Here is a 115,343-nt window from a genome sequence, read left to right on the forward strand (position 1 = left end):
ACGCAGACTGCCGCCTGTACTTCAATAAAAGAATGAAGTCAAAGATGCTTGTGACGCTGAAAGGACGTAAATCCCTGCTTTACCTATGGGAAAAGCAAGGTCGGAAATGTCCGATATGTGGTGAACCGATTGACACGCATAAGGCATGGAATGTAATGCCGACCGTACAAGACGGACGGAAATGCAATCTGTTGGTTCATGATGAATGTTTCAAATTATCCCGTAAAAACAATGGAAACAAGAAGTAGGATGAGCCGGTCTCTGCACACGAACAGAGACTTTGAAAAGCTTGAGCCGTATGAGGGGAAACCCTCACGTACGGTTCTGAGGGGGGAAGAGGGCAGTAATGCCCTTGACCTACCCGATCGCCCCGCCGACATGGAGCAGCGCAACGGTCGTGCGGTACGCAAAGGCAACACCGTTAAGCTCTGGGGAAACAATACCGTGGACGTGGTGATTTACGGAACGGAAAAGACGCTCGACGCTTACAAATTTAACCTGTTGAAAACCAAGCAAATGTTCATCAACCAAATTAACAACGGTACGATTGCTGTGCGCCGTATCGACGAGGACGCTATGGACGAGGATAACGGCATGAATTTCGCCGAGTTCGTGGCTCTCCTGTCGGGAAATACCGACCTGTTGGAGAAAACGAAGCTCGACAACAAGATTATGCAGCTCGAAAAGGAACAGGCCATTTTCAAGAAAGACCGTATCAGGGCCGAGCGTAAGATTGCGGCCAACCGGGAAGACATGACAAAGGCCGAGAGTGCGGCGGCACGCATGACGCAGGACTGGGAATATATCACCTCTTACACCGGAGACCGGACGACCCGGCTGTTGAACCTCGCACAAGCCACGGCGGAAGAGACCGGACGGGAGCTGCACCGCATTTCCAAGACCTACCGCAACGGGGCAATCGGTACGATAGGCACGTATGCCGGATTGAACCTGTCGGTGTACAGCGAGTATGACATGGGCGGTACATTCTACCGCAACACGTTCCTCGTCGAGGGCGTAAGCGGACTGAAATACCGTTGTGGCATATCGGGAGCATTGCCTCTGGGCTTCGTGGAATCCTCCCGATACCCGCAAGCCGCCCTCGCCAAGCTGCCCGGCATGATTGAGGAACAACGGCAGAAGATAGCCAAGCTGGAGAGCGAGATACCCGCTTTGCAGGGAATCATCGCCCGCAAGTGGAGCAAGGCGGACGAGTTGGCAAGGCTCAAACAGGAGTGCAACGCTTTACAGCATCGGATCGACGAAAGCATGAAAGAGGCGGAACGCACGCAGTCCGCCCTTTCCGAACACGAGGCCACCGACAAAGCGGCATGACCATAATTCATAGATTTAACCTTTTCCCTCTGTTCGGTTACAACACCGGACAGGGGATTTTTTCACCTTCCGGTCTGCCACGGCCATACCCGGTTGTAACGGAATCTTCCCCTTGTACCTCCAGCCACTCCTTTTATACCACACACCTTGTCTTTTATAGGCAGGCTTTCGCTTCCCCCCCCTTTGTAGATTGAGATGCTATCACGAACCGACGACCGTAAAGCCCGACACTTTTTTCCGCAAAGTTGATTGCATCTCAAAACTTTGCCTCAAGGCCCATCTTCGATTTTCCTGATGAAAAATCTTCCTTCTCATTCCATTCCAAGAGTATTTTTCATGGAATCCTTGCTGCAAACCCCGTGATGCAAAGACGAGGCAGAAAAAAGAATCGAACTTTCCGGTAATCGCTCGAACCGGAGGGAAATAAAAAAAACTTAAAAACAAATTGAAACATGAAAAAAAATTCGCTTTTTGACAACTGGTTCGTTTACAACTATCAGAGATTGCGTAACATATTCGGACGTTACCTGCACGAGGACGCCTTTCACGACGCCTATTTGGCGATGAAACGGGAAGTCGTGATTTCGGAAATACCTGTCGAGAGCTTCGAGCCTTATTTTTTCGGCGTGTACAAAAAGTGCAGACTGAAATGTATTCACAAGGATAGTTGTTACTGTTTCCCCGACAACGAACATTTCTTTTTGCTCATGCAGGAAGAAGAAACACCGTCCGTCGAGGTGCTGGCAGCTTCCGACAAGCTGGTGTATGACATACTGCTGTTTGTGAAGAAGAAATATCCCCAAACGGACTACGAGCTTTTCAGACTGAAAGAGTACGAGGCGAAATGTTCATACAGACACCTTTCCGCCTATGCAGGCATTTCCGCAAGTGCGATACACCGGAGAATAAGCGATATAACCGACACTATCCGCAATCACGAAGGATTTTCCAAAAGGTACGCCCACGTAAGCATGTAATTTGTATAACCCGTAAATAATTCAAGAAAATGAAATTTGTAATTTACAACGTCGAGAATTGCCGGACAAGAGAAAACCGTGTAGGTAAAAGAAGCATAAGGTTCAACAGCGTTACCGGCAACATGTATCTATCCACCAAATTGGCAAAAGAAATGAATATCACAATGAACGACCGACTGGAGTTTGGCTGTGATGAAAACAACCCGAAAGAGTGGTTTCTGCACAAAACCACTGACAAGCGAGGTTTTCCGCTGCAGTTCAACAGGGGAGGAACACGTTTGAGGAATAAGTACATCTGTAAGACCATTTTGGATATAGCGAAGGTCAAGGAGAGCGCAACATTCTTGGTATCGAAAGACCCGGTAAAGACCGAGCTGGGGCCATTTTACAGAATAATACTTTCTTGCCCCATTCTCCCGAAGAACAAGCCCAAACTATAAGCCGATAACCTCTGTGGTCTGTCCGATGGGCGAAAGCCCTCCGGACGGATTGCGGGGCAACCGATACCTTTTATAGTACGATTACTCCTTTTTTACCTTCAGGCTGTTTCCCTATTATACGCCGGCTTTCCCAACCCCGTGAACCAGTGGAAAGTCTGTGCCGTAACAAGTCGTCAGGGAAAGGTACGGGAGGCCGTTCAAAACCGGCGGCAGCCCGGATCGTGCCGTTCCATGCCGGAGCTTCGACCTGTCGAAACAACACGGTATTCCACAGCCCGACCGGTCTTTATGCCGCTGGTTTCGGACTTTCCGCCTCTGTTCCGTATCTTTCCCTTGTGACCTGCCACGTCAAGGGCAAACGGTGATACTTCTTATTCGCTCCGCGCTTTCATTCCGCCCGGTCGAAATTCAGGCGTGGAGCGGATAAGGAGAATCCCTTTCATGTTTGCCCCGGCAGACCCTTGCCTGACCCGCCCAAGCCGGACCCTTTTCTACTTCGCTTCCCCTGCATTTATACAGGCAAAGCCGTACTCCCTTTTTACCATCATATTTACCGGTCTGTTCCGGTCTCCTCTCTGCCGGTATCGTCCGGTTTGCCAGATGCAAAGGTCGGCTGCCATGCTTGATCCGGCGGCTTGAAGTGCATTCCCCGCAAATTCTTCCTTTCCATGAAAGCGTAATTGGCCGGGAAACCCACCGTATGAAGCCCTGTCGGCAGCCGTGTTCCGCATCTGTAAAATCCCGGAACGGTTCAGACAGAGAGAAGAATCGAAAAAAGGGTAAAAAAGCAGATGTTTCACGGCATAAAAGACAAGTGATGGACAAGAAAAATTGTAAAACAGGCAAACGCATGAAAAGGCAGGTTGAAAAAATCCTGATGGTTATCAATGTCAAATGGGAAATCATAGATATTCTTCAAATAACCAATCGGCGTTTTATGTACAATCCGCAAACGGGAACTTTAATTTTAGGAGACGAAATCTACGGTAAAACCATTTGCAGTTCCCATTCACAAGAGTTCCATGCGTCAAGAGCAGAAGGCTGTTTCGATGATTATTTGCGCGGGTGGATTGGCACATCGAAAAGCTACCCTCACGGGATTATCCATTTTGCCCCCGCCGTCATCATGGAACAGTTCGACAGAGGGTTTGACGCATTACAAATGTTCGCCGGACTTGAAGGCGTAAACGGAGATACTATCGTCAGAGGGTTTTGTACTTTGCCAGAACAAAGGATGGGCGATTTGCTGCATTCCTCCCTTTGAGATACCGGTTCTGACAAAATAAGCTATGATAAGGTATCGTGCCTATGACAACATCGTCGGTGAAGGGCACGATACCCGTTTGTAAATTACCGCAACTCCGTTGGCGGTTTCCTTTTATACCTCTCTCTTTTCCTCTGCTCTTATACTTGGGCGAAGCCCTCTTCCCTTTATATCAATTATATGTATAACCTCTACGGTCTCCTCTCTGCCGTCACCGTCCGATTTTTCAGATGCAAAGGTAGGCTGCCGCGCTTGATCCGGCGGCTTGAAGTGTATTTCTTGCAAATTCTTCCTTCTACGAAGAGTAATTGGCAAGAAAAGCCGTCGTATGAAGCTGTACCGGCAGCCGGGTACCGCATCTATAAAATCCCGGAACGGTTCAGGCAGAGAAAGGAACCGAAAAGAGGGAAAAAATAAACAGTTAGGTAACGGCAGGACCAACCACCTTGCCACAAACAATTTTCTATTATGTTACATGTTCACACTATCGGACGCATCGGCAAAGATTGCCAAGTAATTTCAGGAGCACACGGCTCATTCATGGCTATGGACATAGCCGTTGACGATTATTCAAAGGGGCAAAACATCACCACTTGGATAAGGGTACGCAGCAACAAGGACAACCATATCCGCTTGTCCGAATATCTGACGAAAGGGAGACTCATACTTGTTGACGGCACGCTGTCATCTTCCCTGTGGAAAGACAAGAACGGCGAGAGCCAGATACAGCTCTCCATCACGGCAGAGAGTATTGCCTTTATCAATACCGGAAGGCGGGAAGGCGCGGCAGCCGGAGAGGACAATGCAGTAAGCGGAGCAGACGGCGCACCCGTTCCTCCTGCAGATTTCCCGCAGGACGAAAAGGAGGATTTGCCTTTCTGATAAGAGAGTAAACCTTTGAAAATAAGCGAATACTAAATGTAGTATATCCTATATGTAGTAGATTAGTAAGCCACTCGTCTGCGAATGTAGGATATACTACTCTTAGTCAAACTTTATTTTAGTATAGTAGTAAATACTAAAATACTACACTGCTAAAACAATAGTTTTTAGTGAATTAGTATATACTAATTTTAGTATTTACGAAAAATAGTATTAACTTTGCAAGTGGAATAAAAGAGTGAAACGATGACAAAAATAATTGCGGTCTTGAACCATAAGGGAGGGGTCGGAAAGACGACCACCACCATCAATCTGGCTGCGGCCCTGCAGCAAAAGAAAAAGCGCGTGCTGGCTATCGACATGGACGGTCAGGCGAACCTTACGGAATCCTTCGGCCTCTCCATTGAGGAAGAACAGACGGTGTACGGGGCGATGAAAGGCAAATACCCCTTGCCATTAGTTGAAACGGCAGGAGGTGTAACCGTCGTACCGTCCTGCCTCGACCTCTCGGCTGCCGAGGCAGAACTCATCAACGAGCCGGGACGGGAACTGATATTGAACGGCCTGATTGGCAAGTTGCTCGAAAACCGGAAATTCGATTATATCCTTATCGACTGTCCGCCCTCGTTGGGGTTGCTGACGCTGAACGCCCTTACCGCCGCAGACTACCTGATTATCCCGGTACAGGCACAATTCCTCGCCATGCGCGGCATGGCCAAGATCATGAATGTGATTGCCACCGTCCAGGAACGCCTGAATCCGAAACTCGCTATTGGTGGCATTGTAATTACCCAGTTCGACAAACGCAAGACACTGAACAAAAGTGTGGCCGAACTCGTCAAGGATTCATTCTGCGAAAAGGTGTTCAAGACCGTTATACGGGATAACGTATCTTTGGCCGAAGCTCCCATAAAGGGCAAGAACATCTTCGAGTATAGCAGGAACAGCAACGGAGCCAAGGACTACATGGCACTGGCGCAAGAGGTACTGAAATTAAAATAATCCCGATATGAGCAAGAGCGATTTACTGAAAGACAGCATGAAAGGCGGACTGGACGGGTTGCTGTCACCTACGAAAAAGACTACCGGCGGAAAACAGCCGGTAGCAGCCCCCACGGAAAAAGAAACGGCGGTTCATTGCAACTTCGTCATCAACAAAAGCATTCATACCCGTATGAAATTCCTCGCCATCAAGAAGAACATGTCGCTGAAAGACATCGTGAACGAGGCAATGAAAGAGTATCTGGAGAAGAACGAACAATAAACACAGGCATGGCTACCGCGTCTGCCCACCCCGGAGACGGCAGCCATGCGTCCTTTTTTATCCGCCCGCTGTTTCCATAGGGCGCATTCCTCCTTTATAGTCTTACCATCTTTCTCTTTTTTACCTGCCCGCAAGTACAGGCACATGGCCCGTTTTATCCCTATTCTAACCCTGACGGGCATATCCCTTTTCTACCGATTCCCTTACCGCTTTCCCGGCTTCATTCTCTGCCGTCACCGTTGTGTTTTATCAGATGCAAAGGTCCGCTGTCGCGCTTGATACGGCGGCTTGAAGTGTATTTCCTGCAAATTCTTCCTTTCTGCGAAAGAGTAATTGGCAGGAAAAGCCGTCGTATGAAGCTGTACCGACAGCCGTGTACCGCATCCGTAAAACCTCAAAGCGGTTCAGGCAGAGAAAGGAACCGAAAGGAGGGAAAGAAAAAAACAACGTAAAATTGACAGCGATATGGATAAAATCAAATTGGTAGTTTACAACGAGTACGCACTGGGTTATATCATGCCCGAACAACCCGGCAAAGTTTGTACGTTGGTGGATAGGATAACGCTCGGCGCACCGTTTCGGACAATGAATGAACCCTATTTCATCGGGAAAAGAGATACCGTCAGACTGGCGGGCAGAAAGGACTTTGACACGTTTCGGATAGTGTTCGACGGGTACGACAATCCGGAAATATACGAGTATGACACCGCACAATAAAGACAATAGTAATCAAACAATCTAATGTAATAACAAATTAAAATTTATGAATTATGGAAACAGCGAACATTCAATCAGTAGTAGAGAACAACATCGTATCAGTTGCATTGATGAATATTCAACCGAGCAACTATAACCCACGCAAGCACTTTGACGAGGCGAGCCTTGCCGAACTGGCCGAGAGTATTCGTCAGCAGGGAGTATTGCAACCTATCGGCGTGCGCCCCATTGTGGACACCGACCGCTTCGAGATTATTTTCGGAGAGCGCAGGTATCGTGCCGCCCTTATGGCAGAACTGACCGAAATTCCGGCTGTCATCTTGCATGTTTCGGACGAGACCGCCGCCGAAATGGCCGTGACGGAGAACCTGCAGCGCAAGGACGTTACCCCCATAGAGGAAGCCAACGCCTACCAAAAGCTCATGGAAAGCGGTCGCTACGATGTGCAGTCATTGGCCGTGCAGTTCGGCAAAAACGAGAACTATATCCGTACCCGTCTGAAATTCGTATCATTGATACCCGAAATCGCCGAACTTCTGGAAAAGGACGAAATCACAATCAGTGTAGCGAGTGAGATTTGCCGATACGGTACGGATATTCAGAAAGAGGTGTACTATAAACACTTGAAAGACAGCGACAGCATGTTGTACGACTGTTGGCGAGGACTGAAAGCCGCCGAGGTGGCAAAGTTTATCGAACGGGATTTCACGACAGACCTTAGCCGTTACGCATTCGACAAGACCCTATGCGCCTCATGCCCCCACAATACCAACAACATGATGTTGTTCTGCGAGGGTGGTTGCGGAAATTGCGCCAATCGGAGTTGTCTGGCCGAAATGAACGCTTCCTATCTCGTGGAGAAAGCCTTGCAGTTTGTGGAACAATACCCCTCCGTATCATTGGGCTACCAAGATTTCAACAATAACATGCTTGCGGTGGAACGCCTTACCGCTATGGGGTACGAGGTCGAGCACCTCAATACCTATGCCACGGCATACCCCGAAACGCCGGTAGCACCCGAAAAGGAAGAATACGACACTACCGAGGAATACGAGGCGGCATACAAGGAGTACGAGCAGGATTTCAGCAACTATATGGAAAAATGCAAGTCAATTCATGAACGAATCGATACGGGCGAACTCACGTTTTATATCTGCATCGGGCAGAAAGAAATTACGCTGTGTTACATGGCAAGTGCTGCCGCCAATGCGGACATGGCTACCGAAAAACAACTTTCCCCGGTGGAAAAATTGGAACAGCAGGACAAACGTAACAAGGAAATAGCCGTCGAGAAAACCGTTGCAGACGCTAAGAAACAGATTTTGGACGTTGATACGTCTGAAAGCAAATTCACGCAGGACGAGGAAAAGATGATATATTTCTTCCTGCTGTCGTCTCTCCGCAGGGAACACTTCGGGGTATTCGGTATCGGGGAGAAAAAAGCCTACCAACACCTTGAGGACGAAGAAAAAATGAACATCATCGCCAACCTCACGGCCAAGCAGAAAGCCGTTATCCGCAGGGATTTCTTGATAGACAACTTCAAAGGCGCATACGGCAATAACGCTGCTGCGACCCTCTTGCTCGATTTTGCCCGTAAGCACATGCCCGACACGCTCGCCGAAATTGAAAGTGGATATAATGAGGTGTATGAGAAACGCCATAAACGTATCGAGGAACGCAAAGCCGCCTTGTTGGCAAAGGAACGGCAGACAAAGCCCGAAGAAGCCGCCGAGGCAGAAAATACACAACCCACGGCAGAGGTACAACCCGAAGAACATACGCAACCCGAAGAGGTCGCAGCTTGACCATAATTCAATAGTAGGACGGAGAAATCCGTCCTACTGTCTAACCAATCAAAAGAGGTAATGATGAAATGTAAGGACTGCAAACATTACAACGGTGCGACAATGCCCGGAGCGGGATTGTGCAATGCCACGCAGGCACGTACTTTTGCCACGACGGTCTGTTTCAATGGACTGTTCACCCCGAAAAAACGGCAAGACGAACCGGATAGCAAGACCGGGAAGAAATAGCGCAACGCTACAGAGAGAGAGCCGCAGGAGCGGCTGTCTTTTTTAGCACTGCCGTTGGCAGATCTCCCTTTTTATCCCTTCGTTTTCCTTTTGTACGGAAATCCCTTCGCCAACGGCTCTGCCCGTCGGGACATGCTTTTTCCGGTGCAAAGGTATTGCCTTGGAGGAACATTCAAGTACCGCTACGCTATTTGAACATAATTTTTCAGCAGCTTTCCCGATTTTCAATCGTCCATATTTCGCGGACGCTCAATACCGCAACTATAAAATTCTGCCCAAATTCCTTGCCTGTTTCTCCCTGAAAGGCAATCTTTAATGCACGTAAAAATCAAATCCCGACAGGAGAAGCCTGAAGGCTTCCGAAAGGAGGGAAAAAATAAACAGATTGTTCAACTGATTAATGTTAAGATTTTATGGAAATTCAATTTGCTATCGTGCGTTCCGAAAACAGAGAGTATTTGTGCTACAAAGCAGGTGAAGCGTATGTAGATGCCAGCAACCCTATGATTGCTTTTACCGCAGGTGAAGATGAATTTGAAATCGTAGAGCCGGACAGCTCTTTCAGACAGAAAGAATACGAGTTCAGAGGCGAACGGTATTACCTCGTACCACGGTTTTATCGCAATGGCTGGTTGGCTCTTATCTTGGTAATGGTGGAAGATGAAGACGAATATATCGTACTTTCCGTCAATTTGGAGGAAATGGATGCGCTCGGTTTGCCGGACCGTACCTTTATCGACGTGAACAATTACCCGGATGCGTTGGACTTTTTGGTAGAAAACAGATTGGCGACCGATTCCGGCTACAAACGCAGGAGCGGCTTCGTGGAATACCCTATGGCTATGTTGAACCTGCCGCTTCTTTATCAGCATAACCCGCAAATTTTCCAAAAAGCGAACATCGAGCCATTCGGAGAAGAATGCTTTTGAAAAGGATTGTTCCCAAAAATGAAAGTGTCGGGTTCCGAAGATTGAATGTACAAGATGGCGTACTGATAACACAGTCAGTGCGCTATCTCCTTTGTCTTTATCGCCCGCCTTCGTCCTTTTATAGTCAGCCTCCCGGATACCCCGCCACCGCCCGTTTCCTCTTATAATTGCATTCTTTCCCTTTTGTAGCGGCACGAGCCGCCTGTTTCTCCCGTCCGGCTTTCCCGTCCCTCACCGCACGGGTTTTATCCGATGCGAAAGTCGGTCGTCGCGCTTGATTCTCCGGCTTGAAGTGCACTTCTTGCAAATTCTTCCTTCCCAAGCGAAGCGTAATTGGCAAGAAGAGCCGTCGTATGAAGCTGTGCCGACGACCGTGTACTGCATCAGTAAAACCCCGAAGCGGTTCCAAAGGAAAGGGATCGAAAAAAGGGAAATAAATAATCAATAATTCACAAGACAATGGGAAAATACGATTTTATCAAGACAGGGAATCTGCTTTATTGGCATGACCCGGACAACGGTTTGTCCGATGGGGCTTACCGAGTGATTTCTGCACCGGAAAACATGGAAGACGACAGCATTATTCTGATTTCGTCCGGTACTTCGGAAGCGGAGGTTTTGCCTTCGGAATTATCGCCGATAAACACGGGCAGAAGTCATAAAGAGGATTTTTTGCGCTGGAAAGCGGAACGTGAAGCCGAAGGCATGGAGTTTTATAATCGCCTTTCCGAAGTCATGGAAACGGAGGACGATTTGGCCGTAGGCGACATGGTAGCATTTACAAACGATTATGGAGTAGTATTCGGCCCTCAAGAGGTATTAGCTTTCAGGAAGCCTTGGAATGGTGACAGATGCGTGTATCTTGACAGCGACGCCTATTGGTTTCCCGACCGTCCCGACCAGTTGACCCTCCTAAGCAAGAAAGGGGCGGAATGACAACGACAAACCCACCCGCCACAAAAACGGGTGGGTTCATTTCCCCTGCATGAAATCCCATGCTCTATTTTAATCGGCTCGCACGCACTCCACTCGTGCAGCGATTTCCTTTTCTATCGTTCCTATCCATTCCTCTCCGACACCGGCCTCCCGGCCGTATTCCGGGTAACGCGAAACGATGCCTATGGTCTTTTCTATGAACGGCTCTGCGGCCTTTATACCGTACCGGCGGGCTACTTCCAGCAGGTCTGCCGCAGTAATACCCTCTGTCCGGTTGTTGATAGTCATGCTGTGGCGGTTGACGTAATACGGTGCGTCCGGATCGACCGAGAACGTGTAGTCGTAGGCCGGAGCAACGTGCCAACGCCCGTCATCGCCCATCAGGAAGCTGAAATTCTTGTTATGGTCATCGACGTTCCCGCCCAGCACGTTCAGCACCATCAAGCGAAACAGTTGCCGGAGTTCCCCCGGCGGCACGCCGATACGGCAGGCCGCCTCGAATAGTGCTTCGTAAGAATCTGCCGGGGGGTTCATGGCAGCCAATGTCTGGATATGCACCTTCTTGCCGTTCCGGCGGTCGAAACGCTCGGTCAGGAAGTGCGCTGTCTGCTCACCTTCCAACAGGCGGCTCGGCATCATCTGAAGCCCGGCGTCTACGGCCATCAGGTAATAACTGTATTCTATCCGTGTCGTCGGCATCTTCTGGTGTTCGTCGAACTTGACGATCATCGGCGTGTAGCCCGGATAAGGGGTCGCCACCTGTCCGGAGTAACATTGTCCTTCCCCGAAATTGACGTTGACCACCGCTTTGGGCCGTCGTCCTCCTGCGGACGTTCCTACCTTGAACAGGCTTTCGACCATCAGGTTGCCCGATACCGGGACGTTGAACCGTCCGGCTTCCTCGAAAGCCTGCCGGGCCAGTTGGTAGAGGTCAGCGATCTCCACCTTGAACGGTGTCTCCAGTTCCTCGGCAGTGGGCGGGACGAACTCCAATGCCCCCATGCCGCGCCGTCCGATATAGGCGAGACGGTCGAGGGCGGACAAGTCCCTCATACGGATATGATGCACTTTGGCCCATTCGTTGAACACGGTGTTTCCCCAATGGTCGGGCAGCGAATCGGCTATGAACGAGGGCAGGCCGCCGAAAAGCCGCTCTTCATCGGGATAGACCGGCAGGCCGCGCTGTGCGGCAACCCCTTTTACCGGCGCACGGAGCGGGGCGATGTCGTAGCCGTCGCGGACATAATCGCTGTCGAAGTAGAAACAGGCTTTGCTGCGGTGTCCTTCCCGATTGGCGACAAGCGTGCCGACCTTTTTATCCCATAGGATTACATCGAGACTTTCTATCATTTCTTGCCCCTCCTAACTCGTTTAGGTATCAGTTTCTCGATTTCCCGAAGCGCCATCGGCGGCATGGGAAGTTCCGGCAGAATCTCCGCGAGCCGCTCTGCCTGACCGAGCGCACGCAGCAGGGAGATGAAATTGGCCAAGGTCAGGTTACGGCTGACCCCCTGCTCGAAATGGCTGATAGTCGTCTGGCTTACACCCGACTGTTCGGCCAGCTCCTTCTGGCTCATGCGGGCGGCCAGACGGTACTCCTTGACCCGCTTCGCCAAAAGCGTCAGCATATCGCTGTTTGTGGTATAGTTCGTTGTTTCCATAATGTCAATATATCACTATTTATATGCAAATATAACAACAATTATCCATATATAGATATATAAATTCTCTTTTTTAGCTTCCAGCCGTCCTTTTCTACCGCTTTCAGGTCTCCGTATTCTCTCCCGTCTGGCTTTCCCGTCCGTCACCGCACCGGTTTTTATCGGTGCAAATATGGGCTGTCGCGCCTGATTCCGTCGTTTTGAAGTGCATTTCTTGCAAATTCTTCCTTCTGCGAAGCGTAATTGGCAAGAAAAAACGTCGGAAAGGGCTTTTTCGCCAGCCCCGGAAAGCACCATAAAACCCGAAGCGGCTCCGGCAACAAGGAAGCCGAACAGAGGGAAAGAAAAACAATTATTAAAATTTAACAAATGAAGACATTAGAAGAATTATTGCAAGAACTGGGCTGCGAAGGTAGCGCATTCGACAGTACCGGAGAATTTACAAAAGCGGGAGAAAAGGCGTATGAACGCTTGGAGCACTTGCTGTATGACATAGAAAGTCTTACAGGCAAAAAGGTGACACCCATAATTGAGGAACTTGACAGAATATGCAACGAGAACTATTAAAATTCAAGAATATGGACATTAAAGAAAGCAAAGAATACCGCCTCGCCAAAGACTGGGAAATGGCGGTAAACAGTTTCAGTTTCAACCCCGAACGGTTCGCGGCGGCAATCCCGGACATGCACCCGACGCTTCAGCAAAGCCTGTACCGCCTGATTAAGGCGTGTATCAAGGTCATGGCGGACGAAACACGCCGTTACGATGACCGGAACCGGGCATCGCACGAGGAAGCGAAGCATATCATGGAATACCTCAATGAACACGGAAAAAATGTACCATTAATATAAAAACGACGATATGAAAACAACTAAGATTCAATTCAACGGCAGGTCTTATTACTCCCGCATCGTGGAATCTGTCGATGGCGAAGAATTGCTTATCGGTTCGACAATCCTGCTCGATGCCTTGCAGCCCGGCAGTTTCAATGACGAGAACGAAGGTTTTGCCAGTAAAGAAGCCGAAAGGATTTATGACGAGATTTTCTTCTTTACCGACGAGAGAACGCTTCAGCTTCCCGAAAACGAGTTGATAGCCGAACTCAAAAAGGATAACCCCGATTGGTTCGAGTAAATCATGGAATAATAATTTATAAACTTAGAATTATGGAAAAAGAATATGTAATGCAGGTCGCACAGACCATTAAGGAACAGTTAGTAGCGTTAACCCCCATGACCGTCCTCATGTCGTGGGGTATCAAAGAGTTTGCCGCCACCCTATACAGGGATTTGCCGGCACTCCGCATTAAGGTGAACGGACGGCTGCACGCAGGGTACGTCATCGTCGCACTCAACGGATCGGATTATTACGAGGTCTATCTTGTGAAAGGAATGGAGGTGGAATGTGTGAACGAAGAGGTTTGTTTCGACGAGTTGGGAGACGTTATCGACCGGGCTATCGAGAGCGGCACGGACAAAGCCGAGTACGATAAATTCTGCGAACAGGAGCGACAGAATTTATATGTAACTGTTGTCACTGTCTGATTCCTCTTTTTAGGGGATGAAAGCCGTGCCTTTCGGAAAACGAGCAGGGTACGGCTTTTCTATGTATAATGCAGAAACGAATAAAAACCTGCCGTTTATAAAACGGATTACCTACGTGTTACAGTACCTTACCTCTTATTGTAAAAAGGTTTGTTTTATCTTTTGGCCGGCAGATTGTTTTTCACTTCAAGATGTCGTTTCTTTATCTGTCTACTGCCTTTTTACTTGCAGCTCTATTTACGACCAGAATGCTCGCTTCATATAAAACCCACATCGGCAATGTGACCAATGACAACGTGAACACGTCCGAAGTCGGCGTGATGACAGCCGCAACGATAAGGATAATCACTATAGCGTGCTTCCGGTAACGTCGCATGAAATCGGCGGTGAGAAACCCCAATTTGGCAAACAGCCATGATAAAATCGGAATCTCGAACACGATACCCATTGTCAGGCACATCAGCACGAGGGTCGAAATGTAGGATTGCAAGACGATCATGTTCTCCACTTCACCGCTGACCTGATAGGTTCCAAGGAAACGGAATGTCAGCGGGAAAATAAGAAAGTAGCTGACCGCCACACCCATCAGGAACATTGCATAGCCGCCTCCGACTATCCGCACGGCATATTTCCGCTCGCAGGCATACAGGGCAGGCGACACGAACCGGAACAACTGGTAAAGGATATAGGGCGACGCGCACAGGACACCCGCGCATAATGCCGTCTTCATGTGGATGACGAACTGCCCGGCCAGTCCCGTGTTGATGAGCTGCACGGCAAAACTCCCGGTCTCGCCGCCGGCCCATGCTGCAATCCGGTTGAAAAGACGGTACGTGATGAAGCCGTCGTTTTTCGGGGCAAGGATAACGGCAAAAAGTTTTTCCTTAAAACAAAAGGCGGCGATACCGAACACGACGGCCACGGCGACGATTTTAACAATCGCCGTCCGCAGCACGTCCAAGTGCTCCCAAAAGCTCAAGCCGTCCGTTTTGTCTTCCTTTGCCATGTCACTCCTCTTTCTTGTCGGTATTTTCGGGACTGATTTCTTTCTCCATGCCGTTCATACCTTCCTTGAATGAACGGACACCTTTGCCGATGCCTTTCATCAGTTCGGGAATTTTGCGTCCTCCGAAGAACAGCAGGACGACTAATGCAATCAGCAGCACTTCCTGCATACCGATGCCTCCGATAAATAATGGTATCATATGAAAATTGTTAAAGGTTGTTCGATTAACTCAATAGTCGTTTTCAGTCATCGTTCCGCCGGCTATTCCCGCCATTTTCAGAAAGTTCCTTCGTCCATGACTCCGCCTTCTCAATCCAGTCCTTTCTCATGTAACCATCTCGACAGGTGATCGGCCACCTCCACGTTGTTCAAATCGGAGAAGGGAAAATGGGTGTTGCCCTTCAAACCTATCTCCGGCAGATGAATGACCGTGACATCGCCGCCGTGTTCGTTGAGCAAGGCAGCCCATTTGCGCATCAGATGCAGGCGTCGTGTCCATTCGTACAGTTCCGGCCGTTCGTCGGTTTCCGGCAGATTGTCGCCATAGTAGATGATGATAGGGATTTTCGTGAACTGCAGAAATTCTTCCATCGGCACTTCCACGCCTTCGGTCTTCTTCGACAGGGTTAGTACTTTCCCTTCCTCCGGCATCTGCCCTTCGGGAAAAGGCACGTTTGTTCCCGGCTCGTAGGCGACGATGGCACGGATGTTCCTTGTCTGCGGCAGTGTAAGCCATCCGACACCTCCGCCCTGCGAATGGGTGACGAAGACAGCCGGACCTATCCTGTCGAACAGTGCGGCATACGCCTTGGCGTAGACATCCAGATCGGGAGGGCCGAGAGTTGGCGTCATCTGACGGAAATACTGGTTCAGAGCCTCCTTGTCGCGGCTGAACTGCACGCCCTCGAAATAATCGGGCCAGATGCCCACGCGGAAACGGTTGAACCACGTCTCCTCGTCGAAGACGGGGGTAACGGTTGCGGGTGTCGTGCTCCGCCCCGCGTTTCCCCGGCGGGGCTGGTCGACGAGATAAGTCTGGAAACCGCGGCGCAGGAAAATATTCTGGAACCCCTCGCGGCCGTCCGGCGTAGTTTCCCATGTCTTGGAAAACTGCCCCACGCCGTGGGCGAAGACAAGCGGGTATTTCCGGGCATCGACGGGTTTCTGATAGAACACGTAGGCGTGGTCGCCGTGATAGGTGCGCCCCAGTGAATCGGTGAGCACCGTGCCGCCCACGGCGAAACTGCCCTGTTCCTCGATTTGCATGATATTCCCGTTGCGTGCGTTGCAACCCGACAGCAAGGCGGCGGCCATCATATAAAAGACAACCTTTCTCATACGCCCTTCCTATTTCTGGATTTTCGATTCCTGCAAAGCGTCATAGCGGCTTCCCACGACCGGAATTGCGGCCACGGCCTTTTCCAGCTCGGTCACTTCTTCCGACGTGAACACTATGTCGCAGGCCCGCAGGTTCTCTTCGAGGTGCGAGAGCTTGGTCGTGCCGGGAATAGGAACGATAAAAGGCCTCCTGTTCAGCAGCCATGCCAATGCCACCTGCGCCGTGGTAATGCCTCTCGTCCGTCCGAAAGCGTTCAGTACCTCCACGATACGCGTGTTGGCACGGATGGCTTCGGGCTGGAAACGCGGAAGCGTCTGGCGGTTGTCGTTGGCGGTGTCGAACCGGGTGTACTCGTTTATCATGCCGCCGAGGAAACCACGGTTCAGCGGGCTGTACGGCACGAAACCGATACCCAGTTCCTCGCAAAGCGCCAGCACGCCGTTTTCTTCCACCGCGCGGTGCATGAAGTGATACTCGCTCTGTATGGCCGTAACCGGACATACCTTGTGCGCCCGGCGGATGGTTTCAGCATTGACCTCGCACATGCCCCAGTGCAGTATCTTTCCCTCCCGGATAAGCTCGCCGCATGTTTCGGCTACGACCTCGATGGGCGTCGCAGGGTCGACGCGATGCTGGTAGAATATGCCGAGCGTCTCCACGCCGAGATTGCGCAGGGAGTTCTCGCATACGCGCCGGATGTTTGTCGGGGTGCTGTCCTCTTCGGTCTTCACCTGCACGCCGTTCACGAACTTGTGCCCGAATTTGGAAGAGACGAACACGCGGTCGGTATAGCCTTTCAGGGCTTCGCCTACCAGTTTTTCATTCTTGTGGTAGCCATAGCTTTCAGCCGTATCGAATAAGGTTACACCCCGTTCTATCGCTTCGTGAATCAACCGGATGCAGGTCTTTTCATCGGGAGACTGGCTGCGGTGATGGTTCAGCCCCATGCAGCCGAAGCCCATCGCCGAAATGGTAAAGGCTGCCTTGCCGCTGCTCAAGGTACGCTGTGCGCGGACTGCTGCCATTCCTGCTGGAATGGTTGCTGCCGATACTGACGATTTACCTGTAATGGCTTTTTCCGCGGCCGTTACTTTCTCCAATGCCGGCGCGATGCAGATGGCCGCGCCTGCCAATGCGGTTCGTTTCAGGAACCCGCGACGACTGATGCCGTTCTCTTGAATCTGTTCTTTTTTCATGTCGTTATCTGTTTGATTATCTTTCTGATTGCAAAATTAGATAGGGGAATTAAGAGCCTGTGTATCAATTTCACGGATAGAATTACCAATTTCAACGGGCCGGTAAGAACGATGCCGGTATACCAGTAAAATTGGTATCCAAAACGATGATTTCGGTATATGCCGTACCATCGGGAATCCGTATCTTTGCTTTTAATTAAAAGCAGAATGAAAAGCTATCACAGAAAAATAGCTATATTTGCAATGACTTAAAAAAGAGGAAATTATGAGTGAAATAATGAAGGTTGATACAGTCCAGCAGTACAACGACTATTTTGGCGTGGAGACCCTGCACCCGTTGGTCAGCGTTATTGAAGGCAGTAAAGGGAAGCCTCTCCGGTTCGGGAAAAAACTGTATAACATCTATGCTATTCTATTGAAAGATGCGAACTGTGGAAATCTTAAATATGGAAAAAGTATATACGATTATCAGCAGGGGACGATGCTTTTCCTCGCCCCCGGTCAGGTAATGGGATCTGAAGATGACGGGCAGCTGCACCAGCCCGAAGGATGGGTTGTTGCATTTCATCCCGAATTTCTGCGAGGTACACCATTGGCGCATATAATGAAAGATTATTCATATTTTTCTTACAATGCCAACGAAGCCCTGCACCTTTCCAAACAAGAAAGACGGACGGTTATAGAATGTATGGAAAAAATTCGCATTGAGCTGCAGTATCCTATCGACAAGCACAGCCGTTCGCTCATCGTGGATAACATCAAGCTGCTGCTTGATTATTGCATCCGCTTCTACGACCGTCAGTTCATCACCCGCGACAATGCCAATCACGACCTGTTAGCGCGTTTCGAGGACCTTCTGGATGAGTATTTCGCCTCTGATGCCCCTGCAAGGCATGGAGGGATGCCGACTGTGCAATATTGTGCATACAAACTTTGTCTTTCCCCGAATTATTTCAGTGACCTGATGAAAAAAGAAACGGGAATGCCTGCCCTGAAACACATCCAGCAGAAAATGCTCGATGTCGCTAAAGAGCGGGTATTCAATACGGCGAAGTCCATAAGTGAAATATCCTATGAACTTGGATTTCCATATCCGCAACACTTCAGCCGTTGGTTCAAGAAAATGGCCGGGTGTACGCCCAATGAATACAGAACCGCAAATTAGCTTTATTTTTTATTTTGTGAATGACTGACCAGTAAAACACCGGATATGACAAGTATGGCCGAAACCGGTTCATCCCAGCTAAAAATGTCCTGCCCGATTAAAATGGCAACGACAGAAGCTATAATAGGCTGTAGGTTGATGTAAATGCTGGCAGTGGTGGGCTGTATCCCCTTGAGAGCGACGGGATATAGCAGATTGTTGAGAACAGTTGCCAGCAACAATACGAATACAAGCTGGAGTAATGGTTGCCAACAGAACGCGGACTGATAAAGCGGTTGCACGTACAATTCATTTATACTGAACGGCAGCATGGACAATGCTGCAAATAGGAACATCCATTTTTGAAGTGTGACAGGAGAGTATTTTATCGCCACTCTTCGGATGATAATCAGATAAAATCCGAGCATAACTGTATTGACGATGGCGAAAACAATGCCAAGTATATGATTTTCAACGGATGCGGCAATATCCATTTGTGAAATCAAGACCCATGCTCCTGCAATTCCCAACAGAACACCTGTCAACTTCCGCCGGTTGATAGCTTCTTTTAAAAACAATACGGAAAAGAGCATAACTACGATTGGATTTAAGGCGACAATAAGTGCGAAGTGAACTGGTGTCGTATAATTAAGTCCCCACGCAAAGGAAAGATAAGTACAAGCAACACCGGAAATACCGCCCAAAGCAATCACCATCAAGTCTTTGGCATTGACCTTTTCTCTCCTGAAAACAAGCCCGATCGTCCAAAATATCAGCGTGGCGAATAAAACACGAGAGGAGGCAAGCCCAATCGGTGTCATCCACTCTGCCAGGAGCGATTTACCGACAGGTACATTCAAACCACAAATAATTTGTGTCGAAAGCATGGCGATATGTCCGTTCAACCCTTTGTTCACATGGATTTATCTGTTTGATAGAGAGTGCAAAGATACGACTTTATTTTCATAAACTCCCGTCGAAACTGCGGTAAAAGACTGAAAGGATTTTATTGTTGTTTCCGTAAAAATGGTTGTATCAACCGGGCTGTCCTCAAGGAAATATTCGCAGATATACTGTCCGAAAAACAGGTTCGGGAGTTTATCTCCAAAACGGAAGATGCAGGTATTATACAAAAAAAGGGGGACTGGTAAATGTACCCGTTATATAAAAAACACCTGATTTCCCTTCTTTTATGTAGGGCCGCAAGAAGCTGATTTTGAACTATAAGATTTTCACAATAGATAGGAAACGCCGAAACGTCCGCAATAATCACGGAATCATTGCAGGCGTTTTTTAGTTCCCTCATATCGGAATCTGGCTTTCTATTTAGTTTCCCGTTTGTTCAGCACGTCCTTTATCATTTCTTTTACCTCCATTCCCACATTCACGAAATTCCGATAAAGAATGCGTTCCTGTTCCTCCCTCGACTTGAACGTGTGGAACTTCAGTAACGGTACATACGCCGCTTCCCCCTTCTTGATTTCCTTCATGTCGAAATCCGTTTTGCAGAAGAACTTCGAGGTCTTAAACTCCTCCGCTTCCTGTACGTTCATTGAGCCGCCTATACCGGTTTTTGTTTGGATGAAGTCCTGAGCCGTCTGGCCATATATCCAACCTATCTGCCTTTGTATTGAAAAGTACCCATATCAGCAGGATTTTGCTCTCTATTACTTAATGATGTTGTTCTATTTTTGCAGCCTGTAAATCAACGATATGTAATAAATGGATTATATCGACAAAATATTTAAGACAGTATCAATTAAGGATAGCCGACGGATTATTGAACTTTATTTTCAGGAGCTGTATTGTTTTGCGCCACTTTCCAACAAAGCCCTCTCTCAAAAATTACTCTTGCCGGTACCTATCGTGACCGCCATAAAGAACGAAGGTATCAGGCTGGGCATATTGGAACAATGCAGCGGAGGCGTAGGGCTTACTCATAACGGAAAGGAGTATGTGGAACAAGCTCTTGGATTCAAGGGGATTGACCTCTGCCTGTATCGCCGACTGGCGGAAAGCGAACAGGCAAGGGACGCATACGCTGACGCGCTGAGTAAAAAATACCGTGCGGCATTCGACGAACGCCCCGTAGCGGATGTAGCACTGGACCAAGCCCAATGTACCGTACAGACAGCATTCCGCAGGGCTTTGCTCTGCTTGGCAAACGGCACATTGACAGGCAGACAAATCGTATGCATGGGCGATGATGATTTTGTCAGCCTTGCCATCGGGTTTCTGCTGAAAGAACTTTATCCCGGTCCAAGCATCTGCCCGACACACATCCATGTACTTGAGATGGACGGTCGTTATATCGAGTGTCTGGAGCGGCTGGCCGGACGGTTCGCCCTGCCGATAAGTTGTGAACGGGTGGATTTGAGGATGCCTCTGCCTCCGCATTTGTGCGGGCGTTTCGACTGCCTGTTCACCGATCCGCCTTATACGCAAGAGGGAGCTTCCTTGTTCCTGTCACGTGCCATTAGCGTACTGAAAGAAGAGTCCGGATTGAGAATCTTTTTCTCGTTCGGGAACAAGTCGGCAACGGAGGTTTACTTTCTGCAAAAATGTTTCCAACTGCACGGACTGGCCATCAAAGAGATGTTCACCCGGTTCAATGAATACATGGGCGCATCTCTTTTGGGCAACAAAGGACAGCTCTTTGTCCTGGAAACGACAGAACGTACACGCGCCTTGTTTCCTCTCGAAAAACGAGGGCGCGATGACATCTACACCGCAGACCGCAATCTCCGGCAAAACCGTTACCGCTGCCGGCAATGCGGCAAAGTCTATGCCGTGGGGAAAGAGGCGGAATATCAGACCATCAGGGAGTTGAAAAAACAAGGCTGCAATGTATGCGGAGCTACGGTTTTCGACAGACTGCACAAAAACGGGAATACGGATAAAAAGCAATACCTTCCCTTAGGGCATCACATCCTTGCAGACTTCTACAACTGCGACCCGGAAAAACTGGACGATGTGGAACAGATTCGCACATTCATGCACGAAGCGGCAGTAAGTGCCGGAGCGACCATAGTACAGGAAAACTTTCACAAATACGCCCCAGTGGGTGTGAGCGGTGTGGTGGTCATCCAAGAATCCCACTTGACCATACACACGTGGCCGGAGTGTGGTTATGCCGCTGTCGATTTGTTCACATGCGGCACCAATGTCCGTCCGTGGACTGCTTTCGACTATTTGCAGGAGCGGCTCGGATGTGCGAAAGTGGAATACAGCGATTTGATACGGGGAGCCTATGAGCGGCTAAGCCTGTTGCGGTATTCGGAAACGGAACAGCCTGCCGTGCGGCGGAAAAAGCGGCAAAGGTACGACGCGTCTTCGAAATGGAACAGACGGGCCAGGTCTTTGACGGACTGTTCTGTGTTGTCCAAATAGCGTTTGAGTTCCGTTACGACAAACAGGTCAATGATTTCCTTCGGAGTCCGCTGTTCTATTTTGCAGGTTATCTTATAAAGGTAATCGGTCGTGATGCAAAGCCTGTCCGCATAATATCGTACATCTCTTTTTACATGGAAATTCTTAGCCAGCAGTGACATGAACTTGCCGAACAGCACCCTTGACTGATCCTTTTGATAACACTTGCCCAAGTCGGGAAACATCGGCTTGAACACAATATCTAAAGCCAGAAAAACATTGTAAATGCAATTTTGCAGGATGTTTTTCCGGCTTTCTTCATCACCGTTCTCCATCGCCCATATCATCTGCTTGAACACTCCGTCTGCCAATGAGTATTGTGCTTCCGAAAGTCGGCAGACCGGATATTCATACAGTCCGTCCCAAAATGCGGGGGAAGTCATTTTGTAGAAAATCTCCCCTGTCAGTTCCAATGACAAGGATATATATTCTGCCGTGAATGAAGGAGAAACACACAGCGGTGCAAATAAGGTGTCCGAAAACAACACAAGCAAATCACCTTTGCGGAATGTCCGTTTTCGTGTATTGGTGGTTACGACAGCCCGGCCTTCAACGCATAACAGCATGGTACACCCGTTTGCCACGAAAGGCAGTTTACCTGACAAGTCACGCAGGCTTGTTCTTCCGTGTTTGTATTGTTCGCCATGCGAGAGAGCAAAACTTTGTATGCCGGACGTTATCATAACAATTTCCTTTCCATCGTTACATGGGTTGGCTCGAAGCAATGCTTTTTATACAAAGAGCGCATCGGTACGTTCCCGGCATGAACCTTGCCGACAATATAAGCCGCCTTGCACTCTCTCGCATATTCTATGCTTTTTTCAAACAGGTCGTCTACAATTTGCATTCCTCGAATGCACTCATCCGCATAAATGGACTTGAAGTTGGCATAAACCTCTCCGGTCAGGCTGTTCTGCTTTTTCTCCATCCATACCCAGCCCACAATTTTACCGGATTCCGTGTCTTCTATCACGATCATTCCGCGTCGGTCTTTTGCTTTGGCTAATTTCTTGCAGTGGAACTCGAGGTCAGTAATAGCCTTTTCTCCGAATGAGATTTCAGAAATTTCAATTTCAAATTTTGCCACCGCTTCAAAGTCTTCCTCTTTTATTTCTCGCATATTGTACATGATTCCAAATATTGTTTTTCCGTTAACACCAATCTGTCCGGCATGATGCCCATAAAAACTTATCCCTTCTTCGGAAATAAGAAGGTCTGTAGCTTTTCCAATCCCGCCTTGTGCTTTTGAGGATTGCTCTTTTTCAGCTTGGCAATGTTCTGTAATTTCCATTTTACGGACGGATAGCGGCTTAAATCTCCGGCACAGCATTTTTCCCAATCGGGTTCGCCGTTTTCAAATGACAGAAGAAATTCCCGGTCTGTTTCGGTCAGGCTGTCGTTTACCTGCTGAATGAGGTTATGCCTTGCCTCTTCATAATCCGAATAAGTGAATGGAGTATCGGACATTCCCTCAAACTGCTTTTCCAGTGCTTCCGTCTGGTCGATGGCGTTCGGCTGCAAAGATTCGATGACAGGCTTGTCGCTCCCCAACAGGCAAAGCATGAAGCCGTTCTTGACATCATGAAACGACGCCATTTCCATATACTTGCAATCGAACAGGTCCCGTGGGTGTTGGCGGCTTAATGCCGCTGCAATTTTGCCCCCGTAAAGCTGCGAATAAGAAACTGTACGTGCTTTACAGGTCATATTGAACTCCGTTTCAGCCCGTTCGCACAGTTTCCTGTCCTCTGTCTCTCCGATGATACCCCGCTTTGTCCCGTTCACTTCGATTTTGACGGTCGCACCGTCCAAAGTACATTGTAATTTCCAGACATCATGCTTGTGGATCACTTTTATGCCCGGTATGGATTTTTCTATGTAGCTTTTCAAAGTTCGCAGATGGTTGTTGATTGCGTCCAGACTCTCGGCCCTTTCCTTTACGGGAATATAGGTGAGGTCTATATCGACTGAATAGCGAGGCATGTTTTTATGAAACAGGTTGATAGCCGTACCTCCATGCACAGCAAAATCTTTGATGCGGTACACGGACGGCATAATGCGTATCAACAATGCCACCTGTTTTTTATAGATGTCATTCATATTCGTTCAGTTCTTTAGGTACGGTTATTTTGTATTTGGAGATATAAATCCCGTTTTTTGACAGTTGCAATTTGGAGGTTCCCAGTCCTATTTTGGATGTATCAAGTGCCTCGAACCAATAGTGTCCCGCTTTTTCTGCCATATAAAGGAACATACGCTTTACTTTAAGGTTCTTGGTCGTTTCGAGCAGTTGCTGTAGCATTTCGGGACGCAGCGTTGTCAGTTGTTCCATCATATAGAACAAGTCCATATAGGAATATTGTTGCGGTGCAAGCAACAGACATTCCAAGAATGCCTGTTCAGGTGTAGAAACCAGCAGATCCACTTCGTATTTCACAATCGTTGCGGTCTGCGGTTCTGAAAAGGTATCGGTGGAAAACGGTTTTATCACCCTGTCGAAAACATCGTGGCGTATCCATTCCGGAACACGCTGTTTGCCGTGTGCCACCATCAGCAACGGTTTCCCCATAGGCACATAGTGGTTGAAGCCGAACAGTTCCAATGCAGAATGAGCTGCGACACGGAACGTCTTGCCCAATTGCCTGTTGTAGCAGGACAATGCGGCGTATGCCGACAGGCTGTCTCCCGTTCGGTACATGACTCCCTTTGACAGCATCTCAAGCCAGCCGGATTCCCGGTATCTTTTTATCAACTGGTCGGAATAACCGTTCCTTTTCAGCCATTCGGAGAATAACAATCCTTTGGGAGTGGCGGAAAGCAGCAGTTGGTTTATTTTGCTTTTTTGTTCTATATCCACAGTATATGATTTGTTTTCTTTTTCAACTGCAAAGGTAGCATTATTTTCCGTTCCAAAGGTCTTGAAAGTTGATTTTGTTTCGGTATAATATACTTTTTGTGTAGTATTGAATACCAAAACCAACTCCACAGGATTTTCCAAGATACCGGAAACGCCAAAACGCCTGCAATAATCGCGGAATCATTGCAGGCATTTTTTTTACTTTCCCTCATATCGGAAACAGGTTTCTTATTTCGCCCCTCGTTTGTTCTGCACGTCCTTTATCATTTCTTTCACCTCCATTCCCACATTCACAAAATTCCGGTAAAGAATGCGTTCCCGTTCCTCTCTCGACTTGAACGTGTAGAACTTCGGCAGCGGTACATACGCCGCTTCCTCCTTCTTGATTTCCTTCATGTCGAAATCCGTCTTGCAGAAGAACTTCGAGGTCTTGAACTCCTCCGCTTCCTGCACGTTCATCGAGCCGCCTATGCCGGTTTTTGTTTGGATGAAGTCCCGTGCCGTCTGGCCGCAGATCCAGCCCGTCGGCATATCCGAGATTTTCGAGGCGGGTACGAGGCTGTCCATATTTTCGTTCAGATTGATGGAAGTCTTGTCCCGGTCTATCGTGACACCCTTCTTGATTTGCACCACCTTGCCGAAGATGTCGCTCGACAACCATTCCAGCGTTTCCTTGGCACGGGCCGAACCGCTCACCACGTTACCCACCGTCGTGATGATTTTCTGCATACCCACTTTCCCGTAATCCGCTTCGAGCTGCGGCAGTTCTTGGAAGCCGAGCGTCACGCTCACCTTGTTGCTTCGTGCCGTGCCGATCAGGCGGTCTATCTTGTGGAAGTACAGCGTCGGCAGCTCGTCCACGATAATGCTCACGGGGACATTTTTGCCCTGTCCCGTATTCACACGGGTAACGAGGCGGTTCAGGATAAGGGCGTTCAACGCTCCGATAATGCTTTCCATTTCCGGATCGTTCGCTATCAGCAGGTAGCTCGGATTCTTCGGGTCGCTCACTTTCAGGTCGAAGTCATCACCGTCACGGTGGAATATCCAGTAACTCTCTTTGGTCGCCAGACGAGAGGTATAGACGCGCAATGTACCGATCATACCTTCCAACTGTTCCATCGCGCGATTTTTCAAAGCGGTCTGGAACGGACCGAGCAGCGGGGCAACCTCGTTGTCGGTCTCCAGTACCTCGAAGATGGTCTGGTAACTCTCGTTCAGGAACGACAGGATATGCGGCATATCCGAATACTTGCCTAACCAGTAGGCAGGTTCAACGATTTCCCCGCCCTCTTTGGCGCGTACCACACCCGTCGGTTTCCAGAATTTCGTCTCCGGGTCCTGCCGTTTTTCAGCGTACAATTTGTTTCCTTTGGCATCGTAAGGCTCGCGTTCATAGTTCACGAAAAAGTAGATGCAGGCGGCGAGGAAGTTCACAGCCGAAGTCTGGAAAAACTGGTCGCTGCCGCCGCCTCCCTCTTTCTTGCCTTTTTGCAGGGATTCCAGCAGCGTTTCCGCCGTTTCGCTCGCCGCAGCGAGGTTGTTGATGTATTTTGCCTGAATTGGATTTACCCGGCGGCTGTACTCCACGTCCACGAAGTTAATCATATTGAATTGGCAGCCTTGGGGCAACTTTCCGAGCTTCTGGTTTTTCTTGTAGTGGTAGTACAGTTTCGTGGCCAGCGTCGGGAACTTGTAGTCATAGACCACCATCGCGAACCCCTTGGCCGAGTGCTGTCGGATAAACGGCTCGATGATACTGAATGTCTTGCCCGACCCCGGTGTTCCGACTACCCATGTTCCACGAAAACAGTTGGTTATATTGGTCCAGCCTTTACGGAACTTGCCCTTGTAGTAATATCGCATGGGGATATTCACGCTGTACGGAGTCTCTATCAGTTCCTCGCATTGCTCGAAACTTTCATTCTCGAAATTGAAACGATCCTTCATCAGTCCCTCTTTGAGGAACTTGGAGATGTTATCCAGTGCGACATGCACGAGGATAACCCCCGTGAGCGATACCGCCATATAGAGAATAATGTTCAGCGGCAGCGTGTAGAACCGCGTCTCCATCGGATGACCGAACAGCCATACGGACAGCACTAACAGGGCAAAGCCGCTCACGAGCGGGTACAAGACCTGCCGCCGGGCGTTGAATTCCAAATGTTTCTTGGCTCTGGTGCCGATACAGGTAATGCAGATCAGCAGCACCGTGGCGACCTTGCTGTACACGAGGTTGCCGTCGTTATAGATGGCCCACCGTTTGATACGTCCGTGAATGTCGCAGAGTATGCCGCCCCAGTGGTCCAGCATGGCCGGGTCGATGGCATACTCGAAAAACTCCATCAGTACGGAGACATACACCACCGCACGGAATATCCGGTAAAATCCCTGTAATTCCTTGCTCTCTTCCATTGCTATGTCAATTCTTTTTAATACCCCAGAGGACGTGGATGTGAGGCCATTGCATACGGTTATCAGCGGAAAGCTGGCAGACATGGGAAACTGCATATAGAGGTTTAAGCCCGTCATATATTGCAGAAGCCCGTACTTCCGCTGTAAACTTCTCAAGGAAAATCCGGACGGCATTGTCAGAGCCATAAGTCATGAAATCAATGAAATCTTCAATCAATTCTTCATTGACATAGCAGAGCTGACCTTGGAAAATATCATGGTAACGGCTGATACGGCCGTTCCATTCTGCCCGGATTTCTTCCCTGCGATTCTTTACGGAGGGAAACCTCTTGTAGCAGTCTATTCCATCGTCGAGGAATATGAAATTACCGGAAACGTCCTCTTGTTTAGGACATTTGCATCTTAACAGATACCCGAAGAATCCTTTGTCCGGATGTACTATATCCACATACTGTGGTGCTTGAAAATCTTTAATTCCGTTCATAATCATAAATTCAGTTGTTGATGGTTATAATGGGACGCACTTTATGCGCCTGTGTCTTGGGCGTTTCCTGCATGGTTCCGCTGGCTGTCGAGTAGAGCCATGCTTTGACTGTCTGCTGTCCTTCCACCTCCGTCGATGTCCAATACCAGCACTCGTCGGCCTCGGTCGGCAGCGGGTCGCCGCCGCATTTCTCGATAATCGGATTGATGACGGTCTGTGCCGAATACAGCAGACGCATCTGTGCCACCGAGGGGATATAGGCGCTCTGTCCGTATTTCCACAAGGCAAAAACGGCTTCAGCCATCGGCGAGGCCGTTTCTTCCGTATCGTACAGGGCGAACGTGTTCTCATTCCCGTCGTATGCAGCAATGTCCGCCGACGTACCCTGCTCGACACCGAGGCTGTCGGCAAAAGCCTTCGGCGTCATGTCCCACAGATAGACGGCATAGCCGTTTCCTTCCGTTTCCCCGTCCGAATAGGTATGGAAGACGACGGCAATCGCCTGTTTCCCGGAATTTTCATACTCGCTGTACGGCACGGCCTTGCCGTCCACGCAGAGGACATGTCCGGGACGTACCGTCTTGTCGGGTTCTTCTATATGTGCGTCGCAGGCAGCCAATGCCCCGGTTATGAGGAGAACCGGCACTACCTGGCACGTTTTTCTGATAGTGTTCTGTTTCATCTTTCCCTTATTTTATAGGTAGTTTAATACCGAGGGCAACTCCTGTACGCAGCACATCGGCCCCCTTTATCATCACGTCTCCCTTGACTTGCCAGTATAGCGTCCAGCCCGCCCGCAACACATAGTTGTGCTCGTAGCCGAAATGCAGCCCGACAAGGAACTTCCTCGTATCGCTTCCGCCCGAAGCCCCGATACGGAGGCTTCCGTAATGGTTGCGTCCCCTCGTGACGCAGGGTTTGTAAGCCACGCCGAAGCCGTAGGTACGGTAATTCTGCCAGAAAGATTTCGGGCATACATGCTTGCAGGATTCGCACTCTGCCCATTGCAGGTAGCCGTTGGCAAAGAACTCCCACGCATGGCGGTAGTTCATCTCGTGTTCGTAGGCCAGCGTCACGTCCAGCCCGTTCTTGTACAGCAGCCCCGCTCCGAGCGAAAGGCGGCCGCTGCCCCGTTGTGCATTCGCGCCGACGGCGAGGCACATGCAGGCAATCGTCAGGATAATCGTCTTTCTCATTGTCATTCCTCCTCCAGCAATGCCGTGCTGAACGAATCGGCCGACAGCACGTCCTCATAGTCGATATTCAGGCTGATAGCACGCCCGCTGATTTGTTTCTCCGTCATCTCGATGGTCAGTACCTTGTCGTTCGGGAACGTCATTTTCCTGACCACGACCACATTCCGGTAGCCGTGCCGGAACGTCTTGCCCGTCTCCAGCACCAGTTCCGGGACCAGTTCGATGACTTGCGCATTAGTCGCTTTGGTCAGTTTCTTGTCCGCCAGCTTCACCCGTATCTCGTCAATGTCGAAACGTATGTTCGTCCGGTTCTCTATTGAGAAGTCGATGAAGAAATACTCTCCCACGGTGTAGATGTTGTTCAACCGCATGGTCATGCGGTGTGCCTTGGTGGCGACGTTGCGGATCTTCGCGGGCGAGTTCCAGATACGCCGGGCGAAGCGTGTCATCTCCACGGTGGACATCGAGACCGCCGGGTTGTGGTAGGCGTTTCGTTCCTGCAACTGGATTTCCTTGTCAGTTACCGCCTCCCGCACCCGTGTGGTGTAGAGCAGTGCATACTGCGTGCGGTAGCGTTCCGTTACGATGGTCACTATGGCCAGCACCTCGCCGTCCTCGTGTCCGCCCTCTTTCGGTTTCAGGCGGACGATGTTATCTATCGGCTGGTCACCGACAACCTTATCGGTGGAGATGTCCACGAAGCGTACCGGTTCCGAGGCCGTGATGACCGTCGTTACCTGTTCATTTACCGTAAGTTGTTCCATCTCCTCGTAGGTTCGTTGTGCCTGTACATTCGGCGTTCCCAGCAGTCCTGCCGCCAGAAGAAATGCCGTTACGATTCCTTTTTTGTCCATGTCATTGATTTATTGATTTTGTTTTTCTTCCCTTATCTCTTTTTCCTCTTGTGCTTTGTTCCTGCATTCCAGTTCCTCCTGAATCCGCCGTTCGGCAATCTCGCAGTACACCTGTTCGATTTCAAATCCGATGTAGTGTCGTCCCGTGCGGATAGCGGCCACGGCGGTTGTGCCTGACCCGATACAGTTGTCCAGTACAACATCGCCTTCGTCGGTGTAGGTCCGTATCAGGTACTCCATCAACGCCACGGGCTTTTGTGTCGGGTGGTAGAACGCGCCTTTCTTGTGTTCCTTCGGCATGAAGATGACCGAGGTCGGATATTTGTCATCGGCTATGCGTACCGGTGAGAGTTTCATCGTTCCGTAACAACGGTTGGTAAATCCCTCCGTTTTACGCCTCCCGTGATTTCTCCGTTCCGGAGGACACGGTGTCATCTGCGGATGATAGACCGGCTGTTTTTTATAGAATACCAGAATATCCTCGTGCTGCCGGAGCGGCATACGTTTGGCATTGAGATGTCCCGTCACCCGATCTTTCTGCCACACGAGGTTGTACCGCCATAGCCGGGGTTGCGACAGCATGAGCCATGCGGAGAAAAGCCCCTGTCCGAACAGGATAATGGGGCTGTCCGGCTTGGTAATCCGCCGGTATTGCTCCCACAAGGCTGCGAACGGTATCTGGCGGTCCCAGTTCACCGACGGATTGCTGCGATTTAACACCCCGTAAGGCAGGTCGGCGATTATGGCGTCCACGCTACTATCCGCTATCTGTTTCATGCCCTCCATGCAGTCCATAAGGTAAATGCGATCCGTCTCTATCATATTGCGTCTGTTTTCAGTTCTACAATTTGTCGGGCGCTCATCCAGGTACAGCGTTCCGTCCGGGTTTTCCGGATTTCACACTCCCAGAGGGTATTCTTCTCCACATGTTTGAAATTGACCGCACCGTCTCTCGGCCCGTAAAAACCGGTATGCTTCTGGAAGGCGAATAAGGCAATCCTCCGCCCGTCTTCTGCCTGAAAGTTGCATATCAGGGCGAATCGTACCCCTTTGTGCCACCATTCGGTACTTACGAGCTTCCCAACGAATGTTTCGGGCTTATCGGGAGCGATGTAGTCCTCGTAATAGAAGCCGTCCGTTCCCTTATGAAGTTTTGATATGTCTGATTCCATTGTCACTGCCCTTTTAGTTCCTGTTTTCCCGTCCGTTCACCAGATACACAAACGTCCCGTATTTCAGCTTCACCTTGTTTTTCTTGATAGCCTTGCTGATGGCGTTACTCGTTTTCTGGTAGGCATTGTTCACCGCCTGCATACCCCATTGGGCGAGGCTGTTACCGTATCCGCTGGTATTCATGTTCATGCTGCCCGACATGGCACTGCTCGCCACATCCTTGCTTGTCTCGCGGAACTGGCTGATGGGTACGTAAAGTCCTTCCAGCCCGTCCGTATCGTAGATTGACAAGCTGACCTTGACCAGTTCGTCCTCCACCAATATGCTGTTGATGCTTCCTTTTACACGTCCGGAAGAGAAACCGCTGACTGTGGCATACAGGTAAGTACCACGCCTGACCACGCTCTCGTTGATTTCGATGTCGTCCAGCAGGCGCAGCCGCACACGCGAGCCGTCCACGGCCTTGATGTTCTCGTCGATGATCGCCTTGATGAGTTTCGGTTCCCGAGCGTCTTTCGCCAGTGTGTTGAAGTAGTCCGAAGCCGTCTTTACCTTCTTCACCACCTCGCTTGCCTTGTCCGTCTCCGCAGGAGCTTTGACCGAACGGCTTTCCTCGTCGATGGTTCCCTTGGCCTGCGTCATCGTGTCCGGCGGAGCCGCCGTTGCGGTGCTGTCCGTTTCGGACGGCATGACCTCCCGTTGTCCTCTCAACCTCGCTTCGGCGAGTGCTTTTTCCAGTTCTGCGAGAGCCTCCTGTTCCCGCCTCTTGGCATCGGCCGCTTCCGCTGCCAGATCATTTTCCTTTTCCTGCCGGTCAAGCAGGGCGATGTCCTCTTCGGTGTACTGCGATTCATATTCCTCTTGGTTATTGTCCGGTTCGTCCCGCTCGATGTTGTCCACAGCGGAATAATCTTGTATCTTGCCCCATGATTTGGCCATGTTCTCATACTTGCTGCCGATACCGTCGCCACCCTTGATTTGGGCGTCCGGCAATTCGGGATTCAGGAACTCGGTCGTCTGGAGTGTCTTATCCTGTACCTCGACCTTCTCGGTATGGAACAGGTCGAAAAAGAAGTACGACGTGCCGAGAAGGGGAATATAGAGGATAGCCGGAAGCATATACTTTGGCTGCCTGAAATTAATTCTCTTGAAGATATTGTTCATTGTTTCCCTTTAATTGAGTTGCACATACTTGCTTATAGTTCTCTCAAACGGCATATTCATAAGCCTGCCGTTCTATTCCGGCCTTTCCGTACCACTTTCCTTCGTATCGAATCTTCGTACATGCGGTACGGAAAGCATCTTATGCCGTTCCCGGAGCACGGAATCCTGCATCTCCGTGGCCGTCCGGCGGGTCGGATGATGGCGGTACACCACCGTCAGGCGGTAAATATTCCATGTCAGCCCGCAGATGGCGAAGCCAAATACGATGACGAGAAACAGCGTCCGGTGCATGTTGGCGAAGCCCTGCACCTTGGCCGCAGCCTTGTCGATGCGTGTTGCCTTGGCGAAACGCCGTCCGGCATCTATGTCACGCTCGTAGCGTTCCTTGTATTTCGGGTCGTTCCTGTCCGGCATTTTTTCACCGAACAGCATACGTCTGAATCCTTTGATATTCATAGGGCTGATGGTGTTAATAGTTGCTTTTCGTCTTTTGCTCGATGTCCTTGTTCAGCAGTGTGCGCCAGTTCACGATGAGCAGCCCGTGCGGGTTGTTCTCCGTCCGGGGTACACGCTTGAGCTGTCCCGCCGTAACCAGTTCGCGCATCAGGATATTGCTGCGCCGTTCGATACGCTGCCGTCCGTAGTAGGTAAACTCCATCTTCTCCTTGTTGAAGGCGATACTGTCGCAGAAAATCGAAAAGACGGCGCTCGTTCCCAAGATGTTCGAGTAGAAACCTTTTTCCTTGAGCGTGTTGTACTGTGCCAAGCCCGTTTCGTCCACTAAGTACATCGCTTTCTCCATCGTGTAGCGGATGTACTTGTCGTCAGGGGCAAGCGTGAAAAAGTAGTGGTGGAACATCTCTACATGGCTCTTGGCTTCCACGTCGAGCGTTTCCTCCATCGTCGTGCGGCGTACCAGTATGGGCACGTTGCCGTCCAGCACATACACCTTCTTTTGAGCGTCCGTAACCATCATGCGGGCCGTCCAGATACTCGACATGCTGATGATGACGCACCCCACGAGAAAGGCGGTGCAGATAATTCCGACCAGTTTGATTTTGTTCTCTAAATTCTTGATGACCATTTTGTTTGAATATTTATCGTTACTTTGTTATCTCATTACCGTACCCATTGCGCCCGTCGCCGTCATTTTGGCCTGCTGCGCCACGCCCTCACCGAAGTTTCGGGTCGAGAACGCCGTATCGCCCTCCGGTATCATCCATGCCGCAAGGTCGGGAACGAGGTTCAGGCATTTCAGGGCCACGATGCTTGCCGCCATCAGGTAGCCGGCGGAGAAGAAGCTGTTTTGCAGGTAAGCCGCCATCGTCTGCTCGCTCGCCGTGATTGCCGTCAGGTTCTCCACCTGTATGCACAGCACGATGTCGAACAGCAGCAGCACGTAGAAGCCCACGAAGTAGAGCATCGCCCCGTAGAAATGCACCGTCAGATACCTCGTGAGCCACTTCGCCCACGCACCTTCCCATTTGGGCAGGAGCGAGAACGCCCACTGTATAGGGCCGAAGATGGTGAGCATTCCCAAAAGAATTTGCTGACAATAGATGGTAACCCACCAACCGATTCTGAATACTACAAGGGCTATCAGCATGATGATTTTGTCAATCCCCACGATTACCCCCGAAGTCAGCGAGGTGAACCACAGCTTCGCCGCATCCTTCTCCATGTTCGTTACCTCGTCCACACCTGTCTGTTCCATCGTTGCCTCGATAAGGTTTGGGTCCGACGTACCCGTATGGGCGACATCGGCCTGTGCCTGCAGGGCAGTGTACATCGTGTCGCGCACGTAAATCAACTCCTGCACTTCCTCGAACTTGTCCGAGATTTGCGAGGCTTCGGCCTCGTACAGGTCATGTGTGTACGAACCGACGCAGTTCGGGATATAGGAGAGGAAATCTAAAAAGCACCAGTTGCTCCCGCTGTTTGCCATGCCCGTGTCTGCCGGAGGATACCACCAGCAGAGGATAAGCGACACGGCCAGCGGTCTGAAGAGCTTCATCACGTCCAAAGGCTCGTGCTTGACCATCATTTTGTACGCCATGCCTGCCGCCATGATGATGGCGAATAGGGCGGCCAGTGCCATGCACATTTGAAGAATCCACCAGTAACCACCAATTATTGCAAATGGGTAAAACCATAGGAAATCAAATATAACGAAATCGGTTAAATCCAACTGATTTATAGCTAGTTATGAATGTGTGCCGATTTTTGATTAGACCGTTATATTTGCCTAAATTGAGATATTTTCGTGCGCTTTTTGTCCCGTTTTTGTCCCTTTTGGATTTATCTTTGCAAAGTATGTAAGTGACTGATAAACAATATAGTAACAAATCCAAGAAACGGATAACACAGAAAAGAAAATGGGACGGAAAAAGAAAGAAATCAAAATGAAAGAGCCTGTCCGCATACGCGAAAAGAGGCTCAATGACGGCAATGTAAGCCTGTATCTCGACATGTATTACATGGGTGCAAGGAAGAAGGAGGGCTTGAAGCTCTACCTCGTGCCGGAAGTGAACGCTGCCGCCAAGTTGCAGAACAAGAACACGCTCAAGCTCGCCGAGCAAATCAAGGCTGAGCGCATCATCGACATCCAGCGGCACGGCCTTGTGAATTGGGAGAACGTGAAAAAGGGAAGGATGACGCTTGCCGCTTGGGTGGAGAAGTACACAAAGGATGAGAACGGCCTTACCCCGGCAAGCATGAGGTCGAAGCGGAACGCACAGGCAAGGGTGGAACAATACCTATTATATATAGGGAAGCCCAACCTTGGCTTGAAAGAGGTGGACAAGGATTTCTGCAAGGGCTTCATCGCCTTTCTGAAAACCTGCACATTCAACAACGGGAAGAAGACTTTGGGCAGTACCACCTGCCGCATCTTCATGAATCGCCTTGCCGCAGCCTTGAATATGGCAGTCCGCGAGGGGCTGATTGACAGCAATCCGTTCAAACTGTTGGACGCAAAAGAGAAGCCGCAAAAGAAGAGTGCCATCCGTGAGTTCCTGACCATCGAGGAACTGCGGACGCTTATTGCCACGCCTTGCCGCTATGACATCGTGAAAAAAGCATTTCTGTTTTCATGTTTCACAGGGTTGCGGTACAGCGACATGATGGCGTTGAAGTGGAACGAGATTCACAAGGCGGCTGACGGCAAGACGCTCTACATCGAGCATGAGCAGGTAAAGACCAAGAACACGGTGACGATACCGCTTTCAAACGAAGCCTTGAAGTGGATGCCCCGAAAGTCGAAAGACAGCGAAAGGGTGTTCCACCAACTCCGCATCACCTCTACAACAGTTGAAGTGGTGTTGGGTGAATGGATGCAGGAGGCCGGAATACAGAAGCACATCACCTACCATTGCTCACGACATACGGCGGCAACCTTGTTGCTGACCCTCGGTGCAGACCTCTATACGGTGAGCAAGATTCTCGGACACCAGAGCATCAGGATGACGGAGGTCTATGCCAAGATAGTGGACAAGAAGAAAATTGAGACGATGAACCTCGTGAACAATATGTTTGTGTAACCAATTAGGAAAGGATAAATATTATGAAAGTAGAAATCAAGGAACGGCAACTGACAGCCGGAAACCGCAGCCTGTATTTGGAGTATTACGAAACGGGCTTTCGCAAGAAAGAGAACCTGCACCTTTATCTAATTCCCGACGATGCGCCCCATGCGAAGAAGCTCAATGGGGAAACCTACCGCAAGGCGCAGGAGATACGTGCGCAACGCATCCTGAATCCTCCGACCTTTGAGAAGAAGAAAAAGACGGAGGACAACAAAACCGCCAAGACGATGACATGGCTCGGTTGGTGTGACGACTATATCCAAAGTGCGATAGACAGCGGCAACTGCGAGAAGATGATTGCACACAAGGGCGTTGTCCGCAAACGGATAGCCGCCTACCTGCAACGGATAAAGCAGACGAATGTCCTGCTGAAAGATGTGGACAGGGATTTGGTGAGCGGCCTGTTCGATTATATGCGGAGTTACCGCAACCGCAAACAAATAAAGACGAATGGCGGCAGACTGGCAGCTTATTCCCTCGTGCTGTTCGAGGAAACAGTCAAGGCTATTTTTAACAAGGCGGTGCGTGACGGGCTGATTGCGTACAACCCGGTTCAAGACCTAACAAGGGAAGAACACTTCCACGCGCCGGACAAGCACCGTGAATACCTGACTGCGGATGAACTGAAACGCTTTCTTGCCGTTGAACCGCAAACCGCAATGGAGCAGACCGTGCAGATGGCTTTCGGCTTCTCGTGCATGACGGGGCTTCGGCTCGGCGATATGCAGCACTTGCGGTGGAGCGACATCAAGGACGTGAACGGCGTGCAGATGGTTTCCATTATCCAGCACAAGACCAAGCGCCCCGTCACCGTTCCGCTCAACACATTAGCTTTGTCCTTGCTCCCTCCAAGACCGGAGAACGGAGAGGAAGGCATCATCTTCCCGTTGGTGAAGAAGCCCGACAACGTGGCGAAGTACGTGCGCCGCATCAAGGAAAAGGCAGGGATAGAAAAGGATTTCACCTATCACAGCAGCCGACATTCGGCGGCAACGCTGGCGATAACGGCAGGTGCGGAACTCTATTCGGTCAGCAAGATTTTGGGGCATGGCAGCATCGCTTCCACGCAGGTTTACGCAAAGGTGAACATGGAGAAGAAAGTGGAGGCAATGAGCCTGACGGATGGGGTGTTTTGATGAATAGTCATTGAGGCTTTGTTGAAATGGCATCCCTATATTCAATGATAACAAGGGGGTCGCCAAATCATCGACCCCCTAAACCTATATTTTGAGGATAAGACTGCATACAAAATAATTTTCTGCAAAAACACAACCCGATGGTTGTTTGGTTTGGGATATTTATTGTACCTTTGCAATCAAGACAGGAAAAGGATGTATCTCAATGAACACAACGACAGATAAAACGCTTTCCGTGGCTTCGATACCGAAAGCGCAAGAGGTAGAAAAGGAACAGAATATAAAGGATTGGGCACAGTACTCTCAATGGATTGCCGCCGCCATGTCTAAACGGATGTCGGAACTTGGTTTGACGCAGAAAATGCTTGCCAAAAAGATGAACTGCACCCAGCAATACATATCCAAGGTGTTGAAAGGGAAAAAGAATATGTCGTTGGAAACCATATGTAAGATTGAAAACGCGTTGGGCATTGAGATTATCAAAGACCTGAATGAAAAATGAGTAACGAATAAAACAGGAATATGTCAATACAAAGTGAAGCGGCATTGGAAGCCGGACTTATCGCCACGCTTCGGCAAATGGATTATGAGTATGTCCAAATAGACGAGGAAGATAATCTTCAAGCCAATTTCAAACAGCAGTTGGAGATACACAACCGTAAGCGGTTGGCAGAGCACGGGCGTACAGAATTTACGGATGAGGAGTTTGAAAAGATACTCATCTACCTTGAAGGAGGTGCGCGCTTTGAAAAGGCGAAAAAGCTCCGTGACCTCTATCCGCTTGACACGGCAGACGGCAAACGTATCTGGGTGGAATTTCTCAACCGCCAACAGTGGTGTCAGAACGAATTTCAGGTTTCCAACCAGATTACGGTGGAGGGCAGAAAGAAATGCCGTTATGATGTGACTATTCTTATAAACGGCCTGCCATTGGTACAAATTGAGTTGAAACGCCGTGGAGTGGAACTCAAGCAGGCATACAATCAGATACAGCGTTACCATAAGACTTCTTTTCATGGTTTGTTCGATTACATCCAACTATTCGTTATTTCCAATGGAGTAAACACTCGCTATTTCGCCAACAATCCGAACAGCGGCTACAAGTTTACGTTCAACTGGACGGATGCCGCCAATGTGCCGTTCAATGAATTGGATAAGTTTGCAGTTTTCTTCTTTGAAAAATGTACGCTCGGAAAAATCATCGGCAAATACATCGTGCTGCATGAGGGCGACAAGTGCCTGATGGTGCTTCGCCCGTATCAGTTCTATGCCGTAGAAAAGATATTGGATAAGGTGACGAACTCCAATGACAACGGCTATATATGGCATACCACTGGAGCCGGAAAGACCTTGACCTCGTTTAAGGCAGCACAACTTGTATCCGAACTGGACGATGTGGATAAAGTGATGTTTGTGGTTGACCGCCACGACCTTGATACGCAAACCCAATCTGAATATGAAGCCTTTGAGCCGGGTGCGGTGGATGGTACGGACAATACGGATGAACTTGTGAAGCGGCTGCACAGCAATTCCAAGATAATCATTACCACCATTCAGAAACTCAATGCCGCCGTCAGCAAAACATGGTACAGCAACAAGATAGAAGCCATACGCCACTCCCGTATCGTGATGATATTTGACGAATGTCACAGAAGCCACTTTGGGGAAAGCCACAAACGGATAATGAAGTTCTTTGACAACGCACAAGTATTTGGTTTCACGGGAACACCTATCTTTACGGAGAATGCCGTGGACGGGCATACGACTAAAGAGATATTTGGTAATTGCTTGCATCAGTATCTTATCAAGGATGCCATTGCCGATGAAAACGTGTTGGGTTTTCTCGTGGAGTATTATCACGGAAGCGAGGAAGTGGAAAAGGGCAATGCCAACCGCATGGAAGAAATCGCCAAATTCATCCTTAATAATTTCAATAAGTCAACCTTTGACGGTGAGTTTGACGCATTGTTTGCTGTGCAGTCCGTGCCAATGCTTATCCGCTATTACAAGATATTCAAGTCCTTGAATCCGAAAATCCGTATCGGAGCTGTATTCACCTACGCTGCCAACAGTAGCCAAGACGATGAGCAGACAGGAATGAATACGGGGCGATATGTCAGTGAAAGCACAGGTGAAGCGGACGAATTGCAAGCCATTATGAACGACTACAATGAAATGTTCGGCACTGCATTCACTACCGAAAACTTCCGTGCCTACTACGATGACATCAACCTGCGCATGAAAAAGAAGAAAGCGGATATGAAGCCGCTTGACCTCTGCCTTGTAGTGGGTATGTTCCTCACCGGATTTGACAGCAAGAAGCTCAACACGCTTTATGTGGATAAGAACTTGGAGTATCACGGATTGCTGCAAGCGTTTAGCCGCACGAACCGTGTGTTGAACGAGAAAAAGCGTTTCGGCAAGATTGTATGTTTCCGTGATTTGAAAAGCAATGTAGATACGGCTATCAGGCTGTTCAGCAATTCCAACAATCCAGAGGAAATAGTAAGACCTCCGTTTGAGGATGTGAAAAAGGAATATCAGCAGTTGGCAACGGATTTCTTACAGAAATATCCAGAGCCAAGCAGCATAGACCTATTACAGAGCGAAAAGGACAAGAAGGATTTTGTACTGGCTTTCCGTGACATTATCCGAAAACACGCAGAAATTCAGATATACGAGGATTACAATGATGATGCGGATGACCTCGGCATGACCGAACAGCAGTTCATGGACTTCCGAAGCAAGTACCTTGACATTCACGATACGTTTATCTTAGTTGATTCTGTTTCACCTGTAAAGTCGGGTGATGAAACACCGGGCGATGAGCGGTTAGAAGATGTGGATTTCTGCCTTGAACTTCTGCACAGCGACATTATCAATGTGGCTTACATCCTTGAATTGATTGCCGACCTTGACCCGTACAGTAATGACTATGCGGAACGGCGAAAGAATATCATTGATACCATGATTAAAGATGCCGAAATGCGTAATAAGGCAAAACTCATAGACGGCTTCATCCAAAAGAATGTGGATGAGGATAAAGAGAACTTTATGGCGCAACGGAAGAAAGCGGATGGCACAAGCGAACTGGAAGAACGCTTGAACCGCTATATCTCCACAGAACGAGAAAAGGCAGTGAACTCGTTGGCACAAGATGAAGGTCTTGCCACAGATGTGCTTGACCATTACCTGAAAGAATATGATTACCTGCAAAAAGAGCAGCCTGAAATCATACAAAAGGCTTTGAAAGAGAAGCATCTCGGATTGATTAAGACCCGTAAGGCTCTGACACGGATAATGGATAGATTGCGTAGTATAATAAGGACTTTTAATTGGGATTGAAATAAAAGATGGCAGCGATAAAAGTAATAAAATCTATCAGACTTGATTCCAAGGGTGTACGTGTAAAAGATGCAAATGGGAGTATTGTGCCATTACATAAACGACAAGGAGATATGGATGGCGCGTGTGCCGTTTATTCGTTAGCAATGGCTATGCTTTGTATGGGAGTTGTTACAAATGAAGATTTGCAGATATACAATTGTGCTGATAAACGAACCCGAAAGGGAAAGCTTCTAAGCCACTTTTTGGAAGAACAAGGGTTAGTAAGAAATGGTTATTCTTTTGTTACTATGGCAAAGGAAATAAGGGCTTCAAACTTTAATATCAACGCAATTAGAAAGAATCCTAAAGAATATGCTGATGTTATCAATGAAATAGCTGATTTTCTTGATGAAGATAATCCCGTTATAATATCAACGGAGTTTGGCAATGGTGCTCATGCTTTGCTTGCCATAGGATACGAAACAGAAGATAATGATGATAAAATAACGAAAATATTATGCTTAGACCCAAGTGAAGAAGCTCCATTATACACCTATTGGAACTGTATTATAGATGTTTCGCGAACAGGTGGAAAACTCGAATATCCATTTGTGTATATAACATCAACTCAATCTTATAAAGTAGCGTTGGGCGATATTTTGGTTTTACTGAAAACGGAGTGAATATATGGATAAGGTAAGAGAACCGGGTTTTGTATATATCCTCACGAATCCAAGTTTTCGTGAGGATTGGGTTAAGATTGGCAAAAGCGCACGTCCTGTTGATGTACGCTCAAAGGAACTCGATAATACAGCTGTACCTTTGCCGTTTGAAATATATGCTACAATCAGAACTATAAAATACAATGAGGTAGAAAAGCTTGTACATGAGTTAATAGACAGTCTTACAGATTTTCGCATTCGTCGAAATAGAGAATTTTTCAATGTCAATCCGCAAAGGGCACTGGAAATCTTTAAAAAGATAGCACTAACTATAGACGATGCGGTTATAACTGAATATACTGATAACAGACCTATTTCAAATAATAGTGGTTCGGTCGTTTATCAAGATGCACATAATAAAGACAAGGATTATACAAAATACTCCCTTAATGGAAATGGTGTTTTTGGAAAAGGTAAATTGGCTTTAGAGGTTATACGTTGTTATGTCCAAGAAAATCAAATTTGTTATCAGGATTTGATTGCCATATTGCCCAAGAAATTGATTAAAACTGTTAAAGAGGTTGATGATTGGAAACGGCAAACAAAAGACAAGAAGAAAGATACAAGGTGGTTTGAACATGATGTACTTGAGAGCTGTGATGGTGTCAAATTTCTTGTATCAACTCAACATGGCAAAAATAATATAGACAAGATATTTGAGCTTGCGAATAAATTTGGGTATGAAATTAAAGAACTAAAATAGATATGAGCGAAGAATTACAACAGAAACTCCGTGACCAGCTTTGGGAAGTCGCCAACAAGCTGCGTGGTAATATGTCGGCCAGTGATTTCATGTATTTCACATTGGGCTTTATCTTCTATAAATACCTGTCTGAAAAGATAGAGGCATACGCTAACAATGCCTTGGTGGATGATGAAGTGTCATTCAAGGATTTGTGGACTATGGAAGATGAAGATGCCGCCGAACTGCAAGAAGAACTGAAAAAGCAATGTTTGGAAGGTGTCGGCTATTTCATAGAACCGACCTACCTCTTTTCATCCGTGATTGACCGAATCAAGAAGAAAGAGAATATATTGCCAATCCTTGAACGGTCGTTGAAACGCATTGAGGATAGCACGTTGGGGCATGACAGCGAGGAAGATTTTGGCGGTCTGTTCTCGGATATAGACCTTGCTTCCCCTAAACTTGGCAAGACGGCAGAGGATAAGAACACGCTTGTCAGCAATGTGCTGTTGGCTTTGGATGACATCAAGTTTGGTGTGGAGGCATCGGAAGAAATAGATATTCTTGGCGATGCCTATGAGTATATGATTGGGCAGTTTGCCGCAGGAGCCGGAAAGAAAGCCGGAGAATTTTACACACCGCAAGAAGTCAGTCAGATATTGGCAGAGATAGTGTCTATCGGTCATGCACGGCTTCGCAATGTGTATGACCCGACTTGCGGTAGTGGCTCGTTGCTTCTCCGTGCGGCAAAGGTAGGTCATGCAGTGGATATTTACGGACAGGAAAAGAATCCGACCACTTACAACCTTGCCCGAATGAATATGCTATTGCATGGTATCAAATTCAGCAATTTTAAGATAGAGAACGGCGATACATTGGAATGGGATGCCTTTGGCGATACACAGTTTGATGCGGTAGTGGCAAATCCTCCGTTCTCCGCAGAATGGAGTGCCGCTGACAAGTTCAACAACGATGACCGTTTCAGCAAGGCAGGGCGGCTTGCACCGAAGAAAACCGCCGATTATGCTTTCATCCTCCACATGATATACCACTTGAATGAGGGCGGTACAATGGCTTGCGTTGCACCTCATGGCGTACTGTTCCGTGGCAATGCCGAGGGCGTAATCCGTCGCTTCCTTATCGAAAAGAAAAATTATATTGATGCCATCATCGGTTTGCCTGCCAACATCTTTTATGGTACGAGCATACCGACTTGCATCCTTGTGATGAAGAAATGCCGTAAGGAGGATGACAACATTCTGTTTATTGATGCAAGCAAGGAGTTTGAAAAAGTCAAGACCCAAAACAAGCTCCGTCCGCAACACATTCAAAAGATAATCGAAACCTACCGTGACCGCAAGGAAATAGAAAAGTACAGTCACCTTGCCACGCTGCAAGAGGTAGCCGACAATGATTATAACCTGAATATCCCTCGCTATGTGGACACCTTTGAGGAAGAAGAACCGATTGACATCAAAGCGGTAATGTCTGAAATCAAGGAACTGGAAGCCAAACGTGCTGAACTGGATAAGGAGATTGATGTGTATTTGAAAGAATTGGGAATTATATAATTAGATATAATCATTTGAAGTCGCAATCTGCGACTTCAAGATTTGTAAGCTATGGCTAAAGAAAGGGAAAAAATAGAGGGCAAAGCAAGTAAACCGGTCGCAAATTGCGACCAGTTACCTTTGGCTGCGGAACATCAGTTCTCCGGGCAGGAAGAGATTGCGCAACTTATTATGAATGTAAGAGGGATGCAAGTTATGGTTGACCGTGACTTAGCTATTCTTTATGGTGTTGAAACCAAACGTCTTAATGAGCAAGTTCGCCGTAATATTGAGCGGTTTCCTGAACGCTTCCGCTTTCAATTGACAAAAGAAGAAACGGATGAACTGGTCGCAAATTGCGACCGCCTCAATTCCTTAAAACATTCTTCGGTTATGCCTTATGTCTTTACAGAGCAAGGTATATCCATGCTTTCAACCGTTCTCCACAGTCAAACGGCTATAGCTGTAAGCATAAAGATTATGGATGCCTTTGTATCCATGCGCCGCTTCATCGCTACCAATGCCCAACTGTTTCAACGGCTTGAAACGATAGAATATCATCAGCTTGAAATGAAGCAGCATCAAGAAGTGACGGACAAACGCATTGATGAAGTGTTCAGACGGTTGGATGCGAATATTCCACCAATACAAGGTATTTTCTATGATGGGCAAGTGTTTGATGCATACCGTTTTGTGTCTGATCTGATGCGAAAAGCCAAGCGCTCAATCGTGTTGATTGACAACTATGTGGATGACACTGTACTTACGTTGCTTGATAAAAGGGGAAACGGGGTTACAGCAACTATCTACACACAGCGAATTAGTAACCAGTTCCAATTGGATGTTGACCGTCATAACGCACAATATTCGTCCATTGAAATAAAGCAATTCAACAAAGCACACGACCGTTTTTTGCTTATTGACGATGAAGTGTATCACATAGGAGCATCCATCAAAGATTTAGGTAAAAAATGGTTTGGTTTCACCTTGATGCGTGACATCACGGCAACAGAACTTATCAACAAAATTAAAGAGTAATAACTATGGCAGATAATAAAGAAAATAAAGTCCTTAATGTTCCGGCTTTACGATTCCCGGAGTTTACAGACGAATGGCACAAACAGTCGTTAGGTGAAATTGGAGAAACTATTATAGGCTTAACATATAAGCCGTCTGATGTTGTAGAGAGTAATGGTACAATAGTTCTTCGTTCTTCAAATATAAAAAACGGGGTAATTGATTACTCAGATTTAGTTCGTGTGAATAAGCCTATCAAAGAAAGAATCATAACCAAGGAGAACGACATTTTGATATGTGCAAGAAACGGGAGTCAACGTTTAATTGGAAAAAATGCCATAATAAAGAAAGAAGATGCCAACAATACATTTGGGGCATTTATGATGGTTTATCGTTCTAAAGATAATCCATTTATATTGCCATTACTTAGCACGAAAAGATATTTTTCACAAGTAGGAGAAAACCTTGGTGCAAGAATAAATCAGATAACCACATCAGATTTCAATGGATTTGACTTCTATTTTCCCAACAGCCATGCAGAGCGTGCCAAAATAGCGGAACTGTTCAGGCTCATAGACGAGCGTATAGCTACCCAAAACAAAATCATTGAGGATTTGAAGAAACTAAAGTCAGCCATTTATCAAGAAATGTTTGGAAGCCTTGTTGCACAAACATTGAAGCTTGGCCAAGTAGCTGAAGTTGTCAAAGGAAAGCAAGTAAATGGCACTGAATTGTTGGAGCAAGGGGATTATTATGTGATGAATGGTGGAACGTTACCCTCTGGATGGCTATACAAATACAATACTGAAGCCAATACAATTTCTATTAGTGAGGGTGGTAATTCCTGTGGTTATGTACAATATAACACTTCTCCCTATTGGAGCGGCGGCCATTGTTATTCATTGAAGATATTGCATCCCCAAGAAACATCGGATTTATATCTCTATCACTTCCTCAAATGGCAAGAGGAAAATATCATGGCACTTCGTATAGGGTCAGGTTTGCCCAATATACAAAAGAAAGATTTACTCCACTTTCCTGTTATATTACCCACAATAACCCAACAGAATAAGATTGTATTAATTTTATCAGCTATAGAAGAAAAGGTGTCGTGTGAAATATCCATCACGCAATACTTCGTTAAACAAAAGGAATATCTATTGAGCCAACTGTTTATATGAACAAATGTTGTAGCAGATACTCTTTTTGCATAGAATATAACTCTTGTAGTTTTTCATTTACAGCAATAGAGTTCTCTATCAGGACAAGAGCAGATAATATAGATACGCTTTTCTTGTCCTCTACTACGTAAAAAGTCATATTTAAGATGTCGTCACCATTCAGATTAGCAATAGCCCCATTCCCTCCTTGTAGGGATTGGTACACCAATCTCCTATATCTTTGTGATTGCATTAGCCATTTTACAAGCGGTTGTGACGAGCGATAAATTCCGCAAAATGCGCCTATTGTGGATTGCCTATCGTCAAATGAATAGTAAGAGTTCTTACCCACAAGTGAGGAAGAACCATTCGCCATACAAATTACTATATCACCTTTGCGTAGTATTTGAATTTCCGTGGGCTTTTTATTGACATAAACAACATCTTTCTTGCTCACATTATTCCCGTAATTCAGATTGTTAGCTCTGATTACAGTCGTGGCGTTTATATCCTCTGCAATATCTTCACTTGAATAGGTTAAACCTCTTATAAAAGAACCGACATCGCCCAATTTGAGCAGAACTCCACCTTGCTTGCATAAAATCATTTCAACAATGGCTGACATTGCCGTTAAAATCATCCTTAATTAAGGGGATTGTTGAATTGGCATTTAGTCATGCTGCAACATCTAACACACTCGGATGTTATATCACACAGATTTCACAGCGCAATAAAACGGGCAAAGATTTACCCGTACTGTCTGTGAGCAATAAACATGGTTTTGTTGAGCAGTCAGAACAGTTTGAAGATAGGATTATTGCAAGTGATGACACAAGCAATTACAAAATAGTGGACATTAACGACTTTGCTTATAATCCAGCACGAATAAATGTGGGGTCTATTGCACGACTTAAAGACAAAGAGTGCGGGATTGTAAGCCCAATGTATATTTGTTTCCGCACATCAAAGGATATATTGCCTGAATATCTTGAATTGTTTTTCAAAACAGTCACATTCTCATTTGAAGTTGGGAAACGTTTGGAGGGAAGTGTCCGATTGTGCCTATCGTATGAAAGTCTTTGTGAAATCGTAATCCCTATTATATCCATAAGAGAACAACAATCTTTGGTGAAAATGGTAACAACATTCCATTCCAAACTTGATGTAGAAAAAGGCTTTCTAAGCAGTTACCAATCACAAAAACAATGTCTGCTGTCACAGATGTTCATATAAACATTTGTGTTAATAGCCATTGTTTTTGTGCCTCATAAGCTGTTTTAATTCTTATGGCAGATGTTATTCGGGCTTGTAATATCGATATAGCATTACCTATTTTTTCCTGTTTGCTTAATGGTGGTATTTTGAATGTAATCTGTTCAAAAGCCTCCATGTTCAAATTGCGCCTAACTATACTTGCTCCTTGCTCCGATACGAGCATATAATTGTATAAGGCACGATGTGTTTTCAATAGTGTCGCAATATATCGTTTGTCTAAATTTTCTGCAATTGAAAATACCTTGTAGGAGGGGGATACTATTCCTACTTCAAAGTTATCATTATAATTGACATTACCCATCCACAAGTTTTGAGGACTCAACACCACATCGTGAAGACGAATAATTTTATAACCAACATTATTTTCACTTGCAATATCCTTTGAAAAGTATTCCCGTTGTGAGAATATACCCTTGACGGTAGAACTTAGAACTTCATACTGATTATTTATTACAGTCCGTTCTCTACGCTCTATCAAAATATCTCCAAGTTGAATAGCTGTGCCATTAACTGTATATAACGACTTATTGCAAATCCCCTTAATTAAGGTTTCCAGTTTCTCAATGATTTTGTTTTGGGTAGTAATACGCTCATCTATACAACACAAAAAGTTCTCTATTTTCTTTTGCTCTAATTGATTGCCAAAAGGTATTCTAACTTTCTTTAACATCCCGGCAGTTATTAGTGGTTGGCCTGAACCAAATACTAATCTGTTAAGATTATAGTGTTGTAAATAGAAGTATAAATAATGGGAGGATAGTTTACATGATTTTATTATTAATGTATTATCAGTAATACCACAACTATCATTAACCAATTGTAATGAGCCAGCATTTGCTCCAACACGTGCCACCAATAACATATCCCCGGAATAATCCGCAGTTGCGGTTTTTCCTATGATTCCTGTTGAACCGTATAAATTATATTCGCCAAGAGATGGTTTGCTCCTTCCCGAAGTTATATTCGGTGCAATTGTGTCCAATGATTCATAATTCCACTCCTCCGTAAACTCCGGAAATCTCAAAGCCGGAACATCACATACTATATTTCTCTAATTATAAGAACCAATTATTTAGAAATCATGATTCATAAGACAGTTAGAGAAATTGCAGGAGCTTGGAAAGAGTACAAGCGTCCTTACGTGAAGCAGTCCACGATGGCTGCATATGTGTTAATTCTGGAGAACCACGTTCTCCCGTATTTCGGAGATAATGATTCTCTCCATGAACAGGCTGTGCAGACCTTTGTCTTGCAGAAATTAGAGAGCGGATTGAGTGTCAAAACTGTCAAGGACATACTGATAGTGCTCAAAATGGTGATGAAGTTCGGCGTTAAAAATGAGTGGATGAACTATTATGAATGGGACATCAAATATCCTACAAGCTCATCGAGTAATGAGTTGGAAGTGCTTTCGGTCAATAATCATAGAAAGATTTTAGACTATATCCAAACGCACTTTTCCTTTACTGGGCTTGGCATTTATATCAGCCTTACTACAGGCTTACGCATTGGCGAGGTCTGTGCTTTAAAGTGGAACGACATCAATGTGACGGATGGAACTATAACGGTAAGCCGCACAATCGAGCGTATCTATATCATCGAAGGCGGCAGAAAACATACGGAGGTCGTCATCAATACACCCAAAACCAAGAACTCCTGTCGTGAAATACCCATGAACAAAGAGTTGCTTGCCATGATTAAGCCATTGAAAAAGGTAGTCAATGATGATTTCTATGTGCTGACCAACGATGAACATCCTACCGAACCACGCACGTACCGCAATTACTATAATAGGTTGATGGCAAAGCTCGGCATCCCCAAACTGAAATATCACGGGCTGCGTCATAGCTTTGCAACCCGTTGTATTGAAGCCGGATGTGACTACAAGACAGTAAGTGTGTTGTTAGGTCATTCCAACATTTCAACCACTCTTGACCTTTACGTTCATCCTAACATGGAACAAAAGAAACGCTGCATCAGCAAAATGTTCAAATCTTTGGGAAAGTAAGAGCGTATTTTATTTGTATAAAGCCCATAGGATTACGGTAATGCAACATATAGCCAGTGTTAGTATCGTGAACCTGAGCCATCCACTCGACAGCCAAATACCTTCATTCTTTTGGAGGTGTTTGGCTAACTCTTTACTGTGTTCCTCCAAAAGTTTCTTTTCTGCCTTGATGTGTTGGGCTGAACATTGGTTTACTTTAGCCAGTTCACAGTCATCAACCTTGGCATGGATGACGGTGTGCTTCTCTGCCTTGACAATGGTATTGCTAATACCGTCCACTATGTTGTCGGCACTTTCCTTGGCCGCTTCCAGAGCCTTGAAAGCCGCCCGTTCCCGTTGGACGGTGTGCTTCAAGCTGCCGTGTATGCCGTGCAGTTCTTCTTTCAGGGCACGGATTTCATGTAGCAGATTGCGAAGTCCAACCATTTGGCAATTGACTTCCTGCAACAGTCCGTCAAACTCCTGCAAGTCCTGTTTCAGTTCCTCTTCGGACATATAATTGGCAAGCCGCTCACGCAGGGCGGCGGTATCGGGTTGTTTCATATCCGTTGTTGTTTATTGGGTTTGTCATTTGCGTTTCATTCCTGATTTCTTCTGTGTGCCGAGCCTGCGCAAAGCCTCACGCGCACAACGGCGGGCAAATTCAATCTCGTCTTCCTCCGGGTCTCGTCCCCATTTGAGGTCGGACTGTGAGCCGCCTCCACCGCCGCCGGATGTCACCTCATAGGGTGACGCTATAAGGGTGAAGTAAGCCATCGCCAAGTTCTGCAAGTCCTGCCAGTTGGTAAGTTCTCGGTAGTCGAACTCATCATTGAAGAAGTCAAGCACCTTGTCGGGCAGATAGCGTTTGTAGGTCTTGCCATCATGCTCGAACTCCGTGGGCTGGCGGTTCGGCTTATAGTCCGTGTAGTCCTCGTAAACCGTGTTGTTCTGCCGTATAACGGGCTGTGGCTTTTGCTTTGCTGCATTGGGTACAGGCGGTTTCGGTGTCGGGCTTGCTTGTTTGGTTTTCTGTTTATCCTGTTCGGGATGCAGTTTCTCCCATGTCTGCCTGATGCGTGATGCGGTCAGGTTGCGCCCCTTTCCGAGTTCCGATGCCTTGAACCTTGTGTTGCCCTTGCAAAGCACATAGCCGCGTATCATGTCCTTCTTGTCCTTGCGCAGATGCAGTTCGTAGCCTTTGTCAGCAAGCCGTTCCTTATAACCGTCCCATGACCATCTGTCAAGTTCGCGCAAGGCTTTCATGCAGTCGGCACTGACCTGTGGAATGTTGGTTTCGTGTATGTGCATGGCGGTAGTCCAGCCCCTTTGCCTTGCAACCTTTTCAGCCGCCCGTTGCGCCCGGAGGTGGATGGCGTGGTCGTTGTTGATGTTCCCGTCCTCGTCCACACGGCAGACGATGGCATGGAGGTGCGGTATGCCGCTCTTGGATTCCTCGTGCAGCCAGACGGAGGACTTGCTGCCCGATACGTTGGTGCGTGGAGAAACAACTTTGCCGTCCTTGTCACGGATTACCTGCTCGTCGAAAGCCGCCGCAAAGTCGTACCACAGTTGCCGCCAATCGTCCAACGTAAAGTTCTCGGTATGTTCCATCGCCGGACTTATCTCCATGCGGATGACATTGTTCTTGATGTTGGGGTGGTTCATGGTTGCGAACTTCATTTCCGTCCAGATACCCGTAGCGTCCATGCCCTGCGGCATGAAGTTGTCGCAGATGCGCGTTATCCTTTCGGGGTGTTTCTTGTTCCTCGATTCGCCCGACACATAGAGCATCGCCCTTATGCCGTGGGCTACCGCCTTTGCGTTGGCTATCATGCGTCGTCCTCCTTTGTTTCTTGGTTTGTCGTTCCTGCCGGATAGCTGTTCACTGTCTGCGCGGACTGCAAGAAGTCGGCGACATGGTTCGTGACATGAGCCACTTTCTCGTACCATTCGAGCATGGTCTCTTCGTGCCGGAACAGGCGTATCTTCTCGTTGTCGCTTAACCCGTGCAGGGCGTTGGCGAAGTTCACCATGTCCGTGCGGCAGGCCGCAAGCTGACGCAATCCGTCCAGTTCCCTGTCGGAAAGCCTTTGCCGTGGCTTGTAGCCGAGTGCCCTTGCACGGATGAAGTCGCTGCGTGTCATGCCGCATTGCTCGGCGGTGCTCTTGATTTGGGAAAGCTCCTGTTCCGTGACCTTGGTGACAACAACCTTGTCGCGCCTTATAACGGGCTTCTTTTGTTCCTGCTTCTGATTGGAAGTATCTTCTTCGTGTACCATAAACGAGAGTTCTTAAAATGGTCGTAAAACATTTACTACAAAAGGGATGGTGCGAGCCTGCGAGCGGCAAGGAAAACAGTCTGCCGGACTGTTGCGAGGGCGTCGGGGTGTTGCCGTCCGAAGGCGGTAATACCTCGGCATACCTCGAAACTGAACGCTACCGCTCCATGCCATTCCAACTGTCCGCTTGCCACAGCCAAAAAGGCTGGTGCCAGCAAAATGTCGGAGAATGGAACAACGGAAAGCGTTTGTTTGCGCTATACCGTTGTCTGCTCGGCTCTGACGGCTCTTATTCTTCCCTCTGTTCGTGGGTTAAAGGGTTTGATGTAATACCGCCGTCCACTGTTTCCCACCCGGTTAGGCACGGAAAGGTCATCACGGATGCCACCCTTGAACGGCAAGTGTCGATAAGCCCCATGTCCGTAAGCGTGGCAAGCAGGTTGCGTATGCGCTTCCTGCCCATGTCCCATTGCGAAGAAAGCCGTTCCTCGGAATACTGCGCCTGACCTGCGGAAAGCATGAGCGGTCTGTGGAAGCCTTTGGCTGCGCCGTCCGTCAATGCCATCTTTGCCAACAGGTCGCCAAACAACGTGAAGTTGCCTGTTTCCCTGCCGTTGTCATCGGTCGTTGTTCCGCACAGCCATCGCATTGCACGGTCGGAAAATCTGAACGAGAACGAAGCAATCCCTGACGGGTACATGAAACTGTATGTTTCCTTGTCCATAAAATCTATGACTTTATAAATGTGATATTACTCTTGTTTGAATGGAATGAAGCCGTGCAGGTATCGGCATGGAAACACCGACTTGCTTTTTGTTGTTCCCTGCACGGTTTCACATTGCCGAATGGTGCATAAGCGGAAAGATATTTGCCGAAAGACACATATAAGCCAGTCAATAAGTCCTGTCCCGAAATAAGGGAAGAAAAAGAGGCTGCGTGAACACCAAGCATACACCTTCCACCTTTTGCATACGGTCACTTGTTTACTCCGTTGCCGTTAGCGTTGCCCGAAAACGGTTGTCCGGGTGCAGGCCGCTTGTCAAGGCTCGATACGGCACGGCTGATGTCCGTGGCGTTTACCGCAATGGAAAGCAACGCCTTGTTGACCGTCACCAACTGCCGCTTGTCGCAGAACTCCGTTACACGCTCCAGCAACCCGAACACACGGTTCAACCGATGTTCCTGCGCATTGTCCGCTGTCAGCCGTTCGTTGTCCGTACCGCTGTTGAGATAGCGGTTGAGTGCAAGGCGGTCATCCGCTGAAATGCTCTCTGCCGTAGCCTTGCCGTCAGCGATGGCTATGCTCACACGCAGTGCGTCCGCTTCGTAGATACCTACACTCTCCAAGAATACACGGATGACTTGCGCATCCTTGCCGCTTACCTCACGTTTGCGGCTCTCGTTCTTCTTTTCAGTCGGAACAGCCGAAGCTGCTCCGGCCTGTTCCATGTTCTTACTCTGTTCCATACTACAATTTGTTTTTGATGTGAATTAAAAAATCATTGTCTTTCGTTCATTTCTTGAATCTTGGCGGCTGCTTCCTCTTTGATTTCATCAACTGATTTCGATTTTGCACCACGTACCCAATCAATCAGTTTCTGCTTCTCAAAGAAGATGAGTTTCCCGGCAGGCTTGAAGTACGGCAACTGGTTCAGGTGCGTCATCTTGTACAGGGTACTTTTGGCAACGCCGAGAAAGTTCGCCGCTTCCTCCAAGTTCAACACTTCCTTGGCCGCATAGCAAAGGTTTTCCAGTCTGTTCACCCGTTCCTGAAGCTCCGCAATCTTTCGCTCCTGTTCGAGATTCATTTTCGATGTTCTGTTTTCAGTCATAATGCTGTTGTATATTATTGGTTTGTTAATCGAATTTGACCGCAAATGTATATGGTTTGATTTGTAAAATCGGTAAGTCAGATTCTTGATTTATAATCATTTATCATATTGAAAATCAACAGTTTTAATACATTATACAACGCTGAATATGTCGCTTTGTCCGGTCATTGTGCCATGTGGCATTTTTTACCAATTTGCTGATGGAACACATATTTCCGCATTGCAGATAATGGCAGATGGGTTGTACACTGTTCCAAGGCAATGCGCATCGGCGGCAATACCGTAGTGTACAAATGGCATAAAACGGATTTTAACAGGTCTTTGAAGTAAGCAACACAAGTCTGTGCATGAAGCACTTGCAGTATCTTCCTGAAAATGCACATGTAGTATAAATGTTTGATAGGCAGCATATTTGCTGGATTTTGCTTGTTTTTCACGGGACAAAATTGTACCTTTGCACAGAAAAGAGAAGTCCACGACAAGGGATGTCGGGCTTGAAGCGTTCTTGATTTTATTTTCCTGTGATTTTGTCCCGTTTTTGTCCCGTTTGGGATTTGTCTCGCGGAACAAAATTTCGCAAGTAGTTGGTTTGCAAAGAGTTGCAAATGGAGGAAAGTGCAAAAATGCGCTAACCACCAGAAGGGACCTTGCGAGCCGGTAAAGGTCGCATCGGTCAGAAACTCGTTGGTCTGAAAAATCACGTCGTCGATTTCCTCTTCCAAGAGGTCGATACCGAAATCCGAAAGAATATTTCCGTCTGCCATACGTTGTGTGTTTTTAGTTCTTTCTGTTTACCGTCTCGTCTCCGTCTCCCGTATCAGTTTCGCCGCCCGATTGCGCCCCTCGCACGGCGGAACGCGATTCGTTCCACCGGCCCATCGCCTCGCGGACGATACCGCCCTTGTCCAGTCTCCGGTCGGCGGTTGCATTCAGCAGCCCGTTCGCAACCGTGGCGTTCTGTCTTCGGGCAAGGTAGCCGACCAGAATCTCGTTCTGCCGTACCACGTCCTCGTAGATTCGCAGGTACTCTTTCTTCCGTTGTGCGTTGGGCATGTAGGCGTCCTTCGTAGCGTCAATGGCGCACTGGTAGACGTGGTAGTATTCCGTCCACCGCTCCCTGTCGTCCGTTGTGCCCCCGGCAAGGGGGATGCGGTCGATGTTGCGCTGAAGCCGTTCCATTTGAGCGTTTATCTTATCGCCCTCGGCCAGCCACGCGAGGTCAATCTGCCGGTCGGCTACATTCAGTGCCTCGATTTCGGCCCGCTTGACCAGTGCCGAGTCGATGGCTTCCGCCTCGTCTGTCTGGTTGTACAGGTTCACACCCGCCAGCGTGCGGAACGACAGTTTGTTCTTGCTTGCCGCCGACTTCTTGTACTTGTTGTGCAGCAGCGTGTAATAAAGTTCGGGCGACAGAGCGCCCGTACCGGTTTCCATAACCGTAATCTGGTTCTGTTTCGGCGAGTCATGGTTGTAAGTAACCGACTGCGCCTTGACACCGCTCGTTGCAACTGCTGCAACCGCCATGAGTAAGAGAGTTCTGTTCATATTAATTTCCGGTTATTCATTATTTTACAGTTATTTATATCGTATAGTCATACTTTTTTTGAGCTTCCTTTACTGTCATAAATATTGGTATTCATTCCTGACTCGTTTCTCTCCTTGCGAGAAATATGTCTCGTCTTTTTCAATGCAAATACATTTTCTATTCGTATAGATACAGGCAATTGCGGTGCTCATGCTCCCCGAAGCAAAATCAAGGACAGTATCTCCTTCCTTTGTGTATGTTTTTATCAGATACTCCAATAATGCAATCGGCTTTTGGTTGACATGAATCGTTTTGCCTTCCGATTCCGCTGTTTTGAAGTATATCACACTTCGTGGATATCTTGTCCCTTTGTTTTCATGCCTGAATGTAGGATTGGGTACATTGTTTATCCCTGTCCAATTGCTTCCTCTCTTCGTGCGGTTCCCGTAAGGCTCGCCTTCCTCCATGATTGGATAATAAGGGGTTCTGCCTTTGCCAAAGACACTTATTAGCTCATGTGCTTTTAGAGGTTGTTTTTTAGCGAGAAGAAAATTGCTTGCTTTTGACTTTTCCCAAACCCAGTCATATTTAAATTCATCTAAATTGCCGCAGCGTAGAAAGCTGCTGAACGGTTCGCTGCCAAATAAGACCGTAGGTGCATTTTCTTTCCTGACTCTCCTGATCTCTTTCCACATTTCCGGGAATGGTATTATTTTATCCCACTGTGAAGCTGTAATTCCAAAAGGGGGATCGCATAAAACCAAATCAATGCTTGATTCCGGAAGAAAAGGCATCACTTCAAGACAATCGGCCTTATATAACGTAATGTCTTTTGCAAAAACAATCTTTTCCATTGCATCAATCTGAATGTCTTTTTATCCCTTGGTATAATCCCAATAGGCTTGTTTGTACTAAAAATTCTTTCTCTGTTTTTATTTCCCGATGTCGATGGCATGGAAGTCAAACTCTAACCTGTAGATAGTTTGCCTTCTTTCCCTTTTATCGTTCGTTAATAATCCAGCCGTCCCGCTTTGCGCCATCGTCCGAAAGCCCCGTCGATAATCTCCTTGACCTTGGGACGGTAAATCTTCGCTTTCCAGTAACCGATGCGCACCTGTATGTACCGCCACGTCTCGATATACGCCCGGTTCAGGTGCCGCTCGATGTCGTCCAGCGACGTGTTCACCGCTTCCAGCACCATCAGCAGGTCGGAGGTCGAACATTCTGCCGCCCCTGTGGCATACAGCACGAGGTCACTGACCGATTTGTAAAGCTGTTTCCCGTCATCGGCGATGTCCCGTATTGCCTTTTCGTTGATGGCCAGTATCACGGCATCGCCGGGGTCGATGCGCCCCCGTTTCACGATTCTATCGTTGAAGTCCTCCAGCAGTCTCTTGTAATCGCCGATACGGTCGCTGACCGCCGTATAGGTGCTTTTCACGTTCAGCACCGTCCGCAAGGACTGGTACATCACGTCGATGACGTCGAAGGCACGGGTGTAGCGGTCCAAGTCCACATTCAGTTCCTTGTACTCGCCGACCTCTTTGCGGCTGTACTCGTGCAGCAGCTTGTTGCTGTATTCCAGCGTACTGCGGGCCAGCAGCAGGCTGCGTTGCTTCTTGTGGTCGTTGATGTAGGCTTCTACCGACACGATGTCGAACGTCCATTGCGCCTTGGCAATGCCGGGCAGGAGAGCCAGCAGCACGACTGCCATCAGCAGGGCACGTTTCATGGCCGCACCTCCTTTCCGCTGCCTTTGCCGTTCCTGCCGTTTCCGCTCCGCAGGTTCCGCGCATTCTCCACCCAGCGTTCGTGGCATTCCTCCACGAGCGTCAGCCTGCGTCCCTCGTCCATATCCAATTCGGGCAGCACGTCCTTCAGCACGTCGATGATGCTCCGTTTGTAGTGCATCATCTTCTCCAGTGACACGAGGTCGGCATATATCATCGTAATCCGGGAATCCACTTCCCGTGCGATTTCGAGCCGGTCGCTTGACCACAGCAGATGGTACACCTCCCCGGTCGGAGTCTCTTCCAATGGTGGGGTACGGGCATATTCCGTCGTGATCTTGCACGAAGGATGCTCTCGTGCAATCTCCGCAATACGGTCGTTCACCAGTTTCGTTTTCTCCGCGTCCGACAGGTTAGGGTCGAGCGTCAGCACGTCGGCCACATACGTGTCGGTGTATTCCGTGGTCAGTTCCCAACTGATCTGCACGATGGCACGGTGTATCTTGATACCGAGGAAATATTTCGGTTTGCGGGCTATCGAGACCGTCGCCTTGAACGTGATGACCCCGTTGATGTTCGGCATGGTCGCCTTACGGACATAGGTGTAGCCGTTCCACGCCCCGCCGTCCTGCCACGACAGGCTGTAAGCCGTCTTGCAGTCCTGCATGATGGCCGGTATGCGGTAATAGTCGTCTGTTGCCACATCGTTATCGCCCGCCGCCTCGGTTTTCGCGTCGGTGTATTCCCGTTGTTTCTTCTGCCATTCGGACAGCTCGCTTTTCAGGCGGTCTATCTGTGTCTTGTTCGCGTTGTACTGCTGCCGGTACACCGCCGCATCTTCCACGCTTGCCTCGGCGATTTTTTTCAGCAGGTCGGCATTCTCGCTCTCCAACGCGTTGATTTGCGACTGGATGGCGGCTACCTGATTCTCTGCCTCCTGCAGCATGGCGTCCAGCTCGGACAAGTCCAGTTCGTTCTCCGTAACCGTGGTCTGCATGGCACACTCCTTTGAATGGGCGTTCAGGGATTTGCCGCACGTTCGGCACTTGTACTGCGTCGTGCCCTGACCGAGCGTAGCCCCGTCCGAACAGGTTACACTGATGGTCACGCTCTCGCAGCCTTGCAATTTCGCGGCGTCCGTCGCCTGATAATAGTTCCGCGCGTCAGAAGCTATATAATAGGTATAACCTTCCTCGTTGTCGTTGAACTCCGAGAGTCGGGCGTTAAGCCCGGCTTTGAACGTGTTCAGGTCCATCGAGTAGGAATCGAACACCTCTTCATAGACGACCTCTTCCCGGTTCCAGCTTTTCTTCACATGGATTTCGTAGGCGTATGCCTTCTTCGTCTGTTTGCCGCCCCGGCTGATGATATAGCCGTTCTGCCAGTAGTTGATACTATAGGTATAGCCGTCATTCTGGTTGTTGAGCTGCTGTACCCGGCTTCTCGACCAACCGGCGTACCGTTCCGAATTGGCGAGCGCCTGCTCCCGTTGCGAGGCATTGGGATAAAAGTCGGGATCGGTTGTCTCGAAACGCGTCCATTCGCCGCCGTTCAGTATGCTGTTATCGTCCGTCGGCGGGTAGTAGTCGCACAAGGCGATACTCCCTTGCTCACGCCGGGCGATATACCACCGTTGCGTGTAGTAGTTTCCCGCCGTCTCGTCCAGATAGTCCGTCATCCAGGAGGTAAGGTCGTAGTTGCTGAAATCGAACAGTCCCGCCACGTTGTCCTCACCGCCCACCATGTCAATCAGCAGGCCGCCGAGGTCATGCTCCGCCTGCTCGAAGAGCGCACCGTAATGGTCATACAGGTCGATGACCTTGCTGACCCTGCCGCCCATCAGCTCATGGAACGAACTGGTTTGCAACAGGGCGTCACCAATGTTCCCGATACCTGCCGAGGCGAGACCGACACCCATGTTGTAGAGGTTGTCGATGTCGTGTTGCAGGTTCTCCTTGGTGAAATTGCCCGGCACGCTGGCGATGTCGTCCAGCATGTGCTGCCAGTCGATGTCGCCTATCTCCGAGAGTTTCAACAGAGGGGCGATGTTCCGGTTGATTTCCAGAAACACGATGTCCGAAAAGCCCAACGTGCTGTTCGTCACTACACTCTCGAACTGCATACACAGGCTTTTCGTTTCGTCGCAGATTTTCATCAGGTAGCTGCCCCAGTAGATAGCCGTTTGCGGTGAGCGGAGCATCAGTTTCGCCACCACCCATATCTTGGGTATGATCTTCTCCGAGACCATGCGGTAAATGCGGCGGTAGTAGTAGTTCTCCGTACTGCTGTTCCAGATACCGAGGTCGGAAAAGGCTTTATGCTCCAAGAACTTGGAGGCAAAAATCCCCGCCGTGGCCACTTCCGCCGCATTGTAGTGCTTGAGTATGTCATCGACCTGCTCCCGGTAATAGCTTTCCGCCACGGCTTCCGTACCGAAAGCGGTAGCCATTGCCGCCACGGTACGCGCATCGTAGTTCACGCTGTAATACTGCGCGTGGATGTGCTGTACGACAACGAGCGACAGGAGCATAAGGATAAGTGACAGCCGTTTCATCATGGATTCCTCCCCGGTTAAAAACAGCCCCCGTCAACGGCGCGTCATGCCTCTTAGTGCACGTATCAGTTCGTCGGCCTCATATACGGCGGAATTTGCCACCAGACGGTGGTGTATGAATACCTCCTTGGCTATCTCGTACCTGCGTTGTTCCCACTTCGCCTCTTCTTCCTCGTCCTGCACGGAATTTCCGATACCGGCGTATTCGTCCAGTTCCTTACCGGGCATTCCCAACCGGAGATTGTACCTTTCCAGAACATCCTCTATTTCCTCGATGCTTTTTCTTCCCATGTCGCGTACCCTTACCAAGTCCTTTCCGGGCCATTGGCACAAATCCCGGATGGTTTTGATGTCGAACTCACGGAATATCCGTTGGATACGGGCTTCATATTTGCTCCCGAACTCAAGTGTCTTCACACTTTGGCTGATGTCTATCTTTTCCATTTTCTGTAATTGATGATTTGATTGTTATTGTTTTACATGAAGGTTCAATATCCGCCCGGCCTCGTTGACCTTTTGGGCGAACGGCAGGGATTTTCCGATACCGCTGGCGTTCCAATCCCGACAGTACGCCTCGATAGCTTCCTGATGGCTGCACCGCAATTCCCGCTTGTAGAGTTTCAGGGCTTCTTTCTCCGCCCGCTCGGTGGTGTAGGTCATGTAACACTCTCTTGGTTCTTCCACGCCGTACACGCCGCTGGTCGTCCCCCGGCGGATGAACACCTCTCGGAAGAAGCTGCGCCCTTCCTTGTTTTCCAGCCGGTTGATGGTGAATATCTTTTTGCAGTCCACGTCGGTAAGTCCGAGAATAGCCTTGATTTCATCGAACCGCTCGCGGAACTTGCTCTGGTCAAGCAGCATCACCACGTCGGAGTTGTTGATGATGGCTTCCTTGACGATAGGGCTGCCGATGATGTCCTGTATCTCCTGCGTCACCACGCCGACCGAGGCCCAGAACTTACGGGCCGTCTTGTACATAAACTTGATGTATTCGGCCATGAGCGGGCTGGCAATGGCCTTCCACGCTTCCTCTATGACCAGGACTTTGCGGTTCTTCTTGATACGCATCTTCTGTAAGAATACATCCATGATAATCAGTGTGACAAGAGGGAACAGGAGAGGATCATCCTTTATACTGTCAATTTCGAAGACGATGAACGTCTCATCGAACAATGAACTGTCCATGTTCTCGTTCAGCGTCTTTTCATGATTGCCGCCCCGATAGAAGTCCTTCATCATGTAACGGTACGTCGATATGTCGATGCCCGAAATATGGTTTTCGGCACAGATGTCGGGGATGCGCTGCACGGAAAATTCATAGAACGAGTTGAACGACAGCTCTTCCACTTTCAACTCCTTACGGCGGCGTTCCATCTCGTCGATCATGCGCTCGATACGCCCGGTCCGCTCTCCTTCGTCCTCGTCCTGCTTCTCGGCATGGTTACGGTCGTCGATGAGCAGCCCCTTACGCAAATCCTCCCGTTGCAGGGGTGTGAAGCCGTCGAACCCATTGAAATAAGTGTCGTAATACTCCGTGATGACCTGTTCTATCAGGCGGTCCTCTGTCTTTGTGACCGTACCCTGCGAGCCTTTCCAGATGAGCAGCACGAGGTTTTTCAGGAAGCCCGTCTTCTCCACATTCATTTCCGCCCGATTGATGCGGAATGGGTTCATCGTAATCGGTCTTTCCTCGGTATAGGAAATGTACTTGCCGCCGAGGTATTCGCAAAGTCCCTCGTAGCTGTTACCCGTATCGACCATCACCACGTCCGTTCCTTGCTCGTACAACTGGCGCACGACAGAGTTCATGTGGAAGCTCTTGCCGCTGCCCGAAGGACCGAGACAGAAAAAGTTCGAGTTGTCCGTCAGCTTGTTTTTCCCCTCCTTTCCCGTGATGTCGATAGCCACCGGCACGCCTTGGCGGTCTGTGTAGTAGATTTTCAGCGGTGTCTCCTCGCTGTGCTGTATGTGCTCCTTATACATCAGACACATCGCCGCGTCACCCAGCGTCAGGAAGCGGTCATAGTCCTCGTTCATGCCGTAACAGTTACCCGGAAACGAGTTCACGAACAGTTCCAGTTGGTTGTACGCCCTTTTGGAAATATGGATACCCATACGTCCGAAAGCATTCTCCAAGTGGTTCGTGCATTTTTGCAGGTCCGTATCGGCCGGTACGGCGACGATCAGGTTGAAATGGGTGTACACGAGCTGCTTGCTTTCCCGCGCGATGACCTCCTGCACCCGCTTGATGTCCTCCACGGCCATCTGGTTGCTCGGATTGGGAATACTGGCGTGCCGGTTCTTCTTTTTGTCCAGCAGGGCCAGTTCCCTTTTCTGGTTGGGCAGGAAGACAATCTGGTTATAGACGACCGTCTCCGCATTCGGAATGTTGTCGATGGCAGCCAGCAGGTCCACGGGCATATCCGTGTTATTGACCTCTATATTGGTGTAAGGCCGTATCAGTGAGGGCAGTGCGGCACAGTCCACATCGACAAGGCTATATACCTTGCAGCGTTTGTCGCCCATCGAGACCGTTTCGTCGTCCGCCTTGAAGTTGGTCATCGACACGATCCGCTCCTTGAAGTTCATGGCGAAATAGCGGTCCACGTATTCGCTCGCTTCGGCTTTGTTCAGGAACCTGGCCTGTACCCCGGCATCGTGCAGCTGGTCATGCACTTTGCGTATCTTGACCAGAAAGTCGCGCCACTTCTTGTTGTCGAACGAGAACAGGCGGCTCTTCTTCGCCTCCTGCGTGATGGTCAGGTAACACACGCTGTCCGTATAGTTACGCCCCTTGAAGTAACGGAAGTAGGCCGATGAGAGGAACTCGTGTTTGTCCCCCGTCTCGTTCTCGAACTGTTTCCGGATGAAGATGTCCTGTTTGTGCAGGGCATATCCTTCGCCGAGCGTCTGCGCGAGGGCGGTGAAAAGGTGCGTGAACTCGTAGTAGCTGTCGATGTTCGCACAGTATTTCTGCACGGGATTCTCTATTTTCAGGATGGCTGAATATTCGCCCGTCTTGGTGTACAGCACGCCCACGCCGTTCGTATCTTCCACAGAAAAATAGATGTCCTGAAAGATACGCTTACGCTTGCCTCCGGTACCGAACGCATAGACCGACAGGGCCATGCCGGCACACAAGGCGATAAAAAGTAGAATGATGTACAAGGTCATTTCAAAATACAATAAAAAAGGCCGGTCCACCCGGATTTCAGGCGGCCGGCCCGCGTTCAACATTCAACAAGACCACACGTTGCCCGTGATGGTTTTTCTTTTCTTCTCACAGTTTCTTCGAGTGGGCGTAGATATACACTCCGCGACCGTCTTTCTTGGTATGCAGCCCTTTCCGCTGTTTGAGCATGATAAGCGCAATACCCGTCGAGACGACCGCAACCAGCACGACCAGTCCGGCCACGAAACCCACGAGGCAGTAGGCGATGATAAATCCGACGATGGCTCCGCCGGCAACGCCCGCCGCCCAGTAGATGTAGCGTCCCTGAATACCCATGAACTCCAAAGGCCGTTGCAGGCCCTTGAACAGCGGGTAGTCGGGATAGCGTTCGTCCTTGCCTTTCATCGTGCGGGAGGGTTATGCGCCGATACCGAAGAACATCGGAAGTGCTTGTGCGGCAGCGATTAAGAAAATACATGCGCCAACGATCATCATAATCTTTTTCTTCACGTCCTGTTCCTCGTTGTTCATGGCGATGTACACCGAGATAGCGCCTACGATAGCCACTACACCGGCAATGGCGTAACACAGTTTGACCATGACGGGGACGTACTTGGCGATTTCCTCCGTCACGGTCGCCAGTGCGGTCGTACCGGCGGAGTAATCGCCTGCGGAGTTTTGGGCCATGACGGCCGTCGTGCCACACAGCAACATCAGTGTGAGCATCTGTACCTTTTTAGCAGAAAACATTCTTTTCATTTGTCTTTTTGTTTTTTGAAACATGATTATTTATTTTAGGGTAAGTATTGCAGTTCTTTCGAATCGTTATGGCGGCACCTCATTCCTGCATCCCGTTTCTATATGCGATAGCCGAAAAAGGCAGGAAAGACAAGGAAGGCACCGATCAGGAACAGGCACGCGCCCACAAGCGTTACGACGGACTTGGTAATACCGTCCTCGCCCGTGTTCATCTTTACGTAAATCTGGAATCCGGACACAATCACACAAATCCCGGCGATGGCACAACAGAGAGCTTGGACGTAGAACATCATCGTTACCACGTAGTCGTGCATCGTCGCCAGCGCATCCGCCCCCCAACTGTAATTCACGCTGCCACTTTTCGCCAGAGCCGAACAGGGGATGATGGAACAAAGCGCACATAGTATCTTCTTCGTTTTCGACATCTTACAGCTTATCTTTGACCGGTCTCCATTTCAGGCTGGGACGGTTGTCCAAGCGTCCTTTGGAAATCATTGCCTTATACATCTCTTCGTCGGTAAAGCCGTCGGACAGGTAGGGTGCGACCTTTTCCATCTGTGCCTCTGCCTTGGCTTTCAGCCGTTCGAGCCGATCCTTGGCTGTTCCATCTTTTTTCCCGGTGTCGCCGTTTTGGGCGGCAGGCGAAGCGGCAGGTACAGTCTCCGTGCCGTATGTTTCATTTCCGATTTTGAACCCGGTCTCGTTCTCCGAAACCTCGACACTCTCTTCCGTGGAATCCATCGGACCGAGGTCGAAAACTTCCTCGTCAGTCTTCTCCGTTCCCTTCTTTCCATACAGGTCACGGATGATATTGACCGCGAAATAGACGATGTACAGCACCGTCAGTACAAGGGCGAATATAAAGTATGAACCCATCTGTTTTTAAGTATGAAATTAAACTTTAATTGAACTTTGAAAGTACGGTTGCAAAGAAAAATATTATATTTGATGTAACAAAAACTCTTTATATCAAACAGTATTTTATTACATAGAAATAAGTTTGAAACACTAAAATTGAACTTTAATTTCATACTTTGAGGTATCGAAGCAGAAAAATCGGGCATAAAAAAAGCCCTCCGGGAGGAGAGCTTTCAAGGGAAAGGGTAACGATGATGCCTTACCGTTTCTTTCCGCGTAGGTAATCGTTCAGGTCCTTGTATTCGCGATAACGGGGTGCTTCGTTGCGTACACGCCCGCCATACATGCCGGCGATGGTCTCTTCCGTTTTCTGCCCTGCGAGATCATTGTCGAGATAACAGTGGATTTCCTCGTACACCTGCAAGTGTTCCAATGCTTTTTTCAGGTTGTTCACCGAGTTCATCACGAGGTAATCACAAGGTGCGTCGATGCAGACCGTATCATCACCCGCCTGTTTCAGCGTCAGGTAAGAGAGAAAATCCATGAAGCCCTCGAACACGCAAACACGGTTCTGTGTTTCACCATGAGATTGCCTGATGACAGAGATGTCCTTACACCGGATACAGCCCTTATAATAAGGATTGCGCACCTCGTACCCGCCCGCCGCGTTGCCGAAGGCAAGAGCGAAGTAGCGCCGTTTACGTAATTCATAATGGACCTCCCGGCAGAACATGCGGCCGATGTCCCCGTCGATTCCACGGGAATGAAGGTACGAGAGTAGCGCATGGTGCTGCAACGGCACGACGAGCACGTCCTTCATGTCAGCTTCGACGGGACGGGGTGTTGTCCCCGGAATCCGCACTCTTTGTATCGGGGCAGCATTTTCATGTCTCCCGATACAGGCAAGCACTTCGCTCACGCTGTTCGTCCGGTACAGGTATTTGCCCAGTTCCACAAGGTCGCCGCCCGTCGCTGCGCCAAAGTCATACCATTCGTTGAGCCGGTCGTTGACCTTGAACGACGGAGTGCGTTCATCGCGCAGCGGTGACAGATACCAGTATTGTTTTGATATCACACTCTGGGGATGGTAGCCGAGACTGGCGAGATAGTCCACGATACGCAGTTGTTTTGCTTCCGCTATGGTCATGTCATTTTCTTTTCACTTGTTTTCAAAAAACAGTTTACTTTGGTTTTTCTCCTATATATACCCGGACCAAAGTAAACTAAATTATTTTTCACCTTCCGCTTCCTCGCATTCTTCGTCGAAAAGCAGGGCTTCGGTCGGGGTCACATCGTAATAAAAGAGCTTGTCCCGTTTGACGATCAGCTTCAGGTTTTCCGTCAGGTATTGCAGCAGTTTTATCATGACGCTGCGTCCCCGTTTGAACCCGATAGCCTCATAGGAAGCCATGAGGGCCTGCAGCACGTTCTCGAAACCTTTGATGGGCCTGTCCCCGAAAGCGGCGGAAAGTGCCTCCCGGTGCTGTTCGATGGACAAATCCATGAAGCTGCTCCGGGCTTTCGGTCTTACACTGCCGTCAAACGAATAGTTATCCACCATGACCGGCAACCCTTCGTCATCAACGGAAAAGGCGAACGGTTTGAACTCCTTCTCGCGGATATGCAGCGCATGAACTTCACTGATAACGGGATTCTCCGCACTTTTGGTGATGACCAGCACCGTTTCCGCCTTATTGCTCATTTCCGTACCGATATGCCCGCGCACATTGTTGTCGCCCTTGTTCAGGTGTAGCACACAATGGATGTGCAGGTCGTATTTCGACGACCACTCCATCATCTTGTTGATGACCTCCACCGATTCGCTGGTGCTGTTGATGTCGAGCATCAGGTCGCGGATGCCGTCTATGATGACCAGCCCATACCCCTTGTTCTGACGCAGGGCATAGTCGATAACCCCGATACGGACGGCAGGAGTGTATTCCCGCAGGCAAATGAAATCGAGATTCTCGTTGTCCGTCGTGGTGGGCAGCCCCGCCAGGCGGAGAATGCGTTCCAACACGTTGTGGCAATGGAAACGGCTCTGTTCAGTGTCCACGTACAGAATCCTGCGTTTGCCTTCGGGCAGGTGCGCCCGATAGTTCAAGACCTGCCGGCCCGCCAGCGACGCGGCGACGATGGCCGAGACGTTGAACGTCTTTTTCGCCTTCGCCTTACCCGTCGAAGCGCTGAAATTACCGAGCGTCGCTATGGTGGAGTTGTCAATCCATATAATCTGGGGCGGAGTCTCGTAGGTGTCCGTGGCCTTTATTTGCGATGCCGTGAGGATATCCGACAGGCGGTTCTCGTCCAGCTCCGCCCACGAGTTACGGTCAGTTCTTTTTTCGTTTTCCATAGCGCTTCTGGTTAAAGAACGGTTGGGTTGCGGACACTTCCGTCGCCATACGCATGGCATCGTCCACCGTAGGTTCGTAGTTTTGCAAGAGCCACGCGTCCAGCTCTTCCTTCGCAAAGTAGAGCATCTTGCCGCGAGGCTTGTAGTGCGGGATTTCCTTGTTCGATGTGAGTTTGTACAACATACTTTCGGACACGCCGATATACATGCACGCCTCTTGAAAAGTGAAGACCTTCTTGGTCGTGTAAATGGTATTTTCCAGCAAAGCCACACGCTCCAACAGACCTTCCACCGGTTCCAACTTCTTGAGAACCGCTTCTATGGCGGTCAGCCGTTCGCTCAACCGCTCCATGAATGTTGTTCTGTTTTGCATAAAATACATGTTAAAATTAGACAATGGAGAGTTACCTCCGTTATGCAGCGCGCTAACGGAGGTCAAAGTTATGTGATGTGAACCGGACAGCCGGAAATACCGGCGTGATACTATGCACGTATCACGGCAATTGTCACTGTTTTATCTTTCACATACTTGGCTTTTTGGCACTTCGTGTTATATTTTCAGTCGGCTGACGGCTTTTCGTATGCCGAGGTTTGCCGATGTAATGTTGTTCCTCGCCGCAGACAGGGCGGACGAGAGGCTTGAAGCGGTAACGTATCTTGTGCCGTCTTTGGACAACAGGAACCGCCCCTTGTCGAGAACCGACTGCCAGTGAGGCAGGATGAAGGTGTTTTCGAGCAACGCGTCGAACAGGACCGCCACATGGCGGATATTGTTCACACGTATGCAGAAGCCCTTCTTGCAGGCAAAAAGCGCTTCCATGTCCTCGATGCGGAGTGTGGAAACGCAAAACAGATGATAAGCGTTGGCGCAAGCCACAATACCTGTCATCTGTTCACGGGAAAAATTACAACCGAAGGAGAGAGGTGGATCGTTTCTGGAATCTTCTATACGTGAAGAGCCGAACCATACTCCGGCAATGTCGTACTTTCGTTTCAAGGCCATGCACTCCTCGAAAGAAAATGTTTCTGCGGTAAAGAGGCTTTTGACGAGACTTGTGCAATCGATCAACAGCCCTCTGATGATATGGATGTTCATTTCATGGCAATTCCTGCAAACCGCACTGTTGCAGTCGATGTACCGGTGACTGTTTATAAAGTCATCCACATAGCGGCCATACCGTTTGCCGCCTGCCATGACGTCTTGAAGATAAAGCTCCCTCGCTTCGGAGAGCAATTCGTAAAATTCTTCCGCTACATCCTGTTCCGTAGCGAAGTGGTGCAGATGTGGTCTCCCTTCAAAAAAAGAGAGGACCTGTTGTTTTGTCCTTTCATGTCGAATTGTTTTTATGGGTTTATACTTATTATAATAGTGGCATTACTTCGACTATTTGAAAAGTCGGAGAAAAGCCGGAAATATTTACCTGTAAATTGAATTTGACATGTATAACTACATCAGTCGAATAGCCCGTTGACCAAATTGACTGCTTCGTCTTTTTTCTGGTTGATGATTTTGGCGTACACCTGTGTCATTCTCACGGAGGTATGACCAAGCAGCTTCGATACGGTATAGAGATCCGCACCGAGCGTCAGCATCATGGTCGCGAATGTGTGCCGGGCCGTGTGAAAAGTAAAACGCTTGGTGATTCCGGCCGCTTCGGCCCACGGCTTGAGATACTGGTTGATGTTTGAAGGCAAGCTGAACACATGGTCATCCGCCGCCTTGTCCTCACGCTCCGGCATCCACTTCAACGCCTCGTTGGAGAGTGGCAGGTAAATCGGTTCTTTGGTCTTCTGCATAGCCACCGCCAGACGGTATTGGCCGTTATCGACAAAGACATTCTTCCATTTCAGGCCGACAATATCGCTGATACGCAGTCCGCAGAAGCAGGAAAACAGATAGGCGTTTTTAACCCTCCCATCCTGTACCGGAGTGGCAATCAACGCCCGTACCTCTTCGATGGTCATATAGGACCGCACGCTCTCCGGCATTTTGGGCTTCTCCGATTTTTCCATTTCATTAAACGGATTTCTCAACAACCGTTTAGCCCGGACGGCAGCGTTCAGGGCACCGTTGAATATCTGATAATAGGTATTGCGTGTAGATGCTGCTATCGGCTTTCCTTTAGGGCGGAAGGTCGTCAGCATGTAGTCGATATAGCCTTGGCAAAAAGCGAGGTCAACCCGATCCAACAAAAACCTTTCCCCTGCATATTCTTTCAGGATATGGGTAACGGCCTTGATTTGACCGATGCCTTTCTTGTCGCGTTTCTCTTGGTACTCCAAATAGGTTTGCATCCAGTCCAGCAGATAAACCTTATCTGTATGGTTCACGATACCGGCTTCGCCGCTGGTCAGTTCGATAATGCGTTTCGACTTGATGGCATTCGCAGCGGCCATTGTTATTTCATTCTGCCGACGGGTATTGTTGTCCGTTCCCGGGATAAGATACAGCTTCAGGTACTCATATGTCCGCTTGCCATTGCGGTATATATCCAGATACAGACTTTTGCTGCCATCGGACAAATCCTTCATCCGAAGACGGATGGGCTCTTTTACTTTTTTAGGCTTCTTTATTCGTGGCATAATCGTATTCTTTCATTCGTTCTTTTTCGTATGCAAATGTACGAATTAAAACCGAAATCAAGAAACAAACAAGGAACAAAAATGTACCCAAAAAGAACTAATTAACAGAAAATAGCGAAAACAACTGAAAGAAACGATTTCTTTATAAATGTCTGATATAAAGCCTATTTACTTGTACTTATTTGGATTTTATTTTCATCTTTAATATGTCTGTTTGTTTATTGGCAATGAAATCGACACATGTATCATAAGGAGAACGGGAGGTCATCATCTCGGCCGGAGAACTTTCCATTGGTATTTCCTTGTCAATAATAACTATCGGTCCATAGTACTCCAGCATGATCTGATGATAATACCCGATCAAAAACAGCGCTTCACCTTTCCACCAGCTCAGGTTTTCGGGGGTAATGTCCGATACCCTATCCAGATTATTAAGCACATTATAGCAATTGCGGATACTTTCCCATACTGCTTTCTTCACAGCACCCTGCGGATAAGATTTTGCTGTATTGCTCCATAATGAGTAATAAGTCGTTGTTGGGGATTCTTCCCCATAAACCAGACTGCGGAAATGAAACCAGCGCGTTGTTCCTCCTTTGCTCGTTATGATTTCGTTTCCTCCGGTAAAATCAGGAAATTGTTGGGGATGGAAATAGTTAGGGATATTCGCGTAGCAAGACAGTACCATTCCTTCAGCCTGATATTGTGTCCGGTAGATATCATCCACGGTAGCAGTACCTTGCGGAACCACATCAAGAAAATCACATGATGCCATCATTAAACAGCCGATTGCCGACAGGCATAACTTTGTATATATATTTTTCATAACTTATTCTGTTCTTAATTAATAATGAAACTGAATCCCGATCTTGGCCGTGCGCTGTAGCGGATATTTCAAACCATTCCCACTTCCCATTTCAGGATCCCAGGTACTGAACGGAGAGAATGTCAGCAAATTAGTACCTGCTGCATACACACGCAGCCACGGGAAGAAGGAATAGCCCAGTTCGGCATTCTTCAGGCGCAGGAAAGCTGCGTTACGTAGGTAATAAGTGCTGGTTTGCGCATTGTTCGTGATAAATTCGGGTGATAATCGGGGATAGGCGGCACCGGCTACATTATTGCTTTCCGACCAGTGGTCATCAACGATATACTGTGCAATGTTATATCCTTTATGGCCCGCTTCGCTGAACGGATGAATATCGCTCATCATTAAACTGACTTTGGCCACTCCCTGGAAAAACAGAGACAAATCCCACTTTTTATACTTCAACGTTCCTCCAAAACCATAGATAATCTCCGGAATTTCAGGATTGCCGATAATCGTCCTGTCATAACCATTCACCACGTTATCACCATTCAGATCTTTATATTTAATATCTCCCACCGTATAATTTCCGAACGACTGTTTGGGAGATCTGTCTATTTCCTCCTGAGAAGTAAACAATCCGTCAGACACATATCCCATAATACTGTTTATCGGGTGTCCGATTCTTGAAGAATAGGGTTCTACATTCACCGGTTCGTCTATCTCCGTAATCTCATTATGTGCATAGGTCAGACTACCGTTCAGGCGGAGCACCCAATCTTTGCCAATTACTTTGCTGTATGCTACACTCATATCCACACCCTTATTCTTTACCGAGCCAATGTTGGCATAAGGCAGCATACCTGTCACTCCCATTGTTGAAGGGACGGACGAACGTTGCATAAAAATTCCACTACGGTCTTCCTTGAAATAATCAATGGTTATATCCATAGATTCAAGAAGGGTCATATCGACACCTAAATTCAGCTTTTTCGATTTCTCCCATGTAGCGTTCGCATTACCATAAATATTTACAAGCGGCCCATTCACGCGGGTACCGCTACCAGTCCACCAATCCAAATTATTATTCATACTGACTTCTGTTACATAGGGAAAGCGAGTGGCAAGCGCATCATTTCCGGTCAATCCATAAGTAGCTCGGATTTTCAGAGTGGAAACTGTTTTTTTTAACGGTTGGAAAAACTTTTCATTAGAAATAGTCCATCCTAGGGCAATCGCAGGGAAGAATCCGAAACGATGCCCGCTTCTGAAATTCTCCGAGCCATTATAACCAAAGGTAGCCTCAAGCAGGTAACGCTGACCAAAACTGTAGGTCAGACGTCCGGCCATCCCTTGCTCACGGTAAGGAAGAAGATCTTTTTCAGCTCCGCCGTCCTTCACTTTCTTGGTTTCTTTCATGTGGTAAACAAGGGTAGCTCCCACATCATGTCCACCAAACTGGCGTGAGTAGTCCAGCGCTCCCTGTAAAGACCAGACACTCTCTGTCGGATCACGCCCGGAATTGCTCTTCAGATAAGGTTCTCCCGGCTCACCGATAGTCGAAGTCTTATAAAGGTAGTTTCCCTGATCATCCATCGTATAGTCATCAGATACTTTATAGTAGAAAGGTACAATCCAATGATCCAGCCAGTTAAAACTGTAATTATAGAAAGATGCCAGTCCGGTGAGTTTTAACCCTGGTGTGACAAACTTCAAGTCCTGTTCGAGATTGAAAGCGGTCGTCATATAGACATAATTTCGTTCCGTATAACCTTCACTCAATTTGGCGTAAGGATTCGGCTCTGATTTTCCCACATCCCACGGATCATTGCTACCGTAGCGGATGTATGTATCCCCTGGTTCAGCAGGAAGTGTAGCAGGAAAACGTACGGGATTCCCATGCATGGAATAGGCGAACAAATTCCGGGTACTTGTTTTGGGGGCATGGTGGTAGAACAACTGCGTATTCATATTTAGCCCCACTTTCGTCGTAGAGGTAACACGGGCTGTCACATTACTCTGAAACAGGTATTTCTTGTTGCGCATACCCACATCAAGCTTATCTTCCTTGGGTTGCCGGATGATACCATTTTCATAGAAGATTCCAGCATTCAGGAAGTAATCCACATTTTTGCTTCCGCCCTTGATGGAGATATTCAAATTCTGATTAACGGCGAAGTCTTTGAACAACATACTGTACCAGTCATTGTTTGGGAACAGGTAGGGATTTGCATTGGCACGTGTTTTATCTATCTTATCCCGGCTATAGAAAGGCTCATACTCTTGGTTATTGGCAATAGCCTGATTATAAACGGCTTCATTATACATATCCATGTAAGTCGGGCCATCTGCCATTTTCTGCACATAGGTAGGCATGGAGAAAGTATTATCAAAGCGGATATCTACAGACATTTTCTCGGAAAGCTGTCCTTGCTTGGTAGTAACGATGATAACTCCGTTAGCCCCCCGTGAGCCGTATAGGGACGTTGCCGTAGCATCTTTCAGCACAGAAAACGACGCGATAGATTCTGGAGGAATATTGTTCATCATCGTAGCGTTGATTTCCACACCGTCAAGTATGATCAGCGGTGAGGTATTCGAACCAAAAGTTGATATACCACGTATATAGAATTTCGCCTCATCAGAGCCTGGTTCACCCTGTGTTTGTACGGCGATGATACCTGGAACGTTCCCGGCAAATGAAGTACTAAGATTACTGGATGTCATCTTCAGGTCTTCCGGCTTCACTGCCTGCACAGCTCCCACGAGGGATTCTTTCTTTTGTTTGCCAAAACCGACCACGACCACTTCATCCAGCATCATACTCCTGTCCGGAGTCAAATTAACGGAAATGAACTTCTTATCTTTTACCACTACCGTTTTCTTCTGGTACCCAACATATGAAATGGTCAATGATGCGTTCTTTGCCAACTGTATAGTGAATATACCGTCCACATCTGTTATAACCCCGTTCTGCGTTCCACTTTCCAATACGGTAGCTCCAATAACAGGCTCTCCGTTTTCGTCTCCCACATATCCTTTCATTTCTGCTTTTACTTCTTTTTGCTGGCTCTCGTCGATCTTTCTATTATCTGCCGCCGTTACAACGGAAACGGGAAATAATGTGAAGGCTAACCATAACAGGATGCAACAGCTTTCGCTGGTAAGGCATCCTTGTTTTACTTTACAGTTCATATATCAATAGATTTTTTGATTAGTAGTGTAGATTTTTCTCTGAAATACAGGGAGGTATGTCGTAATGCACGATGTACCCTCTTTTTTATTCATTACTATACAACTCTGTTCATTTTCTTTTCTATTATTCATTGTGTGTGCAATTTATTTTATAATTATTTCTTTGACTTTATATAAATTACAGTACAAATTCTCAAACTAAGAATCGTTTATATATACGATAGGAAAACAACTCTCTCTTCCGCCCGAAGGCTGGCTGGCAAAAAAAAGTAAATACCTTGTCATACATCAAATTTAGTTGTTAATATATTTGCAAAATTACCCGGAACAACTCGGATAAAATATCAGAAAATGACCTGATATTATAAAATTTAAAGCAAAATACATATTACTAGTGCGATATGAAATCTTTAGGCAGTACTCCGAACTGTTTTTTAAAACAGCTTGAAAAATAGGAGGGGGTACTGAACCCTACCATGTAAGAGACTTCCACCACTCCATAGGTTCCTTCTTTCAGTATGGAAGCTGCCTGCTTCAAACGGAAAAGGCGGAGATATTCGTTCGGACTCATATTTAGGATTCCTTTCAATTTCCGGTAAAAGTTGGAACGTCCCATATTCATTGCATCCGCTATATCATCAATTTGCAGGTCCGTATTATCAAGATGGCGTAATACATACTCATTTAACTTGCTAATAAACATCTCATCGGCCTTTGTCTGCGCCATTGCATCTGCTTTGATAAAAGGAAATTCAATAAAGTGACGGCGTAATCTTTCCCGATTACTCAACAGATTTGCTACATTGGCACGAAGATACTCCATAGAAAACGGCTTTTCAATATACGCATCCGCCCCTTCTTCAAGTCCTTCGATTCTTGATTCCAGATTAGTTTTAGCTGTCAATAATATTACAGGAATATGACTATAGTCCAGATTTTGTTTCAGATGCTTGCATAATTCAACCCCGTCCATCAGAGGCATCATAATGTCACTTATTATCAGATCCACAGATTTCTGTTCAAGAACGTCCAACGCCTCGACCCCATTTTCCGCAATCAGTACATGATACAATGAAGACAATTGCCTGAACACAAAAGCAAGCATATCCTTATTATCTTCTACAACCAATATGGAAGCAACCTCTCTTTTATCTTTATCAGAAACTTCACGATCTTCATCATCATACCCAGGTTTCTTATGTTGTTCTTCCGAATCATCCGGAAGTGTCTGGTGTAATATTGGAATGGAAAGAATGAAACGGTTACAATCTAGCTCCCGGTCCATCACCAGCATACCTTGATGCAACTCTGCCAAGTAACGAGCCATAGCTAATCCGATGCCTGTGCCCGAGACAATATCTTTCCCGTCCCGGTATTGGACAAAGGCTTTAAAAATATTTTCACGCATTTCGATAGGGACTATATTCCCATCATTACTCATAGAGATAGTGAACACCTCATTCTTCTCATCAACAGACAAATGGAGATAAACGTATGTCCGGGCATATTTCAATGCATTAGCAAACAGATTACTGAGAATTTTGGTCAAAGCCTCTTTGTCAACAGAAGCCAACAATTCTTCCTCTGGAACTTCTACTTCAAGTTTAATTCCCCTTTGCTTTGCCAAAGTGGTGAAATACTTATAAACAGAGTGGACGATAGTACCGATATTATATTCTTTCGGATTCAATTTAAAACCTTTATTTTCCGCTTTACGGAAATCAAGTAATTGGTTTATCAGGTTCAGTAACCTCTCCACGTTCTGATCCATAATTTCCAATTCCATCCTTACATTTTCGGAGAGTTCCCTATCAGCAAGTACATTCTCCAATGGGCACTTTATCAGTGTTAAAGGAGTACGGATTTCGTGTGCCACATTTGTAAAGAAATCTATCTTAGTGGTGTAGAGTTCCTGCTCCTTTTCCTGTTCGAACTTCTCCATCTCTTTACGCTGCTTTTCAATAGTACGCTTCCTTAAATAAAAGAAGAGGGCGAAAAATGTACCGAGTATCAATAGGATATAAATCAGGTATGCCCATACGGATAAATAAAACGGGGGCAATATCCTGATCCCCAATGTGCGTACATCTGGATTCCATACACCATCACTATTCGCACCTTTCACGCGTAACATGTATGTCCCATAAGGTAAATTGGAATACGTAATAGGGCCCTTACCCGCTGTATGCCATTCGGAATCATACCCTTCCAGTCTATATAGCAGTGTATTCATGCTCGGTGACTGATAACTTATCGCAGCTATCCTGAAGGAGAACGAATTCTGATTTGACTGAAGTTCGATATGGTTTGACAAAGTGATACTTTGTTTCAATGGAGAGCCTTTTTCTCCGACTACCACCTTTTTATTAAAGAGCATAAAATCGGTAATCAAAACAGAGGGTAAAAAATCATTATCAATAAAGGAGGAGGGGGCAAAGGAGATGAAACCGTTAATACAGCCAAAATAAATCCGTCCATTCTTATCCTTATAGCTGGACTGGTAATTAAACTGGTTACTCAGCAACCCATTAGCAACTGTATACACTTTAAAACTGGAATTCTTCGGGTTAAAATGCACCAGCCCTTTATTGGTTGAAACCCAGAACAATCCCTTTTCATCTTCTTCAATCCGATAAATGACGTTGCTTGGCAGACCGATACCGTCATAACGGACAAAGGTGTTGGCGGAAGGCACAAAGCGGCAGAAGCCACCTCCTTGTGTGGTAAACCATAGCTGATTTTGACTGTCTTCAAAAATACTCAGCACCTTATTGGATGGAAGGGTGGACGAGTCTGCTTCCTCATGTACGAAATGTTCCCAACCACCTGTACGGACATTCTTTTTATAGACGCCATCGGCATAAGTTGCCAGCCATAAATTCCCCTGCTTATCCTCCTTTATATAATAAACAAACGTCCACCCAAGTTCGGGGACGCGTTTAAAACGTTCCGTATCTGGGTTGTACCGAAACAATCCTATTGTTGTTCCAAGATACAGATCGCCCGCAGTTATCCGGCAGATAGAAAAGATATCACTTGCAATATTATCATAGTGCTTTACAGCGTATGTCCTCAAATCAATACGCTTCAATCCTTTTGCAAAATTCCCAACCCACAGATAATCTCCGTCCAAATACAATCCGTGAACATTATGATAAATATCCGGATGAATGAACGGTTCGATTTTTCCAGTACTAGGATAATAATGGAAAAGCCCCTTATCTTCTGTACCTATCCAGAGTGTGCCGTCATGGGCGGCACAAAACTCCCGCACCCTTTTTCCCATTTTGTTTGATTCTTTCTGGGGATAGACTTTATCAAAGTAGGTATATTGCCGGGGGTAATAATTCACACCCCCAAAATAAGTCCCTATCCACATTCCGCCTTCACGGTCTTTGAGAATCGAATAGATGGCATTGTCAGAGATTGAATAGGGATCACCGTTGACGTTCTGCAAGTGGATGATTTTTGCCGTGTGCAGATTATAGATATAAAGTCCCGATTCGGTTCCTATCCATAATTCGTCATCTGAATAAAATGCAAGTTCCCTGATATAAATATCACCTCCCAATTCATCCTTGGAAAGAAGGGTACGGATAGTCTTATTAGTTAGGTTCACTTCTTTCAGTCCGAATACAGTTCCCACATACATGCAATTATAGGGTCCGGGGAGCAATTTATAGATGTATTCATCTCTGAAAGACACTTTTGAATCTTCTGGAAAAATCGGAGTTAAAGTTTTAAGCTTGTCTTTTGAATAATACAGATTTCCATCACGTATGTCCAACCAGCAGACATCGTCCGAATCAAAATAGAGTTGGCCGGAAGTTTTAAGGTTCAGAGTACCGGACCCGTCCGACTGATAATTAACCAACTGGCTATCCTGGGGATTGTAATAGAAGATTCCCCGCGTCTGAGTTACAACCCAGATACCTCCTTTCTGGTCCCCAGTTATCAGATTGACCGTACAGTCTATATCTATGTTTGAATTACTTATCAGAGTAAAATGCCTGACCTTTTCCATTTGTGGGCAATAGACATATAGGCCTACGTCTGTCCCAATCCATATTTGCCCAAGATTGTCTTCATACAAAGAAGTGATGAAATTATTGCCCAAGGTTCCGGATTCTTTCATGAAAGTCCGAAAAGAGATACCATCATACCGGTCAAGACCATCCTTCGTCCCAAACCACATAAATCCTTGTTTATCCTGAAGGATGGCATGGACCGTATTCTGGGATAATCCATTATTGATATCAAGTGAACGGAATGCATATTGTCCTTCATTCAGAACGGCAAGGGAATAAAGAGGCATCAAAGAAAGAAGTATTAATATAACTAAAATACGTAGTCTCTGCATTGTCTTAATTGTTAGTTTCATTAATTAACATACAACAGGATATAAGAATATCCTGAAAAGTGGATATCAGAGCTATTTCAACAGTATATTCTCAGTACGTCCCGGTGTCAGCAATTCCCAAAGGGATGCTACCGTCCAACCGGGAGCAAACATGTCATTATAATATCCTTTTCCATTCCTTCCATAATCCCAGTTGGTGTGCTGGATCACTTCCGGATAATAACCAACTTTTATCACTCCACACATATGTCCTTTATAAGGAAGTAACTGGCACATGGAAGTAGAAATGACTTCAGCAAAATCAGAGAAACGAGGTTCATTATACTCTTTGGAAAGCCAACGGAGCACATCGGCAAATTCAAAAATAAATACATCAATATGATTATTCTCCACCGAGACATTTCCCCAGCCGCGAGTTTTCAGACCGATATCACCCAACATCTGCCCGGGAGCAAACGGAACGTCCCAGACGTAATACCAGGACAAGGCAAAATAAGCCGCTTTTCGTGTCAGAGAGGCATAGTGGTTATGTTCCGTACCATTTGTTATCAATGATAAATAGTAAGTTGCCGTAGCGGTATAGAGGGAAGCTTCCTTATCCTCACAGTTTGCATCCAGCGTAGAGGAGAAATAGTCAGCCTTTGATATAAGCTCTTTTTCCAGATATTCCGCAGTACGCCGGGCAGCGGACAGATAGCGTTTGTCCTTAAAATATTTATATCCCATAACCAGAGGTAATGTAGCGGATGGAGTACTTCCTCCACTTCCGTCAACAACTGTAAAGTCATCATGGAATTTACGTGGAAAACTTCCATCTGGATTTTGCAGTTGCAAGAACATATCGAGCATTTTCTTTAAGCGTTGTTCCCAATCAGGATGGTGACGTTTATACTTCTGTTCATAATTCAGATAATGAAACATGGCATAAATTCCTTCCGACTGACGACGTATGCTATGCACTGGGCGTTCTTCTTTCACATCACTATCATTTTCCAGATTTACCCATTCACGCAAATAACCGGTTTCCGTAAAGCCATTTTCTAAGTAACTATCAAATATCTTTTTACTGCTAGCTGCAAGGTCATCACGTCCATTCTCATTGCCAAACTCCCATGCATTGAAAGCGTTTAGAAGTACGCGACCGACAAAACCTATCTCTGCTACATTCATGTTGGCACAGGCTGCCACTTTCATTTCAGGGCTGGAGTAATAGGCAAGAGCTTTGTCCCCAACAAAACTTTCCACAAAATAATTGCTCAGCACTCCTTTTATCTCTTCTGGAGAAAAAGGTATTTTCACAGGTTGGGGACGGTATGTATCATAACAATATTCCCAAGTATGGCAAATAAAATCTGAGTAGTCTGTAGCCTGCCCCTCGATAAATTCCCAGGTCAGGAGTACTGTTTCTCCTTTTTTTAGATATTGGAAAGATGTAACCTCCGGAGCCAGCGTCAACTTACGAATATAGGTTTTAGGAGCTTCTCGGTAAGGAAATCCAAAAGATAGTGTTGATGTTCCGTCATGGCTCTCAAAGCCGGTGAACCCTAGGGACGTTTTGCCCGAGAGGATGATTTCGCCTGTTTGGTGGGTAGCAAGGGCATCCCATTGAAAATCGTCCTTGCGTGCCACAGTCATATAACGTCCATCTTTCTGATTGAAGATACCGGTAAGGGGTGAGCTCAGACGATCCTCACGTACCAGCCAACTCTCTGATATATGAAATGAAGGAGCACCTTTAGGAGAACGTAAATTGCGACTATACCAGAATCCTGGTAGATAAAACATACAGTCATTATGTCGGAAGCCTGTTTTCAACTGTTGTTGATAATTAAAGTACACGTCTTCCAATGCCGTAATACTTACTACCATTACACATTTAACATTGTCACGTTCTATTCTCTCTGTAATGATTAATGGTATTTTTTCTTCAGACTCTAACAGATAGATTCCCTTATCATCAACGGCTCCTTGAAAAGCAAGGGAATAGTTTCGTGATTGATTACCGGGAACCTTCAAGGAGACTTGTGCAGATATTCTTTTATATATATCATTAACAGTCCTAGCATCAATAGTAATAGTACAGATCATCAGGCAACAAAGCATACATCTTAATTTTGTCATATAAATCAGATAATTTAGTTTATTAATATTCTTTTAATTTGCGTTCCAAAATTAGGATATTACGTATACAAAGAATGTGATTTTTTGAGCAATTATTATAAGATTTCAGTAGAATTCATAAGAAACAGCCCATTAAGTATTTATTTTTTAATCCTCTATTAAGATCCCATTACAATATACACTTATATTTTTATTGGGATATTTAATACTACAAATGTAAATGTGTCAGAATGCGGGCACAACCTCAGGTCCCTAGCCTTTGTATTGACGAGACTTCTTTAAGCTGCGGAGAATTATATACTGTTGTCACTAATCGTGCGGGACGTGGTGGCAGAGGTACACTTGTGACCATGATACGTGGCACGAAGTCTGAAGACGTCATAAAGGTGCTTGAAATGATTCATGTCTCCAAGCGCAAGACAGCCAAAGAGGTCACTTTAGATCTTTTGCCGACCATGATGCGGATCGTCTGAACGGCTTTTCCCAATGCCACTATGACAGGTTATCGGTTTCATGTACCTTAATTCCGCAATACTATTGTAAATTAAATCTTTTAAGTAGAGGTTGTGTCAAAACGCTGACACACCTCTTTTAAATGCTATTTAATGCGAAATTACAAAAATACGCATTTAGATGGAGGCAAACTGTTTGCGCCATTGGCTAGGTGACATGCCCGTTTTTTGTTTGAATATACGATAAATCCATGTGTGGGATGAGAAACCGCACTCTGTGGAAATAGCGTCAATGCTATATTCGGGGTTGGCTTTCATCATGCGAACAGCCTCATTAAAACGAATGTCGCTAAGCCAGGTTCTAAAATTGGTGTATTCTGACTGATTGAAGTATTCTGTCAGTTCGTTTTTCTTGTATCCCAACTTGGTAGCTAGCGAATAGATGTTAACTTCATAGTCCTTATAAAATCCCTCTTCACACCATTTCTTGAGGGCTAATTCTATTTCCATCTTTCTATTAGCTGTCAAGATATTTGTGCCATGAGTGTTCTTGCCGTCTTTCATGTCTTCTGCTTCCGTGACTTTTGCTTCTGCGTCATTTTCCTCAGGAATGACTTCTTTGGGTGTGATGTAATAGCCCATAGCAATGAAAGTGTGGACGAAAAAGATGACAGAGAGTAATATCAAGGGACCTATTATATATAATAAGGTATTGAAGAGGATTGCTACAGGAAGGAGTCCAGCAGCAAAGTATAGCAAAATGATGCTGGCTTGCGAATAGCGCACGTATGGAATCAAGTCGATTCCGAAATTCTCCATGAGCTTCTGCTTTCGGGCTTTTGTTTCTTTGCGAATGATAAGAATAAAATATGCCATGCTAGCCACAAAAAGACCGAGCATCACATAGAGCATATTGCCAATGTGTAAACTTTGACTTTTGAACATGCCAATGACGAAAACTATGGCGATGAGTATGTATGCCATCATACCACGTAAACAATACCGTCGCACTTTGTTGCCTGTGCTCTCTATGTTGATTATGGAGAGAGTGATGGCAAATGCCACTGGAGTATAGAACAATATGTTGAATGCTGCGCCCACATCGGTACCTTGTGCACGGAGTCCATGAATCATCTGTAAGAGGTAGTGGACGGAGAAGAATAGCATGGATGCAACGAGAATCCATCTTGATATTTCGTAGCGCCACACCTTCCATCTCACCTGCAAACTTGCCATGGCTAATTGCAATGCTAGCATGGCTGTAATGACGCAACATACAAGTTGTAATATGAATAACGATTTCATAGTATTGTTATTACCTTAATTCCGCAACACTATAAATTTTAACTTTTATAATATCCTGAACAACAAAAAGTTCTTGGACAAGCCAAGCGGCAAAGCCGAGCGGCTCAGGATTTTGTCATGTCAAAGGATTCACTTAACTTAGTGTTGCAAAAATAGTCAAACAAAACCTCATCAAGCATGGTAAAAGTACAAATAAAATCCGAGAAACTCACATCTTTTGGTGGTATATTTCCAATTATGGAGAAATTCGACAGGATGTTGTCTTGTACAATAGACTCTACTTTAGGTTTGCGTAGCAAAGTGTATGGCTATCAATATAGCGAGATAATACGTTCTCTGATGTGCGTATATTTCTGTGGAGGGTCATGTGTCGAAGACGTGACCTCACACCTTATGGAAGCACTTTGCTTGCATCCACCCCTCCGTACATGCAGCGCAGACACAATACTTAGGGCCATTCGTGAATTGACCACACCGAATCTGACCTACAGGTCTGATTCGGGCAAAAGCTACGACTTCAACGTGGCTTCCGACCTTAACAATCTGCTTGTCAATGCATTGCTGGCAACTGGACAGTTGCTGCCAGACAATGAATATGACTTTGATTTTGACCACCAGTTCATTGAGACGGAGAAATTTGACGCAAAAATGACCTACAAGAAGTTTACCGGTTACAGTCCAGGAATAGCAACGGTCGGCGATGTCATCGTCGGGATAGAGAACCGCGACGGCAATACCAATGTCCGTTTCCATCAGGAAGACACTCTAAAACGTATTTTTGAGCGTTTGGAGAATGCCAGAATACATATAAACCGTGCGAGGATGGATTGTGGCTCATGCTCTGAGGCTATGGTGGAAATGGTGGAGAAGCACAGTCGGCATTTTTATATCCGCGCAAACAGGTGTGTATCGTTGTATGACGATATCTTTGCCTTGCGCGGATGGAAGACCGAATACATAAACGGTCACGAGTTTGAGATATGCTCCATCATTGCAGAGAAATGGGTCGGCAAAGCGTACCGCCTTGTCATACAGCGGCAAAGAAGCATCAACAAGGAACTCGACCTGTGGGAAGGGGAATATACATACAGATGCATACTGACAAATGACTATACTTCGACAGACCGTGACATCGTGGAGTATTACAACAAGCGTGGCGGTGCTGAGCGTGTATTGGACGACATGAACAACGGCTTTGGCTGGAAACGGCTGCCAAAATCGTTCATGGCGGAAAACACGGTGTTCCTGCTTCTGACCGCTTTAATACGAAACTTTTACAGACACCTCATATCTGACGCAAACATGAAGAGCTTTGGACTTAAACGCACAAGCAGAATCAAAACTTTTGTATTCAAGTATGTTTCTGTCCCTGCAAAATGGATTAAGACTGCAAGACAGCACATACTGAACATATACACAAGCAATGGCATACATGATGGCCTTCAAATTTGATTTTGGGTAGCCTCAAATCTTCGTGGCCTTTTGCGTATTGCCTCAAGTCGCATCATGGGGTAAGGGGATTTTGTCTCTTGCGACTGCACCATTAGGGTTCTTTACGAAAACGAGTCGTTTTAGAGAGGTATCTGCAACCCCAGATATCAAAAATATTACAGGTTGCGGATTTTAGGATGTACAAAAGCTCTTTTATGAGGCAATTGATGAACTCAGGATTACTTATCGCTGAAGGGCACGGGATTTGGAGAGCGGAGAGCGATGAAATTCAGTGGCGCAGAGAGTAAAATAATAAAAAAGTTGGATTTTTATTGACGCGAATCAATTCTTTTAGTATTTTTGCCTTGTCTTTTACCAAAAAAGATTAATAACAGTAAGCGTTAGGCATTATCCATGTTCAGGAAATCCCCAATTTCAAGACAACAATTGGATAATACATCAGGTGTCCCTATGCACTATTATATCTTGTTAGCATATATAGGCGTGGGGCTTTGTGTATTATATGTTGTTGAGTATGGGGATACTTCTGAATGGTAATACCAAAGTTCCCACGCTTAACTTTATATAAACACAACTTCAGGGAACAGAGTTGTCATATAATCGCATTATGAAAGCAATTTGTTTCAAAACCGGACAGGTCCTGCCTTCCGTTTTCATTCCTCTGTCTGTTACTGTCTTTAGTGGAATTCTCTGCCTTTTTGTTTCCATTCCTGCCCCTTTTCGGGACTTGCGGCTATTATTACACAAATTACATGCCAAACAGTTTCTCTGAATCCATTTATGGCATTCAATAATCCCCCTGGACATACAGAAGAGGAACTTTGGCAACAAATACTCTCCCTGTCAAGGGAATTGCAGGAATGCAGGGCCTACCTGCACTATCATAATACGCTGGATTACATATACGACAAGATCAACATGATAGAGAAAGAACTGGATATCTTGTTGAGAATGTTGTAGGGATCTTGTGACAAAAAGGCATGATAATTATACATTTTTATGACTATTTGTCTCGCAAGCATTAAAATTCATTTTACAACTCCATAAGAGTCCGATTTACAGATGCTATCACATAAATTCATGATTATTGCAGGATATGAATTACGATTTATTTTGTCTAATTTCAAATATCAGAACAGCCATGGATAAACGAATTGAATATGCGATGAACACATTGATCAATACAGAAATCTGGTCAACTAACCTGTACCTGTCATTGCAGGTCTATTTTGAGGGGCAGCAACTTCTGATATTGGCCTCATGGCTAAGTGCACAGGCACAGGACAATATGGGCAAGGTCTATCAGATGATGAACCGCATCTATCATGAAGGAGGTGCTGTAACCATCCATGAAATCAGGCGCGACATCCGGCAATGGCCGACACCGCTGGCTGCCTTGAACACCCTGCTTGAACATGAACAATATATATCCCGTCAGATATCCGAACTTCACGTACTATGCCAGAATACGGATTCATCCATCCATTCTTTCATCAAGGGGCTGTACACAAAACGGATATATGTAAGTACGGCGTTTATGGAATTGTTGCGTATCCTGGCCATGGAATATGAACGCAGGCTGCCCTGCTTCATATGATGTGTCAAATCGTGTAACCTGACCGGAGTTTATTGTTCACAGAGAAAATAATGGTCTAAAAATAAAACAAGTATCATCCTATGGATATATTCGCATACTCAATGTTGTGTTTCACTTCGTTGTTCACATTGATGGACCCCCTCGGAGTGATGCCGGTTTTCCTGCAGATGACCGAGGGCATGAGTGCCGGAGAACGCCGGAGCATCGCCTTAAAATCCTGCGCCCTCACGTTCGTCATACTGGTACTTTTCACCTTGTGCGGCAGGTTCCTGTTCCATTTTTTCGGGATCTCGACCAATGGTTTCCGGATTGCGGGAGGTATCATCATCTTTAAAATCGGATATGACATGCTGCAGGCACACTTCACCCATGTGAAACTGAACGAGAACGAGAAAAAAGAATATTCCAGGAACATCACCGTCACGCCTCTTGCCGTTCCGATGCTGTGCGGTCCGGGTGTAATTTCAAGCGGCATAACACTGATGGAAGATGCCCCTGAGCATATTTTCAAAATTGCACTGGTTTGCGTGATCGCCCTAGTCTGTCTCCTCTCTTTCATTATCCTTTGCGTGTCAACGCGGCTTTTGAAAATTCTTGGAGAAACCGGAAATAATGTGATGATGAGACTGATGGGGCTTATTCTGATGGTCATCGCCGTGGAATGTTTCATAAACGGGATGCAACCTGTCCTGACAGATATTTTGAGACAAGCACACGCTTGCCCCTGAATATGAAAAATAAAAAATAGTACCAACATTAAAAATTAGATTCATTATGACCGAGAATTTACAAAAGGCCCTGAACGGGCAGATTACTGCGGAATTATGGTCCGCCAACCTGTATCTTTCAATGTCCTTCTATCTGGAAAAGGAAGGTTTTTCCGGCATGGCCCGCTGGATGCGCAAGCAATCGGCGGAAGAGACAGGACACGCATGTGCCATCGCCGAATATATGGCCAAACGTGAGGCGGAGGCAAAAGTGGACAAGGTCGATGTGGTTCCACAGGGTTGGGGCAGTCCCACCGAAGTCTTTGAACATGCCTTGGAACACGAGAGACATGTTTCCAGATTGATTGACGAACTGGTACATCTGGCTTCCGAGGAGAAAGACAATGCCACCCGTGATTTTCTTTGGGGATTTGTCAGGGAGCAGGTGGAGGAAGAGGCGAATTTCCTGAACATCGTAAACCTGATGAAGAAAGCCGGAGAGAGCGGCATCCTTTTCATGGATGCAAAACTGGGGGAACGCCAGTCCTGATTTGGAATAAAAAAACGACTGACATGAGCACGATTATTGATTTGTTGGGAACGCAGGCAGGATACTACCTGGACCATGTATGCAAGACAATAGACAAGAAACTCATCCATATCCCCGAGCCGAATATGATAGACAAGGCATGGGTGGATTCCGACAGGAATATACGCACCTTGGAGAGCCTGCAAGCCCTGTACGGGCACGGGCGTCTGGCCAATACCGGGTATGTCTCCATCCTGCCGGTGGATCAGGGGATAGAACATTCTGCCGGAGCATCCTTTGCACCCAATCCTCTTTACTTCGATCCCGGGAACATTGTGAAACTCGCTATCGAGGGAGGATGCAACGCCGTGGCATCCACATTCGGAGTTCTGGGAGCTGTGGCACGTAAGTACGCCCATAAGATTCCTTTCATCGTGAAGTTGAACCATAACGAGCTGCTGACTTATCCGAACAGTTATGACCAGGTCATGTTCGGTACAGTGAAGGAGGCATGGAACATGGGTGCCGTTGCCGTGGGGGCAACTATCTATTTCGGTTCGGAACAAAGCCGCCGCCAGATTGTGGAGGTCTCACAGGCGTTTGAATATGCCCATGAGTTGGGGATGGCCACGGTATTGTGGTGTTATCTGAGAAACAGCAGTTTTAAGAAAGACGGGATTGACTATCATGCGGCAGCAGATCTGACAGGGCAGGCCAACCATATCGGGGTCACCATCAAGGCTGATATCGTGAAGCAGAAGCTGCCGTCCAACAATGGAGGTTTTAAAGCCATCGGATTCGGTAAGACCGACGGGCGTATGTATACGGAACTGGTCTCCGACCATCCGATAGACCTCTGCCGCTACCAGGTGGCCAACGGGTATATGGGAAGGGTTGGCCTGATCAATTCGGGGGGCGAGTCCCATGGGACATCTGACCTGCATGATGCCGTCGTAACCGCAGTGGTGAACAAACGTGCCGGAGGTATGGGACTTATCTGTGGGAGAAAAGCCTTCCAGAAGACGATGAAAGACGGGGTCTCGCTTCTGAACACCATTCAGGATGTCTATCTGGATCCTTCGATAACCGTTGCATAAAAACTATATGGCATGAAAAGGATCGTATTGTTGAGACATGGCGAGAGCCTATGGAACAAGGAAAACCGCTTTACCGGTTGGACCGATGTAGACCTGAGTGATAAGGGGATCGCAGAAGCCTGTAAAGCCGGTGATATGCTGAAAGAAGCGGGATTCTCTTTTGAGGCGGCTTACACATCCTATCTGAAACGGGCTGTGAAAACGTTGAATTGTGTTCTGGACCGTCTCAATGAAGACTGGATCCCGGTGGAGAAAAGCTGGAGGTTGAACGAGAAACACTACGGCATACTTCAGGGACTTAACAAAAGGGAGACAGCAGACAAATATGGCGAGGAACAAGTCCATATCTGGCGGAGAAGTTACGGCGTGTCGCCCGAGCCGGTGAAGGAAGACGATCCCCGCTATCCGGGGAACGACACCCGTTACGCCGGTGTTCCCGAAATGGAACTGCCACGGACTGAATCCCTGAAGGATGCCGTCATGCGTGTCATGCCCTATTGGGAATGTGTCATCCTACCCACATTGATGCATAGGGACAACCTGCTTGTCGTTGCCCATGGAAACAGTCTGCGCGGGATAGTCAAGCATCTCAAGAATATTTCCGATACGGACATATCCCTCTTGAACCTGCCCACGGCAGTACCTTATGTATTCGAATTTGATGAACGGCCGGTGCTTGTCAGGGACTATTTCCTCGGAGACCAGGAGGAGATACGGAGACGAACGGAGGCTGTAGCCGAACAAGGTATGATCAGACGATAAGAGTCAGTCAATCAGACTGATTTGTATTGTCTTTTTGAATATTTTATTTATTAACAATTTAAAAAAGGAGGTAAAAATGGTACCTGTAAAAACAAATTCAAACTGGTTGCCGAGTATTTTTAACGATTTCTTCGAGAATGAGTGGCTGGCAAAAACGGGAGTTACGGCTCCTGCCATCAATGTCATTGAGAATGACAAGGACTACAAGGTTGAAATGGCGGCTCCCGGAATGACGAAGGATGATTTCAAGGTGAATGTTGACGAAAACAACAACCTGACAATCTGCATGGAAAAGAAAGAAGAGAAGAAGGAGGAGAAGAAAGACAAGAAGTATCTCCGCCGCGAATTCTCTTATTCCAAGTTCCAGCAGACCATCCTGCTACCTGAAAACGTGGAGAAGGATAAGATTTCCGCAAAAGTCGAACACGGGATCCTGTCCATTGAAATCCCGAAAGTGAAGGAGGAAGAAAAACAAAAAACTTCCAAGGCTATCGAGGTTAAATAATTCCATATCTGGAATGGTGTAAGGCCGGACAGGCTTTTCCTGTCCGGAGAGCCGTCCGGCCTTTAACAGGCACTTCCGGAACAGGGAACCGGCACAACCGATGAAGGAATTCAATTTTGAAAAAGAGCTGCTTAGCGTACAGGACGAACTGTTCCGTTTCGCGTACAAACTGACAGCGGACAGGGAGAAGGCGGAAGATCTGCTGCAGGATACCCTGCTCAAGGCAATGCTTCACAAAGAAAGTTACAACAAGAACACAAATTTCAAAGGGTGGCTGTTTATCATCATGCGTAACACGTTTATCAACGGTTACCGGGCGGAGGTCGGTCATACCCGTCTGTACATATCCTCCGATCCTGCATATTATTCGCGGATCATGGACGAGTCCCGTACAGAGGAGGTGGACAGGAACTATGACCTGGAAAAGATACGTAATGCCATCAAAAGTATACCGGAGTCGCATTTCATACCTTTTGAGATGTACCTGTCAGGGTTCAAATACCGTGAGATAGCGGAAAGAACCGGTGTGAGTTTGGGAACCATAAAGAGCCGTATTTTTCACTGCCGGAAAAAACTGAAAGCTATATTGGCAGAATGAAACAAAACAAGAACTGAGATAGATGAAAAAAGATGAATATATAGGAATCCTTACTTCCGGAGGGGACGCTTCCGGAATGAATGCGGCAATCCGTGCCGTGACCCGTACCGCCATTTTCAACGGCTTCAAAGTCAAAGGAATTTACAGAGGGTACGAAGGCCTGATAGCGGGCGAGTCCAGGGAACTTACGACCGAGGATGTGAGCAGCATCATCCAGCGTGGGGGAACCATCCTGAAAACGGCACGTTCCGAAGCGTTCACCACCCCGGAAGGACGCAGAGAGGCATACGATACCATGAGGAAAGAAAAAATCGGGGCGCTGGTAGTCATCGGGGGCGACGGCTCACTGACTGGAGCCCGCATATTTGCCGAGGAATACCCTGTCACGTGCATAGGACTGCCCGGTACCATCGACAATGACCTGTACGGTACCGATTTTACAATCGGATATGATACGGCCCTGAACACCATTGTGGAGTGTGTGGACAAAATCCGGGATACAGCCACCTCGCACGACCGAATTTTCTTTGTCGAGGTGATGGGACGCGACGCCGGTTTCCTCGCCCAGAACAGCGCAATAGCCTCGGGAGCCGAGGCCGCCATTATTCCGGAAGACCGGACGGATGCGGATCAGCTGGAGACTTTTATCGGACGCGGATTCCGGAAGACCAAGAACAGCAGCATCGTCATCGTGACGGAAAGCCCGGGCAATAAGAATGGCGGAGCCATGCACTATGCCGACCGGGTAAAAAGGGAATACCCCGGATATGATGTCAGGGTCTCTATCCTGGGACATCTACAACGGGGAGGAGCGCCAAGTGCCAACGACCGCATATTGGCCAGCCGGCTGGGTGAGGCCGCCATACAGGCCCTGATGGAGGACCAGCACAATATCATGGTAGGCATACATAACAATGAGATTGTCTATGTTCCTTTTGACCAGGCTATCAAGAACGACAAGCCCATTGACAAAAACCTGATCCGTGTCCTTAACGAGTTGTCCATATAAAATGTTACTCCTATGTCGGAAGTTGCCCCTTTAATATCAGACCTTGCCACTATCTTGATTATAGCCGGTATCATAACCGTCATTTTCAAATGGCTGGGACAGCCGGTCATAGTGGGATATATTGTGGCCGGTATTATGGCAGGTCCTTCCATTTCCCTATTCCCGACTGTTTCCGACCAGGCCAATATCAAGATATGGGCGGATATCGGTGTTATTTTCCTCCTGTTCGCCATAGGACTGGATTTCTCGTTCAGAAAGCTGATAAGTGTGGGAGCCTCGGCCATATTCTCCACTGTTATCATCGTCTGCGGCATGATGTTCCTGGGATATACGGCAGGCAATGCGATGGGCTTCTCACACACGAGCTGTATCTTTCTGGGCGGAATGCTGTCCATGTCCTCCACCGCCATCGTATTCAAAGCATTCAGTGACATGGGGCTTCTCGATCAGAAATTTACCGGTATTGTCCTGGGGATACTAATCATTGAGGACGTGGTGGCGGTAATCATGATGGTGGTCCTCTCCACATTGGCTGTAGGCAAGCATTTTGAAGGCTTCGAAATGCTGGAGAGCATATTGAAACTTGCGGCCTTTCTTATTTTCTGGTCAGCATTGGGAATCTATCTGATTCCTACCCTTCTGAAAAGATTGAACCGCTTTATTAGCAATGAAATACTGTTGACAACCTCCCTGGGACTATGCCTGGGAATGGTGATGATAGCGACAAAGGCGGGATTCTCCGCCGCGCTGGGTGCGTTCGTCATGGGATCCCTGCTGGCAGAAACAGATAAAGCGGAAGAAATCGCACATATCGTGCAACCGGTAAAGGACCTGTTCGCCTCCGTTTTCTTCGTATCAGTGGGAATGATGATCGACCCTGCCATGATATGGGAATATGCCGTTCCTGTTTTTATCCTGACGGCACTGGTCCTATGCGGGCAGGTCCTGTTCGGGAGTTTCGGCGTGTTGCTTTCCGGACAACCGCTAAAGATTGCGATACAAGCCGGCTTTTCCCTGGCACAAGTGGGTGAGTTTGCGTTCATCATCGCTTCGTTAGGAATCAGTCTGAATGTAATGGACAAATACCTTTATCCGGTCATAGTGGCAGTATCGGTCATCACCACTTTCCTTACTCCTTATATGATAAGACTGTCGGATCCCGTCTACTGTTTTGCAGACAGGCACTTGCCACAATTCCTGAAAGATTACCTGACGCATTATTCTTCTGGAACAATGACCACAAGACATCAAGGCTCCTGGCACAAGCTCATCAGGTCCATGTTGGTATCCGTCACCCTTTATCTGGTGGTATGCCTGTTTTTCATAGCGCTGTTCTTCTCCTATGCGTATCCTCTGGTAATGGGACGTATTCCGGGGATGAAAGGAAGCCTGCTGAGCTTCGTTCTTGTCCTCCTTATCATATCCCCGTTTTTGTGCGCCATCATCATGAAGAAAAACAATTCCGTCGAATTCCGCAAACTTTGGGCGGACAACAGGTTCAACAGGGGGCTGCTGGTATCAATGATAGTGATCAAGGTGTTGATCTGTATCATTATCGTAATGGGTATCATCATCCGTCTTTTCAATGTCGCTTTGGGGTCAGGACTGATATTATCTTTCCTGATCATTGTCGTTATCTATTTTTCCAAGCGGATACGGAAACGATCGCTAAGTATGGAAAAACAGTTCCTCGAGAATTTCCAGGGTACAGCCGGGACATTTCCACAGGAAGAACCGGAAACAGGAGAAACCTCCACAGAAAAAAATCATGAACTATCAAATAAGTAAAATGTTATGGAATATTCAAGTTATCATGTAAACGTCCCACAATGGAGGGAGATTACAGTCGGTTCACACCTTCCGGCAGAATTGCGGAGATTTGCGGAGATGGCACATAATCTTTGGTGGACCTGGAACGAGGATGCGAAGAGTTTATATAGTGGTTTGAACCCGGAACTATGGGAAGAGGCGGAACAGAATCCGGTACTGTTTCTGGAACGGATGGATTATGAAGAGCTGGAGGCACTGACACATGACGGAAACTTCATGCGTAAGATGGAAAACGTATATTCCACTTTTAAGGCGTATCTTGATGTGGAGCCGGACCACAGCCGTCCGTCAGTTGCCTATTTCAGCATGGAATATGGTCTGGACAGGGTTCTTAAAATCTATTCCGGCGGTCTGGGCATATTGGCAGGTGACTATCTGAAGGAAGCTTCGGACAGTAACGTAGACCTCTGCGCTGTAGGGCTTTTATATCGTTATGGCTATTTTGACCAGGCTCTGGCGATGGACGGGCAGCAACAGGTTCATTATGACCCACAGAATTTCGGGCAGCTTCCGATAGAGAAAGTGATGCAGCCTGACGGGCGACAACTGGTAATCCATGTTCCCTATGCCGACAGTTTCACGGTCCATGCCAATGTATGGAAGGCCAATGTGGGACGTGTTTCCCTCTACCTGCTGGATACGGACAATGAACTGAACAGCGAGTTCGACCGTCCGATTACCCATCACCTGTATGGCGGTGACTGGGAAAACCGGCTCAAGCAGGAAATACTGCTCGGCATCGGAGGAATGATGACATTAAAAGTATTGGGCATCGAGAAAGATGTATATCACTGCAACGAGGGGCATGCCGCACTGATCAATATCCAGCGGTTATGCGACTATATATCCGAAGGCCTGGACTTCGGACAAGCCATGGAACTGGTTAGGGCTTCCTCGCTTTACACTGTGCATACACCTGTGCCTGCCGGCCATGACTATTTCGATGAGGGGCTTTTCAATAAATATATGAAAGGATATCCTGATAAGCTGGGCATTACGTGGGACGAGTTGATGAACCTCGGACGGCAAACTCCGGGCAACAAGGGAGAACGTTTCTGCATGTCGGTATTCGCCTGCAAAACCAGCCAGGCGGTAAACGGTGTCAGCAAGCTGCACAAGTCCGTTTCACAGCAGATGTTCGCGCCTCTCTGGAAAGGCTATTTCCCGGAAGAGAACCATGTGGGCTATGTGACGAATGGCGTACACTTTCCCACTTGGTGTACGGCGGAGTGGAAAAAGCTGTTTAAGGACAATTTCGATGAGAATTTCATGAACGACCAGTCCAATCAGGAAATATGGAAAGGCGTTTATAATATACCCGATGAAGAGATATGGAACATGCGGAAAAGGTTGAAAACCAAACTGATATCCTACATCAAGTGGAAATGCGGCCGGGACTGGCTCAAAAGCCAGGTTGACCCGGCATTGGGTGTCTCCATTTTCGAGAAGTTTAATCCGAATGCTCTTCTTGTCGGCTTCGGAAGGCGCTTTGCAACTTACAAAAGAGCTCATCTTTTGTTTACCGATTTGGATCGTCTGGCGCGGATTGTGAACAATCAGGAACATCCCATACAGTTTGTCTTTGCAGGAAAAGCCCATCCAAACGACACTGCCGGGCAAGGGCTCATCAAGCAGATTGTGGAGATATCCCGCCGTCCTGAATTCTTGGGTAAAATCATCTTCCTTGAGAATTATGACATGGACCTGGCACGGCATCTTATTTCTGGGGTTGACATCTGGATGAATACTCCCACCCGTCTTGCGGAGGCTTCCGGAACTTCCGGTGAGAAGGCTCTGATGAACGGCGTACTCAACTTCTCCGTGCTGGACGGTTGGTGGTACGAAGGCTACCGCAAGGAGGCGGGATGGGCCATCACCGACAAGGCCACCTATCAGGATGAACAGTACCAGAACCAACTGGATGCGGAAACAATTTATTTCCTGCTGGAACATAATATCCTGCCGTTATATTATGAACGGAAAGAAAAAGACTATCCGGAAACCTGGGTCAAGTACATCAAGAACTCGGTTGCGCAAATAGCTCCCCGCTTCACGATGAAAAGACAGCTGGATGACTACTATGACGGATTTTACAACAAGTTGTCGGAACACTTTCATGTTTTGGCGGCGGACAATTATGCAAAGGCGAAAACGCTTGCCGGCTGGAAGGCAGCTGTCGACAGCAGATGGAATGCCGTGGAAATCGTTTCCGTGAATGCGGGAAAAGGATTGGACGCCACGGTGGAGGCTGGTAAGGAATACGAGATGACGGTCGTCATTGACGAGAAAGGGCTGGACAACGCGATCGGATTGGAATCGGTCATTATACGGCATGAGGAGAATGAGGATCGCATCCATGAGGTCATTCCTTTTTCTTTGACATCCAAAGACGGAAACCTATACACTTTCAAGGCAATAACCAGAATGTTCAGCGCTGGAAGCTTCAAACAGGCATTCAGAATGTATCCCAACCATCCCCTGTTACCTCACCGGCAAGATTTTTGTTATGTACGATGGTTCTGAACGGACATGAATAAGCAAGAGTTACTGACAAATGGACGGTGTAAGAAGAAGGCGGACCGAGAAACCGTCTGGCCGGTTGTCATCATGAACTTCACCGGTGTGTATGCCCATGAGGTATTTGCACGGAACAATCAGTTCATTTGGCTAGACTGCCGTCACCTTTCTGGAACGAGAGGTTACTGTGACAAGGAGGGGATACGAAAATTGAAGCGGGTGATTGCCGGTTATCCAGCGGAAGGTATCCATTTCATTGATTCGGGCAATTATCATTACCTGACCAAATTATGGACAGACAAACTTCGAGTTCCGTTCTCTCTGATTGTATTCGACCATCACCCCGACATGCAGCCTCCCTTGTTCAAGGGCATGCTTTCTTGTGGGAGCTGGGTAAAAGACATGTTAGACTGGAATATGCTTTGCAAGAAAGTGGTGATAGTCGGTGCATCGGACAAACTGATACGCACCGTACCGGAAGAATACGGACAACGAGTCAGTTTTTATAGCGAAGCGACGTTAGCTCACGAGAAGGGCTGGCGCAATTTCTCCTCTGCGTATATTGAAGGACCGGTTTACTTGTCCATAGACAAGGATGTCCTGAACCCGGCATCCGCAGTAACAGACTGGGATCAAGGGTCTTTCAGCCTGCAGGAACTGGAGGAATTACTGGCAATTGTCCTTCGAAAGGAACGTGTAGTCGGCATTGATATCTGCGGGGAATGCTCCGCAACGCTTACTTTGTTTGAGGAGAGGCGGGAAGCCACCGTGGACAGCCGGGCGAACAAGGAGCTGCTCAAACTCATACAGTCATTCTCCTGTTTTTTATAAAGCTGTTGGATATTGTTAATTATATTATCACATAAACCATATTTTATTATTATGATGAAAACAATTGTTCGTAAAATCGGTCTGGTTGCACACGATGCAATGAAAAAGGACATGATAGAATGGGTTCTTTGGAACTCGGAACGTCTGATAGGGCATAAGTTCTATTGTACGGGAACCACCGGTACACTCATTAAAAAAGCGCTCGAAGAGAAACATCCTGAAACAGAATGGGATATCACGATTCTGAAATCCGGTCCTTTAGGTGGTGACCAGCAAATGGGCTCACGTATTGTGGAAGGAGAGATTGATTATTTGTTCTTTTTCACGGATCCGATGACATTGCAGCCACATGACACGGATGTAAAGGCACTGACCCGGCTGGCGGGAGTTGAAAATATAGTTTTCTGTTGTAACCGTTCGACAGCGGACCATATTATTTCCAGTCCTTTGTTTCTTGACCCGACCTACAAACGGATTCATCCAGACTATACCAATTATACACAACGCTTTGAAAACAAAGAAATTGTATCGGAAGCAGTAGAACGGGTGAAGAAACGGATGAGCCGAAATGAAAACAATATGATCGAATGAGAATGTAATGTCCAATAAAGGGGATGTGATATGTTTCAGTCATAAAAAGCAGGTTCCTATCCTTTCTGTGAGTATAAAAAAAGATTAAAAGATCAACTGTGTGATAGCAAACTTGCGAGGTATCCTCAAATGGTTTGAAACAGTAATAAACTTTTATCATAAGTTTCTATTATTCCCTTTTATATGAGCGAACACGCCTTTTTGTAGGATTCCAATATAAGAATGAAGACTTCCATGTGGTTGAAACTTAAAATCCTTTTAGGATATGTCATACTGCTTCTCCTGCTCGTCCTGACCATTCATATCTTCCGCAAGGAACAGACGAGGCGGAACAGCCTGCGACAGGATGAGCATGAACTGGCCTGTATCCGGCATCTGGCCGGAGAAACATACGCGGGCTTGCTGGGACTGGCCACTTACGGTGAAACAGTCAGCGTCTGGGATGAAAGCGACCTTGGACTCTACCACACAAAAAAAGACAGTGTCTGTAACATGTTGCAGACACTGAAAAGGTATGTGAAGTCTCCCGAACAACAGTCGCGCATAGATTCGTTATGCCTGCTGCTGGAAAGAAAGGAACTGTTGTTAGACACGGTCATGGACACGTTCGGGCGTCTGCGCAAGACCGGCGAGATCGTGAACAGCAAGATTCCGGCAATCGTGTCCCATATCCAGCAGGCGGATGTCCTTCCTGCCGAGAAAAAGAAGGAGGAGGAAACTCCGAAGAAGGGTTTCTGGTCATTCATCAGGCCCGGGAGGAAAAAATCGGCCTATCTGCAGCAGAAGGAACAGCTGGAACGCCAGCGACAGTCCATTGGTAAACATCAGGGTACCACATCTGTCACGAGCATGCTGCACTCCCTTGACAGGGAGGTGACCGACATGCAGAAAGCCGAACGGGAAAGGCTGCTGGAACAGATGGACCTCCTGTACAGTAACAACACGGACCTGAACCACAGGCTACACCGGATTGTCAGGGACTTTGAGGCGGATGCTGGAATACGGCTTGATGAGCGTTACAGGCAATTCATTTCCACACGCGACCGCTCGTTCCATACGGTCTCTCTGCTGGCTGTCCTCATCTCGTTGCTGACCGTCCTCCTGTATCTTATCATCCACCGGGATCTGAACAGGATAAACCAGTATCAGCGTCAGCTGGAAGCCTCCAATCGTGAGAACACGGAGCTCCTACAATCCAGAAAACGCATGATGCTCACCATCGCTCATGACCTTCGTGCGCCACTGGCTACTATCAAAGGATGCGCCGAACTGCTCCCCGGGGAAGAAAAGAAGAGCCGCAAGGACGAGTATGCGGAAAATATACTCCATTCTTCCGATTACATGATCGGGCTGGTCAATACGCTGATCGGATTCTACCTGCTGGATACCGGCAGGAACAAACCCATCCTTTCGATTTTCCGGCTGGAGACCCTTTTCAGCGAAACAGCCCGGAACTACGGTTCGCTGGCCAAAAAGAAAAAGCTGCGGCTGACAACCGCCTTTTCCGGTCTGGATGTGGTAGTAAGCGGTGACCGTTCCCAGCTCCAGCAAATCCTGAACAATCTGCTTTCCAACGCCATTAAATTCACCCGGCAAGGTGAAATCCGCCTGCAAGCGGAATACCGGAATAAAGAATTGCATTTCTCGGTACAGGACACCGGTACCGGGATGACGGAGGAAGAAACAACCCGGATATTCACAGCTTTTGAACGGTTGGACAATGCCCGTAATGTTCCCGGTTTCGGATTGGGGCTGGCCATTGCAAGCAGGCTGGTCTCCGGGATGCAGGGAAGCCTTACCGTAAAAAGCAAACCGGGTGAAGGCAGCACGTTTACCGCATTCCTGCCACTCCTTGAGGCGGATGAATCCACCCAGATGGATGAGACACGCATCGCTACTGATTATCATCTGGATGGAATCAACGTACTGGTCATTGATGACGACCGGATGCAACTGAACATTACCAAAGAGATGTTTAACCGTAACGGAGTGCGGTGCGACTGCTGCCAGACCAGCCGTGAACTGGTTACCCGGCTACGGTCACAAAGATATGACCTGCTGCTGACGGATATACAGATGCCTGAAACGGACGGCTACGGAATACTTGAACTGCTCCGGGCATCCAATATGGAGAACGCAAAGACAATCCCCGTCATAGCGGTAACGGCACGGGTGGATGATGACAACGAGTATCTGTCGGGCGGCTTTTCGGGCTGCATCCATAAACCATTCTCTATGGAAGAACTGATAAATACAGTGGCACAAGTGATAGGAGAAAAAGACAGAAAGGAGTATGCTCCCGATTTCTCACTCATCCTTTCAGGAGAGGACAACAGGGAGGAAATGCTCGCCCTGTTTATCGAAGAGAGCCGGAAAGACCTTGCCGCATTAACCGCTGCCTTAGACCGACAAGACAAGGAGGCCGCCGCCTCCATCCTGCATAAGAACCTGCCCCTATGGGAAACCGTCCGTCTGGATTTCCCCTTGTCTCATTTACGGGAACTGGTGACAGAACCTGCGACAGAGTGGACCAATAGACAATCCATGGAAATGCGGGACATCATCCGGGCAGTGGAAAAACTGATAGTATACGCTGAAAAATACGGGAGGAAAGCCTATGAAAACAATCCTGATTATTGAAGATGATATTGTGTTCAGCCGTAGCATCAGCAACTGGCTGGTGAAAAAAGGGATGAAAACCGAATGCGTGGCAACCCTTGCGAATGCCCGTAAAGCCATCGGGCAAAAGGAGTTCGACCTAATACTGGCAGACCTGCGCCTGCCGGACGGAAATAGCACCTCGCTCCTGAAATGGATGAATGAGAAGTACTACTCTATCCCTTTTCTGATCATGACCAACTACGGACAGGTGGAGAATGCGGTGACAACCATGCAACTGGGAGCCATCAACTACCTGTGTAAGCCTGTGCAGCCAGACAATCTCCTGGCTCTGATAACGGAGATACTGGATAAAAACGATAACGAACAGGAGTTCTACCGAGGTGAAAGCCCCAAAGCCCATGAGATGTACCGTCTGATAGAGATGATTGCCTGTGCCGACATCTCCGTTCTGCTCCGTGGGGCTTCCGGCACCGGGAAGGAGCACATTGCAGCCGAGATACATGCCCGGAGCCATCGGAAGAACAAGCCGTATCTGGCTATCGACTGCGGGGCCATTTCCGATGAGCTTGCCGCCTCCGAGTTTTTCGGTCATCAGAAGGGAGCCTTTACCGGTGCGGAAAGCGACAAGGTCGGATTGTTCCGTGCCGTTAACGGAGGGACATTGTTTCTGGACGAGATAGGCAACCTTTCCTATAAGACACAGATGCTCCTGCTCAGGGCCTTGCAAGAGAAACGCTGCAAGCCGGTAGGTTCCACGAAAGAATACTCTTTTGATATCCGGCTGGTTGCCGCCACCAATGAGAATCTGGAAAAAGCCATCGGAGAAGGACGCTTCCGGGAAGACCTGTTCCACCGGCTCAATGAGTTCACTCTGCGGATTCCTACACTGGCAGAATGCCGGGAAGACATCCTTCCTCTGGCTTATTTTTTCTTGAAACTCACTTGCGCCAAGGCCCATAAATCGTTTCGTGGCTTTGACCGGCTGGCAGAGGCGGCACTGCTGGAATATCCCTGGCCGGGGAATATCCGTGAACTGAAGAATGTAATAGGTCGAGCCGTACTCATCTGCCAAGAGCAATGGATTTCCGTTTCAGACCTGAACCTTGAAATCTCCCTTCCTAAAGAAGAAGAAACGCAGTGGACGGAAGAAGAAAAAGAAAAGGCGTTGCTTCTCCAGACCCTTGAAAAGACGGGTGACAACCGTTCCAAGGCGGCCCGGTTGCTCAATGTCAGCCGGACTACCCTGTATGAGAAACTAAGGAAATACCATATCATCGACTGACCGGAGGATAACCCGAAGCAAATGAGGTTTACAAAAGTGTAAGCCGTCCTAACATTCTTGTCAAGGACGGCTTACACTTTTTATTTACACCCGTTTCTATATGAAATTTGTTTATTGTTGATTGTCAGTATTTTAAAAAGGTATAGAGCTTTAAACGATAGCAGAGGCATTTCATTTGGCTTACTCCGGTATAAACAAATCAAATGTATGCCGTATGAAACCATTTACAGAATGCCGTATATTCAATTATTTATCTCTGGCTTCAAGCCCAAAACAGACAGTTTCCGATGAAGAATTCTCTTCCTCCTATACCGAATATGAACAATACCTTTACGACCTCGCCATCGAATCGGTTTCCGTATCGGAAAGGCTGCGCCATCTGCTTCACAGCAAGGTAGAACTGATTTCCCTAAAGAAGTTATTCACCCGAACAGGACATTTCCACACGGCAGTAGCCGAATTCTATCTGGACAAATGCCTCCTGCTGGTGGAGGCGGAAATAGAGCTGGTCAATTTTGGTGTACAGTACCCCGGAACCATCACGACACCTTCCTCGTTTCTTTCATCGCTCCATTGGAAAGGTTCGCTGGTCAACCTGATGGAACTGATCTCCTCGCTGGATTACAGCGGGCTGATTACGGACGAAAGCGGCAAACGCCTCTCTTTCGCCGGTATCGTTTCCGCTTTTGAGAAACTCTTCAATGTTGCCATTCCCAAACCATATGACCTGCGTGCCGACCTTGCCCGGCGCAAAAAGAACTATTCCGTCCTGCTGCCCAAACTAAAGGAAACCTTTGAAAAGAACATCGCGGCTTGCGGAAACGGGAAGTGAACAGGGGTATTTTTACCCCCTGTCACAAATAGTCATCTCTTGTCATTTGTAGTCACTTTCCGATTTTAGGTTCGTATCAAAATTATCACTTATTTTGCTGCCGGATAAATAAAACCTGAAAAGATATGGCTAAAATCAATAGTACACGCAAACCCGGACGGGCTGACACTTCGAGCAAATGAAGAGGCGGACGGAATCCCAAAGAGGAATCAGAACTTCATTCTTATTATTACGGATTCCGTCTGGACGAACTCCAGAACATCGAGTTTGAGAGGCTCTTTGAGAATTCGGGAGCTAATAATAAATCCCAGTTCATCCTTGCCGCCCTTTTCGACAAACCGATGAAAGTCGTGAAAATAGATAAGGCGGCAACGGACTACTACATCAAGCTGACCAACCTGCAGAGCGAATACCGCCGGATCGGAGTAAACTATAACCAGGCAGTCAAAGCTCTGCATACCGGACTATCCGAAAAGAAGGCTCTTGCCATGCTCTATAAATTGGAGCAACTGACTATTGAACTAATATCTCTCAACCGGGAGATTATCCGTCTCACCCAAGAATTTGAACAATGGTTGCAAAAATAACATCAGGAGCCTCCGTTTACGGGGCATTATACTACAATCAAGAAAAAGTGGACAAGCAGCAGGCACGGCCACTGGCATGAAACCGGATCATGGAACCGGCAGACGGCCATCCGACCATCCAGCACTGCATCCGTTCCTTCGAACCGTATCTGGCGGCTAACCGCCGGACTGAGAAGCCCGTTATCCACATTTCATTAAATCCACACCCGGACGATGTGCTGACCGATGAACAGTTGACCGCTATCGGCCAGGAATACATGGAAAAAATGGGATATGGCAACCAACCCTATATCATCTACCGGCATGAGGATATCGGCAGGCCCCACATCCATATCGTCTCCCTGCGTATTGACGAGCAGGGAAAGAAAATTAAAGATTACAAAGAATGGCAACGCTCGACCGCTGTTTGCCGGGAGCTGGAGAGGAAATACCATCTGTTACCCGCCGAGAAGATGGAGCGACGGGAATCCCTGCCGCTGACTGCCGTCGATTACCGGAAGGGGGATATCAAGCATCAGATAGCCAATGTGGTCAAGCCCGTCATGCAGGGATACAAGTTCCAATCCGTCAAGGAGTTTAAAGCCCTGCTTGGCCTTTTCCATGTAACGGTGGAAGAGGCCCACAAGACGATAAAGGGAAAGACCTATCATGGACTGGTCTATGCGGCTACCGATGAAAAAGGAGAACGGACCGGCGTAGCCATCAAATCCAGCAAGATCGGTAAAAGCGTAGGCTACGAGGCACTCCAAAAGAAATTTGTGAAAAGCAAACAATGAATTGCCCGACATCCCGTACCCGTACAGACGAAGGAAGCTATCGCTACCGCCCTGCAAGGACAGCCCACCCGTCAGGGATTCCTGCAGGAACTTTCTGGAAAAGGCATTGCCGCCATACTCTGGCAGAACGATTCCGGTGTGATCTATGGCGTGACCTACATCGACCATAACTCAAAGACCGTATTCAAGGGCTCGCTTCTGGGCAAAGAATATTCGGCATCGGTTATAAACCGGAAGTACGGCACGATCCCACCGGAAAAGACTGAAGAAGCCCCTGTTATCCATCCGTCCGAACCGGAAATGAAAGAGACGGAGCTGGTGGAAGGACTGCTTGATATATTCTCTTTGGAATCCTATCCGTATCCGGCAGACGACCTGACGCAAAGCCCTTACGGGAAAAAGAAAAAGAGAAAACGCAGAGGTCCGCATCTGGGCTAATAAAATGTATCACCATTAATTATCATACCGCTTATGTCACAAGACGAAACCAGAGGGCTCAATAAGAACCTTGACTTCATGAGGGCCATCAGCATCCTATTTTTAGTGATGAATGTCTATTATTTCTGCTATCCCTATTTTCTTTCCATGAACCTGAACATCGGTGTCGTGGACAAGATACTGCTCAATTTCCAGCGGGATACCGGGCTGTTTTCCCATTCGCTGGTGAGCAAGTCCTTCAGTCTGCTCTTCCTTTTCTTCTCCTGCATGGGAGCGAAAGGACGGAAGGACGTGGAGATGTCATGAAGGAGTATCGGCTGTTACCTTATAGCCGGGATGCTGCTCTTTTTTGGTAGCGAGCTCTTACTGACGGCACGCTTCCCCGTCGCGCTTCTAACCTTATTATATGTAGCTACCGTAGCTGCCGGATATATCAGCCTGCTTACCGCCGGAACCTGGATCAGCCGCCTGTTGAAGAACCAACTCATGGATGACGTCTTTAACGACGAGAACGAGAGCTTCATGCAGGAGCGCAGGTTGATTGCCAATGAATACTCGGTAAACCTGCCCACCCGTTTCCGTTACCAACGAAAGACCTATTCAGGCTGGATAAACGTGATTAATCCCTTCCGCGCCTCATTGATATTAGGCACGCCGGGATCAGGAAAGAGTTATGCCATCATCAATAACTATATCCGCCAGCAGATAGAGAAAGGATTCGCCGCCTATATCTATGATTTTAAGTATCCGGATTTAAGCATAATTGCTTATAACCAGCTGCTTAAAAACAAGGATAAGTATGCCAAGCCGGTCGGATTTTATGTGATTAATTTCGATGATCCCAGATACAGCCACCGGTGCAATCCCCTCAATCCTTCGTTTCTATCCGATATCGCGGATGCATACGAATCAGCGTATGTAATCATGTTAAATTTGAACAAGAGTTGGATTCAAAAGCAGGGAGATTTCTTTGTAGAAAGCCCGATTGTGCTATTTGCGGCGGTGATCTGGTATCTTAAAATCTATGAAAACGGGAAATTCTGCACCTTCCCACATGCCATAGAGCTATTGAATAAACCGTATTCCGACCTGTTCACCATACTGACCTCTTACCGGGAGCTGGAGAATTACCTGTCACCTTTTATGGATGCATGGAAAGGTGGTGCGATGGAGCAGCTCCAAGGGCAGATAGCTTCCGCCAAAATTCCGCTATCAAGGCTGATCTCACCTGCCTTATATTGGATTATGACCGGAGATGACTTCACGCTGGATATCAATAATCCGGAGGAACCCAAAGTTTTGTGCGTCGGCAATAACCCTGACAGACAGAATATTTACTCATGTGCGTTAGGATTGTATAATGCCCGTATCGTTAAAATGGTCAACCGAAAAGGCAGGCTCAAATGCTCTATTCTAGTGGATGAGGTTCCCACACTTTACTTTAAAGGACTTGACACCCTGATCGCTACCGCCCGTAGCAACAAAGTGGCAGTATGTCTGGGAGCACAGGATTTCAGCCAGTTAATACGTGACTACGGTGATAAGGAGGCGCGGGTGATCCAGAACACAATTGGAAATATCTTTTCCGGGCAAGTGGTCGGAGAAACAGCGAAAAACCTTTCTGAAAGGTTTGGGAAAGTGCTCCAACAGCGCAAATCCATTAATATGACCCGTGAAGACACCTCAACCAATATCAGTACCCAGCTCGACTCGCTGATACCTGCCTCCAAAATCTCCAACCTCTCGCAAGGAGAGTTTGTCGGCAGTGTCTGCGACAACTTCGGGGAGAAGATAGAACAGAAGATATTCCATTGCGAGATCGTGGTGGACAATGAACGGGTAGCCGCCGAAACAAAAGCCTACAAGCCTATCCCCGTCATAACCGACTTTACCGGTGCGGATGGTAAGGACCACATGCAAGAGGAAATCGAAAGGAACTACTATCAAATCAAGGAAGACGTGACGCAAATCATCGAAAAAGAGCTGCTTCGCATCCAAAATGATCCCAACTTGAAACACCTGCTGGAAACGGCAGACGATGAATAATCCCTATTTAATTTATTAATCATTTAAATGTTGTAAACATGGAAAAAAAGAAAAGTTCTCCGGCCAACCTGCCGGGAAAACCCTGCTTCCCCTGGGTGGGAGGTAAAAGAAGACTGCTTCCCGTACTTATCGAATCCCTTCCGAAAGACTTCGGACAGATGGATACCTATGTAGAACCGTTTGTCGGTGGCGGCGCCCTCTTCTTCTGAATAAGACAAGCCTATCCGGAAATCCGTTGCGTCATCAACGACTCCAACGAGGCTCTGATCAATGTCTACCGCGTCATCAAGGAATCCCCGGAGCAGCTTATTAAAGTGCTTGCCCGGATACAGGACGAATACATCGCGCTGGAGGAACATACCCGAAGAAGGGTCTACTTCATGGAGAAACGTACCTACTACAATGAAGGAAACCCGAATAACATCACCCGTGCCGCCCTGTTTATCTTCTTCATGCGTACCTGTTATAACGGCATCTACTCCGTGAACCATAGCGGAAAGCTGTCCGTCACTTTTGGTGCCGGGGGACGGGTAAAACTGTTGGAAGAGGAACTGATCCGCTTTAACCACAAGCTGCTGCAAGATGTTGTGATTCTGGACGGTGACTACCGGCAGACCGCAGAATACACCGGAGCCAACTCCCTATTTTATTTTGACCCGCCTTATAAGCCGGTCAATGAGGGTAACTCCTGCACCTCCTACATGCCACAGGACTTCGGAGATGAAGAGCAGATCAACCTGGCAAATTTCTGCAAGGGAATAGGTGAAACCGGTGCCAAATGAATGCTTTCCAACTCCGATCCCCGGCAAAAGAACCCTGAGAACACCTTCTTCGACGACCTCTATGCCGGTTTCCATATCCAGCGAATCAGCATCTTCCGTTCCATCTGTTCCATAGCCGAGAAAAGAGAAGCGGTCAATGAATTGCTGATCAGAAATTATTAAGAATAAATATCCGGTGGTAGCCGGGTAGCAATAAAAAGAGAGCCAAATTCCCTCCAGCAGGGATTTGACTCTCTTTTTTATTGCCTGCCTTTCATGCATCAGACAAGGACCAGTATTTTATAATTTTCAACCGGACTGTTTCTTTGCAGGCTTTTCAATCAGCTTCGGGGCTGTTTCGTGCTGATGATCCGTCTTGTTCTCCTGCGCCATCTTCCTGCCCAACAGGTAATCGTTCAAATCGTTATACTCCCGGTAGCAGTCGGACTTGTCCCTGACCGGGCATCCGGCTTGCGCCATCTGCTGAAAAGCCTGCCTTCCGGCGGAATCGTTATCCAGTAGGCAGAGGGCACTCTTATACTCTTTCAAGACAGGGATAGCCTTGCCTACATTGCTGACCGAATTTAAAACGATATAGTCCGGACCGTTTCCTTTAGGCTGTCCGTTACCGGGATGCGTAGCCTTGAGCGTGAGGTATGAGAGATAATCCATAAAGCCTTCAACCACTATGCAACGGTCGCTGCCATTTTTGATATGGGTAATCTCTTTGGGCGATATGCTGCCTTTTAGGTATTTGTTACGGATCTCGTACCCGCCGCTCCGGTTGGCAAAGCCTACGGCAAAATACCATTTTCCCTTGTTCTGAAAATGCACTTCCTTGCATGCTTCCCTTGCGATTTCAGGCAAGATGCCTCTTTCTTTGAGATATCCCAGCAAGACCGGGTTCGTCAGCGGATCAATGCGTACCTGCCGGTAGCCGGTAGCCTGCGGTTCCGCCTGCCGGGGAGAGGCTGCTACCGGACGGAAAGCAGCCGGAAAATGTCCCTCTATCGTTTTAAGCGCATAAGAGATATCCTTCGTCTTTTGAAGCTCCATCGCCAGGGTGATGATGTCCCCTCCCTGTCCGATGCCGAAATCGTATCATAGGTTGCGGGATGCGCTCACCTTGAAAGAAGGTGTCTTCTCCTCACGGAAAGGGGAACAATACCAGATACTGTCCCCTTGTTGTTTTACCGGGTTGAACCCCATACGCCGGAGATAATCCTCCAACTGAATGCTCTTGGCTTCTTCAATGTTCATTGTGTAACGGATTAAATTAATGACTCTTTTTAGAACGGGAATCCTTTAGTATCACCCACTGCAACGGATTCTGCGGCTTCCCGTTTTTTCTCAGTTCAAAATGCAGATGGTTGCCGGTCGCTATGCCGGTATGACCGACATTGCCGATATGCCGACCTATGCGTACATCGCTCCCTTTCCTCACATGCAATTTGCTCAAGTGTGCATACAACGTGGAAAAGCCGCCCGCGTGCCGGATTTCGATGTACCAGCCGTAACTGCTGCTATACCTGGCTTCAACGACTTTCCCGCTTCCTGAAGCATAGACCGGCGTGCCATAGGGTGCGGCAAGATCCACTCCGGCATGGAGTATCCTTTTCTTTTTCACCGGATGCATCCTTATACCGAAACCGGAAGAAACGGCATACCTCCTCCGACTTTCATTCAATGGATACAGAATAGGATAATCGGCCAGTACGGTAACCGGCAACCGGCTGTCTCATATGAAAGACTTTCACTGCCGGGCAGAGTGGATACGGTAGATGACAGCACTGAGTCCGGCTTTATATCCCTTTGACGGGGACTGTGCAAAAGCCGGACATGACAATAAGTGACAGAACATGACAATTAATGACAACTTCCTCATAATCAAACTATTTAATGACAAAGATAGTAATTTTACCCTCGTAAATGATTCATTAATCTTTAAAATTAACGTATATGAACGATGTGAATTTAGCTCCTGAAAACAAGGAAGCAACCCCGGAACACGGGTATTTGATGGCGTATGACAAGAAAGAGCAGAAAGCCAAAGGTGTAAAAGGAATCGCAGCGAACGGAGAGCTGGAAACGCTCGAAGCTAACGAGGCGAACAGGGACCAGTTTATCAAAGTGGACCAACGTGGAAACTTCTTCACCAACTTCGGGAAGAATTTTCTCTACCAGTACAATAATCCCGGTCGTTACTCCCTCTACAACATGCCGAAGGAAACGCTCGTAGAGCAGGCCAAAGAAAAGATCGAAGCGGCGCAGGAACCACAGAACGAAGCAGTCAGAAGGGAACTGGCTTCGACCAGGGTGTATAATAACCATCGCTTCAACGAGCGGGAAGTGAATTGGGAACAGGCCGCCAAATACGGCATTACCCCGGACGGACTGAAGAACGCAAAGGACAGCCTCGAAAGAATGTTGCAGGGAAAGACTTCCGCTATCGCTTTCCGTGTGGCAAAAAATTCCGAGCTGGGGCGTGAAAACGGGGATGCCAAACTCTCCCTGTTCCGCGACGAGAACGGAGCTGTCAAGTTCGACATCCACTACATCCGTCAGGCTCCCAAGATCGGGGAAGACTACAGGGGACATGTCCTGACGGAAGAAGACCTCAAGGCCCTGAACCAGACCGGCAATCTCGGCAAGGCGGTGGATGTAGTCATTGACTACCGTACCAAAGAAACCAAATCCTGCTACCTTTCCAAAGACCCGGTGACCAATGAATTGTTCCATATGCCCGTAGAGCAGGCACGCATTCCGCGTAAGGTGAAAGATTATACGCTTTCTCCGAAAGAATACGATGCTGCCGTGCGCGGTGAGGAAGTACCGATCCGTTTCAAGTCTGATAATGGAAAATTTTATGCCACCTCCATCCAGATGAGTGCCGCCGAGCGAGGGGTGGAATTCCTCTGGGAAAGAAGCACCAAGAAGTTGGAAGAGGCACAGAAACAAGGTCAGGAACAAGACGGAAGCCAGCAGCAGCCCCATGCACCGGTACAAGTAGCCGGAAAACCCCGGAAAAAAGAGGAAGCCTCACAGCAAGCGGAAAAGAAACCGCGTACCCGTAAACCGTCCATCACACCTAAAATGTAAGAAAAATGGCAACCTATATTTCTGATGATCCCAAACTATTGGACGAGCTTTTCAGGAAAGACGGTGAAGGCCAGCTCCTTGTCGGTTATGAAACCGGCAAGGAGAAACCCCATGCAGAATCCTCCTATATGCTTTATCCTGCCAATCCCGACAGGCAAGACCCTGTCTATACGTTTATGGCCTTGTTCAGCCAACAATCGATAAAAGCCAAATACTCCGCCTTCGTACCGAATACCCGTCTGGAAATCTATTCATTCCCGAAGATGACGGATGTACCGGCTATCTCCGGAGATATTTCCAAAAAGGAATATATCAATCAGGTATTACTACCCTATATCCGGGAAAAGGGACTGGCTCCTCTAATAAGTACCAATCTGAGAAATGTCCTGTTTGCGCAGTCACGCAGCGATATCCTCATGATATCGGGAGAACTTCCGAAACTGACCACACAGCAGTTGGACGAGCTGGTCCATTTTCATCAGAAGCAGGATGAGCTGGCTGCCAGGTATGATTATAATCCGGTTTACAAATTACCGCTGCATGCTGTGGAAACGTCCAAAGGAATCTTGTTTTTCAGTGATACCAAAATGGGACGGGAGGGATTGAAGAGCTTTTACCAACAGTTATCCGGCAATTATTTCTGGGTTCATGGCGAACCCGGTCCTGTCAGGCAATACAACGTCAACTGCCTGTCCGACGATATCTGTCCTTTGGTGGATGCCTGCTACCGGAAGAATCCCCAAAGCGGAAAAGGGGAATATGATTTTGATAATGCTGTATTCTCAAAAGAGGCTTTCCGTGACAGGAAACAGTGGAAACTGGCGTTTGAAACGGACATGGAGCCGAGCGCTTCTGAATTTCTCCGCCTGAATGAATTTGCCGGATGTCCTGCGAGCCGTAACAATGCGGATATCAGCAAACTGTTGTATCTGATGGAGAACGGATTCAAGCGGGATATAATAAATGATCCCGATTTCGGATACCGGAATGTCTTTCAGGAGTATGTCACCCGGATAGACGACTGTATCAACGGACAGTCCTCGGGGCCAGATTTGTCAGATGTGCTGGATGACATGCGTTGGAAAGCGAAGAATATCCTTCTGACGGATTTCGATGTCCGTGGACACCGTACATTGGAAAGGACACTGAATGACAGGAGCGTCCCGTTTCTCATCAATGGAACCGATGCCGGCGAAGCCATGAGGCAAGCCTTGCTGGAAGGAAAGTGGATCTACTGTCCCCAAATATCCAAGTCAATGCCAGATTTACATTTCCTCCATGCCGAAAAGACATGCAACCGGGTAATGGCATATACCAAATCTCCCGTAAACAAGACCGTGTATCAGGAGAAAAACGGCAAAATCATTCCATATGTACCGGCTTTGAAAAAGGTATCGAAAACGAAAAGGAACAATTCCCTCAAAATGTAATGATATGAAGCAACCTGAACAATCCTATACAGCCATAGAGACAGCCCATGGCTTTGTGTTCTTTACTGATACGACGGAAGGACAGAAAAACAGGCAGGACTTTCTGCAATTTATGGCAGACCATTACTTCGATCCCCATTTCAATCTTGGTCCGGTAAATGTTTACCGGGCAGAAGGAGTCCTAAAGGATGGATCCTATGTCAATCCGGGTGAAGGCCTGTACCCGGAATATGCTTACCTGCAGATGGATAAGACACCGGAAATGGAGCTGGTCTACCGGAATGAGATGAAGCCGACCTGGGAGGATTTCGGTAGTTTCTGCCACAATATGCATTGTACCAGCAGCCATCGCAACCGTAATATCGCTGATATTTTGGAGGAAATAGAAAGCAAGGACCGTAAATTACTGGAGCTTTCCAAACAAGGTACAGCATCGGATATCCGGCAGCAGATAGAAGAAACCGGCCAGGATAAAGCCTTGCTGGACAAACTCCTCAAGCAGTATTACGATGTGCGTGGACACCGGACTGTTGGGAACATCCTCCGCGACCCGATGGAATGTGTCACCGTAGACGGTGTCCGGCTCTTTACCCCTCACCGGCAAGTATTGGCGGCAGGGCACGGACTCTTCCTGCCGGGAGAGGCAAAAAGCAACCCGTCCCATGCCTATGCATGGATAAACGGGGATTTCACCCGGATCGTATTTTCTAAGGATCCTCCTGCGAACAAACAGGTGTTCAAAGTGAAAACAGTCATCGAAAAGGCTTTGAATAAAAAGCAGGACGTGAAAAAGAAAAGAAATACCCACCCTAAATTGTAGAAATATGGACAAGAGAAACCAAATGGAAAATCCTTTTTTCGATCCCGACAAGCCGGGAAGTATTTTTGTCGGTATGGACCGTTACCATCAGTACTCTCCCCACCAGCCCCGAAATGCCCTCACATTCATTCAGAAAGGAGATGCGGACAGCCTGTTCCGCAAATTCCTGATTGACAATATCAAGGAAGCGGAGTGCTGCCCCTATATTCCGGATACGGAACTGCTCCGGTTTGACCTGGCGAACATGAGGCAGGTTCCACCGGTAGATACCCATACCCCTTTCGAGGAATATATCAGCAAGGAACTGCTGCCGTATTTTCAAGAACACTGCATTCCCCCTGCCAAACGCATTTCCCTGCGTGATGCGGTCTATACCTATAAATACAAGAATGAACCGGACGGCGGCATATTGAAGAAGTATCTCATGCAGGAACCCGCATACTTGGAGTTTCGATTACAGCAACAGGAAAAAAGGACATTGTACCGGTGCCAGCCGCGGTACACATTCCCCTTAAAAGTGGTGGAGAATGACTTCGGATACCTTATCTTTTCCGGTAACGAGATCGGCAGGAACGGATTCAGGGAGTGCATCCGGTACATCACGGACCATTACTTCGACCCGCACTACGATACCGGCCATCTGGCCGTCTACGACAGTACGTTCATGGACAAGAACCTGGTTCCTCTCATAGATGCCGCTTACAAGCCGTGCAAACCGATGGAACTGGATTATTCCTTCGATTTTTATCCGGCATCCTATATCGGTCTTGACGAACTGCCCAAAGAATTCATCGACAGTTTAAAACCGGTATGCTACCATTCGATGGAAGCGACAGCCGGGGATTTTATAAAATTCGCCACCGACTGGCATTTCAATAAGGATACGCAGGTTTCCATCAGCCGGGAGAACCATGACATTTACCGGCTGCTGACCGTCATGCGTAACGGTTATATGAATATTCATGAACAACCGTTTACCTATTTCAATGAACTGCTGCCGTATGCCAAGGAATTTGAAAAAGTCACGCAGGTTAAATCTGCCGGCGAATTCGATACGGGAAAGTTCAAGCGGTTGTCTACGGAAATCCGGAAGGCTGCCGATGGAATTTTGAAAAGGGATTTCGATGTGAGAGGGCACCGTTCCCTTGAGAATATGTTGAATGACTCCACCGTTACCTTCACCGTCGGAAGCCGAAAACTGAATGAAGTTCAAAAGACGGCACTGGCTTCGGGATACGCACTGTATCTCCCGGAAAACAACAAGGAGGCGACAAGGCATCTCCTTTTTTGCAAGGCCGACTTTGAGCAGGGCAGAATTGAGGGTTCCTCCAAGCCCTTCGGCGTCAGGACATACGTGATAAAGGACGGACTGCTCTGTCCGCTGCCGGAAGAGAAGAATACCGTTAAAAAGACTGAGAATAAGAACAGACATAACAATAACCGTTTAAAATAAAGCGATATGATACCTAAAAGTCAGATGTACCTCGGAGCGCGGATTGTAGAGAACGATCCGGAAGAGGAAACTCCCGTTGTTCCCTATAAAGGAACAGTAACAGCCATTGAAGAAACCGGAAAAGGGGAACTGGATTACTTTGTCTATATCCGGCTGGATGATGAGTCCATGAAACAAAAAAGAATCTCCCTTTGCTGCCCGGACAAGATCATGACCTGTTTTCCATGGACTATAGACCTGGAAGAAAAACAGAAAATGGAGCAGAAAATGAAGAATAAAAAAGTTCCCGACCCGTCGAAACGGCATAGACTATCTTAATCAACCATTCATCTAAACCATAAAATAATATGAGTACATACATTGGTTTCAATTTGAACAGCAACAGGCAGATTGAACATTTCCAGACCATAGAGAATCGTTATGGCATCAATTCAGATGGCGGCAAATTTCTTTTCGGGCAGGCAGAACTGGCCTTGAAAGGCTCCTACATTCCTAAGGAAGAAGTCTATTTAATACCATATCAGGGTGCTGTACAACCGGGGAACATTGAAAGGTTCATCAAGGACATGACCCATAACGGAGGACTGTCTTGTGCAACTCATTTCCCATTGCGGGATATCGCCTTCGTTTACGAGAATACATCTCCTTATGGCATCCATAATGTGGATAGCATCCAGAGAATGCTTCAAAAGGCCAAAGACAATCCCCTGCTGAAAAAACAACTGAACGCTTACCGCGCATTCCATCAAGAAAAGGAAAAAGATATCTACAACAGGGTGATTACTGCAATAAATACGAACCAGGGAGTCCTGATGTTCAATGATACCGGCAGGGGGATACAGTGTGCGCAGAAATACCTGCAGCATATTGGCGATAATTTCTTCTCGCCGGTTTACAGGGATGCGGATAAACTGCAAATATATTATTTCAGCACTTCCAATATCAATCTGATCAAAGAGGCGTCAAAGTGTTCGAACATGTTTGAACATGGCTTAAAAAAGATATACCTTCCCCAAAAGGCTCATTTCCTGGATTCAAATATGATAGCCAACTATACCCCGGCGGTAGAATGCAGCATGGCTCCCTCTTTGGAATGTTATAACCAACTGGCCGAAAAGTTGAATCTGGGCAAGAGCCAGAAGAATTATAACATAGGCGTACTCGACCGGATCTGCAAGACCGGGCAAATCGGGAATTTGGAAAAAGACAGCCGGTTCAACCATCAAAACAGCTTTGTCTCCCTGGATGAACGGATCAGGCTGTCTTATGTGGGGAAGCAGGATGGCACACTGCTGAAAAATGCACTTGAACGGACCATCAAGGATACGGCAAAGAGAATCCTACAGACGGACTATGCGGTACGGGGCTATGAACCGCCCAAACAGGAAAAGAAAAAGAGTAGAAGTATCACCATGTAACTATTTTAAATTTCAATCGTATGCAAAAGCAAGAGATTTCAAACATTATGATTTTCTTTGTTACCCAGGACTTGGAAGGGCAACCCCGACAACTGGAGATGCACCTGATGCCGGAGAAAGAAGTATCGATGATGAATCAACGATTCACCGAATACCTCCAGCGGCAAAGGGAAATGTACAAGCCGTCCCTTGTCCAAAGCCACTTGCCGGATCTTTATCTGTGCCGCTACCAGTTTCCGGCAGGAGTAAGCTACCCGGATATCCGGCTCTTTGACAAGGATAACAGCTTGGTACAAAAATTCATCACCCGGAACGGAGGAAGCATGCAGGGCAATGTCTCATTGCGCGGACTGGAATACCTGCATTCTCACGATGAAGAAAAAAGCCTGCCCATGCTGGTAGCCAGCGGACTTGCCGACCACCTGCTTGTACAGCCGGAAGCCAAACGGTTCGCGCTGGCACAGGATACTCTCCACGACGATCCGTCGGAAACCCTGACCGCCGTGGAAACCGCCAAAGGAGTGCTTCTGTTCGAATATTCCGGCTTTGGAAAGACATGCTGCCATGCCTATATGCAACATCTGGCCGACCGTTTCTTCATTACGGACGAAGAGAAACCGGAGTTTGTCAACCTGTACAAGCTGACCCGTCCGGACGCAGAAGTGGTAAAGGCATTCCAAGCATCTCCCAATGCCTTCTCCTTATATACAAACTCTTTTCTGCCGGAGAAAGCACAATATCTGGATGCGACTATCCTGCGGAATGCCCGGCTGGACAGGAGCCACCGCATAGAACCGACATTCGATGCCTATGACAAGTTTGCTTCCTCCTATAACGTGCTCCCCAGTATTGCCAATGCCCAGATACTCCGGTTACTATCCTTACAGGAAACCGCAGGAATCTATGGGATAGACTATACAACCAGAAGGATTCCGTTCATACACAAGAATTCTTTCAACTCCCAGTTCAATGCGCTGCAGAATATTCCGGCTGAAAATAAAGGCGGACAGGAGAAGGTCAAATCACAGATCCGGGATCAGGCGGCCTATATCCTGAAACGTGATTACGGGCTTATCCCGGACAGCCTGCAAAACAAAGAGATAGACCCCATCATTTCCCTCCAGACTCCCAAAGGAGCCGTCTACCTGCCCGCCACGGATGAAGGAGCCATCTATAAACAGTGTTACCTGCAATATCTGGCTGACCGTTTCTTCACTCCGGAAGTACAGGCTCTGGGACGAATCAGAGAATTCTATATTTCCTGCCCGAACCATAGCACGGAGCATTACATGCAGAAGCATCTGGACCTTTTCCGGTCCAATCCTTTCTACGGGCAGCTGGCGAAAATGCCATTGTATCCGATAGAGCAATCCGAGCTGTTGAAGAAAGGTGGCTATCCCATAGAGCCGACATACCATGCATTCAAACAGTTTACGGAAGATTACCGGCTTTCGGTAACGCCGGAGAATGCCGAGATATTCACCCTGCTCTTTATACGGGAATACGGATTACCGGCTGATTTCAATACTAATGAAAGCTATAAGGAGTTCACCCACAAAGGAAATTTTAAACCGCTGGATCAAGAAATGTCCGAACTGCAATCCAAAAAGGGATATAGTGAAAAGGCATTCTACAATATTCAAAACAGGCAGCAGCAACTCGCGGACAAGATACTTGGCCTGAGATACAGACTGACCTGTCCTCCGTTGCAACTGACCGGACCGGCGGCTTCGGAAAAGAGAAAGACGGCTTCCCGTCAGAACAAGTCACATAATCCCCGCATCTAAAACTGATTATCATGCCTGCATGGATGGAAAAAATAAAAGATACATTCACCGCTAAAGCGGATTTAAAGAGCCTGTTTATTGTGTTACAGCCGGATAATCAAGTCTCGACTGTCATGGTCGTGTCGTATGTTCCGACGGATAAGGACTCTTTTCAGGTATTTATGGATCTGACCGCCCGGATTGCTATGGATCAGAAAACCATACCGGATAACTTATTGCTGCATTTTGAGGGAATACCTGCTAAAGATATTCCTTTCACCAGCGAACTACCGGCGAAAGACAGTGAGAAAGCCCTCAGTTTCATCGCCTCTTACGGAGGCATCACTGAAAACAACTCCGTACCTTTACGGAAAGCGGCTTATTTGAGAGCATGCCAAAGGGAACTGACGGCAGAGAATATCCGGGATCTGGACTACTCACCAGCTTATAAGTGCTTTATTGCACACGAAGATGCGATGGAGAAGATTGCGGCAGGAAAGCAAGCCAAACAGTTCTACACCATAGCTGAAACGGAACAAGGTGTCCGCGTATTCAATGACGGACTTTCCGGGACTATAAAGTTTCGGGATTACCTGCAATCGACAGCGGACAATTTCTACTCAAGCTCTTTGCAGGATGTGGAGTCATTGAATATTTACCGGATAGAAACCGTCTCCCGCCGGATGCTGGAACTCTCCAACGGGAATCAGACCACCATGCCGCAGGCCGGGATGGAAATTCTGGCGAATTACAAGCCGTCCGTCACTTTCGACATGCATCCTACGGGAGAAAATCTCAACCGGTTTGTCACAGCCGGCGCATTGGAACTCTCTATCCGTAACCGGAACATTATGACACTTCAGGACATAGCAGCCAGAGGATACGCCCATTTACCGGCAGACGAATCGTTTGCCTATAAAAAGGATTTCTTGTTTGTGGAGAAAGGTATCCGTGAGATTACCCGGCAAAAGGAATTGTACCGGGATTATCCTTTCCGGCAGAAGATGGATGAATTACAAAATGCTGCCAGGTCATTGGCGCAAACACTGTTAAACAGGGATGGAGTCCGGAAGAACTATCATCGGGTAAGCCCGCCTGTTGTTGTTTCTAAGAAAGGAGAAGCTCAAACAGCCGAAAAACCGCAAGACAAGCCCGGACTGTCCTGTGGCAATGAAAAGAAAAAGGTCAAGACAAAAACCGCTTCCGTTAAAAAGCAGGCGAAGCCCAAATTATAATGCATATGGAACTGATAAATAATACATTCATTCCCGAAAAAGAGATACCACGTAGCCGCAGGGCTGCCGGAAGGAAAGCATTCCTGCAAACTTTCAGAAACCTGTTTACCAGCCGGAATCATTTCAGGAGATTCATGGATACTTACCGTTTCAACACGATCCGCTGGAGCGCGTCCAAC

115 protein-coding genes and 8 pseudogenes (1 of these 123 running past the window's edge) are annotated in these 115,343 nt (G+C 47.5%); 62 read left to right on the forward strand and 61 right to left on the reverse strand.

Annotated features, from left to right (window positions below; genetic code table 11):
• From AB5062_RS00815 to AB5062_RS00830, 4 genes and pseudogenes are all read left to right on the forward strand, one after another.
• A pseudogene (locus AB5062_RS00815) lies at positions 1-248 on the forward strand (group II intron reverse transcriptase/maturase); the annotation flags it as partial.
• Positions 232-1,335, forward strand: a complete 1,104-nt coding sequence (locus tag AB5062_RS00820) for a DNA methylase (protein WP_118364388.1) — start codon at positions 232-234, stop codon at positions 1,333-1,335. The pseudogene AB5062_RS00815 and the gene AB5062_RS00820, both read left to right, overlap by 17 nt.
• Positions 1,336-1,787: 452 nt before the next feature.
• Positions 1,788-2,312, forward strand: coding sequence for a hypothetical protein (locus tag AB5062_RS00825; protein WP_007569350.1), 525 nt, complete (start codon positions 1,788-1,790; stop codon positions 2,310-2,312).
• Between the two features lie 29 nt (positions 2,313-2,341).
• On the forward strand, positions 2,342-2,752 hold the full coding sequence (locus AB5062_RS00830; protein ID WP_007569349.1) for a hypothetical protein: 411 nt from the start codon (positions 2,342-2,344) through the stop codon (positions 2,750-2,752).
• A 70-nt stretch (positions 2,753-2,822) separates the two neighbouring features.
• On the opposite strand, the gene AB5062_RS00835 is transcribed toward AB5062_RS00830, so the two are convergent.
• Together AB5062_RS00835 and AB5062_RS00840 are read right to left on the reverse strand one after the other, a co-directional pair.
• Positions 2,823-3,011 carry a hypothetical protein gene (locus tag AB5062_RS00835; RefSeq protein WP_165860086.1) on the reverse strand — a complete coding sequence of 63 codons (189 nt, stop codon included), beginning with the start codon at positions 3,009-3,011 and terminating at the stop codon, positions 2,823-2,825.
• Between the two features lie 232 nt (positions 3,012-3,243).
• Entirely contained in the window at positions 3,244-3,552 is a 309-nt protein-coding gene (locus tag AB5062_RS00840; RefSeq protein ID WP_171059048.1) for a hypothetical protein, read from the reverse strand.
• A gap of 17 nt (positions 3,553-3,569) precedes the next feature.
• Between AB5062_RS00840 and AB5062_RS00845 the strand changes: the two genes are divergently transcribed.
• The 8 genes from AB5062_RS00845 to AB5062_RS00880 all read left to right on the forward strand — a co-directional run bounded on the left by AB5062_RS00845 (position 3,570) and on the right by AB5062_RS00880 (position 9,844).
• Positions 3,570-4,016: a hypothetical protein gene (locus AB5062_RS00845; RefSeq protein WP_007569346.1), complete on the forward strand. Its 447-nt coding sequence runs from the start codon at positions 3,570-3,572 to the stop codon at positions 4,014-4,016.
• Between the two features lie 468 nt (positions 4,017-4,484).
• Positions 4,485-4,898, forward strand: coding sequence for a single-stranded DNA-binding protein (locus AB5062_RS00850; RefSeq protein ID WP_007569341.1), 414 nt, complete (start codon positions 4,485-4,487; stop codon positions 4,896-4,898).
• Between the two features lie 246 nt (positions 4,899-5,144).
• Entirely contained in the window at positions 5,145-5,900 is a 756-nt protein-coding gene (locus tag AB5062_RS00855; RefSeq protein ID WP_007569340.1) for a ParA family protein, read from the forward strand.
• A 7-nt stretch (positions 5,901-5,907) separates the two neighbouring features.
• Positions 5,908-6,162 carry a plasmid partition protein ParG gene (locus AB5062_RS00860; protein WP_007569339.1) on the forward strand — a complete coding sequence of 85 codons (255 nt, stop codon included), beginning with the start codon at positions 5,908-5,910 and terminating at the stop codon, positions 6,160-6,162.
• A 465-nt stretch (positions 6,163-6,627) separates the two neighbouring features.
• A complete protein-coding gene (locus tag AB5062_RS00865) occupies positions 6,628-6,879 on the forward strand; it encodes a hypothetical protein (RefSeq protein ID WP_007569334.1) in 252 nt (83 codons plus the stop codon).
• 53 nt (positions 6,880-6,932) lie between these two features.
• The gene (locus AB5062_RS00870) at positions 6,933-8,687 is read left to right on the forward strand and encodes a ParB/RepB/Spo0J family partition protein (protein ID WP_007569332.1); all 1,755 of its coding nucleotides are present in this window, start codon (positions 6,933-6,935) and stop codon (positions 8,685-8,687) included.
• Positions 8,688-8,747: 60 nt separating this feature from the next.
• A complete protein-coding gene (locus AB5062_RS00875) occupies positions 8,748-8,915 on the forward strand; it encodes a hypothetical protein (RefSeq protein WP_007569330.1) in 168 nt (55 codons plus the stop codon).
• Positions 8,916-9,328: 413 nt separating this feature from the next.
• The gene (locus AB5062_RS00880) at positions 9,329-9,844 is read left to right on the forward strand and encodes a DUF4313 domain-containing protein (protein WP_007569328.1); all 516 of its coding nucleotides are present in this window, start codon (positions 9,329-9,331) and stop codon (positions 9,842-9,844) included.
• Positions 9,845-9,968: 124 nt separating this feature from the next.
• Here the strand turns inward: AB5062_RS00880 and AB5062_RS00885 are convergent, their stop codons facing one another.
• Positions 9,969-10,166 (reverse strand): hypothetical protein, encoded by a 198-nt coding sequence (locus AB5062_RS00885; RefSeq protein ID WP_154396197.1) that lies wholly within the window; start codon positions 10,164-10,166, stop codon positions 9,969-9,971.
• A gap of 137 nt (positions 10,167-10,303) precedes the next feature.
• On the opposite strand from AB5062_RS00885, the gene AB5062_RS00890 reads away from it, so the two are divergent.
• On the forward strand, positions 10,304-10,780 hold the full coding sequence (locus tag AB5062_RS00890) for a hypothetical protein (RefSeq protein ID WP_007569325.1): 477 nt from the start codon (positions 10,304-10,306) through the stop codon (positions 10,778-10,780).
• A 69-nt stretch (positions 10,781-10,849) separates the two neighbouring features.
• On the opposite strand, the gene AB5062_RS00895 is transcribed toward AB5062_RS00890, so the two are convergent.
• Together AB5062_RS00895 and AB5062_RS00900 are read right to left on the reverse strand one after the other, a co-directional pair.
• The gene (locus AB5062_RS00895; protein WP_007569324.1) at positions 10,850-12,130 is read right to left on the reverse strand and encodes a type II toxin-antitoxin system HipA family toxin; all 1,281 of its coding nucleotides are present in this window, start codon (positions 12,128-12,130) and stop codon (positions 10,850-10,852) included.
• On the reverse strand, positions 12,127-12,441 hold the full coding sequence (locus tag AB5062_RS00900) for a helix-turn-helix domain-containing protein (RefSeq protein WP_007569322.1): 315 nt from the start codon (positions 12,439-12,441) through the stop codon (positions 12,127-12,129). The genes AB5062_RS00895 and AB5062_RS00900 overlap by 4 nt, the downstream gene beginning before the upstream one ends.
• A gap of 369 nt (positions 12,442-12,810) precedes the next feature.
• Here AB5062_RS00900 and AB5062_RS00905 point away from each other — a divergent pair, with 369 nt between their 5' ends.
• Genes AB5062_RS00905 through AB5062_RS00920 form a run of 4 tightly spaced genes read left to right on the forward strand, consistent with a single transcriptional unit; the run spans position 12,811 to position 13,985 of the window.
• Entirely contained in the window at positions 12,811-13,008 is a 198-nt protein-coding gene (locus tag AB5062_RS00905; RefSeq protein WP_007569317.1) for a hypothetical protein, read from the forward strand.
• Positions 13,009-13,019: 11 nt separating this feature from the next.
• Positions 13,020-13,292 carry a hypothetical protein gene (locus AB5062_RS00910; RefSeq protein WP_171059051.1) on the forward strand — a complete coding sequence of 91 codons (273 nt, stop codon included), beginning with the start codon at positions 13,020-13,022 and terminating at the stop codon, positions 13,290-13,292.
• A gap of 10 nt (positions 13,293-13,302) precedes the next feature.
• The gene (locus AB5062_RS00915) at positions 13,303-13,575 is read left to right on the forward strand and encodes a hypothetical protein (protein WP_007569311.1); all 273 of its coding nucleotides are present in this window, start codon (positions 13,303-13,305) and stop codon (positions 13,573-13,575) included.
• 32 nt (positions 13,576-13,607) lie between these two features.
• Positions 13,608-13,985, forward strand: a complete 378-nt coding sequence (locus AB5062_RS00920) for a hypothetical protein (protein ID WP_007569310.1) — start codon at positions 13,608-13,610, stop codon at positions 13,983-13,985.
• Between the two features lie 202 nt (positions 13,986-14,187).
• Here AB5062_RS00920 and tatC read toward each other — a convergent pair whose 3' ends face one another.
• Genes tatC through AB5062_RS00945 form a run of 5 tightly spaced genes read right to left on the reverse strand, consistent with a single transcriptional unit; the run spans position 14,188 to position 17,526 of the window.
• The gene (gene tatC, locus AB5062_RS00925; RefSeq protein ID WP_007569307.1) at positions 14,188-14,991 is read right to left on the reverse strand and encodes a twin-arginine translocase subunit TatC; all 804 of its coding nucleotides are present in this window, start codon (positions 14,989-14,991) and stop codon (positions 14,188-14,190) included.
• A 1-nt stretch (position 14,992) separates the two neighbouring features.
• Entirely contained in the window at positions 14,993-15,190 is a 198-nt protein-coding gene (tatA, locus tag AB5062_RS00930; RefSeq protein ID WP_007569305.1) for a twin-arginine translocase TatA/TatE family subunit, read from the reverse strand.
• A 30-nt stretch (positions 15,191-15,220) separates the two neighbouring features.
• Complete coding sequence (locus AB5062_RS00935; protein ID WP_080783879.1) at positions 15,221-15,304, reverse strand: twin-arginine translocation signal domain-containing protein; 84 nt, start codon at positions 15,302-15,304, stop codon at positions 15,221-15,223.
• Positions 15,301-16,329, reverse strand: a complete 1,029-nt coding sequence (locus tag AB5062_RS00940; RefSeq protein ID WP_007569304.1) for an alpha/beta fold hydrolase — start codon at positions 16,327-16,329, stop codon at positions 15,301-15,303. Before AB5062_RS00940 ends, AB5062_RS00935 begins: the two co-directional genes overlap by 4 nt.
• Positions 16,330-16,338: 9 nt before the next feature.
• Positions 16,339-17,526, reverse strand: a complete 1,188-nt coding sequence (locus AB5062_RS00945; RefSeq protein ID WP_007569302.1) for an aldo/keto reductase — start codon at positions 17,524-17,526, stop codon at positions 16,339-16,341.
• 265 nt (positions 17,527-17,791) lie between these two features.
• Between AB5062_RS00945 and AB5062_RS00950 the strand changes: the two genes are divergently transcribed.
• Positions 17,792-18,691 carry an AraC family transcriptional regulator gene (locus tag AB5062_RS00950; RefSeq protein WP_007569301.1) on the forward strand — a complete coding sequence of 300 codons (900 nt, stop codon included), beginning with the start codon at positions 17,792-17,794 and terminating at the stop codon, positions 18,689-18,691.
• A gap of 2 nt (positions 18,692-18,693) precedes the next feature.
• On the opposite strand, the gene AB5062_RS00955 is transcribed toward AB5062_RS00950, so the two are convergent.
• Positions 18,694-19,587 (reverse strand): DMT family transporter, encoded by an 894-nt coding sequence (locus AB5062_RS00955; protein WP_007569300.1) that lies wholly within the window; start codon positions 19,585-19,587, stop codon positions 18,694-18,696.
• A gap of 405 nt (positions 19,588-19,992) precedes the next feature.
• Positions 19,993-20,286: pseudogene (locus tag AB5062_RS00960) on the reverse strand (type IV secretory system conjugative DNA transfer family protein); the annotation flags it as partial.
• 106 nt (positions 20,287-20,392) lie between these two features.
• Here AB5062_RS00960 and speD point away from each other — a divergent pair.
• Positions 20,393-22,060: an adenosylmethionine decarboxylase gene (gene speD / locus AB5062_RS00965; RefSeq protein WP_007569294.1), complete on the forward strand. Its 1,668-nt coding sequence runs from the start codon at positions 20,393-20,395 to the stop codon at positions 22,058-22,060.
• Here speD and AB5062_RS00970 read toward each other — a convergent pair.
• The 15 genes and pseudogenes from AB5062_RS00970 to AB5062_RS01040 form a co-directional block, all read right to left on the reverse strand.
• A pseudogene (locus AB5062_RS00970) lies at positions 21,988-22,782 on the reverse strand (AraC family transcriptional regulator); the annotation flags it as partial. The gene speD and the pseudogene AB5062_RS00970 sit on opposite strands and share 73 nt — an antisense overlap.
• Positions 22,779-23,390 (reverse strand): GNAT family N-acetyltransferase, encoded by a 612-nt coding sequence (locus tag AB5062_RS00975; RefSeq protein WP_225719309.1) that lies wholly within the window; start codon positions 23,388-23,390, stop codon positions 22,779-22,781. The pseudogene AB5062_RS00970 and the gene AB5062_RS00975, both read right to left, overlap by 4 nt.
• Positions 23,288-24,199 (reverse strand): nucleotidyl transferase AbiEii/AbiGii toxin family protein, encoded by a 912-nt coding sequence (locus AB5062_RS00980; protein ID WP_007569286.1) that lies wholly within the window; start codon positions 24,197-24,199, stop codon positions 23,288-23,290. Before AB5062_RS00980 ends, AB5062_RS00975 begins: the two co-directional genes overlap by 103 nt.
• Positions 24,192-24,956 (reverse strand): type IV toxin-antitoxin system AbiEi family antitoxin, encoded by a 765-nt coding sequence (locus tag AB5062_RS00985; RefSeq protein WP_032571833.1) that lies wholly within the window; start codon positions 24,954-24,956, stop codon positions 24,192-24,194. Before AB5062_RS00985 ends, AB5062_RS00980 begins: the two co-directional genes overlap by 8 nt.
• A gap of 228 nt (positions 24,957-25,184) precedes the next feature.
• The gene (locus AB5062_RS00990; RefSeq protein WP_007569281.1) at positions 25,185-27,371 is read right to left on the reverse strand and encodes a type IV secretory system conjugative DNA transfer family protein; all 2,187 of its coding nucleotides are present in this window, start codon (positions 27,369-27,371) and stop codon (positions 25,185-25,187) included.
• A gap of 7 nt (positions 27,372-27,378) precedes the next feature.
• Positions 27,379-27,861, reverse strand: coding sequence for a hypothetical protein (locus AB5062_RS00995; protein ID WP_007569279.1), 483 nt, complete (start codon positions 27,859-27,861; stop codon positions 27,379-27,381).
• Positions 27,862-27,865: 4 nt separating this feature from the next.
• Positions 27,866-28,537: a hypothetical protein gene (locus AB5062_RS01000; RefSeq protein WP_007569275.1), complete on the reverse strand. Its 672-nt coding sequence runs from the start codon at positions 28,535-28,537 to the stop codon at positions 27,866-27,868.
• 7 nt (positions 28,538-28,544) lie between these two features.
• A complete protein-coding gene (locus tag AB5062_RS01005; RefSeq protein WP_007569273.1) occupies positions 28,545-29,057 on the reverse strand; it encodes a hypothetical protein in 513 nt (170 codons plus the stop codon).
• A complete protein-coding gene (gene traN / locus AB5062_RS01010; RefSeq protein ID WP_007569269.1) occupies positions 29,054-29,905 on the reverse strand; it encodes a conjugative transposon protein TraN in 852 nt (283 codons plus the stop codon). Before traN ends, AB5062_RS01005 begins: the two co-directional genes overlap by 4 nt.
• A gap of 9 nt (positions 29,906-29,914) precedes the next feature.
• A complete protein-coding gene (locus AB5062_RS01015; protein WP_007569267.1) occupies positions 29,915-30,727 on the reverse strand; it encodes a site-specific DNA-methyltransferase in 813 nt (270 codons plus the stop codon).
• Positions 30,724-31,077 carry a hypothetical protein gene (locus AB5062_RS01020; RefSeq protein ID WP_007569266.1) on the reverse strand — a complete coding sequence of 118 codons (354 nt, stop codon included), beginning with the start codon at positions 31,075-31,077 and terminating at the stop codon, positions 30,724-30,726. Before AB5062_RS01020 ends, AB5062_RS01015 begins: the two co-directional genes overlap by 4 nt.
• Positions 31,078-31,090: 13 nt before the next feature.
• Complete coding sequence (gene traM / locus AB5062_RS01025; RefSeq protein ID WP_007569265.1) at positions 31,091-32,242, reverse strand: conjugative transposon protein TraM; 1,152 nt, start codon at positions 32,240-32,242, stop codon at positions 31,091-31,093.
• Between the two features lie 72 nt (positions 32,243-32,314).
• Entirely contained in the window at positions 32,315-32,698 is a 384-nt protein-coding gene (locus AB5062_RS01030) for a hypothetical protein (protein ID WP_007569264.1), read from the reverse strand.
• A gap of 13 nt (positions 32,699-32,711) precedes the next feature.
• On the reverse strand, positions 32,712-33,326 hold the full coding sequence (traK, locus tag AB5062_RS01035) for a conjugative transposon protein TraK (RefSeq protein WP_007569263.1): 615 nt from the start codon (positions 33,324-33,326) through the stop codon (positions 32,712-32,714).
• A 27-nt stretch (positions 33,327-33,353) separates the two neighbouring features.
• Positions 33,354-34,364 (reverse strand): annotated as a pseudogene (locus AB5062_RS01040) (hypothetical protein); the annotation flags it as partial.
• A 253-nt stretch (positions 34,365-34,617) separates the two neighbouring features.
• Between AB5062_RS01040 and AB5062_RS01045 the strand changes: the two are divergent.
• The 9 genes from AB5062_RS01045 to AB5062_RS01085 all read left to right on the forward strand — a co-directional run bounded on the left by AB5062_RS01045 (position 34,618) and on the right by AB5062_RS01085 (position 45,444).
• The gene (locus AB5062_RS01045) at positions 34,618-35,781 is read left to right on the forward strand and encodes a site-specific integrase (protein WP_032570804.1); all 1,164 of its coding nucleotides are present in this window, start codon (positions 34,618-34,620) and stop codon (positions 35,779-35,781) included.
• 23 nt (positions 35,782-35,804) lie between these two features.
• Positions 35,805-36,962 (forward strand): site-specific integrase, encoded by a 1,158-nt coding sequence (locus AB5062_RS01050; protein ID WP_032570802.1) that lies wholly within the window; start codon positions 35,805-35,807, stop codon positions 36,960-36,962.
• Positions 36,963-37,167: 205 nt separating this feature from the next.
• Positions 37,168-37,464, forward strand: coding sequence for a helix-turn-helix transcriptional regulator (locus AB5062_RS01055; RefSeq protein WP_032570819.1), 297 nt, complete (start codon positions 37,168-37,170; stop codon positions 37,462-37,464).
• 20 nt (positions 37,465-37,484) lie between these two features.
• Entirely contained in the window at positions 37,485-40,307 is a 2,823-nt protein-coding gene (locus AB5062_RS01060; RefSeq protein WP_032570800.1) for a type I restriction endonuclease subunit R, read from the forward strand.
• An 8-nt stretch (positions 40,308-40,315) separates the two neighbouring features.
• The gene (locus tag AB5062_RS01065; RefSeq protein WP_032570797.1) at positions 40,316-40,972 is read left to right on the forward strand and encodes a hypothetical protein; all 657 of its coding nucleotides are present in this window, start codon (positions 40,316-40,318) and stop codon (positions 40,970-40,972) included.
• 4 nt (positions 40,973-40,976) lie between these two features.
• A complete protein-coding gene (locus tag AB5062_RS01070) occupies positions 40,977-41,714 on the forward strand; it encodes a GIY-YIG nuclease family protein (RefSeq protein ID WP_032570795.1) in 738 nt (245 codons plus the stop codon).
• Between the two features lie 2 nt (positions 41,715-41,716).
• Entirely contained in the window at positions 41,717-43,267 is a 1,551-nt protein-coding gene (locus tag AB5062_RS01075) for a type I restriction-modification system subunit M (protein ID WP_032570792.1), read from the forward strand.
• A 51-nt stretch (positions 43,268-43,318) separates the two neighbouring features.
• Positions 43,319-44,284, forward strand: a complete 966-nt coding sequence (locus AB5062_RS01080; RefSeq protein ID WP_032570791.1) for an ORF6N domain-containing protein — start codon at positions 43,319-43,321, stop codon at positions 44,282-44,284.
• Between the two features lie 5 nt (positions 44,285-44,289).
• Positions 44,290-45,444: a restriction endonuclease subunit S gene (locus AB5062_RS01085; RefSeq protein WP_146293858.1), complete on the forward strand. Its 1,155-nt coding sequence runs from the start codon at positions 44,290-44,292 to the stop codon at positions 45,442-45,444.
• On the opposite strand, the gene AB5062_RS01090 is transcribed toward AB5062_RS01085, so the two are convergent.
• Positions 45,437-46,063 carry a restriction endonuclease subunit S gene (locus tag AB5062_RS01090; RefSeq protein WP_196245701.1) on the reverse strand — a complete coding sequence of 209 codons (627 nt, stop codon included), beginning with the start codon at positions 46,061-46,063 and terminating at the stop codon, positions 45,437-45,439. The two genes, AB5062_RS01085 and AB5062_RS01090, sit on opposite strands and share 8 nt — an antisense overlap.
• 23 nt (positions 46,064-46,086) lie before the next feature.
• On the opposite strand from AB5062_RS01090, the gene AB5062_RS01095 reads away from it, so the two are divergent.
• Positions 46,087-46,656, forward strand: coding sequence for a restriction endonuclease subunit S (locus AB5062_RS01095; protein WP_138274588.1), 570 nt, complete (start codon positions 46,087-46,089; stop codon positions 46,654-46,656).
• Here AB5062_RS01095 and AB5062_RS01100 read toward each other — a convergent pair.
• Positions 46,649-47,722 (reverse strand): restriction endonuclease subunit S, encoded by a 1,074-nt coding sequence (locus AB5062_RS01100; RefSeq protein WP_368326829.1) that lies wholly within the window; start codon positions 47,720-47,722, stop codon positions 46,649-46,651. The genes AB5062_RS01095 and AB5062_RS01100 overlap by 8 nt on opposite strands.
• A gap of 57 nt (positions 47,723-47,779) precedes the next feature.
• Between AB5062_RS01100 and AB5062_RS01105 the strand changes: the two genes are divergently transcribed.
• Positions 47,780-48,706 carry a site-specific integrase gene (locus tag AB5062_RS01105; protein ID WP_032570790.1) on the forward strand — a complete coding sequence of 309 codons (927 nt, stop codon included), beginning with the start codon at positions 47,780-47,782 and terminating at the stop codon, positions 48,704-48,706.
• Between the two features lie 9 nt (positions 48,707-48,715).
• Here AB5062_RS01105 and AB5062_RS01110 read toward each other — a convergent pair whose 3' ends face one another.
• The 28 genes and pseudogenes from AB5062_RS01110 to AB5062_RS01245 all read right to left on the reverse strand — a co-directional run bounded on the left by AB5062_RS01110 (position 48,716) and on the right by AB5062_RS01245 (position 80,574).
• Complete coding sequence (locus tag AB5062_RS01110) at positions 48,716-49,249, reverse strand: hypothetical protein (protein WP_032570789.1); 534 nt, start codon at positions 49,247-49,249, stop codon at positions 48,716-48,718.
• Positions 49,250-49,273: 24 nt separating this feature from the next.
• Positions 49,274-50,521, reverse strand: a complete 1,248-nt coding sequence (locus AB5062_RS01115; protein ID WP_032570787.1) for a hypothetical protein — start codon at positions 50,519-50,521, stop codon at positions 49,274-49,276.
• Positions 50,518-50,967 carry a hypothetical protein gene (locus AB5062_RS01120; protein WP_032570785.1) on the reverse strand — a complete coding sequence of 150 codons (450 nt, stop codon included), beginning with the start codon at positions 50,965-50,967 and terminating at the stop codon, positions 50,518-50,520. The genes AB5062_RS01115 and AB5062_RS01120 overlap by 4 nt, the downstream gene beginning before the upstream one ends.
• Positions 50,968-51,002: 35 nt before the next feature.
• Positions 51,003-51,161 (reverse strand): hypothetical protein, encoded by a 159-nt coding sequence (locus tag AB5062_RS01125; protein WP_153880964.1) that lies wholly within the window; start codon positions 51,159-51,161, stop codon positions 51,003-51,005.
• 95 nt (positions 51,162-51,256) lie between these two features.
• Positions 51,257-51,667 (reverse strand): hypothetical protein, encoded by a 411-nt coding sequence (locus AB5062_RS01130; RefSeq protein ID WP_261386110.1) that lies wholly within the window; start codon positions 51,665-51,667, stop codon positions 51,257-51,259.
• 275 nt (positions 51,668-51,942) lie between these two features.
• Positions 51,943-52,434, reverse strand: coding sequence for a hypothetical protein (locus AB5062_RS01135; protein WP_032570781.1), 492 nt, complete (start codon positions 52,432-52,434; stop codon positions 51,943-51,945).
• A gap of 32 nt (positions 52,435-52,466) precedes the next feature.
• Positions 52,467-52,775 (reverse strand): helix-turn-helix domain-containing protein, encoded by a 309-nt coding sequence (locus tag AB5062_RS01140; protein WP_032570780.1) that lies wholly within the window; start codon positions 52,773-52,775, stop codon positions 52,467-52,469.
• Positions 52,776-52,963: 188 nt separating this feature from the next.
• Positions 52,964-53,563, reverse strand: a complete 600-nt coding sequence (locus tag AB5062_RS01145; RefSeq protein ID WP_032570778.1) for a hypothetical protein — start codon at positions 53,561-53,563, stop codon at positions 52,964-52,966.
• A gap of 13 nt (positions 53,564-53,576) precedes the next feature.
• Positions 53,577-54,344 carry a DUF5045 domain-containing protein gene (locus AB5062_RS01150; protein WP_007569261.1) on the reverse strand — a complete coding sequence of 256 codons (768 nt, stop codon included), beginning with the start codon at positions 54,342-54,344 and terminating at the stop codon, positions 53,577-53,579.
• 75 nt (positions 54,345-54,419) lie between these two features.
• Positions 54,420-55,178: a site-specific DNA-methyltransferase gene (locus AB5062_RS01155; protein WP_007569258.1), complete on the reverse strand. Its 759-nt coding sequence runs from the start codon at positions 55,176-55,178 to the stop codon at positions 54,420-54,422.
• Between the two features lie 155 nt (positions 55,179-55,333).
• Positions 55,334-56,056, reverse strand: a complete 723-nt coding sequence (locus AB5062_RS01160) for a hypothetical protein (protein WP_007569256.1) — start codon at positions 56,054-56,056, stop codon at positions 55,334-55,336.
• Positions 56,053-58,608, reverse strand: coding sequence for a hypothetical protein (locus AB5062_RS01165; protein WP_032587840.1), 2,556 nt, complete (start codon positions 58,606-58,608; stop codon positions 56,053-56,055). Before AB5062_RS01165 ends, AB5062_RS01160 begins: the two co-directional genes overlap by 4 nt.
• A gap of 33 nt (positions 58,609-58,641) precedes the next feature.
• Positions 58,642-59,052, reverse strand: a complete 411-nt coding sequence (locus AB5062_RS01170; RefSeq protein WP_007569251.1) for a DNA-directed RNA polymerase subunit alpha C-terminal domain-containing protein — start codon at positions 59,050-59,052, stop codon at positions 58,642-58,644.
• 24 nt (positions 59,053-59,076) lie between these two features.
• On the reverse strand, positions 59,077-61,782 hold the full coding sequence (locus AB5062_RS01175; protein WP_080783882.1) for a DUF87 domain-containing protein: 2,706 nt from the start codon (positions 61,780-61,782) through the stop codon (positions 59,077-59,079).
• 106 nt (positions 61,783-61,888) lie between these two features.
• Entirely contained in the window at positions 61,889-62,185 is a 297-nt protein-coding gene (locus AB5062_RS01180) for a DUF4133 domain-containing protein (protein ID WP_007569249.1), read from the reverse strand.
• A 12-nt stretch (positions 62,186-62,197) separates the two neighbouring features.
• The gene (locus tag AB5062_RS01185) at positions 62,198-62,563 is read right to left on the reverse strand and encodes a DUF4134 domain-containing protein (RefSeq protein WP_007569248.1); all 366 of its coding nucleotides are present in this window, start codon (positions 62,561-62,563) and stop codon (positions 62,198-62,200) included.
• 74 nt (positions 62,564-62,637) lie between these two features.
• The gene (locus AB5062_RS01190) at positions 62,638-62,964 is read right to left on the reverse strand and encodes a DUF4134 domain-containing protein (RefSeq protein WP_004289321.1); all 327 of its coding nucleotides are present in this window, start codon (positions 62,962-62,964) and stop codon (positions 62,638-62,640) included.
• A 1-nt stretch (position 62,965) separates the two neighbouring features.
• Entirely contained in the window at positions 62,966-63,415 is a 450-nt protein-coding gene (locus AB5062_RS01195; protein ID WP_007569247.1) for a hypothetical protein, read from the reverse strand.
• 241 nt (positions 63,416-63,656) lie between these two features.
• Positions 63,657-64,544: a toprim domain-containing protein gene (locus tag AB5062_RS01200; protein ID WP_007569241.1), complete on the reverse strand. Its 888-nt coding sequence runs from the start codon at positions 64,542-64,544 to the stop codon at positions 63,657-63,659.
• A gap of 81 nt (positions 64,545-64,625) precedes the next feature.
• Positions 64,626-65,750 (reverse strand): AAA family ATPase, encoded by a 1,125-nt coding sequence (locus tag AB5062_RS01205; RefSeq protein WP_007569240.1) that lies wholly within the window; start codon positions 65,748-65,750, stop codon positions 64,626-64,628.
• A complete protein-coding gene (locus AB5062_RS01210) occupies positions 65,728-66,102 on the reverse strand; it encodes a helix-turn-helix domain-containing protein (protein ID WP_004294465.1) in 375 nt (124 codons plus the stop codon). The genes AB5062_RS01205 and AB5062_RS01210 overlap by 23 nt, the downstream gene beginning before the upstream one ends.
• A gap of 198 nt (positions 66,103-66,300) precedes the next feature.
• Positions 66,301-66,945, reverse strand: coding sequence for a hypothetical protein (locus AB5062_RS01215; protein WP_044301893.1), 645 nt, complete (start codon positions 66,943-66,945; stop codon positions 66,301-66,303).
• 257 nt (positions 66,946-67,202) lie between these two features.
• Positions 67,203-68,333, reverse strand: a complete 1,131-nt coding sequence (locus AB5062_RS01220) for a site-specific integrase (protein ID WP_007569236.1) — start codon at positions 68,331-68,333, stop codon at positions 67,203-67,205.
• 208 nt (positions 68,334-68,541) lie between these two features.
• Positions 68,542-69,159, reverse strand: a pseudogene (locus AB5062_RS01225) (RagB/SusD family nutrient uptake outer membrane protein); the annotation flags it as partial.
• Positions 69,160-69,177: 18 nt separating this feature from the next.
• A complete protein-coding gene (locus tag AB5062_RS01230; protein WP_004318652.1) occupies positions 69,178-72,336 on the reverse strand; it encodes a TonB-dependent receptor in 3,159 nt (1,052 codons plus the stop codon).
• A gap of 391 nt (positions 72,337-72,727) precedes the next feature.
• A complete protein-coding gene (locus tag AB5062_RS01235) occupies positions 72,728-76,696 on the reverse strand; it encodes a two-component regulator propeller domain-containing protein (RefSeq protein WP_004318650.1) in 3,969 nt (1,322 codons plus the stop codon).
• 72 nt (positions 76,697-76,768) lie between these two features.
• Complete coding sequence (locus tag AB5062_RS01240; protein WP_004318649.1) at positions 76,769-78,817, reverse strand: hypothetical protein; 2,049 nt, start codon at positions 78,815-78,817, stop codon at positions 76,769-76,771.
• A gap of 629 nt (positions 78,818-79,446) precedes the next feature.
• Positions 79,447-80,574: an AraC family transcriptional regulator gene (locus tag AB5062_RS01245; RefSeq protein WP_004312658.1), complete on the reverse strand. Its 1,128-nt coding sequence runs from the start codon at positions 80,572-80,574 to the stop codon at positions 79,447-79,449.
• Between the two features lie 177 nt (positions 80,575-80,751).
• Here AB5062_RS01245 and AB5062_RS01250 point away from each other — a divergent pair.
• From AB5062_RS01250 to AB5062_RS01360, 23 genes and pseudogenes are all read left to right on the forward strand, one after another.
• Positions 80,752-82,036 (forward strand): annotated as a pseudogene (locus AB5062_RS01250) (IS1380-like element ISBfi1 family transposase).
• Between the two features lie 770 nt (positions 82,037-82,806).
• The gene (locus AB5062_RS01255; RefSeq protein WP_007750775.1) at positions 82,807-82,986 is read left to right on the forward strand and encodes a hypothetical protein; all 180 of its coding nucleotides are present in this window, start codon (positions 82,807-82,809) and stop codon (positions 82,984-82,986) included.
• A 181-nt stretch (positions 82,987-83,167) separates the two neighbouring features.
• A complete protein-coding gene (locus AB5062_RS01260) occupies positions 83,168-83,623 on the forward strand; it encodes a ferritin-like domain-containing protein (RefSeq protein WP_004318646.1) in 456 nt (151 codons plus the stop codon).
• Positions 83,624-83,703: 80 nt separating this feature from the next.
• On the forward strand, positions 83,704-84,351 hold the full coding sequence (locus AB5062_RS01265; protein WP_004308119.1) for a MarC family protein: 648 nt from the start codon (positions 83,704-83,706) through the stop codon (positions 84,349-84,351).
• A 46-nt stretch (positions 84,352-84,397) separates the two neighbouring features.
• Positions 84,398-84,880: a ferritin gene (locus AB5062_RS01270; RefSeq protein ID WP_004308118.1), complete on the forward strand. Its 483-nt coding sequence runs from the start codon at positions 84,398-84,400 to the stop codon at positions 84,878-84,880.
• Positions 84,881-84,903: 23 nt separating this feature from the next.
• The gene (locus AB5062_RS01275; RefSeq protein WP_004308117.1) at positions 84,904-85,956 is read left to right on the forward strand and encodes a class I fructose-bisphosphate aldolase; all 1,053 of its coding nucleotides are present in this window, start codon (positions 84,904-84,906) and stop codon (positions 85,954-85,956) included.
• Between the two features lie 12 nt (positions 85,957-85,968).
• Complete coding sequence (gene gpmA, locus AB5062_RS01280) at positions 85,969-86,718, forward strand: 2,3-diphosphoglycerate-dependent phosphoglycerate mutase (protein ID WP_004308116.1); 750 nt, start codon at positions 85,969-85,971, stop codon at positions 86,716-86,718.
• Positions 86,719-86,794: 76 nt separating this feature from the next.
• Positions 86,795-87,223 (forward strand): Hsp20/alpha crystallin family protein, encoded by a 429-nt coding sequence (locus AB5062_RS01285; protein ID WP_004308115.1) that lies wholly within the window; start codon positions 86,795-86,797, stop codon positions 87,221-87,223.
• 100 nt (positions 87,224-87,323) lie between these two features.
• The gene (locus AB5062_RS01290) at positions 87,324-87,821 is read left to right on the forward strand and encodes an RNA polymerase sigma factor (protein WP_004308114.1); all 498 of its coding nucleotides are present in this window, start codon (positions 87,324-87,326) and stop codon (positions 87,819-87,821) included.
• A 22-nt stretch (positions 87,822-87,843) separates the two neighbouring features.
• On the forward strand, positions 87,844-88,830 hold the full coding sequence (gene pfkA, locus AB5062_RS01295; RefSeq protein WP_004308113.1) for a 6-phosphofructokinase: 987 nt from the start codon (positions 87,844-87,846) through the stop codon (positions 88,828-88,830).
• 12 nt (positions 88,831-88,842) lie between these two features.
• Positions 88,843-90,618 carry a cation:proton antiporter gene (locus tag AB5062_RS01300; RefSeq protein WP_004308112.1) on the forward strand — a complete coding sequence of 592 codons (1,776 nt, stop codon included), beginning with the start codon at positions 88,843-88,845 and terminating at the stop codon, positions 90,616-90,618.
• Between the two features lie 6 nt (positions 90,619-90,624).
• The gene (gene glgP, locus AB5062_RS01305) at positions 90,625-93,183 is read left to right on the forward strand and encodes an alpha-glucan family phosphorylase (RefSeq protein ID WP_004313433.1); all 2,559 of its coding nucleotides are present in this window, start codon (positions 90,625-90,627) and stop codon (positions 93,181-93,183) included.
• Positions 93,184-93,189: 6 nt separating this feature from the next.
• Entirely contained in the window at positions 93,190-94,008 is an 819-nt protein-coding gene (locus tag AB5062_RS01310; protein ID WP_004308109.1) for an arginase family protein, read from the forward strand.
• Between the two features lie 54 nt (positions 94,009-94,062).
• Entirely contained in the window at positions 94,063-94,599 is a 537-nt protein-coding gene (locus tag AB5062_RS01315; RefSeq protein WP_008775197.1) for a methylglyoxal synthase, read from the forward strand.
• 234 nt (positions 94,600-94,833) lie between these two features.
• Positions 94,834-97,239, forward strand: coding sequence for an ATP-binding protein (locus AB5062_RS01320; RefSeq protein WP_032839385.1), 2,406 nt, complete (start codon positions 94,834-94,836; stop codon positions 97,237-97,239).
• Positions 97,217-98,503 carry a sigma-54 dependent transcriptional regulator gene (locus AB5062_RS01325; RefSeq protein WP_004308106.1) on the forward strand — a complete coding sequence of 429 codons (1,287 nt, stop codon included), beginning with the start codon at positions 97,217-97,219 and terminating at the stop codon, positions 98,501-98,503. Before AB5062_RS01320 ends, AB5062_RS01325 begins: the two co-directional genes overlap by 23 nt.
• A gap of 214 nt (positions 98,504-98,717) precedes the next feature.
• Positions 98,718-99,335, forward strand: coding sequence for an RteC domain-containing protein (locus AB5062_RS01330; RefSeq protein ID WP_004308105.1), 618 nt, complete (start codon positions 98,718-98,720; stop codon positions 99,333-99,335).
• 242 nt (positions 99,336-99,577) lie between these two features.
• Positions 99,578-99,922, forward strand: a complete 345-nt coding sequence (gene mobA, locus AB5062_RS01335; RefSeq protein WP_224202605.1) for a conjugal transfer protein MobA — start codon at positions 99,578-99,580, stop codon at positions 99,920-99,922.
• 89 nt (positions 99,923-100,011) lie between these two features.
• Positions 100,012-100,698 carry a relaxase/mobilization nuclease domain-containing protein gene (locus AB5062_RS01340; protein WP_004308102.1) on the forward strand — a complete coding sequence of 229 codons (687 nt, stop codon included), beginning with the start codon at positions 100,012-100,014 and terminating at the stop codon, positions 100,696-100,698.
• Positions 100,699-100,836: 138 nt separating this feature from the next.
• Entirely contained in the window at positions 100,837-101,136 is a 300-nt protein-coding gene (locus tag AB5062_RS01345; RefSeq protein WP_004308101.1) for a hypothetical protein, read from the forward strand.
• Positions 101,137-101,169: 33 nt separating this feature from the next.
• Positions 101,170-103,182 (forward strand): annotated as a pseudogene (mobC, locus tag AB5062_RS01350) (conjugal transfer protein MobC).
• Positions 103,183-103,220: 38 nt separating this feature from the next.
• A pseudogene (locus tag AB5062_RS01355) lies at positions 103,221-103,964 on the forward strand (DNA adenine methylase).
• Positions 103,965-104,126, forward strand: coding sequence for a hypothetical protein (locus AB5062_RS01360; RefSeq protein WP_004308096.1), 162 nt, complete (start codon positions 103,965-103,967; stop codon positions 104,124-104,126). It begins immediately after the preceding pseudogene.
• A gap of 126 nt (positions 104,127-104,252) precedes the next feature.
• Here the strand turns inward: AB5062_RS01360 and AB5062_RS01365 are convergent, their stop codons facing one another.
• The 4 genes from AB5062_RS01365 to AB5062_RS01380 are packed head-to-tail and all read right to left on the reverse strand — an operon-like array spanning position 104,253 to position 105,828.
• On the reverse strand, positions 104,253-104,999 hold the full coding sequence (locus tag AB5062_RS01365) for a toprim domain-containing protein (protein WP_004318633.1): 747 nt from the start codon (positions 104,997-104,999) through the stop codon (positions 104,253-104,255).
• A gap of 45 nt (positions 105,000-105,044) precedes the next feature.
• On the reverse strand, positions 105,045-105,203 hold the full coding sequence (locus tag AB5062_RS01370; protein WP_004311895.1) for a hypothetical protein: 159 nt from the start codon (positions 105,201-105,203) through the stop codon (positions 105,045-105,047).
• A 16-nt stretch (positions 105,204-105,219) separates the two neighbouring features.
• Positions 105,220-105,672 (reverse strand): M23 family metallopeptidase, encoded by a 453-nt coding sequence (locus tag AB5062_RS01375; protein ID WP_008771124.1) that lies wholly within the window; start codon positions 105,670-105,672, stop codon positions 105,220-105,222.
• A 24-nt stretch (positions 105,673-105,696) separates the two neighbouring features.
• Positions 105,697-105,828 carry a hypothetical protein gene (locus AB5062_RS01380; protein WP_004311894.1) on the reverse strand — a complete coding sequence of 44 codons (132 nt, stop codon included), beginning with the start codon at positions 105,826-105,828 and terminating at the stop codon, positions 105,697-105,699.
• Between the two features lie 74 nt (positions 105,829-105,902).
• On the opposite strand from AB5062_RS01380, the gene AB5062_RS01385 reads away from it, so the two are divergent.
• The 9 genes in view from AB5062_RS01385 to AB5062_RS01425 are tightly spaced (at most 29 nt apart) and all read left to right on the forward strand, a layout consistent with a single transcriptional unit that may run on beyond the window.
• Positions 105,903-107,042 (forward strand): DUF4099 domain-containing protein, encoded by a 1,140-nt coding sequence (locus AB5062_RS01385; protein ID WP_004318630.1) that lies wholly within the window; start codon positions 105,903-105,905, stop codon positions 107,040-107,042.
• Positions 107,043-107,047: 5 nt separating this feature from the next.
• Positions 107,048-108,472 carry a DUF6047 family protein gene (locus AB5062_RS01390; RefSeq protein WP_004311892.1) on the forward strand — a complete coding sequence of 475 codons (1,425 nt, stop codon included), beginning with the start codon at positions 107,048-107,050 and terminating at the stop codon, positions 108,470-108,472.
• A 4-nt stretch (positions 108,473-108,476) separates the two neighbouring features.
• Positions 108,477-109,292, forward strand: a complete 816-nt coding sequence (locus tag AB5062_RS01395; RefSeq protein WP_004311891.1) for a DUF6047 family protein — start codon at positions 108,477-108,479, stop codon at positions 109,290-109,292.
• Positions 109,293-109,296: 4 nt separating this feature from the next.
• Positions 109,297-110,745 carry a DUF6047 family protein gene (locus AB5062_RS01400; RefSeq protein ID WP_004318628.1) on the forward strand — a complete coding sequence of 483 codons (1,449 nt, stop codon included), beginning with the start codon at positions 109,297-109,299 and terminating at the stop codon, positions 110,743-110,745.
• 6 nt (positions 110,746-110,751) lie between these two features.
• Entirely contained in the window at positions 110,752-111,063 is a 312-nt protein-coding gene (locus AB5062_RS01405; RefSeq protein WP_004311889.1) for a hypothetical protein, read from the forward strand.
• A 29-nt stretch (positions 111,064-111,092) separates the two neighbouring features.
• Entirely contained in the window at positions 111,093-112,163 is a 1,071-nt protein-coding gene (locus tag AB5062_RS01410; RefSeq protein WP_004311888.1) for a DUF6047 family protein, read from the forward strand.
• 20 nt (positions 112,164-112,183) lie between these two features.
• Positions 112,184-113,950: a DUF6047 family protein gene (locus AB5062_RS01415; protein ID WP_004311887.1), complete on the forward strand. Its 1,767-nt coding sequence runs from the start codon at positions 112,184-112,186 to the stop codon at positions 113,948-113,950.
• 11 nt (positions 113,951-113,961) lie between these two features.
• Positions 113,962-115,164 carry a DUF6047 family protein gene (locus tag AB5062_RS01420; protein ID WP_004315703.1) on the forward strand — a complete coding sequence of 401 codons (1,203 nt, stop codon included), beginning with the start codon at positions 113,962-113,964 and terminating at the stop codon, positions 115,162-115,164.
• Positions 115,164-115,343 carry the start of a hypothetical protein gene (locus tag AB5062_RS01425; RefSeq protein ID WP_004318625.1) on the forward strand. Its footprint extends 693 nt past the window's final position, so 180 of the gene's 873 nt are visible here — the first part of the coding sequence; it begins with the start codon at positions 115,164-115,166; its stop codon lies off the right edge, out of view. Before AB5062_RS01420 ends, AB5062_RS01425 begins: the two co-directional genes overlap by 1 nt.

The sequence above is a fragment of the Phocaeicola sp. RTP21359st1_B8_RTP21360_211022 genome (genome assembly GCF_040911965.1).
GTDB classification, from domain to species: domain Bacteria; phylum Bacteroidota; class Bacteroidia; order Bacteroidales; family Bacteroidaceae; genus Phocaeicola; species Phocaeicola vulgatus.

Bases quoted from the DNA above. Each gene is read 5' to 3' on its own strand.
- AB5062_RS00820 (WP_118364388.1), top strand. From the start codon at position 232: ATGGAAACAAGAAGTAGGATGAGCCGGTCTCTGCACACGAACAGAGAC.
- AB5062_RS00825 (WP_007569350.1), top strand. From the start codon at position 1,788: ATGAAAAAAAATTCGCTTTTTGACAACTGGTTCGTTTACAACTATCAG.
- AB5062_RS00830 (WP_007569349.1), top strand. From the start codon at position 2,342: ATGAAATTTGTAATTTACAACGTCGAGAATTGCCGGACAAGAGAAAAC.
- AB5062_RS00845 (WP_007569346.1), top strand. From the start codon at position 3,570: ATGGACAAGAAAAATTGTAAAACAGGCAAACGCATGAAAAGGCAGGTT.
- AB5062_RS00850 (WP_007569341.1), top strand. From the start codon at position 4,485: ATGTTACATGTTCACACTATCGGACGCATCGGCAAAGATTGCCAAGTA.
- AB5062_RS00855 (WP_007569340.1), top strand. From the start codon at position 5,145: ATGACAAAAATAATTGCGGTCTTGAACCATAAGGGAGGGGTCGGAAAG.
- AB5062_RS00860 (WP_007569339.1), top strand. From the start codon at position 5,908: ATGAGCAAGAGCGATTTACTGAAAGACAGCATGAAAGGCGGACTGGAC.
- AB5062_RS00865 (WP_007569334.1), top strand. From the start codon at position 6,628: ATGGATAAAATCAAATTGGTAGTTTACAACGAGTACGCACTGGGTTAT.
- AB5062_RS00870 (WP_007569332.1), top strand. From the start codon at position 6,933: ATGGAAACAGCGAACATTCAATCAGTAGTAGAGAACAACATCGTATCA.
- AB5062_RS00875 (WP_007569330.1), top strand. From the start codon at position 8,748: ATGATGAAATGTAAGGACTGCAAACATTACAACGGTGCGACAATGCCC.
- AB5062_RS00880 (WP_007569328.1), top strand. From the start codon at position 9,329: ATGGAAATTCAATTTGCTATCGTGCGTTCCGAAAACAGAGAGTATTTG.
- AB5062_RS00890 (WP_007569325.1), top strand. From the start codon at position 10,304: ATGGGAAAATACGATTTTATCAAGACAGGGAATCTGCTTTATTGGCAT.
- AB5062_RS00895 (WP_007569324.1), bottom strand. From the start codon at position 12,130: ATGATAGAAAGTCTCGATGTAATCCTATGGGATAAAAAGGTCGGCACG.
- AB5062_RS00900 (WP_007569322.1), bottom strand. From the start codon at position 12,441: ATGGAAACAACGAACTATACCACAAACAGCGATATGCTGACGCTTTTG.
- AB5062_RS00905 (WP_007569317.1), top strand. From the start codon at position 12,811: ATGAAGACATTAGAAGAATTATTGCAAGAACTGGGCTGCGAAGGTAGC.
- AB5062_RS00910 (WP_171059051.1), top strand. From the start codon at position 13,020: ATGGACATTAAAGAAAGCAAAGAATACCGCCTCGCCAAAGACTGGGAA.
- AB5062_RS00915 (WP_007569311.1), top strand. From the start codon at position 13,303: ATGAAAACAACTAAGATTCAATTCAACGGCAGGTCTTATTACTCCCGC.
- AB5062_RS00920 (WP_007569310.1), top strand. From the start codon at position 13,608: ATGGAAAAAGAATATGTAATGCAGGTCGCACAGACCATTAAGGAACAG.
- tatC (WP_007569307.1), bottom strand. From the start codon at position 14,991: ATGGCAAAGGAAGACAAAACGGACGGCTTGAGCTTTTGGGAGCACTTG.
- tatA (WP_007569305.1), bottom strand. From the start codon at position 15,190: ATGATACCATTATTTATCGGAGGCATCGGTATGCAGGAAGTGCTGCTG.
- AB5062_RS00940 (WP_007569304.1), bottom strand. From the start codon at position 16,329: ATGAGAAAGGTTGTCTTTTATATGATGGCCGCCGCCTTGCTGTCGGGT.
- AB5062_RS00945 (WP_007569302.1), bottom strand. From the start codon at position 17,526: ATGAAAAAAGAACAGATTCAAGAGAACGGCATCAGTCGTCGCGGGTTC.
- AB5062_RS00950 (WP_007569301.1), top strand. From the start codon at position 17,792: ATGAGTGAAATAATGAAGGTTGATACAGTCCAGCAGTACAACGACTAT.
- speD (WP_007569294.1), top strand. From the start codon at position 20,393: ATGGATTATATCGACAAAATATTTAAGACAGTATCAATTAAGGATAGC.
- AB5062_RS00975 (WP_225719309.1), bottom strand. From the start codon at position 23,390: ATGGAAATTACAGAACATTGCCAAGCTGAAAAAGAGCAATCCTCAAAA.
- AB5062_RS00980 (WP_007569286.1), bottom strand. From the start codon at position 24,199: ATGAATGACATCTATAAAAAACAGGTGGCATTGTTGATACGCATTATG.
- AB5062_RS00990 (WP_007569281.1), bottom strand. From the start codon at position 27,371: ATGGAAGAGAGCAAGGAATTACAGGGATTTTACCGGATATTCCGTGCG.
- AB5062_RS00995 (WP_007569279.1), bottom strand. From the start codon at position 27,861: ATGATTATGAACGGAATTAAAGATTTTCAAGCACCACAGTATGTGGAT.
- AB5062_RS01000 (WP_007569275.1), bottom strand. From the start codon at position 28,537: ATGAAACAGAACACTATCAGAAAAACGTGCCAGGTAGTGCCGGTTCTC.
- AB5062_RS01005 (WP_007569273.1), bottom strand. From the start codon at position 29,057: ATGACAATGAGAAAGACGATTATCCTGACGATTGCCTGCATGTGCCTC.
- traN (WP_007569269.1), bottom strand. From the start codon at position 29,905: ATGGACAAAAAAGGAATCGTAACGGCATTTCTTCTGGCGGCAGGACTG.
- AB5062_RS01015 (WP_007569267.1), bottom strand. From the start codon at position 30,727: ATGATAGAGACGGATCGCATTTACCTTATGGACTGCATGGAGGGCATG.
- AB5062_RS01020 (WP_007569266.1), bottom strand. From the start codon at position 31,077: ATGGAATCAGACATATCAAAACTTCATAAGGGAACGGACGGCTTCTAT.
- traM (WP_007569265.1), bottom strand. From the start codon at position 32,242: ATGAACAATATCTTCAAGAGAATTAATTTCAGGCAGCCAAAGTATATG.
- AB5062_RS01030 (WP_007569264.1), bottom strand. From the start codon at position 32,698: ATGAATATCAAAGGATTCAGACGTATGCTGTTCGGTGAAAAAATGCCG.
- traK (WP_007569263.1), bottom strand. From the start codon at position 33,326: ATGGTCATCAAGAATTTAGAGAACAAAATCAAACTGGTCGGAATTATC.
- AB5062_RS01045 (WP_032570804.1), top strand. From the start codon at position 34,618: ATGGGACGGAAAAAGAAAGAAATCAAAATGAAAGAGCCTGTCCGCATA.
- AB5062_RS01050 (WP_032570802.1), top strand. From the start codon at position 35,805: ATGAAAGTAGAAATCAAGGAACGGCAACTGACAGCCGGAAACCGCAGC.
- AB5062_RS01055 (WP_032570819.1), top strand. From the start codon at position 37,168: ATGAACACAACGACAGATAAAACGCTTTCCGTGGCTTCGATACCGAAA.
- AB5062_RS01060 (WP_032570800.1), top strand. From the start codon at position 37,485: ATGTCAATACAAAGTGAAGCGGCATTGGAAGCCGGACTTATCGCCACG.
- AB5062_RS01065 (WP_032570797.1), top strand. From the start codon at position 40,316: ATGGCAGCGATAAAAGTAATAAAATCTATCAGACTTGATTCCAAGGGT.
- AB5062_RS01070 (WP_032570795.1), top strand. From the start codon at position 40,977: ATGGATAAGGTAAGAGAACCGGGTTTTGTATATATCCTCACGAATCCA.
- AB5062_RS01075 (WP_032570792.1), top strand. From the start codon at position 41,717: ATGAGCGAAGAATTACAACAGAAACTCCGTGACCAGCTTTGGGAAGTC.
- AB5062_RS01080 (WP_032570791.1), top strand. From the start codon at position 43,319: ATGGCTAAAGAAAGGGAAAAAATAGAGGGCAAAGCAAGTAAACCGGTC.
- AB5062_RS01085 (WP_146293858.1), top strand. From the start codon at position 44,290: ATGGCAGATAATAAAGAAAATAAAGTCCTTAATGTTCCGGCTTTACGA.
- AB5062_RS01090 (WP_196245701.1), bottom strand. From the start codon at position 46,063: ATGATTTTAACGGCAATGTCAGCCATTGTTGAAATGATTTTATGCAAG.
- AB5062_RS01105 (WP_032570790.1), top strand. From the start codon at position 47,780: ATGATTCATAAGACAGTTAGAGAAATTGCAGGAGCTTGGAAAGAGTAC.
- AB5062_RS01110 (WP_032570789.1), bottom strand. From the start codon at position 49,249: ATGAAACAACCCGATACCGCCGCCCTGCGTGAGCGGCTTGCCAATTAT.
- AB5062_RS01115 (WP_032570787.1), bottom strand. From the start codon at position 50,521: ATGATAGCCAACGCAAAGGCGGTAGCCCACGGCATAAGGGCGATGCTC.
- AB5062_RS01120 (WP_032570785.1), bottom strand. From the start codon at position 50,967: ATGGTACACGAAGAAGATACTTCCAATCAGAAGCAGGAACAAAAGAAG.
- AB5062_RS01130 (WP_261386110.1), bottom strand. From the start codon at position 51,667: ATGTACCCGTCAGGGATTGCTTCGTTCTCGTTCAGATTTTCCGACCGT.
- AB5062_RS01135 (WP_032570781.1), bottom strand. From the start codon at position 52,434: ATGGAACAGAGTAAGAACATGGAACAGGCCGGAGCAGCTTCGGCTGTT.
- AB5062_RS01140 (WP_032570780.1), bottom strand. From the start codon at position 52,775: ATGAATCTCGAACAGGAGCGAAAGATTGCGGAGCTTCAGGAACGGGTG.
- AB5062_RS01145 (WP_032570778.1), bottom strand. From the start codon at position 53,563: ATGGCAGACGGAAATATTCTTTCGGATTTCGGTATCGACCTCTTGGAA.
- AB5062_RS01150 (WP_007569261.1), bottom strand. From the start codon at position 54,344: ATGAACAGAACTCTCTTACTCATGGCGGTTGCAGCAGTTGCAACGAGC.
- AB5062_RS01155 (WP_007569258.1), bottom strand. From the start codon at position 55,178: ATGGAAAAGATTGTTTTTGCAAAAGACATTACGTTATATAAGGCCGAT.
- AB5062_RS01160 (WP_007569256.1), bottom strand. From the start codon at position 56,056: ATGAAACGTGCCCTGCTGATGGCAGTCGTGCTGCTGGCTCTCCTGCCC.
- AB5062_RS01165 (WP_032587840.1), bottom strand. From the start codon at position 58,608: ATGAAACGGCTGTCACTTATCCTTATGCTCCTGTCGCTCGTTGTCGTA.
- AB5062_RS01170 (WP_007569251.1), bottom strand. From the start codon at position 59,052: ATGGAAAAGATAGACATCAGCCAAAGTGTGAAGACACTTGAGTTCGGG.
- AB5062_RS01175 (WP_080783882.1), bottom strand. From the start codon at position 61,782: ATGACCTTGTACATCATTCTACTTTTTATCGCCTTGTGTGCCGGCATG.
- AB5062_RS01180 (WP_007569249.1), bottom strand. From the start codon at position 62,185: ATGAAAGGCAAGGACGAACGCTATCCCGACTACCCGCTGTTCAAGGGC.
- AB5062_RS01185 (WP_007569248.1), bottom strand. From the start codon at position 62,563: ATGTTTCAAAAAACAAAAAGACAAATGAAAAGAATGTTTTCTGCTAAA.
- AB5062_RS01190 (WP_004289321.1), bottom strand. From the start codon at position 62,964: ATGTCGAAAACGAAGAAGATACTATGTGCGCTTTGTTCCATCATCCCC.
- AB5062_RS01195 (WP_007569247.1), bottom strand. From the start codon at position 63,415: ATGGGTTCATACTTTATATTCGCCCTTGTACTGACGGTGCTGTACATC.
- AB5062_RS01200 (WP_007569241.1), bottom strand. From the start codon at position 64,544: ATGACCATAGCGGAAGCAAAACAACTGCGTATCGTGGACTATCTCGCC.
- AB5062_RS01205 (WP_007569240.1), bottom strand. From the start codon at position 65,750: ATGGAAAACGAAAAAAGAACTGACCGTAACTCGTGGGCGGAGCTGGAC.
- AB5062_RS01210 (WP_004294465.1), bottom strand. From the start codon at position 66,102: ATGGAGCGGTTGAGCGAACGGCTGACCGCCATAGAAGCGGTTCTCAAG.
- AB5062_RS01215 (WP_044301893.1), bottom strand. From the start codon at position 66,945: ATGGCAGGCGGCAAACGGTATGGCCGCTATGTGGATGACTTTATAAAC.
- AB5062_RS01220 (WP_007569236.1), bottom strand. From the start codon at position 68,333: ATGCCACGAATAAAGAAGCCTAAAAAAGTAAAAGAGCCCATCCGTCTT.
- AB5062_RS01230 (WP_004318652.1), bottom strand. From the start codon at position 72,336: ATGAACTGTAAAGTAAAACAAGGATGCCTTACCAGCGAAAGCTGTTGC.
- AB5062_RS01235 (WP_004318650.1), bottom strand. From the start codon at position 76,696: ATGCAGAGACTACGTATTTTAGTTATATTAATACTTCTTTCTTTGATG.
- AB5062_RS01240 (WP_004318649.1), bottom strand. From the start codon at position 78,817: ATGACAAAATTAAGATGTATGCTTTGTTGCCTGATGATCTGTACTATT.
- AB5062_RS01245 (WP_004312658.1), bottom strand. From the start codon at position 80,574: ATGAAATCGTTATTCATATTACAACTTGTATGTTGCGTCATTACAGCC.
- AB5062_RS01255 (WP_007750775.1), top strand. From the start codon at position 82,807: ATGGCATTCAATAATCCCCCTGGACATACAGAAGAGGAACTTTGGCAA.
- AB5062_RS01260 (WP_004318646.1), top strand. From the start codon at position 83,168: ATGGATAAACGAATTGAATATGCGATGAACACATTGATCAATACAGAA.
- AB5062_RS01265 (WP_004308119.1), top strand. From the start codon at position 83,704: ATGGATATATTCGCATACTCAATGTTGTGTTTCACTTCGTTGTTCACA.
- AB5062_RS01270 (WP_004308118.1), top strand. From the start codon at position 84,398: ATGACCGAGAATTTACAAAAGGCCCTGAACGGGCAGATTACTGCGGAA.
- AB5062_RS01275 (WP_004308117.1), top strand. From the start codon at position 84,904: ATGAGCACGATTATTGATTTGTTGGGAACGCAGGCAGGATACTACCTG.
- gpmA (WP_004308116.1), top strand. From the start codon at position 85,969: ATGAAAAGGATCGTATTGTTGAGACATGGCGAGAGCCTATGGAACAAG.
- AB5062_RS01285 (WP_004308115.1), top strand. From the start codon at position 86,795: ATGGTACCTGTAAAAACAAATTCAAACTGGTTGCCGAGTATTTTTAAC.
- AB5062_RS01290 (WP_004308114.1), top strand. From the start codon at position 87,324: ATGAAGGAATTCAATTTTGAAAAAGAGCTGCTTAGCGTACAGGACGAA.
- pfkA (WP_004308113.1), top strand. From the start codon at position 87,844: ATGAAAAAAGATGAATATATAGGAATCCTTACTTCCGGAGGGGACGCT.
- AB5062_RS01300 (WP_004308112.1), top strand. From the start codon at position 88,843: ATGTCGGAAGTTGCCCCTTTAATATCAGACCTTGCCACTATCTTGATT.
- glgP (WP_004313433.1), top strand. From the start codon at position 90,625: ATGGAATATTCAAGTTATCATGTAAACGTCCCACAATGGAGGGAGATT.
- AB5062_RS01310 (WP_004308109.1), top strand. From the start codon at position 93,190: ATGAATAAGCAAGAGTTACTGACAAATGGACGGTGTAAGAAGAAGGCG.
- AB5062_RS01315 (WP_008775197.1), top strand. From the start codon at position 94,063: ATGAAAACAATTGTTCGTAAAATCGGTCTGGTTGCACACGATGCAATG.
- AB5062_RS01320 (WP_032839385.1), top strand. From the start codon at position 94,834: ATGTGGTTGAAACTTAAAATCCTTTTAGGATATGTCATACTGCTTCTC.
- AB5062_RS01325 (WP_004308106.1), top strand. From the start codon at position 97,217: ATGAAAACAATCCTGATTATTGAAGATGATATTGTGTTCAGCCGTAGC.
- AB5062_RS01330 (WP_004308105.1), top strand. From the start codon at position 98,718: ATGAAACCATTTACAGAATGCCGTATATTCAATTATTTATCTCTGGCT.
- AB5062_RS01340 (WP_004308102.1), top strand. From the start codon at position 100,012: ATGGAACCGGCAGACGGCCATCCGACCATCCAGCACTGCATCCGTTCC.
- AB5062_RS01360 (WP_004308096.1), top strand. From the start codon at position 103,965: ATGCTTTCCAACTCCGATCCCCGGCAAAAGAACCCTGAGAACACCTTC.
- AB5062_RS01365 (WP_004318633.1), bottom strand. From the start codon at position 104,999: ATGGAGCTTCAAAAGACGAAGGATATCTCTTATGCGCTTAAAACGATA.
- AB5062_RS01370 (WP_004311895.1), bottom strand. From the start codon at position 105,203: ATGAACATTGAAGAAGCCAAGAGCATTCAGTTGGAGGATTATCTCCGG.
- AB5062_RS01380 (WP_004311894.1), bottom strand. From the start codon at position 105,828: ATGAGGAAGTTGTCATTAATTGTCATGTTCTGTCACTTATTGTCATGT.
- AB5062_RS01385 (WP_004318630.1), top strand. From the start codon at position 105,903: ATGAACGATGTGAATTTAGCTCCTGAAAACAAGGAAGCAACCCCGGAA.
- AB5062_RS01390 (WP_004311892.1), top strand. From the start codon at position 107,048: ATGGCAACCTATATTTCTGATGATCCCAAACTATTGGACGAGCTTTTC.
- AB5062_RS01395 (WP_004311891.1), top strand. From the start codon at position 108,477: ATGAAGCAACCTGAACAATCCTATACAGCCATAGAGACAGCCCATGGC.
- AB5062_RS01400 (WP_004318628.1), top strand. From the start codon at position 109,297: ATGGACAAGAGAAACCAAATGGAAAATCCTTTTTTCGATCCCGACAAG.
- AB5062_RS01405 (WP_004311889.1), top strand. From the start codon at position 110,752: ATGATACCTAAAAGTCAGATGTACCTCGGAGCGCGGATTGTAGAGAAC.
- AB5062_RS01410 (WP_004311888.1), top strand. From the start codon at position 111,093: ATGAGTACATACATTGGTTTCAATTTGAACAGCAACAGGCAGATTGAA.
- AB5062_RS01415 (WP_004311887.1), top strand. From the start codon at position 112,184: ATGCAAAAGCAAGAGATTTCAAACATTATGATTTTCTTTGTTACCCAG.
- AB5062_RS01420 (WP_004315703.1), top strand. From the start codon at position 113,962: ATGCCTGCATGGATGGAAAAAATAAAAGATACATTCACCGCTAAAGCG.